Below are 107,887 nucleotides of genomic sequence, written 5' to 3'. Positions count from 1 at the left end.
CTGCTCGCCCTTGCGGCACATAGCGCGGGTCTGCCCATCACGTTGTCGATGGCCAGTCACCTGCTCAGCGCAGGCTGTATGGGCACCATGATCCTGGGCATGATTGCGCGAGTCTCCCTCGGCCATAGCGGTCGAGCCTTGCAGGTAGGACGCAGGATCACTGGCGCATTCGCCCTAGTTATCGCTGCCGCCACAATGCGGGTGGTAATTCCGCTGTTCTGGCCCACTTTTACCCTGCATGGCTGGAACCTCAGCGCGCTTGCCTGGATCGCTGCCTATGGTCTGTTTGTCTGGGTCTATACCCCGATACTGATCCGCCCCAGAGCAGATGGTCGTCCGGGTTGATGACTGCGTAACATGTTCAGGGTGTTGCCACCGGATAGTGGATCAAGTTGTGAAAAATAGCCGGGGCTATGCCGAGATTGCGATAACCGTGGGGACGGTCGGCAGCAAAACGCACCGCCTCCCCTTGCTCAAATGAGCGCCACTCCCCTTCCACCAGCACCTCCATCATGCCGCTGATGACGATGACATGCTCGGTCACTCCCGGCTCATGGGGCTCGGATTCACGCTGGTAACCCGGCAACAGGGTCAGCTCAAGCAACTCGAAACCAAACCGGTTTTCATAAGGGAAGAGCGGTGCCACTTGCATGCCCTCACCCGCAGGCTGCTGGCGAATGGCATCGGCGGTGCGATAGAGCACCTCTTCCGGCGTGGCGGGTGTGGGCTCGATGAAACTGGAAAATGAGACTCGAAAACCGGTGGCTATCTTCCACAGCGTCGCCACCGTCGGGCTGGACTCTCCCCGCTCAATCTGCCCCAGCATCGCCTTGCTGACGCCCGTTTCGCGCGCGGCGGCATCCAGGCTCCAGCCGCGCTCGCTGCGCAGCCCCTTCAGTCGAGCAGCCAGATGCTGACTCATCTCTTGCATAACTGCCTCTTTATTACTCTTGCACGATGCACCTTGTGCGCTATAGCGCACAGCGATATAGTCAAAGCTGTATTGTACGTAATAACGCACAGCGCGTCACAACGCCAAGAGGAAGAGTCATGCCCTTCGCACTCCCCCATCTGGTCGCAGGCTTTATCGCCGTGATGGTCGGCTACACCAGTTCCGTCATCCTAATCATCCAGGCCGCCACGGCAGCGGGTGCTGATACTGCTCAAATCGCCTCCTGGCTCTGGACGCTGGGGATCGGCATGGGGGTGAGCTGCATCGGCCTCTCTCTTTATTACCGCATACCCATACTAACCGCCTGGTCCACACCGGGCGCGGCACTGCTGATCACCACGCTGGGCAACTTCACTCTGGCGGAAGCGATCGGCGCCTTTGTGATCTCCTCCCTGCTGATCACTCTGTGTGGCATCAGCGGCTGGTTCGACCGTTTGATGAAACATATCCCGGCTCCACTGGCCGCCGCCATGCTCGCTGGCGTGCTGCTCAGATTCGGATTGGATCTGTTCAAGGTCGCCCCGCAAGATCCCTTGCTGCTTGGCACCCTGCTGCTGGCCTTCCTGCTGGGTCGTCATCTCTGGCCCCGCTATACCATGGTGCTGGTACTGGGAGTAGGGATGCTGGTCTGCAGCGTGCGGGGGGATTTGCAAATGGGCACCCTTCACTGGCAACTCGCCAGCCCAGTCTGGACATGGCCAGCCTTCTCCCTTGATGCCCTGTTTGGTATCGCGCTGCCGCTGTTCATTGTCACCATGACATCGCAAAACATGCCGGGGATCGCCATCTTGCGAGCCCATGGCTATCAGCCTGCCACCTCCTCGCTGATCAGCTGGACCGGCCTGACCGGCCTGCTGCTCGCCCCTTTTGGCGGCTATGCCTTCAATCTGGCCGCCATCACTGCCGCCATCTGTATGGGAAAAGAGGTCGACCCGGATACCAAGCGCCGCTGGCCTGCTGCTGTTTGGGCGGGTTGCTTTTATCTCGTGACCGGCTGCTTCGGTGCGACCGTCGCAGCCCTGTTTAGCGCCTTTCCGGCAGCCCTTGTCACCTGCATCGCTGGTTTGGCCCTGCTAGGCACCATCGGCAGCAGCCTGCACTCGGCCTTGCAAGAGGATGAAGCGCGAGAAGCTGCGCTGCTCACCTTTATTATTACCGCGTCCGGGATCAGCCTGCTCGGCATCGCGGCAGCCTGCTGGGGTCTGCTGATTGGTCTGGCTATCTATCAGTTCCAATCATATCGACAAAGGAATCAATTGAACCTCAAACCGTGAACCTCTGCACACTATCCAGATAAAATGATTCACAAGTGAAACTAATTTCCTTCTAGTGGTGCCAGGGCACCAATCTTCCCGGACGTGTTGCCCTGTCAGGTTCCATACAACGGAGTATAAAAATGAAAAATCAGGCTGTCTTGTTACTACTGGCCATACTGGGAGCTACGAGCGTCCAGGCTGCCGATACGGATCGAGAGCTGGCTCGCCAGCTCGCACTTCAGCAGAAAAACCTGCTGCCCCTGCTGAGCAATCAGCAATACCAGAGCCCGCTTCCCAACCTGCTGCAGAAGGCCAGCCCACGCCTTAAGCGGCAGGCGAGCGATGCCAACCAGGCGGCCATCAGCCGACAAGGACTGGATGGCGAGGTCAAGCAACTGATGCAGTTGCGGCTGGCCAACACCGATCAGGCCGCAGCACTGCAACAGGGCGTCGAACCGCTGGTCGCCTATGTTCCTAGTGGGGATGAGAAGAGCTGGAGCGCCATTGAAGCGTTCGACAGCGCTGGCAATCCCGTCTATCTGGATGTGGACAAGGCACCGGCCCGGCCGGTTCTGGTAGTCGAAGCCGATCCCGTCAAAGCCAAAAACGCAGGCTTGAAGGTAATGCGCAAAGCGCTGGCCGATGCGGATCTGCAAAGCGCTCCGCGAGTGGTGGCCAGCACGGCGCCACTCAAGACCAGTATCCTGAAAAAGATCAGACTGAAGGATGATCAGGAGCCCTGGCTGCTCGGCGCAGCCGAAGTGTATGCTGTGGTCGCAGGGGTTAATCCCAGCCGGGATGAACCAGTGGTCGATATTGTCGACATGCCCTACCTCGACTATGACAACACAGACTACACCCCCAACCAGATCCTGGTTTACTGGGATCGCTATCGCTGGGGTGCCGTCGATGTGGTGATGATGGAGCAGGATGACAACGTCAACTATAAGGAGCTGAGCGCCCTGCTGATTGAAGCTCTCAAACTCGGCTTTACTGCGGGTGGCGTGCCGGAAGCCCTGCCCTTCCTCGATCTCGGCGGGCGCATCGTCAAGGCACTGCCCGACTCCTGGATGACCAACAACGACGACTATCTGGATACCTTCTATACACTGGAGCAGGATCAGGTCTATCGCCAGTATCCGGGGGCTGCCGGTAATGCGGTTATCGATCTTGAGCCAAAAGAGATCGCCCCGACCAGACCTTGATAATCGGCCATAACGAAAAAGCCAATGAGCAACTCATTGGCTTTTTGCTTTTATCGCGGTGACCACAGGTCAACCCTTGGGACGAACCCCCAGAGTATGGCAGATGGCATAAGTCAGCTCGGAGCGGTTCAGGGTATAGAAGTGGAAATCCTTCACCCCTTCCTGACTCAGCACGCGCACCTGATCGATGGCGATGCTCGCCCCCACCAGATTGCGGGTCATCTGATCGTTATCCAGCCCCTCGAAACGCTGATGCATCCAACGCGGGATCTTCACGTTGGTAAAACCGGCAAACTTGGCCAGGGTCTGATAGTTGGAGACCGGCAGGATCCCCGGCACGATTTCAGCATCGATGCCGATAGCGGCGCAGCGATCCCGAAAGCGCAAATACGTTTCCACATCGAAGAAGAACTGAGTGATGGCGCGGTTGGCACCGGCATCGATCTTGCGCTTGAGGTTGAGCAGGTCGGATTGCGCACTCTTGGCCTCCGGGTGCCCTTCCGGATAGGCAGCAACCGAGATATCGAAGTCCGCCTCTGACTTGAGCAGAGCAACCAGATCGGTGGCATACATATCCACTTCTCCAACCCCTGTGGCAAATCACCACGCAGAGCCACGATATGACGAATACCGCTGTTCCAGTAGTCGCGGGCGATGGTGCGCAGCTCGTCGCGGCTGGCATCGATACAGGTCAGGTGCGGCGCCGCAATCAGGCCTGTCCGTTCCTTGATGTCCTTGATCACCTTGTGGGTGCGATCACGGGTGCCGGAGTTGGCGCCATAGGTGACAGAGACGAACTTGGGTTCCAGTACCTTCAGCCGTTCGATGGACTGCCAGAGGGTATTCTCCATCCCTTCACTGTTGGGCGGAAAAAACTCGAAACTGACCGATATATCGCCATTCAAATCTGCCAAGCTCTGGTTGAGCGCTTCAACCTGACGTGCACTGTGAAATCCCATCTGCTCTTCTCCCTGTCCTGCAATCCATCTGCCTACGTCAAAACGGATGTTTGGACGTCTAAACGTCTTTATATTTATGAGCAAAACGACACAAAGTCAACAGGGATTTACCTCACATCCGATCTGACGAACTTCATATTTACAAAATTAACGGTACGTAACCGAAAAGTGCCCATCCCAAAATTGCCCCAGTCGAGTTATGATGGGGGCAGATCGTCCTGGACGTTCTGAATCTGCGTGTGATTGTTTGGCCGGAGGTTTCTCCGGCCCCTTTTCATCTATTTCCCACTCCTGCCGATAACAGAATGAGTCTTTGCAGGAGCACCATCATGGATACCCACCCCGGCTTTGCCACCGACTTGCTGTTCGATCGCTACCAGGGCGAGGTCATCCAGCATGAGCAGTTCTGGGCGGTTCGCACGCCGGATGCTCCCGACTACTACTTCGGCAACTACCTGCTACTCCCCAACCCACCCAGCGACCGCGACAAAGGCTGGCTGGAAGCCGCATTCGATCAGTTGATCGGTCAAGATCCTCGAGTGCGCCACCGCACCTTCCAATGGCCGCTGGCGGCCGGGCAAAACAGCCGGATAGCCGGTTTTGTCGCAACGGGTTACCAATATATGGAGTGCGTGGTGCTGGCGCTGGATGAACAGAGTTGCCCGCCCCCTCACAGCGATATGAACAATGTTGAGGCACGCACCTTCACCACTGCTGATTGGCCTGAGTGGCTCGACTTCGAACTCCATGAGCGGGATGAGGGGCACTCGGAACAGAGCTATCTCCCCTATCTGCAATCCCGCCGGGCGCTCTATCAGGCCATGATTGCCGATGGGCTCGGGGACTGGTGGGGGATCTGGCAAGAGGGACAACTGGTCGCCAGCTGTGGTCTCTTCTTTTGCGGCACACTTGGGCGCTTCCAGTTGGTACGCACGCACCATGCGTGGCGCAACCAGGGGTTATGCCGTCAGCTGCTGAGTCAAGTGGCTCGCGCAGGATTGTCCCGCGCCAAACAACTCATCATAGTGGCCGACGAGCACTACCATGCCCAGCGCATTTACCGCTCTCTGGGGTTTGCCCCGGTAGCCCGCATCGGCAGCCTCTGCCGCTGGCCCCACGAAGCACAATAAAGCGATACATGCTGGCCACGAGCCAGAAAAAAACGGGAGGCTGATGCCTCCCGTTTTTATTGATGCCGATGACCTATTGCTGTGGCTGCTGTGGCGCTTCCTGCTCGTTGGAGAGCGCCTGCTCCACCTCATCCGACGGCGCCGGTAATGGGGCAGCGGCCGCTGATGCGGGTTCTGCGGGAGTCACAGCAGGTGACACCACGGCCGATGTTTCACTGGTCGCGGGAGCTGCGGACACCTCAGTCGTCGGCGCTGAAACAGGAGCAGGGGCAACCGCATCACACTGACAATCCGCGCTCTTGGCCTTATTGCCCTGATGAGGGGCATACCAACTCTTCAAGCCACCTTCCAGTCGTTCCGCTGCAGCTTTGGGCTCTATCTTGCCAAGCAGCACCGCCTGACTCACCTCTGCCAGTTCATCCCCCAACTTGGGCGTACCACGGGAGAGGATCTGGGTCGCCACCCGAATGGTCGAGTCACACTGATCGCGCCACTCCATCATCTCTTTGGCCGCCGGATTGGTGACATCGAAGAAGTGATTGGAGAGGGAGAAGAATCCCGGCAGCGAGTTGGTATAGAGCTCGGCAAATTGCGACGTCGTCAGCCACTGCAGGAAAGCCATTGCACCCTCTTTATTCTTGCTGGCCGGGTTCATCCCCATACCGATATCGGTATGGTCGGTAAAGAAACAGCCATCACCCTGTTTGGCCACCGGCGGACGCATGACGCCAAAATCGACCTTGCCGGTGAAGGGGGCAATCTCCCAGGAGCCCGCCACGTAGAAGGCAGCCTTGCCCGACGTGAACAGCTCGTTGCTGGTCGCATAATCGCGGCTCTCACCACCTTCACCGAGGTAGGAACGCCAGCGGGCCAGCTCGTCGAACACCTTCACATATTGCGGGTTGTCCAACCGCTCCTGCCCGCCGATCAGTGCCAGACGGCCGTCCTCTCCCTTCCAGTAATTGGGACCAATGTTCTGGAACCCCAGCTCGGAGGCAACCCAGCTCTCGGCACCACTCATGGCCAGCGGCACATAGCGCCCGTCGGCCTTGATCTTGTCCAGCACGGCAAAGAACTGATCGCGGGTTTGCGGCAAGGTGAGTCCCAACTCACTGAAGATCTTCTTGTTATAGAAGAAGCCATGGATCACCGAGGCCATCGGCACGCAGAAGGTCTGGGCACCGGAATCGGTCTGCCAGGGTGACTGGGCAAAACTCGGGAAGTTCTCCATCCCTGCCATTTCGGTCAGCTCGGCCAGATGGCCCGCCTTGAACAGGGCGAGCGAGTCATCAAACGGGCGACAGGTAATGAGATCCCCTGCCTTACCGCCTTTCAGGCTCTCCCACAGGGTGGGCATGTAGTTGACGTTTTGCACCGGATGAAAACTCACCTTGATGCCGGGATGCGCCGCTTCAAACGCCGGGATAATCTTCTGCTCCCACAACGCCTTGTCATCGGTTCGCCAGCTTTCAATCACCAGCTCGCTGGCCATCAGCTGGCCACACAACAGGAGACTCAGGGCTCCAATCCACTTTTTAGACATAAGCCCTCCTAGACCTTGAAATGTGCGATCAATTGCTGCTGTTTGGCGACCAGGTCGGCCAGCACTTCGCTGCTGCTGGCGGATTCGCGCGCCTCCCGCTCGGTCTCGTATGCCACATCGGCAATACCGGCGATATGACGAGCGACCCCCTGACTGACGGAGATCTGCTCCTGAGCGGCATGGGCCACCTGATCAGCCATCGATTTGATGGCCCCCATCCGATCGGCAATGGATTGCAGCGCCACATCCATCTCGCGAGTCTGCTCGACACAGCTCTGGGTCTGCTCCTGGCTACGCCCCATCACTTCAACCACATGCTTGCTGGAGCTTTGCAGGTTCTCAATCATCCCCTGGATCTCTTCGGTCGAAGTCTGGGTGCGATTGGCCAGCGCCCGTACCTCATCGGCCACCACCGCAAAACCGCGACCTGCATCGCCAGCACGGGCCGCTTCGATGGCGGCGTTCAACGCCAGCAGGTTGGTCTGCTCGGCAATGCTGCGGATCACATCGAGAATGCTGCCGATGTTGTTACTGAATTCCCCAAGTTTGTAGGTGATCCCGACCGCCTCTTCCATGGCGCCAGCCAGCTGCTCGGTGATCCGGCGAGTGGTGGCCACTTTCTGGCGGCCATTGCGCGCCTCTTCATCGGCCAGATCCACTTCCCGCTTGGTGCCATCGGTAGAGCGGGCCACCTCGGTGGCGCTCACTTCCAGCTCGGTAATGGCGGCGGCCACCTGATCGGTCTGGCTCTTCTGCTCTTGTACCCGGGACATGGCCCGTTCGCTGATCTCGGCGGCGCGGCTCGCTTCATCCACCAGATGGCGGGAGCCTGCATTGATTTGAGAGAGCAGCTCGCCGGTCTTGCCCGCCAGCGTATCGATAGAGCGGGAAAGGCTGCCAAATTCGCAACTGCTGCGGTAGTTGATGCGGCGGGTCATGTCGCCGGCCGCCATGTAATCGAGCTCCTTGTTGATCATCTGCAACGGGCGCTGAATGCTGCGCGCAGTGGTATAGCCGATCACCAGCGCGGCTGCGGCCGACATCGCGGCAACCACCAGGATCCAGAAGCTGGCACTGCTGACCGCCGCATCGGCGTTGATCCGGCTGTCGCTGGCAATGGCCCCGGCGGACTTGCCCATCTCATCGAGCAAATGGAGGCTGTTGACCAGACTGGCATCCAGCTGCTGATTTTGCGTGGCCAGCGACAGCGCCAGTTGCTGAGCCTGACGCATGGTTGCCAGCAAGCCCTGAGCGCCAAGTGCCAACTCCTGCATCCGATCCAGATTGGAGACAAACCGCGCTTTCACATCATCGGGCACCAGCACCCGCTCCAGACGCTTGCGGGCCATCTCGATGTCCTTGCTGAGTACCTTTTCCAGCTCGTTCAGGTCGGTTTTGGCATCGGCACGGCGGATATTCTTCAGATCGCGGGCGATACCCGAAGAAATAAGCTCCGCCTTGTTGCGCATGGAGCGCTTGCTGGCGGTCTGTTGCAGCAGCAGATCCGCCGCCCACTGGTAGGTATCCTCAAGGCGGATAAATTCCATCTCCAGCTTGTGGCGCTGCTCCAGCGCGCTGACCCACTGCCGATGCTGGGCCAACACCTGATCAGCCAAGCCATAAAATTGGGTGGTAGCACTCTCGACCTGCTGGAAGCGGGTACGAGCATCCGCTACGTCGGTAAATTTACCCATCTCCTGACTCAGCTGTGCGAAGCGGTTCTGCTGCTCCTTGAACTGATTGGCCAACTGCGGCAACTGGGCGGCATCTTCACTGGTGCGGTAGACCAGCACCCAGCGGTTACTATCCTGCAGTGCCCCCTTGAGACCTGCGACAGCCACTACCAGCGGGGTTGCCCGGTCAGATACGGCAGAGAGGCCGTCATTTATACCCTTGATTTTAAAGGTACTGATCACACCAAGCAGGATCAGCAACAGCAGCATCAACACGAATCCGGCGATGATCCGCTGCACGATAGATAAGCCCATGGAGACATCCTCACTCATTGGGGGAAGGTAAAGTGAACATAGTCACTATCGGCAGGGGTGGCGAATAACTGAAATAAAGCGGCAGGTATTTAATTGATTTGTATCGGGTTGGATCACAGTACAGACAAAATCAGACAACCAAAAAAAGCCCGGCACAAGCCGGGCTGAAAGAGACGTACTTTGCTATCTTCCGCGGTCCGTTCAGAACCGCAGTCAGAATCATTAGAAGCGGTAGCCAACACCCACCATAAAGGCCATCGGGTCGACCTTGGTATTAATGGTGCCAATCGCTGTATGCACATCGGTATCGATATCCATGATCCAGGCTGAACCGTTGACAAACCAGCGGTCAGTGATCGCCATATCGATACCAACTTGTCCGGCAACCCCCCAGGAGTCATCGACTTTGACATCGGTTCCTGACAGTGCACCACGACCCTCTTCATCAAAGAAGGTGGTGTAGTTCACGCCAATACCGACATACGGGCGAACCTTGCTTTGAGCATCGCCAAAATAGTACTGACCCATCAGAGTCGGCGGCAAATGCTTGATCTTGGCAACTTCAGCGCCACCCAGTTTGACTGAATGAGAGAAGGGGGTTGCAGCCAGCAATTCGACACCCCAGTTATCAGTAATCATGTAAGAGAGAGTCAATCCCAATTGCATGTTGTCATTAATTTCCAGCTCTACAGGCGTGCTGCTTTCCTGCGGCGATACAAATGCCAAACCACCACGAACCAGAATATCACCAGCCTGATGGGCCATGGCGAAAGGAGAGGTCACTGCAGCGGCAATCATCAGAGGAAGTAATTTTTTCATCACGTAATCCCTTTTTTTGTTTTCATTTGATGCTGTAAGCCCGCTGACTATATGCCCTTGTAAATGCAAAGTTATTGACTTGGAGCAAAGGTTGCACAGAAATAAATCGATTGGTGTGACATCTTTGCGCGCCATCCAAATCTCGTTGAGCCCCCAGACAACAAGCTGAAATACCTGTTTCGACAGGTTGTAACTACCCGCATCCAGCGCCAAAAGGAGCAAGCAAACCACATCTTATTGCACGGCAGCGCGGCTATTAATTGTTGTTAATATGGGCAAATCAGCGTATTTTTTGCGCCATGCAAGTTACTGGTAAGTAATGGTTTATTTATGAAAAATGAGTCGAAATGGCAAAAGGTGGGGGCCTTTCTCGCGGCCGTGTGGGGAATCGGATCCTTTCTCTTTATCCTGCTCGGTTTTATTGTCGCCCTGGCCTATCTGGTATTGGTACGGCAGGGCTAATCCGGATTGACAGAGTGCAGCAGGGTGATATTCCCCCCTTCGGCAAGCTGTTCCGGAGTCTGGCCCATTCCCTCCGCAGAGAGGGGACCAGCGTAGCCACACCACCGATTTCGCCCGCCGACTTTGGCCTGGTACAGCGCCATGTCCGCCAGTTTGAAGCTATGACTCCAGAATGAATCCGGGTACTCCGGGTGCAACGGATAGCGGCAGAACCCCAGCGACACCGTCAACCAGAGTGGCGCATCCTCTCTGCCAAAGCGGTGCTGAGCGACACGCTGGCGCAGATATTCGACCCGCAGCGCCAACTCTTGCTCGTCATCCACCTGCAACAGCAACAAGAACTCCTCCCCGCCCAGCCGGATGATAGGCTCGCGCTCTCCTGTCACCACCTTGCGCAGCAGATCCGCCAACTGTTTCAGCACCAGATCCCCGATGTCATGGCCAAGGCGGTCATTGATCCGCTTGAAATGATCCAGATCCAGCAGCAATAACAGACAAGGTTTGGCCCGGTTGGCCTGCAACCAGCCATCGAGATAGCGACGATTGAAACAACGGGTCAAGGGGTCGGTGAATGCAGCCATCTCCATCTGGCTGGATTTTTCCAACAAATCATCGTGTTGCTGACTGACCTTGCTGGCCATCTCCTTGAACTTGCCGCTCAGGGTCGCCATCTCGGCGCTGCTGTCGATATAGGGGATCAAGGTGGCATCTGGCCGATCGCCAAAGCGTTGCAGCGCCGACACCAGCTGCTGCAACGGGGTGAGCACAATGCTGTTGAGCCGGTACATGGCGATCATGACGCAGATAAAACTGATAAACAGCATACCAATAAAGGTCCAGAGCGCCCCCTCCATGACGCCACTCAAGATCTTTCTCTCCTCCTCAATCACCAGAGTCAGCACCGGCTGGTTATCGCTGTTGAGCAGTCGCACCTCTCCCCTAAGCCGGGTGAGCCCAAGGTCAATCAGGCGATACGTTATTTGCGGTTTCAGTGGTTTGAAGGTAGCGGTGACATCCAGATTGGCGTGGGAAATCGCCAGAGGCAGCGCGGTACGCTCCGATACCTGCTCGAGATAGGCTTTGTCGAGCCAACGTACAACCAGCAAGAAACCGTTGAACGGTGCCGACTCGTCACTGTTTCTGATCGGCTGCCACGAGTACATCAGCGGCCCCCACTGGGAAGCACGGATCCCGTGCAGATTGATGCCCCCTTGCGCCACCGAGCGCTCCCTTAACTGCTTTTTCAGTTCATCAAGGAAGTAGGGAAACTGATCCGGATTAACCCCCGGCGCATCTGGTAGCAGGGTGCGCGTCCAGATTTCGTAGCCGGTGAGATCCATGAAGCTCATCAGGTTGAGACTAAAATCCCGCATCGGCATATCACTGAACAGGTTGGATTCGATGTACCCCCTGCTTTTGTTGTCCATAAAACGGTGACTGTCATCCCAGATGCCCCAATCCCGACTGAATGCATCCAGAGCGGTCACATCCGCCTGCACCGCCTTGGTCACGCGCAGCAGATGCTCCTTCATTCGCTGCTCTTCAATCCGGCTGGCAGCCGGGATCTGGGCCCACGCCAGCAGGACCAGCAATAGCAGGATCGCCCCCAGCCAGATGGGGAACATGGAGTAAGCCAACTGATGATCAATCGTGCGCGGAACCTGAGCCATAACCCGATATATCCATTACCATGATGCTGAGATGCCAAGCCTGCCCACACTTGACGAGCTTCCCCCTATGCTCCCGATTTTTATAACAAAAAGGGGCCAAAGGCCCCTCGATTATAACGGCTTATCGCGCCAATAGCGGTCGTAAAAAACGAGCTGTATGAGACTCTTTATTGGTGCAAATCTCTTCCGGCGTCCCCGTCACCAGAATGCGGCCACCACCGGCGCCTCCCTCCGGTCCCAAATCGACGATCCAGTCGGCAGTTTTTACCACATCAAGATTGTGCTCGATGATGACGATGGTATTGCCGCGATCCCGCAGCTGGTGCAGCACCTTGAGCAGTTGCTGGATATCGTGGAAGTGCAGCCCGGTGGTCGGCTCATCCAAAATGTAGAGGGTCTGGCCGGTATCCCGCTTGGAGAGCTCCCGCGCCAGCTTGACCCGCTGCGCCTCGCCGCCCGACAGCGTGGTGGCCGACTGGCCGAGACGGATATAGGAGAGGCCCACATCCATCAGGGTCTGCAGCTTGCGCGCCACTGCCGGCACCGGATCGAAGAACTCGCGGGCATCTTCCACCGTCATCTCGAGGATTTCGTGGATGTTCTTGCCCTTGTACTTCACCTCCAGGGTCTCGCGGTTATAGCGCTTGCCCTTGCAGACATCGCACGGCACATAGACATCCGGCAGGAAGTGCATCTCCACCTTGATGACGCCATCCCCCTGACACGCCTCGCAACGGCCCCCTTTAACGTTGAAGGAGAAGCGGCCCGGCTGATAGCCGCGCGAACGCGCCTCCTGGGTGCCGGAGAGCAGCTCGCGGATCGGAGTAAACAAACCGGTATAGGTGGCCGGGTTGGAACGGGGGGTACGGCCGATGGGGCTCTGGTCGATATCCACCACCTTGTCCAGATGCTCCAGCCCTTCCACGCTGCGATAAGGCGCAGGCGTAGACTCGGTCGCCTTGTTCAGCTCACGGTGGGCGATGCGGAACAGGGTGTCGTTGATCAGGGTCGACTTGCCGGAGCCGGAGACGCCGGTGACGCAGGTCATCACGCCGATGGGCAGATCCAGGTTGACGTTGCGCAGGTTGTTGCCGCTCGCCCCCTTGAGTTTCAGCCACTTGCCGGTAAGCGGGGTGCGCTCGGCCGGAATGGCGATCTGCTTGCGGCCGGAGAGGTAGTCACCGGTCAGCGACTCCGGATTGTCGATGATCTGCTGGGGGGTGCCCTGCGCAACAATTTCGCCACCGTGCACACCCGCCCCCGGGCCGATATCGAGCACGTGGTCGGCGAGTCGAATGGCATCCTCGTCGTGCTCCACCACGATCACCGTGTTGCCGAGATCGCGCAGATGGGTGAGGGTCTTGAGCAGCCGCTCGTTGTCACGCTGGTGCAGGCCGATGGAGGGCTCGTCGAGTACATACATCACCCCCACCAGACCGGCACCAATCTGGCTGGCCAGTCGAATGCGCTGCGCTTCACCACCGGAGAGGGTCTCGGCGCTGCGCGACAGGCTCAGGTAGTTGAGACCGACGTTCACCAGGAAGCCGAGCCGCTCGACGATCTCTTTCAATATCTTCTCGGCAATCTGGGCTCGCTGGCCGGTCAGGTTCAACCCTTCGAAGAAGGCGAGCGCATCACCGATGGACTGCTCGGCGATGGCCGGCAGGTTGCGGTTGTCGACGAAGACGTGGCGTGCCTCCTCCCGCAGTCGGCTGCCACCGCAGCTGGTACAGGATTTGTTGGCGATGTATTTGGAGAGCTCTTCACGCACCGAGTTGGACTCGGTTTCCCGGTAGCGTCGCTCCATGTTGTGCAGGATCCCCTCGAACGGGTGCTTGCGCACCACCACGTCGCCGCGGTCGTTCATGTAGCGGAACTCGATCTCGGTGCGACCGGAGCCGCGCAGGATCACCTCCTGGGTCTTGACCGGCAGATCTTCCCACGGGGTTTCCAGATCGAACTTGTAGTGCTCGGAGAGGGATTTGAGCATCTGGAAGTAGTAGAAGCTGCGCTTGTCCCAGCCACGGATGGCGCCGTTGGCCAGACTGATGGCCGGATCGCCGATCACCTTGGCCGGATCGAAATATTGCTGCACCCCGAGGCCGTCGCAGGTCGGGCAGGCACCGGCCGGGTTGTTGAAGGAGAAGATACGCGGCTCCAACTCCGACATGGAGTAGCCACACTCCGGACAGGCGAAGTTGGCGGAGAAGGTCATGGGGGCAACCCCCTCCTCCCCGTCCATCGGCACTACCAGTACGATGCCGCCGGAGAGGGTCAGCGCCGTCTCGAACGACTCGGCCAAACGCAAGGCAAGGTCATCGCGCACCTTGAAGCGATCCACCACCACCTCGATGGTGTGCTTCTTGTGCAGCTCCAGAGTCGGAGGATCTGAGAGATCGCACACCTCGCCGTCGATGCGGGCACGGATGTAGCCCTGGGCCGCCAGATTCTCCAGCAGCTTGGTGTGCTCCCCCTTGCGATCCCGCACCACCGGAGCCAGCAGCATCAGCTTGCTCCCCTCCGGTTGGGCCAGCACCTGATCCACCATCTGGCTGATGGTCTGGGCGGCGAGCGGAATGGCGTGAGTCGGGCAGCGCGGCTCACCGACCCGGGCAAACAGCAAACGCAGGTAGTCGTAGATTTCGGTGATGGTACCGACGGTCGAGCGCGGGTTATGGGAGGTAGACTTCTGCTCGATGGAAATAGCGGGCGAGAGCCCCTCGATATGGTCGACGTCAGGCTTCTCCATCAGGGAGAGGAACTGGCGGGCATAGGCGGAGAGGGACTCCACATAGCGGCGCTGCCCCTCGGCATAGAGGGTATCGAACGCCAGAGAGGATTTGCCCGAACCGGAGAGGCCGGTGACCACGATCAGCTTGTCGCGGGGCAGGGTCAGATTGATGTTCTTGAGGTTGTGGGTGCGAGCACCCCGGACCACGATCTTTTCCATCTTGTTGCACGCTCGATACAGAAACCTGAGCGAGTCAGTATGGCATAGAGACTACTGGATGAATAGACAGTCATGAGATGAAATGCGCATCATCCGGCGCACGCCATCTGCTCTTTTTTCTCCACCAGCAGCCGCTCGTTTTGCCATATCCGGGCGGTGACCTCGACCCGATAGGGGCAACGCAAACCCAGCCCTATTTTGCCAACCGCCATGACCACTCCAGCCTGCAGCGACAGATTACGGCTCTGGCGCTGAGTCGTCCTCCCGGCGGCCCCTTCGCCATACACCAGCAACCTGAAGCTCACCTTCAAGTTGCGCTTGCTGAGCAGCGTCGGTGCAAGTAACAGCCCCTGTTCGCTCTGCACCATATTGAGGGACAAGCGGATCGACGGATCGGGTTCCACCTCGGTGTTTCTTGCGCTTGCTGGTGACGCGACGCGATAAACAAGCATCAACCCACAGAGCAGCACCAATAAAAGAGGGGCCCGCAGGCCCCTGAATACGGAAACAACCATCAGTTGCTACCAGAACCCTGATAGACATAGGCCATGTTATCGCTGCCATAGACAGTCACATTGGCAGTGTTGAGGCTGTCGGTTTGTGCTACGTCGACTTCATTATTGCCACCGCCCATGCCGCCATTGACGTAAACGTTGGCCACGTGTTTTTCACCTAACTGGCTCACGGTGAGCGTGTTTTCGCTCCCCAGATAGGATTCGACCTTGGCGCTGTTCAGTTTCCCATCCTGAGTCACTGTCACCACAGAGTCAGAGTGAGACGCATCGGCATAGGCCCAGTTGTCAGTGCCTTTCTGAGCAACGACCAGCTCGTTGTCCGAGCCCCAGGTCCAGGCTCCTTTGCCCTCAACGCCACGCGCGGCGGCAACCTGGTTGCCAGTGCCGTTCTGGTCAATATCGACCTTGTTGCGACTACCTTCCTCTTGCACTGCATTGGCATAGTTGTCGCTACCCAACTGATCGATAGTGACAGATCCACCCACGCTGCTGGCCAGCTGATCAACCACTGCCTGGTTATTGCTGCCATTCTGAGTGACCTGTGCAGTGTTGCCAGACCCCTGCTGGTTGGTATCGGCCTGGTTGCCATTACCCAGCTGAGTCACGACCGCTGTTTCACCAGTTCCGCTCTGTCTGGCGTTGGCGATGTTGTCGTTACCATTCTGGGTGATGGTCAACAGATCCTCAGAACCTCTCTGCTCAGAGTCGATCTGGTTACGACTCCCGGTCTGGGTCAGAAGGGCGGTTTCACCGGAACCAGCCTGTTTGGCCAGCAGGTTGTTCCCTTGTCCGGCGGTCGCACCAGACTGCTGGGCTGTCACGCTGCCAGCGGTCCCGCTTTGCTCCACCGTTGCCACGTTGGCCAGCCCCAGCTGAGTGACCTCGGCAGTATTGTCATTGCCACTTTGCTTGACGACCGCAGAGGTGCCCTCGTTTGCGCCGTAACCGAAGTTGCTTGTACGTTGTGCGACTAAGGCCGTGTTATTGCCACCCTCTTGAGCCACGCTGGCAACGGCACCATCGGATTCGCGTTGATCGACATCCGCAATATGTCCACCTTCTCCTGACTGGGTAATGGTAGCGCTGGCATAATCAGACCAGTAGTTATTGATCTGCGCGCTGTTACCATCCGCTTGCTGCTCAATCACTGAAATGGCGCCGTTACCATCATCCTGTTTAATGAGAGCATTGTTACTGTCACCGAGCTGGCTCACCCGGGCCGTGGCCTCACCGTTGTAGTACTGCTGGGTAATCGAGGCCTTGTTCAGCAGCCCGCTGGTATCAATGGTCGCGGTCGATTTATTGGTCACCCCCTGCTGCAATACCTCCCCTTCGTTCTGGCCACCGGCTTGCTTGATATCAGCAGTGGAAGCACCGGTATTGCGCTGCTCGGTCGAGGCGAGGTTGCCGTTACCCTGCTGATAGATGGCCGCCTTGTTAGCCGTGCTCTCCTCGACCTGCTGGATGTACGCCAAGTTGCCGGTGGAGAATTGAGCCTGAGTCACCTCAGCCTGATTGCCAGTAGATGCCGCCCAAGCGGTGTTGGTCGCCAGAAGAACTGCCGAGGCAATGATGGTACGTTTAAACATGATTTCCCTCTCGTGCTAATGGTTGAGCCTAGGCTCAGTTGGTTTGAACGACATTTACTTGCTGATTGGCTCCCGTCTGAATAACGGTTGCCGCCAATCCGTTACCGTTTTGCTCGATGCTGGCCTGATTGCCATCACCCAGCTGGATCGCCCGGGCCTGATTGTCTGCCCCTTGCTGACTGATCCAGGCTTCATTGCCGCTGCCTTGTTGCAGCAGCCAAATCCGGTTATTGATGCCCGCCTGATAGAGCTCGGCGCTATTGCCCTCGCCCAGTTGCGCTCCATTGACCCAGTTCTCATCTCCCACCTGGGAGAGCGCCAACTCATTGGCCCACCCCTGTTGCAGCAGGCGCGCCTGATTCAGCTCCCCTTGCTGGGTGAGGTGCAGTTGCTGCTCGCTACCGAGTTGCCACAACAGCGCCTGATTCCCATCGTTCTGCAGACCGGAATCCAACTCGCTTGCCATCGCCAGCTCGTCGAAGACGGCAGGCTCTGCGGCGAGTTGCGGGGCGCCCGATATCAGCAGGAAAAAGAGAGCACTCAACAGGTGTTTCATCGCGCCATCGCCTTGTTGGAAAACGCCCACAGTATCCCTGTCAGACCAGAGGCGGCCTATCAGGCACTCCGCTGATTCGAGGATGAAAAGCGCCGCCCTGTCGCTGAGCAGAAAGTCTTAATTCGTATTCGATGGAGGCCAAAAAAATGCCCTCCACCAGGGAGGGCATTGCACGAGCGGGAAAACTCAAAGTAGCGGGGCATTGTCTTGCAGGTACTCCTGCAGGATCGGATTGTCGATATCCCGCTGGTCAGCCAGTTGCCACAGATTGTCCCGCACGCCATTGGCTATCAGCCGGATCACCCCGGACTCGATAGCCGACATGACACACATCTGTACCGGTTCATTGGTGCTGAAACCGGCCTCGGCCTCCAGCAGGCGCTTGTACTCGACGAAACGGAATACCCCGGCCTGCACCTGTTGCGACAATACGGTCTTGGAGGTGGTGACACTGTTCAGGATCCGGCCTGAACGGATATCGACGGCGCGCAGATTGACCGTCACCTGATCGACCCGATACTCCCCGCTGGCACCGATGCCAAAATACTTGGCCCCCGCCCCGCCGGTTCGCACATTGCTGTCATAGGCGACGATCCCTCCCTCGATCAGGATGTTGGCGGCGACCAGCGAGGGCAGTTGATTGGCATTGTTGCCGGGAACGTTGGGCTTGTTCTGGGCCGCCCGCACAATCTTGCGTTCGGTCAGCAGGTTCTGCAGCCCTTCCCGCTCCAGCGGCACAAACCATTGGGAATCCCACAAAGCCGTACTCAGCATGGCGACCCCACCCTGGGTGACCGCCGTGGAGAAGTTGGACGCCGGTGCAGGCAGGTACTGACCGGTCTGGTCGCGAAAATCGTATACAGCCGCGACAATTTTCCCTTTTGGCTTGGGCAGACTGATCAGCTCCTTGTAAGAGACGGATCGCGGCATCAGGGTTGCCTTCTCATCGGCAACGGGCGAGCCGATATGGGTCGCACAGCCAGCCAGCGCAAGCAGGGGCACTATCAATAACAGTTGTCGTTTCATCGCGCCCTCAGTCGGCAATCAGGCCATTCACTTCGATCATGGTGGTCTGGTTGGTCACCCGGTCGGTGATCGAAACCACCAGAGTGCCATCTTCATCCACCACATTGATGGCAAAATCATCGGTCACCAGACTGCCGCTCTGGCTGCCATCCTTGCCGATATCGGCCAGCAGTTGGCTGATCAGGCGGGATTGCAGGTTGGAGGTCAGGCGATCCAGCGCCGAGGTGCCGCTGCTACCGCTGCCACTGGCGGGATCCTTGTAATCATTCTGCGCATTGGCGGTGCCAAGCAGATGACTGCTGTTGAGAGGGTTACCCCCAAAGCTGGGGTTGACGGGGCGATAGACAAGCTCCGACGCATGGAGCGTTGGCGCTATCAGGGCTGCAACTAGCCATAACCGGGCACGCATGAGAAATATCCTTATAGTTCATCATGTTCCAAATCGAAGGTATCCATGAACAGGGTCGCGATCTTCTGCTGTTCGAGGGTCTGCCTGACCTGTGACCAAGCCAGTTTGGCGCTCTGCTCCTGCTGATTGCGGCCGGGAGAGAGCGCGGTTTTAAAAATCACCTTCCGGTTGTGGGTGATCCAGATCAGGCTGCCCCAGCGAGCTGTCGGGCGCTCATGAATCGTCAGATTTTCTCTGGCATCCGGGTCTTCATCGCTGCGCAATCGGGTAAATTCGTTATAAAAGCCCTGACCGAAACGGGTAAAAGTGCGATCCAGCACCAGACCATCCACATCCAGCCGATCACTCTCCTGCTCCGGCTGTACCGACTCCAGCGGTGCATCGGCCTCGGCCGCCACAACGGTCGTGCAGCCCCAAAACAGCGCGAGGCAACACGCTACAGAGAGCGCTTTCATCAGTGGGAGTCCGGAGCATCGAGATACTCTTTGGCCCAGCTCACCGCCTGGATCCGGTTCTTCACATTCAGCTTTTTAAAGACGTTATAGAGGTGGGATTTGACGGTGTGCTCGCTGACAAACAGGCTGTCGGCGATCTCGACATTGGAGGCGCCCGTCATCAGATAACGGATGATCTCCTGCTCTCTGGCTGTCAGCAGGGTGTCGTTGCGCAGCAGATAACTGTTGCCCTGGCGATAGTATTCGACCAGCTCGCACAGCAGGTGGCGCGGCATCCAGTACTCGCCCAGCAGGATTTTCTGCAACCCGGCAACCAGTCTGTCGAGCGGATCCTGACGGAAAAACAGACCGCAGATCTGCGGCCACATCAGCAGCAGGTCGCGATCCGTCGCAGTGGGAGCATTGAGCAGCACAGTGGTCGCCATGCCAAAGCGTTCGGAGATCGCCCGGTTCCAGCCCAGTGACTGGCCGGAGCGGATATAGTCGAGATCGATGAGAAACAGCGTGCCGTCACACTGGTTATCTAGCTGATTAATCTCGTGGATGAGCTGGACGGGACGGCTCAAATGAGTGATGAGGTATGCAGCAAATGTGCTGGCCTGCACATTATTTTCAGTGACCAGTGCGATCGGGCATGCGGCTTTCATTGTGTGCTCTTCCTTGAACCTGTAAACCACCTAATCTGGCCGACTGAGTCTACCAAGGAGGTATGGGAGCACAATATTAAAAAAGTATGAGAATGGATCTCATAAATATCGTAACCATATGTTTTTAGTCGATTTAAAAGCCGATTCCAATTCGCCAATCGGCCAGGATAACAGGAATATATGGCAGAAATGTGATGCCGGACGCGCCGGAAACAGCTGCAACCCGACCATCACTGCAGCAGGAGCCAACAGTTACCTTTGGCACATCAAGCCGGTTAAGGATGCTGCCAATCCGCTTCGCAACTGTTACTATGACCGTCACATGCGTCTGCGGGACATTGCGCCCCGCACACAGCAACTAATCAGGTATCTAGTCGTGTTGGACCAGGTTTCGACCTGGCCGGTAAATAAGGTGGAAGAGAGATTATGGCCAGTCGAGGCATCAATAAAGTCATTCTGATCGGTAACCTCGGGCAAGACCCGGAAGTACGCTACATGCCGAGTGGCGGTGCTGTGACCAACATTACTCTGGCTACCTCCGAAACCTGGCGCGACAAGCAAACCGGTGAGCAGAAAGAGCGTACCGAATGGCACCGCGTCGTCTTCATGGGCAAGCTGGCCGAAGTGGCTGGCGAGTACCTGAAGAAGGGCTCCCAGGTCTATGTGGAAGGCAAACTGCAAACCCGCAAATGGCAAGATCAGAGCGGCCAGGAGCGCTACACCACTGAAGTGCTGGTCGACAGCTTCACTGGCGTGATGCAGATGCTGGGTGGCCGTCCGCAAGGCGGTCAGGGTATGGGCCAGAACATGGGTGGCCAATCCCAGGGTAACTGGGGTCAGCCACAGCAGAGCATGCCTGCCCAGCAGCCGATGAATCAGCAGCGCCCGGCACCAGCTCCGCAGCAGAGCATGCAGCCGCAAGGCGGTTATGGCCGTCCTGCCCAGCAGCCGCAATCTGCACCGCCGGTATATAACGAGCCGCCGATGGATTTCGACGACGATATCCCGTTCTAAGAACAGAATATTGAAAAGGCCCTGATAACTCAGGGTCTTTTTTTATGCACTCAGGCTGAACCTCTCAGCCCGAAAGGGATATAACGCTTTTTGGTTGCCTCCCCTACAGTGATGGATATTCTCCACAGGAGCGCTTTGTGAAAAGTGCAATGAAACTGCTCACCCCTTTATTGCTAATGCTGACCAGCATGCTCTCCGGCCAGTTGCAGGCAAAGCCACTCAAGGTCGGGGTCAGCTTTGCCATCCCCCCTTATGTCATCGAAGGCGAGAATCGCGGCATTGAGCTGGATCTGCTGAAAGAGGCGTTCGCTGGCAGCGGCTATGAGCCCAGCTTTGAATTTCTGCCGCTGGAGCGCACCTTCCGCCTGTTCGAGTCAGGAAAGCTGGATGCCATCATCAACGTCAGACCCGGTATGGTGGATCCTCACGTTCTGACCCAGCCCGTTATCACCTTCCATAACCGGATCTTCACCCTGCGCAGCACCCACATCAATACTCTGGACGACCTGCATTCAAAACGGGTTACCGCCTTTCAACGGGCAAGGATCATTCTGGGGGGCGCGTTCGCCACCATGGCCAACCAGAATCCCCACTATGAGGAGGTAGCCAAGCAGCAGGTGCAGGTACATCAGCTGATGCGCGGCAGGGTGGATGCAGTCGTACTGGAGGAGCGGGTGTTCTACTACTACCTCGACCAGCTGATCGCCACCGCCCAGGCAGGCGAGCACTACGAGCGCAATCAGGTCAGGCAAGCAGACCTCTTCCCGCCCACCGTCTATCACTTTGCCTTCCGAACGGCCGATGCACGCAATCTGTTTGATAAGCGCCTTGAGGCGATGCGTCAGGATGGTCGTTATCACCAGATTTTCGCGGCTTACGGTGCCACGCCGTGAGCCACAAACATAAAAGCCAGCCGGTAAGGGCTGGCTTTGTACTGGCTCCGAAGGAACAGCAGTAGGGGAGCGTTACTTCATTGCGCTGCCGTTTTTCAGTTCTGCTTTCTGACGTTTGGCTTCGCGTTTCTCTTTCAGTGACATCTGCGGTTTTTTCTTGGCATCTTTGCCGTTGTGATGTTCTTTGTTACTCATCATCAAACTCCAAAAATGTTACCCAGACAGTTGGTTCCTCATGGGAGCCAGCATGCCATCCGAATCATCAACTTCAGTACGCTTGGTGGGATGGTGCAAGACCATCACCAGACCCAGCATACCCTCCAGCGGCATCCGGATCCAGCCTCATTCTCGTCCAAAAGATGTCGCGCGCAGCCCCTTGAGAGGGGAGGCCAAACGACCTCAACAGGAAAGACCAAAAAAGAGTAATTCGCATTATTAAATGTTGTCACACTTATATTAAGCCATCGTTACCTGGATATTTTCACGGATAAATATAAATCCCTCTCATTATTTATTGCCGCTCAAGAGGCCACCATTTTAATCAGCATTCGCAATATCATCGGAAACATCAGGTTACAACACCGAATAGGTTATTTCCGGTCAGCCGGATATAATGCGCGCCGCACCGAAATATCCGTTTTTATTCAGGGAGCTGTACATGAACAGAAAAACCAGAGCCGCCATGGTGTCGGTCTGCTCCAATATCAGTCTGATCATCATGAAAATGGTGGCCGGGTTCGCCAGCGGCTCGGTCAGTATCATCTCGGAGGCGATCCACTCCGCCATGGATCTGGTGGCGGCCCTGATCGCCTTGTTCGCGGTGAAAAAGTCCGATCTCCCGCCTGATGAACGCCACCCCTATGGCCACGACAAGATTGAAAACGTCTCCGGCGTCATCGAAGCACTGCTTATCTTGCTGGCCGCAGGCTGGATCATTTTCGAAGCTGTCGACAAGCTGATCACCCCCAGCCCGATTGAAAGCATTGGCTGGGGCGTGCTGGTGATGGTGATCTCGGCGCTGGTCAACAGCGGCGTCTCTGCCTACCTCTACAAGGTGGCCCGAGAGGAGGAGTCGGTCGCGCTGGCTGCCGATGCGCTTCATCTCAAGGCGGATGTGCTCACCTCCGCCGGGGTCGCCGCCGGTCTTGGCGGGATCTGGCTGGCCGGTCTGTTCGGCCATTCACTCGCCATCCTCGACCCGCTGGTCGCCATTGCGGTCGCCATCTTTATTGTCAGAGAGGCCATCAGCATGCTCAACGAGGCCTTCCAGCCGCTGATAGACCAGAGCATGAGCCCGGAAGAGCTGGCGATGACCAGTCGCATCATCACCGAATGCTGCCCTGCCGCCAGCGGTTTTCACGATCTGCGCAGCCGTCGTGCCGGTCGTCGCCGCCATATCGACTTCCATCTCACCCTGCCCCCGGAGATGAGCATCGGTGAAGCCCACGATATCTGTGATCGCATCGAACACGCCATCATGGCGCAGTTGCCCCACGCCATCGTGCTGATCCACGTCGAGCCGGAGGAACAAGAGCTGCCCTCACCGCTCACCATAAATTGAAATGTGGCAAACAGGCGGGAAAGTGGCAGCGAAATAACGGAAAGTTGGCACAAACCCGCATTTTTACTACCGGAAAGCCGATTGCATAAGAAGTGATCGGCACAACTGTGTTAGGGTGTCTAACCACCCTGCCGCAGGAGCGCGCCGTGAAAAAGCTGGAAATGAAAGATCTGACCGAGGCCGAAAAAGCCGAGATAGCCTTGTTATTGCAAAAGGCACAAGCCAATGCAGACCACCAGCTGACCAACGGAGAGCGGAACAAGATCCGCGAAGAGGGTCGCCTGAAAATTGTGGCGGATCGCGCCGAAGCGGCCAAGGCTGCCTCCAAGCTGGCTCGCGAGAAAGCCAAAGAGCGCGCCAAGAATCAGGTACTGCCGGAAACCTTCAGCTGGATTGATTCGGTCAGCAACAAGTTTCGCAGCAAGCGCTGATCCCTTCTTGCAAAACGCCCGCAGGCACTTGTGCCTGCGGGCGTTTGCATGTCTGGGCGATGCTCGATGAGCCAGATTTGGCGCTGCCATTGATTTGCAACTCAGAAGCTAATCGCAGCAGCAAAGAAGTGATTTACATTGTGAGTTAGAGAAAACGCCAACTGACAATCCCCGTCTCTCGCCACCTTTTCATTTTTTCTCATATTTTTTGCCAGAACTGGCTACATAGTCAGGACAAAAATGCCGAATCTGGTTTGCTACAGGGTGATATGAGTCCTTGTTGATTTTTCTATGCCGTTGAAATGCATCATGTTTACTATAAAAAATGATATTTTTGGCTGTTACAAAACATTAATATCGAGATAAAGTTTGCTTTAAAAATGAGAGCGTGTTTTAATCTTTCTCGATGGTTCGGCAGTTCAGACCTGATTATGTTAGGCAGTCATTTTAGTAAAGCAGTGATTAGCATAAGCGTTATCCTCGGATAATTCTTATCAAATAATTCTCCTTCTTTAGTGCTCCCCATACGTATTGCTGACGAAAAATCAAAAATTGCCATTTAGGTGGCATTCAACACTATTTAAGGAAATTATTATGTCTAACAAAATGACTGGTACCGTTAAGTTCTTCAACGCTGAGAAAGGTTTTGGTTTCATCTCCCCGGCTGACGGCAGCAAAGACGTGTTCGTACACTTCTCAGCTATCCAGTCCACCAGCTTCAAAACCCTGGACGAAGGTCAGCGCGTTGAGTTCACCATCGAGCAAGGCCAGAAAGGCCCGGCTGCTGCCAACGTAGTTGGTCTGTAATTCAAGCCGGAGCATGCTGCTGATGGCTCATGCCAACTGCTGACAGCTCTGCAAGAATTTAAAAAAACCCGCTTCGGCGGGTTTTTTGTTTTTCCCCGCTTTTTCCTCACAGACCTACCCTTCCCAACCACTTGATCCCTGCCTTACACGCTCTCACCGCTTGAGTCTTACAATGAGCTCCGAATGGACTCAAAATGTAAAATAGTGACGAAAAAGTCAGGTTATCCGCTGTATTTGCCGCGAATTCTTGCTATTTTGCGCGCCACCAACGCAAACGATTTCCTTCACACTTTCAGGATTAGTTATGGCAAAGCAAGATATGGCCGCCCAAACAGGGACAGGCGGCTTTCTGGACTCTTATTTTTCCATTTCTGCGCGCGGCAGCAGCGTGCGTCAGGAGCTGGTCGCGGGGCTGACCACCTTCCTGGCGATGGTCTACAGCATCATAGTGGTGCCGAACATGCTGGGTGCTGCCGGCTTTGAGCAGGGCCCGGTGTTTGTGGCCACCTGTTTGATCGCCGCCTTCGGCTCCCTGCTGATGGGGCTGTGGGCCAAGCTGCCGATGGCTATCGGTTGCGCGATTTCCCTCACCGCCTTTACCGCCTTCAGTCTGGTACTGGGTCAGGGACTGAGCATTCCAGTCGCCCTGGGTGCCATCTTCCTGATGGGTGTGCTGTTTACCCTGATCAGCGTCACCGGCGTGCGCCAGTGGATCCTGGATAACCTCCCCTCCGGCATCGCTCACGGAACCGGCATCGGTATCGGTCTGTTCCTGCTGCTGATCGCCACCAACGGCGTTGGCATGGTGATCAAGAACGAAGGGGCCGGTCTGCCGGTTCAACTGGGTGAAGTGACCGCCTTCCCGGTCATCATGACGGTGCTGGGTCTGGCTGCCATCTTCGGTCTGGAGCGTCGCAAGGTGCCGGGCGGCATCCTGATGGTGATCATCGCCATCTCCATCCTCGGCCTTATCTTCGACCCGAAAGTGACCTGGCAGGGCTTCTTCGCCATGCCGAGCCTGACTGGTGAGAAGGGCTCGCTGGTAGGCAGCATGGATCTGCTGGGCGCCCTCAATCCGGTGGTCATTCCGACCGTACTGGCACTGGTGATGACCGCCGTGTTTGACGCCACCGGCACCATCCGTGCCGTGGCCGGTCAGGCTGGCCTCATCAACGAACGTGGCCACATCATCAGCGGCGGCAAGGCCCTGACTGCCGACTCCGTCAGCAGCATGGTGGCAGGTGCCGTAGGTGGTGCTCCGGCTGCCGTCTACATCGAATCCGCCGCAGGCACCGCGGCCGGTGGCAAGACCGGTCTGACCGCAGCGCTGGTCGGCGTGCTGTTCCTGCTGATGATCTTCCTCTCCCCGCTCAGCTATCTGGTACCGGCTTACGCCACCGCACCGGCGCTGATGTATGTCGGTCTGCTGATGCTGGGCAACGTCACCAAGCTGGACTTCAGCGACTCGGTCGATGCCCTCTCCGGCATGCTGTGCGCCGTCTTCATCGTACTGACCTGCAACATCGTGACCGGCATCATGCTGGGCTTCGTGGCGCTGGTCGTTGGCCGCATCTTCGCTGCCGAGTGGAAGAAGCTGAACGTCGGCACCGTCATCATCGCCTTGGCGCTGGTGGTCTTCTATGCCGGTGGCTGGGCCATCTAACCCGTCCACACATTCCGGTTATAGCGAAGGGCCCTGCGGGGCCCTTTTTCATGGCTGTGAGTCAGCTAACAGTTTCCCGCCCGCTTGCCCTGCCCTGTTTCAGATTGAAACGCCGAACCCCCTTATGCTGTTTCAAATCCGAACCAAACAGGCCGTCATTTTTATCCCTTTTTCTGTCGTTAGACTGGCTCCATCAACCATTTGCCCACCCGTGCGGTGGCAAGCCAAGGAGTGAGCCATGAAGAAACTGATCAATGCCGTCGATGCCGTGGTCCGTGAACAACTGATGGGGATGGCAGCCGCCCACCCCGAGCTCAAGGTACGTATCGAACCCCACTACATCACCCGCGCCAACTCCCCCGTGATGGGCAAGGTTGCGCTGGTCTCCGGCGGTGGCAGCGGCCACGAGCCGATGCACGGTGGTCTGGTGGGCAAAGGGATGCTGGATGGCGCCTGCCCCGGCGAGATTTTTACCTCTCCGACGCCGGATCAGATGTACGAGTGCGGTCAGGCCGTTGATGGCGGCGCGGGCGTACTATTTTTGGTGAAGAACTACACCGGCGACGTGCTCAACTTCGAGACTGCGGTCGAGCTGCTGCACGGCGATGGGGTCAAGGTGGGCTTCGCCCTGATCGATGACGACGTGGCGGTCAAAGACAGCCTCTACACCGCCGGTCGCCGTGGGGTTGCCACGACAGTGCTGTGCGAGAAGCTGGTCGGTGCCGCCGCCGAGGCGGGCTACGATCTGGCGCGCTGCGAGGCGCTGGCCCGTCGCATCAACAACCAGAGCCGCACCATAGGCGTGGCAATGCATGCCTGCACCGTGCCTGCCGCGGGCAAGCCCTCCTTCACCCTGGCGGACAACGAGATGGAGTTCGGCGTCGGTATCCACGGCGAGCCGGGCATCGAGCGCCGCCCCTTCACCGACCTCAATACCCTGGTGGACGACATGTTCAGCGAGCTTGCTGACAATACCCCCTATGGCCGCACCCTGCGCCACTGGGATCGCACCAGCGGCAGCTGGCAGGAAGAGCACACCTTTATCGAACCGCTCAACAAAGGCGATCGAGTCATCGCACTGGTCAACAGCCTGGGCGGTACCCCCATCTCCGAGCTCTATGGCGTCTATGGTCGCCTTGCCACTCTGTGCGAAGAGGCGGGCATCCATCTGGTGCGCAACCTCATTGGCCCCTACTGCACCTCCCTCGACATGACCGGCATCTCCATCACATTGCTCAAGGTGGATGATGAGCTGATGACCCTGTGGGATGCCCCCGTTCACACCCCCGCCCTGCGTCGTGGCTGCTAAGGAGAACCCATGTTAAACAAGCATCACATCGTCAACTGGCTGCTCGACTGCGAACACATTTTTACCGAGCAGCGTGACTACCTCACCGCCCTGGATACCGACATCGGCGACGGTGACCACGGCCTCAATATGCAGCGCGGCTTCGCCAAAGTGGCCGAGAAACTGCCCGCAGTGGCGGACAAGGATATCGGTCAGGTACTGAAAACCACCGGCATGACATTGCTCTCCTCGGTCGGCGGCGCCAGCGGCCCGCTCTACGGCACCTTCTTTATCCGGGCGGCAGCCAGCACCGACGCCTGCCAGAGCCTGAGCCTCAGCCAGCTGTGCAAAATGCTAAGCGACGGGGTGGAGGGGATCGTCTCCCGCGGCCGTGCCGAGCCGGGCGACAAGACCATGTGCGATGCCTGGTGGCCAGCACTGGCCGCCCTGCAACAGGCGCAGCAGCAAGAGTTGCCGCTCAATGAAGCGCTGGACAAGGCGGTGGCAGCCGCCGCGGCCGGTACCGAGGCCACCATCCAGATGCAGGCCCGCAAGGGGCGCGCCAGCTATCTTGGCGAGCGCAGCATCGGCCATCAGGATGCCGGGGCCACCTCGACCCTGCTGCTGCTGACCGCCCTGCGTGACAGAGCGAGGTTGTGACATGATCGGAATCGTAGTTGTCTCTCACAGCGCCATGTTGGCGGCCGGTTTGAAAGCGCTGGCCGACCAGCTCGGCAGCCCGGCCCGATTGCTGCTGGCGGCCGGGGTCGATGACCCCGACCACCCCATAGGCACCGATGCCATCGCGGTGATGAGTGCGATTGAAGAAGCGGATGACGGCAGCGGCGTGCTGGTGCTGATGGACTTGGGCAGCGCTCTGCTCAGCGCCGAGACCGCCCTCGAACTGCTGCCCCCCGAGTTAAGCGCGAGGGTGCGGCTCTGTCCGGCCCCGCTGGTCGAAGGTACTCTGGCCGCCGTGGTGGCGGCCGGTTCCGGCCTGACGCTGGACGAGGTGGCCGCCGAGGCGCTCGGCGCGCTGGGTCCGAAACAGGCGATGCTGCCTGCCAGCGCGGCGCAGGCCGCCACCGAGACAGCCCCCGTTGCCGACGACGGCTGGCTGCGCTGCGAAGTGGTGGTGGATAACCCCCACGGCCTGCATGTGCGCCCCGCCGCCCGACTGGTGGCCGCCCTCAAACCCTTTGCAGCTGAACTCAAGCTGCAAAAGGGGGACAAAGAGACCAACCCCCGCAGCCTGACCCGGCTCGCCATGCTCAACGTGCGTCAGGGCGACCAGCTCACCCTGCTGGCGCGCGGCGAGGATGCCAACGCCGCACTGACCTGCTTCCAGCAGCTGGCCGCCGAGCGCTTTGGCGACTGACGCCGCACACCACTGTTTCAAGGGGCTGCACTCGCTCGCTGAGCCTGTGCAGCTTCATTCAAGACGAAGGAGTCTCGGCACAGCCGCCCCTTCGCCCCGATTCTTAATTAGTAAAGAGAGAGGGATAGAATATGGACCGCATTATCATCAGCCCCAGCAAATACGTACAAGGCAACGGGGCCCTCGCCAATATCGGCAACTACGTCAAAGCGCTCGGTAGCAAGCCGCTGATCCTGGCTGACGCCTTCGTCACCAAGCTGGTGGGCGATACCGTGGCCACCAGCTTCCATGGCGCAGGCATCAAGCCGGAGTTCGACTGCTTCAATGGCGAGTGCTCCCGCCCCGAGATCGACCGCCTGCTGGCCCGCTGCCAGCAGACCCCGTTTGACGTCATCATCGGCATCGGCGGCGGCAAAACGCTGGATACCGCCAAGTCGGTCGCCTTCTACCAGAAGGTGCCGGTGGTCATAGTGCCGACCATAGCCTCCACTGATGCCCCCACCAGCGCGCTGGCGGTCATCTACACCCCGGAAGGGCAATTCAGCGAATACCTGATGATCCCGACCAACCCCAATATGGTCATCATGGATACCGGCGTGGTCTCCCGCGCTCCAGTGCGGCTGCTGGTCTCCGGCATGGGGGATGCGCTCTCCACCTACTTCGAGGCGCGCGCCAACAAGGTTTCCGGTTGCCAGACCATGGCCGGTGGCGCCTCCACGCTGGCGGCGCAAGCCATCGCCGAGCTCTGCTACAAGACTCTGCTGGCCGACGGCTACAAGGCCAAGCTGGCGGTGGAGCAGGGGCTCTGCACCAAGGCGGTGGAGAACATCATCGAGGCCAACACCTATCTGAGCGGTATCGGCTTCGAGAGCAGCGGTCTGGCCGCCGCCCATGCCATCCACAACGGCCTGACCCAGCTGGCCGAGTGCCACCACCTCTACCACGGTGAGAAAGTGGCGTTCGGTACCCTGGTGCAGCTGGTGCTGGAGAATGCCCCGATGGCGGAGATCGAAACCGTGCTGGCCTTCTGCCGCTCGGTGGGCCTGCCGACCAACCTGCATATGATGGGGGTCAAGGAGCTGGATATGGCGCGCCTTATGGAGGTGGCCAAAGCCTCCACCGCCGAGGGCGAGACCATCCACAATATGCCGTTCAAGGTCACCGCCGAGGATGTGCTGGCAGCCATCGTCACCGCCCATCAGCTGGGGCTGTAACTGCACCACCGCTGACCTTGCCATATAAAAACGGCCCCGCAACTGCGGGGCCGTTTCATTTTCTACGGGCCGGTTCACAACAGCCTGATTAACTATCAGCCGTGATAGTCGGGCGGGATCGATCTCGAGCAGTTTCAGCCGCCGCCACAGGGTGGTGCGGCTGATGCCAAGATGCTGGGCCATCTGGCTCACCTGCCCCTTGCAGGCGTGAGCGCAGCGCAAAATGGCCTGCCGCTCCAGCTCCGCCAGGGTGAGCAGCGGCTGCCCCACCACCTCGTCCGCCACCTGCTGATAACCGTGGCGAATGGCGGCGGGCAGCGCCTCGGGCGGGATCGGACCCAGACCGGCATGAAGCAGCGCATGCTCAACGGCGCTGCGCAGCTCCCCCAGATTGCCGGGCCAGGGATAGGCGAGCAGACAATCGAGGGCCGCCGGACTGAACTGGCGTACCGGCTCGCGCCCCTGCGCCGCCAACTGCTGGCTGATAAGGCCCGGCAGATCGGCCGCGCGCTTCCGCAGCCCCGGCAGCCACAGCTCGCACGCCTGCAAGGCATAGAGCAGCTGGCGGCCAAACAGCCCCTCCTGCACCAGCTGCTCCAGCGGGGAGCTGCTGGTGGCGATGATCCGCACCTTGAGTGGCAGAATGCGGGCCGAATCGAAGCGCTGAATGCGACCAGTCTTGAGCAGTTGCAGCAGCGCCGCCTGCATGGGGGCAGAGAGACACTCCACCTGCTCCAGCACTAGGGTGCCGCCGTGGGCCAGCTCGAACTTGCCCGCCCGCTCCTGCCCCGCCTCGTCGGAGCCCATCAGCTCCAGCGCCATCCGCTCGCTCGGCAGCGCCTTGCAGTTAAGGGTAATGAGCGGCCCGGCAGCCCGCTCGCTGCCAAAGTGGATCGCCTCCGCCAGCTGGGCCTTGCCCACCTCCTCCTCGCCGCGCAGCAGGATCGGCCCCTGACTCTGGGCCGCCTGCCGGGCATAGCGCAGCAGCTTGCGCATGGCGCTCGATTCGCCCACCAGCGCCGACAGCTCGGGCACCGTCTGACGCAGCTGGTGAATGGCCCGCAGCCGATCGACCGGGTGCAGCAGGGCGATAAAGCTGACCCCCTCCGGCCCCGGTAGCGGCTTGAGGCTCACCAGCGCATTGATGAACTCCCCCTCCTGCGCGCCGAGCCGCTCCAGCGTAACCTCCACATGGCTGAGCGGCGTCTGCCCCTTGATGGCCAGCTGCAACCGCTGGGGCAGCAACAGGTGCTGCTCCAGCGGCTGGCCGAGACAGAGCGCCGGATCGAGCCGCAGCCGTTGTGCCGCCAGCGCATTGAGGTAGCGCAGTCGCCCCTGCGGATCCCAGGCCAGCACGCCGTCATCCATGCCATCGAGCAAGGCATAAAGTTCGCTCAGGTGGTGCTGGGACTCCTGCATCAGGGTCTCCATCTGCAGCAGATGGGCCAGCTCGCGCCCGGCGCTGACGGTGAGCGCCAGATCGCCGGCGCTCGCCTCCTCCACCTTGCAGATCAAAGCGATGATGGCGACCTGACGGCCATTGCTGTTGTAGACCGGGCTGGCGCAGCTGTGCCACGGGTGGAGGGTATGGTTGAAGTGCTGGGGGCCGCTGACGCAGAGCGGCACTCCCTCCAGCGCCGCCAGATTGATGGCATTGGTGCCGATGCGCCCCTCGCTGAAAAAGGCACCGGGGCCAAACCCCAGCGCTGCCAGCTCGCGCTGGGTGTCGGGGTGGCCGGTCTGGGCCAGCAGGCAGCCGCTCTCGTCTGTGAGCAGCAGGGCGCAGGGGCGCCCCTCCATAAATTCGTAGAGATCTTCGAGGGCCATCTCGCCGGTGGTGAGCAGGTCGCGCTTGCGCTGGCGCAGGCTCTGCAAGGTCTGCCCCTTGGCGCTGTGGGGCGGATGCCAGAGGGTGGCACTGGTCTGGTGGGCGCAGCGCAGCCAGGATGCCTGCAGATAGTCGGGCCAAGCGAGCAGCGGCTGAAGGTCAGATGGCATGGTCACAGCAATATCCGGCAAGATGTGAGCCGACCATTTAACCATGCCAGCGCCCCCGATTCAGTGACCTGCCTCAGAGGGTGGCAACCCCGCCTTCCTCCCGGTCGGGTTCGCCGTCAGCAAATTGCTGGCCGAGCCAGTAGCAGAAGGCGCGGCACTCCTTCGATTTTTTGATATATAGCCTCCGATCACACTACTGACTTGTTTATGAAGAGGAGACCGGATAGCGCTTTCCGTTGCCGCCCCAAAAGTGTATTTTTGCTCAGTAGCAAAAAATAGAACCCAAAAAATACTTTGAGCGAATATGCTCTATCTTCGAGAAAGTTCAGCAACCTTCTTATTTAAAATATGTTTTCGTGGCAACCATTTGTGCGATTTGGAGTTATATAAAGGATCTGTTATCACTTTTGGCCAGCCTTCCATATAATCATTGCTAGAGGATTTAATGAGCTTGTTCAGTTTTCTCTTTCGAGGCAGAAAGACTAAAGAGGTGGCACGATCACCTTCTCAGTCTGAGTCACCAAAGGTAATTTCCTTTCACGACAAATTTGTTGAAATACCGTCATTAAACTTCTTTGGACCATTCAGCAAATCACAATCCGGCGAGTGGGTAATATGCTGGAGTGATAGCGATGCTCAAAATCATAGAGGTGGCCATCGAGAAAGCGGTCACGGACGATATATTCTCTATAACGTTACGCAAGACAAATTTGAGTTGCAGGGGAATTTGGAGCGTCCCAACTCGGGCAGTGTTGCAGATAATGGTAACTTCGCCATTGAAGACTGGCACTTCGGGAACGCACTATCTGGAACGTTCTACGTTATGTCTTCAGCCGGACGTGAACTAATTAAGAGGAAGTTCGAAGCCAACATATATAACAGCACCATATCCGATACTGGTTGCTTTGCAGTCTGCCAAACCGCCAATTCTCCAAAGGGCGAAGATGGAAATCGACTTACTGCATTTGATGTGGAAAAGGCCATCGAGTTGTTTTCCATACATCCTCCCACCGGCTGGGCTGACAGTTACAAGTTTATCGAGGACATTCCGAAAGTTGGTGTTGTAGTAAACAAGATTGGGACGTTTTACTACGACATTCTGGGGAGATTCATTGATTCAGAAAAATTCGATGCAGCTCGGCTACGGAGCGATAGGTATGACGTAGTTTTGTTGGCTGCTGAAGAGATTGTTAAGGCTCCCGAACTTAACGATCAACTTGCCAACGCAGCGCTTGAAGCAGCCATTAGAGCTCTTTCGCTCGGAGCTGAAAAAAATCAAAACTGGAAGGCCCTCGCACTCAAGATTCAAGGGTTAGCCCATGAGTTCTTGCAAAATAACGAAGCTGCAATTGCAGCCTTCGATGAGGCGCTGCTGATCAATCCAAAGATCGGTGTAAAGCGGAAAGCCGATTCACTACGAAAAAAGCTGAAATGAGCCCGCAGGTTCAATTAGCCGCAAGGCGTAATCGGACGTTCGCGTAAATCGAATTCCCCGCGATAACGGCGACTCTCATTTCCCCTCTGCCAGATGCCGCTGATTAATGAAGACAACCGGAACCACTGCATCTCGATCGTCCGATTACGCTTCGCTAATCGAACCTACATGGGACGGTAATAAAGCACAGAGCCGCCCTTATGGGCGGCTCTTGGTATCAGCAATGGATGGCTGAATCGTCTTGTTACCGAATCATCACTCGGCCTTGGGCGCTTCAACCGCAGCAGTCGCCGGTTGGTCATCTTCCTTGATCCAGGCATCCAGCAGGGTGTAGCCCACCGCCAACACGACCGGGCCGATAAAGAGGCCGATGATCCCCATGGTCAGCAAGCCACCGATTACCCCCACCAGAATGAGGATGAGCGGCAGGTCGGCGCCCCGCTTGATCAGGAAGGGGCGCAGGAAGTTGTCCATGGTGCCCGCAATCAGTGACCACACCAGCAGGAAGGTGCCCCAGGTGGTGTCACCGCTCCAGTAGAGGTAGCCGATACAGGCCAACAGCACCGGGAAGGGGCCGATCTGGGCGACGATCAGCAGGAACATCACCACCACCAGCACCATGGCGTAGGGGATACCGGCAATCAGCAGGCCGACACCGGCCACTGAGGATTGCACCAGCGCAGTCACCACCACCCCCATCGCCACGGCACGGATCGCCTGTGAAGCGAGCACGGTGGCATTGTCACCACGCTGACCCGCCAGCCGGTGGGCAAAGCGGCGAATGCCGGTCGCCACCACTTCACCCGAGTGATAGAGCACACCGCAGATACCGACCGTCAGCAGGAAGTGAACGAACAGCAAGCCAAGATTACCGGCCTGAGAGGCCAGCCAGCGGGCGGTCTGACCGAAATAGGGGGCCAGCTTGGCAAACAGCACCTGACCACCGCTCGCCAGAATTTGCTGCCAGAAGTCATAGAGCTTGTCGCCCACCAGCGGGATCTGTTGCAGCCAGAGCAGCTCCGGCGGCGGTGACTGGCTGATATGGGTACCCAGCTCGATCAGCATGGGCGCCTTCTCCGCCACATTGGCCAGCGTCATAAAGAGCGGGATGACAAACATCAACAGCAGCACCAGCGTCATAAATAGGGCCGCCAGGGTGCGCTTGCCCCACAACAGGCGCTGCACCATCAGCATCAGCGGCCAGGTGGCGATGGTGATCATGGTGGCCCACACCAGCGCAGGCAGGAAGGGCTGCAACACCAGGAAACAGGAAATAATCAGGATGCTGAGAAACAGCACCCCCAGGGTTATCTTGGCCAAATCCACTTTTTTCATGTTCATAAGGTTTCCCTGTCAGGGCATCCGCCCCTGGGTCTAGAGTCTTGTTTCAAGAGAGATAGTATCCACCAGAGGCCAGCGCTCAACCAGAGCCCCAGCCCGAAAAAGAGCACAAACTGACCAAGCAGGATAGCCAGCGAACTGCTGGTCAGCAGCGGCAGCGCCCAGAGCCCCGCCCCTATCACCGCGCCCCCCGCCAGCGTGACCGCGCCGGCCACAATGGGGGGATAACCGCCGCGGGTCAGGGTAAGCAAACCGCCAACCCAGAGTCCGAGAGCCGCCAGCCCGATCCTGGCCAGATGGGCCGATTGGGTCAGGCCCCCGAGCGCCAGCGCAGATGCAATCAGCAGCAGCCAAGCCGCCGACTGCCTGTCGGCACGCCAGCAGGGACGAACCGCCAGCAGCAAGGCGCCAATCAGCAGCCCCACCGCCACGTCGGAGATAAAGTGCACCCCGAGCCAGACCCGCGCCAGACCTGTGGTGAGCGCCAGCAACAGGGCCAGCGAGAACGCCCGCCAGCGGTGGGTCGGCCAGAGCCAGCCAAGCAGCGCCCCCCAGAACAGCAGGGCCGAGGCGGTATGGCCGCTCGGCATGCCAAAACCTTGCGCGCTCTGGGTTGCCAGCAGCGGTTGCAGATGGAAGGGGCGCGGCAAGCCGATCCCCTCCTTGCTCGCCTGCACCAGCAAGCCAAGCCAGAGCATGGCGAACAGCAACTGGCGCAGTCGCGGCCACCCCAGCAGCGGGAGCAGCAAAGGTATCAGGGCAAGCTGAAAGCCGCCTGAACCAAACAGATTGCTGACCGACAGCCACCAGACATCGGGCCCCAGCCACTGCTGCAGGCGCATCATCAGCGGGATCTCGACCTGATGCAGCGCATTGCCCTGCGCCACGAAATCAGCCTGCCAGAGCATCTCGCTCTCGGGCACCTGATCAAGCCGGGATTGCAACCAGTCGAGCTGATCCGGGAAACGGCGCTGCTCGCGGGGCAGCTGGTCGATGGCGATCAGCCGGGCGTTAAGGATCTCCCCGCCCAGATTGGGAGCTTTCAGCAGCGAGACAAAATCGGAATCTTGCTGCGCGACGATAGGCTCCAGCGTGCGACAAGCGAAGATAAGCGCCCGCTGCCAGCGGCCCAACTCCTGCACCACCTCCCCCCGCAAGCCGGTCTCTTCATAGAGTTCGCGCAGTGCCGCCTGCTGCGGACTCTCACCGCCATCGATATAGCCACCGCTCAGACTGTAGCGGGAGGAGATGCGATCCTGCACCAGCAGCAGTTGATCCTGATGGCGGATGGCGCAGGCCGCTGCCGTCGGTGCCGTCGGTGCCGCCGGTTCGGCGCTCAGGGCTGGCAGAGAGGCAAACAGCGCCAGCAAGAGTAAAAAGAGGGTTCTCGACATCAATTTGCTTTCCCTATGCACAATGGCGACAAGCCTCCCAGAAATCAGATAGTTGGGCAACGGTAGCGGCCGGATCGCCGCCGTTCCCGCCGCGCTGGCGGTGCACGGAAGATTGCGATGAAGCAGGGCACTCCCTACTATTGGCGGCTATCTTCAATTTCATGCAGCAAATGCTGGAGCCCTCCATGAGACAGTTCGGCTTTTTCCTCGGCATCGCCATCGGTGTCATTTTGATCCTGTTCGGCAGCATCGTCATCTTCCAGGCGCTCCCTGCCGCACTGGACGTGCTGGAGATGCCAAGCCGCATCCCGTTCGTGCGCGAGGTCTACACCTGGCTGATGACCAGCGCCAACGGCCTGACCGCCCAGCTGGAGCAGAACTTCCTGGAAGCGTTCCAGACCGTGCTCAAGCTGATCCTGCTCATCACCTTCATGTGGGTCTGCGTCAAGCTGGTCAACATGGGGGTGCTGATTATCCGCGCCGGGGTTGACCTGATCCGCACCGCCATCGCCCACAGCGAAGGCCCCCACGACCAGAAGAAGCCGGATCAGCACGATCACTTCTGACTGAGCCGTGGTCAACGGATGTGAACGCTGCCGCCCCCAACCGGGGCGGCAGCTTTATATGCGCGGTATGAAGGCCCTTCCCACCCCCCATGGATACCCGATAAAGCAGCGGCTTTCCCTTGTGAATCAGCAAACTGCCCATATGTTGCATCACCTTGACATGGTTTGCGCCCCGCGCGGCGGCGGCCCGGTTTCTATCCCGACCCCGTGCTCTGGTATAATCGACCACCTCTTTTCCCCGTTATGGAGCCTGTTCATGCCCAATCATGCAGAAAGTGCCCTCGAGGTTCGTCTCGACAAGTGGTTGTGGGCAGCCCGTTTCTACAAGACCCGCTCCATTGCGCGGGATCAGATAGACGGGGGCAAGGTGCACTACAATGGTCAGCGCAGCAAACCGGGCAAACAGGTGGAAGTGGGGGCACTAATCCGCTTCTGGCAGGGGCAGGACGAACGCGAAGTGCGGGTGCTGGCCATAAGCGAGCAGCGCAAATCGGCCCCGCTGGCCCAGCAGCTCTATGAAGAGACCGCCGAGAGCCTGAAAAAACGGGCCGAGAACAGCGAGGCGCGCCGCTTCAATAGCCAGTTTGCCCCCAGCCCCGAGCGCCGCCCCGACAAGCAGGAGCGACGCCAGTTGCTCAAGGTCAAACAGTACTGACCGACCCCGATTTGATACCGGGCTGGCATCAACCCCAGCCCGCCCGATTTACCTCACCGAAAAGCCAGGAATACATGATGAGCAACCAAGATCTGCTGTATCGCTATCTGTTTGAAGAGTACGAAGTGCGTGGCGAGCTGGTCCAGCTGGATCACACCTACCGCCACGTGGTGGAAGCCCAGAACTACCCGGTGCAGGTGCAAAAACTGCTGGGCGAGCTGCTGGTCGCCACCAGCCTGCTGACCGCCACCCTCAAGTTTGAAGGCTCCATCACGGTGCAACTGCAGGGCGATGGCCCGGTGCGTCTGGCCGTCATCAACGGCGACAACAACCAGCAGCTGCGTGGCGTGGCACGCTATGAAGGCGAGCTGCCGAGCGATGGCAAGCTGCAGGGCCTGATTGGCAACGGCCAGCTGATCATCACCATCACCCCGGAACAGGGCGAGCGCTATCAGGGCATCATCGCGCTGGACGCCGATACTCTGGCGGGCTGCCTAGAGCACTACTTCGCCCGCTCCGAACAGCTGGCCACCAAGCTGTGGATCCGCACCGGCTATCACGAAGGTGCGCCGCGTGCTGCCGGCATCATGCTGCAGGAGCTGCCCGCCCAGAGCGAGGATCACAGCAACGACTTCGATCACCTGACCCAGCTCACCAGCACCATCAAGGATGAAGAGCTGTTCGGCCTGCAGGCAGAAGAGATCCTCTACCGTCTCTACAATCAGGACAAGGTGCGGGTGTTCGATCCGCAGGCGGTCGAGTTCCGCTGCACCTGCTCCCGCGAGCGCTGCGAAGGGGCCCTGTTGCAGATAGAAAAGGAAGAGGTCATGGAGATGGTGCAGGAGCTCGGCAAGATCGACATGCACTGTGATTATTGCGGCGCCCAGTACCAATTTAATGGGATCGATGTCGAAACCCTGTTCAGCAGGGCTCCCGGCAATGATGCAAACCAGTTACACTAATTAAAGGCGGGCAAAACCCGCCTTTAACTTTAATAACAAAAAAATACCCTATTTTATAAAGTTTGATGGCGATCGCTAAACTCTACCACCTAAGTGATAGGATGACCGTCAGATAGAACCCTACCAACCTCTGAACCCAGGAGAATACAATGACAATCGTGGCAGAACCCACCCTGGCCCAACAATTAGGACTGGACCAGTACGGCATCAAAAACAGCCAAGAAATCGTTCGCAACCCCTCTTACGAGCAGCTTTTCGCCGAAGAGACACGCCCTGACCTGGAAGGGTTCGAGCGCGGTGTGGTGACCGAACTGGGCGCCGTCAACGTAAACACCGGTATCTTCACCGGTCGCTCCCCGAAAGATAAATATATCGTCAAAGATGCCACTACCCAGGATACTGTGTGGTGGTCTGACCAGGGTAAAAACGATAACAAAGCCATTACCCCTGAAGTGTGGTCACATCTGAAAGGGCTGGTCACCAAACAGCTCTCCGGCAAGCGCCTGTTTGTGGTCGACGGTTTCTGCGGTGCCAACCCGGATACCCGCCTGGCCGTGCGCATCATCACCGAGGTGGCCTGGCAGGCACACTTCGTGAAAAACATGTTCATCCGTCCGAGCGATGAAGAGCTGAAAACCTTCAAGCCTGACTTCGTGGTGATGAACGGTGCCAAGTGCACCAACCCGAACTGGAAGGAGCAGGGTCTCAACTCCGAGAACTTCGTTGCCTTCAACATGACCGAGAAGATGCAGCTCATCGGTGGCACCTGGTACGGTGGCGAGATGAAGAAGGGCATGTTCTCCATGATGAACTACTTCCTGCCCCTGCGCGGCATTGCCTCCATGCACTGCTCCGCCAACGTGGGTCAGGACGGCGACGTCGCCATCTTCTTCGGCCTCTCCGGCACCGGCAAGACCACCCTCTCCACCGATCCCAAGCGTCAGCTGATCGGCGATGACGAGCACGGCTGGGATGACCACGGCGTGTTCAACTTCGAAGGGGGCTGCTACGCCAAGACCATCAAGCTCTCCGAAGAGGCCGAGCCGGACATCTACCACGCCATCCGTCGCGATGCGCTGCTGGAGAACGTGACCGTTGCTGCCGATGGCACCATCGACTTCGATGATGGCACCAAGACCGAGAACACCCGCGTCTCCTACCCCATCTATCACATCGACAACATCGTCAAGCCGGTCTCCAAGGCAGGTCACGCCACCAAGGTGATCTTCCTGACTGCCGACGCCTTCGGCGTGCTGCCCCCGGTTTCCAAGCTGACCAAGGAGCAGACCAAGTACCACTTCCTGTCTGGCTTCACCGCCAAACTGGCCGGTACCGAGCGCGGCATCACAGAGCCGACTCCGACCTTCTCCTCCTGCTTCGGCGCAGCCTTCCTCTCCCTGCACCCGACCAAGTACGGTCAGGAGCTGGTGAAACGGATGGAAGCGGCAGGGGCAGAGGCCTATCTGGTCAACACCGGCTGGAACGGCACCGGCAAGCGCATCTCCATCAAGGATACCCGCGCCATCATCGACGCCATCCTGGATGGCTCCATCGAGAAGGCCGAGACCAAGGTGCTGCCGATCTTCAATCTGGAGATCCCGACCGCGCTGCACGATGTGAACCCGGCGATCCTCGACCCGCGCGACACTTACGCCGACAAGGCCGAGTGGGATGCCAAGGCCGTCGATCTGGCAGGCCGTTTCATCAAGAACTTCGAGCGCTTCACCGATAACGACGAAGGCAAACGTCTGGTTGCGGCAGGCCCGCAGCTGTAACAGGCTCGCTTCGTATCAGTGACACCATGCCGGTCAGCCACGCTGACCGGCATTTTTGTTTTTGTGGAGCCCCGAACGCCGCCATCGCCCCCGTTAAAGGGGCCAAAACCTTGCCTTTGCCTGTTGTGACAGGTTAGATTCAGCCAAACTTTATACAATATACAATTCTGTAACGCCCAATCGTGACCCGACCATGACCCCACCCTACAAGACCCGAACCCAGATGGTGATGGAAAACCTCCGTGGCCGGATCCTCCGTGGGGAGTTCCCCGCTGGCGCCCCCTTGCGTCAGGATGCCATTGCCAAAGAGCTGGCCGTGAGCCGCATCCCGGTGCGCGAAGCCCTGATGCAGCTGGAAGCGCAGGGGCTGGTGAAGTTCGAAGCCCATCGCGGCGCCGTAGTCACCATGCTGGACGCCTCGGCCATTGAAGAGCTCTTTTATTTGCGAGCGCTGCTGGAAGCCGATACCCTGTTTCACGCCGTCGACAAGATGACGGAAGCCACCTTCGCGCAAGCGGAGGCGATCCTCGCCCAGTTTGATCACGCCCTGGAGTCAGGCACCCAGATCGAACATTGGGCAGAGTTGAACCACAGCTTTCACGCCACCCTCTATCAGGCAGCCGGTCGCCCCCAGGCACTTGAACTGATCGCCCAGATCAATCTGAGCTGTGACCGCTATGTCCGCTTCGAGCTGCTCTTTGCCAGCGACGGCGTGGACAAGGCGGAGCGTGAACACGCCCAATTGCTGGAACTGTGCCGCGCCCGGCGCAAGCACGAGGCGGTGGTGCTGCTCAGGCAGCATATCGAAGCAGCGGGTCAGTCGATCAAGCGGATCCTGGCCAGCGGCCATAAAAACTGAACACTCATATAGCAACCATCTGGCACTAACGACATGAATAATTTCGAGATAATTGAAACCCGCGTCGCCCAAGTCAGGGCCGAGCTGGCCATGCAGGAGTTGGACGCCTTTATCGTCCCCCACGATGATGAGCACCTCGGCGAGTACATCCCCGCCTATGCCGAGCGGCTTGACTGGATCACCGGTTTCAACGGCTCTGCCGGAGTCGCCATCATCATGGCCCAGCGGGCAGCCCTCTTTGTCGATGGTCGCTATACGGTGCAGGCGCGGATGCAAACCCCCGCCGAACTGTTCGAATTCCTCCACCTCATTGAAAATCCCCATGTCCAGTGGCTGGCAGAGCAGCTGCCGTCAGGCTCCCGGGTCGGCTTCGATGCCCGCCTGCACAGCCTGACCTGGTACAAGAATGCCAAGGCCGTGCTGGCCGACCGCGGTATCGAGCTGATCCGCGTCGAGCAGAACCCCATCGACCTGAACTGGAGCGATCGCCCGGAGCCGACCAAGAGCCCGGTCATCCTCTACAGCGAGGAGCTGGCGGGCCAGTCCAGCCAGTCCAAACGTGAACAGCTGGCAGCCGACCTGCGCAAGCGCGGGCTGGATGCGGTGCTGCTGACCCAGGCCGAGCCCATCAACTGGCTGCTCAACCTGCGTGGCCGCGATATCGACCGGTTGCCGGTGGTGCTGGGCTTTGCGGTGCTCTACGCCAACACCAGCATGGATTTCTTCGTCGATACCGACAAAATTGACTGCTTCGCCTTCACCCAACACGTGGGGCAGGATGTCTCCGTCTACCCCATCGACAAGCTGGGCGACGTGCTGCAGCGCATCGGTGAAGATCAGCAGAAGGTGCTGGCCGATCCGGACAGCGCCAACGCCTGGACCCAGCTCGTCATGGAAGAGGCGGGCGCCATTCTGGTGGCAGGGCAAGACCCCACCATGCTGCCGAAAGCATGCAAGAACGAAATCGAACTGACCGGCATGCGTGCCGCTCATCTGCGCGATGGTGTGGCCATGACCCGCTTCCTCTCCTGGCTGGATCGGCTGGTCGCCTCCGGCGAGTTCGAGGGGGTGGATGAAGGCACCCTGGCCGATCAGGTGGAAGCGTTCCGCCGCGAGCAGGAGCACTACGTCGAGCCGAGCTTCGATACCATCTCCGCGCTCGGCCCCAACGCCGCCATGTGCCACTACCACCACACCAATGGCACCCCGCGCGCGTTTGGCCAGGACAGCCTCTATCTGCTGGACTCCGGCGCCCAGTATCTGGATGGCACCACCGACATCACCCGCACCATCAAGGTGGGTGAGGTGAGCGACGAGCAGAAGGCGATGTTTACCCGGGTCCTGCAGGGTCATATCGCGCTGGATCAGGCCCGCTTCCCGCGCGGCACCGCCGGAATCCAGCTCGACGTGCTGGCCCGCATGCCGCTGTGGCAGGCCGGTTACAACTACGACCACGGTACCGGCCACGGCGTCGGCCACTTCCTGAGCGTCCACGAAGGGCCCCAGCGCATCGCGCCGAAAGGGAGCATGGTTGCCCTGCAACCGGGCATGGTGCTCTCCAACGAGCCGGGCTACTACCGCGAAGATGGCTTCGGTATCCGCTGCGAGAACCTGGTAGTCGTGACCGAGCTGGAACAGGTTGGCGAGCTGCCGATGCTGGGCTTCGAGCGCCTGACCTACGTGCCGTTCGATACCCGCCTGATCGATCGCAGCCTGCTGAGCCCGGCCGAATTCCGCTGGATCAACGAATACCACGTTGAGGTGTTCCGCCGCCTGAGCCCGCTGCTTGAGGGCGAAGATCTCGCCTGGCTGGAGCAGGCAACCAGCCTCATCTGATGACACAGGGCCTGCGGGCCCTGTTTTTTATCCCCCCTTTTGACCTGTATCAACACCCAAAGCGAGCAGGTCAGGAGAATGGCGGCCATGAAAAGTCATCATGCCAGCCCAGCCCGGGGCTCACACGCCGCAGCCAGCAAAAAGGCGAGTGACCATCCCAGACTCATGCGCGAGCAGCAGACGGTCAGCGCCATGATCCGCCTCTACTGCCAGCACCATCATCAGGATCCCCATTGCCGCCACTGTCGCCAGTTGCGGGATTTCGCCCATCAGCGCCTTCGTCGCTGCCGTTATGGCCACGGACACAAACCCACCTGTGCCAACTGCAATATCCACTGTTACGCCCCGGCGATGCGCAAACAGATCCAGCAGGTGATGAAGTGGAGCGGCCCGCGCATGTTGCTGCGCCACCCCTGGCTCACCCTCCGCCACCTGCTCGACGGCTTGCGCAAAGCCCCCAAACTGCCCCAGAGCCGCCCCCTGCCGCCATAACCGCCAATCCCTTGCATCCGGCAGGGGATGACCACTACCCTATGACTCCTTTTTTGCCGTTGACCCCAAGGTCAGCGGCGTTGCCGATCCGTTTGCTGCCAATGGAGTCCTGATGCACCACAACCCGCCCCTGCTACGCACCGCTACCCACAATGACATGCACGCCATCTGGCAGATCGATGCCAAAGTGTTTGGCGAAGATGTCTATCCCGCCTTCTTCTTCCGTCAGGCGATGGATTTGTGGCCCGAGTTGTTGCTGGTGGCCGAATACGAGGGGCAGCTGGTGGGTTATGTGCTGGGGGGATTCGGTCAGGAGCGGTCGCAAGGCTGGGTGCTCTCGCTGGCGGTGCTGCCCGAGGCGCGCGGTTTTGGTCTGGCCGAGCGGATGATGCGCCAGATGGAGGCCAACCAGCGGGCGCTGCAGATCAGCGAACTGCGGCTCACGGTCGATCCGGCCAATCCGGCCCAGCGCCTCTACTACCGGCTCGGTTACACATTGCAGGCGGAAGTAGCCGACTATTTCGGCCCCGGAGAAGACCGTCTGCTGCTGGTTAAAACCCTCTCCGGTACAGCTGCGATTCAAGGACAAAACCGGTTACAGAACGCATAATTGGTTACATTTTGCCGATTTCATGTGTGACGGGGTTGGAGTAAAGTTCACTCATCAACCGGATTGTTCAAATTACGTGCAGCCCAGGAGGCCCACCATGTTGAAGCGTATGACCCTTATTGCCCTGCTGGCAGCGACCACCATCACCGGATGCGCCAACAGTGACGTTTACTCTGGCGATGTTTACACCAAAGACCGCGCCAAACAGGTGCAGACCGTCAGCTACGGAACCATCATCTCCACCCGCCCGGTGAAGATCCAGGCCGATGAGAACTCCCTGATTGGCACCATTGGCGGCGCCGTAGTCGGTGGCCTGCTGGGCAGCACAGTCGGTGGCGGCACCGGACGCGACATCGCAGCCGCAGGCGGCGCCATCGCCGGTGCAGCGGCAGGCAACGCCATCGGCAACAAGATGAATCAGGTCGACGGCGTCGAGCTGGAGATCAAGAAAGAGAACGGCGAAGCCATCGTGGTCGTGCAGAAAGCCAGCCCCACCTTCACCCCGGGTGCTCGCGTGCGCATGACCCAGGGCAATGGCAGCATCAACGTGGCCGTCGTGAACTAAGCGTGTGAACTCAGGCTTTGCAGCTTTAGAGTCATAAAAAAACCGCCGATCCCGGCGGTTTTTTGTTGTCTGGCATTCGGGATTACATGCTGTAAGCCTTCTCGCCGTGGGAGGTGACATCTAGCCCTTCCCGCTCGGCATCGCCGTTCACCCGCAGACCCACCAGCATGTCGACCGCCTTGAAGGCAATCGCCGCCACGGCACCGGACCAGAGCAGGGTGACACCGACCCCGATGGCCTGGATCTTCACCTGAGTCAGGATGGAGTAGCCCTCGGCAACCTGATTGGTGACATAGTCCCACACCCCGGTACCGCCCAGATCCGGGCTGGCAAAAACGCCGGTCAGCAGGGCGCCGAGAATGCCGCACACCCCGTGTACGCCAAACACGTCCAGACTGTCATCGGCACCCAGCAGGCGCTTGAGACCGTGGACACCCCACAGACCCGCCACGCCACTGATAAGGCCCATCACCAGACCACCGCCCACACCGACGAAACCGGCTGCCGGGGTGATCACCACCAGACCGGACACCGCACCGGATGCCGCACCCAGCAGGGAGGGACGTCCCTTCATCACCCACTCGGCCAGCGTCCATGAGAGAGCTGCCGCAGCCGGCGCGACCCAGGTGTTGATAAAGGCGAGTGCGGCGATACCGTTGGCTTCCAGCGCGGAGCCCGCGTTGAAACCGAACCAGCCGAACCAGAGCAGGGAGGCGCCGATCATGGTCATGGTCAGGCTGTGGGGGGTCATGGGATCACGACCGTAGCCCAGACGCTTGCCCACCAGATAGGCACCAACCAGACCCGCCACGGCGGCGTTGATGTGCACTACGGTGCCGCCTGCAAAGTCCAGCGCACCATGCTGGAACAGATAACCGGCAGTGGCGGTCGCGGTTGCTGCGGCTTCGGCGCTGGTATAGGCATCCGGACCCGCCCAGTACCACACCATATGAGCCAGCGGGATGTAGGCGAAGGTGAACCAGATCACCGAGAAGAGCAGCACGGCAGCGAACTTGATGCGCTCGGCAAACGCCCCCACGATAAGGCCGCAGGTGATGGCGGCAAAGGCCCCCTGGAACACCACATAGATCAGCTCGCTAATCCCGACCCCCTTGCTGAAGGTGGCGGCGATGGAGTCAGGGGTCACCCCCTTGAGCAGCACCTTGCTGAAGGAGCCGTAGAAATTGCCCCCTTCGGTAAAGGCCAGCGAATAGCCGTAGATCACCCAGAGCACGCAGATGAGGCAGAACAGGGTAAAGACTTGCATCAGCACACTCAGCATGTTTTTGGCCCGCACCAGACCACCGTAGAAGAGGGCAAGACCGGGGATCGACATCAGGATCACCAGCGCCGCCGAGAGCAGCATCCAGGTGTTGTCACCCTTGTTGATTGTCATGGCGGCAACCGGCGCCACCGCCGCCTGTACCTGAGCGACCTCTTCGGCCCAACTTGGGGTAACCAGCAAGGCAGGCAACATCGTCAGACCCGCCATCATCCATTTTTTGACCATAGAGCACTCTCCTTCCCTGTCGTACCGGTACAAGACCGGCTCCGTTTCCCTGATTGAATCTGTGGCGAACCGCAAGGTGTTGCTGCAACCCGCCAGAATCACACCCGCGCCCTGCACGGGGATGCCTCTTGCCACTTCCTCATCATTGCGTCTGCCGCCGATGACCGCAAGAGACCGTCTGACATGTAAAAAGCATAAAGCGGGCCATAAATTTAAATCCTTTTAAATCAATGAATTAGAAAGATAATACATCATCAACGCACCAATTTGGCGCATGAGCTGCGCTAACCTGCCCAGGGTCGCCCTGTCACAGGGCAGGCGATACTTCACGCACCAGAAATGCGCAAACCCTGAGCCAGCCCACAAGCTGACGTCATCGATATCGCGCGCTGCGGGCCCGCTCGTTTACACTGACAGACCAGCCGTTTCCTGTTATCCGACCACGGCATGCCATTACACAGCCCCTTGTTTGCAACCTGATGGCGGCCCAATCCGAGGAACACCATGCAGTTCGATCGTCTCGACATCAGCCTCTCCCACTACCGTCATCTCGACCGGGAGCATCGCGCCCACATCGCGCTGCTGGGGATAGTGATGCTGGCCATCATGGCCCTTCATCTGTTGCTGCTGCCCCACTTCCCTTACGAGCGCTTTTACGCCGTCAGCTTTGGCTTCGAGGTGATCAACTGGCTCACCATGCTGTTCCTGTTCTGGGTGGTGCAGTGCGCCCACCTGCCCACCCACACCTACCGCATGCTCTCCTGCGGTCTGATGTTGTGGATCATGGGGGCCACCGCCGACATCATGGATGAGCTGGTGGCGCAGCCACTCTGGCTCGCCATCTATGCCGAGGATCTGCTGCGCTCCAGCGGCATCCTGCTCAGCAGCATCGGCATCCTGAGCACCATGCACCACCTCTTCCACATCAATACCCAGCTCAGACAGCAGGCGCTGTTCGACGATCTGACCCGGCTGCCAAACCGGCGCTACTTTCATCAGCAGCTGTTTCTGGAACAAGGGATTTGCCACGCTCTCATCCTGCTGGATCTCGATCACTTCAAGGTGATCAATGACAACTACGGCCACGATATCGGGGATCGGGTGTTGCAGCAGTTTGGCGAGCTGTTGCAACAGCACTGCCCGCCCGGTGCGCTGGCGGCCCGTGTCGGGGGTGAAGAGTTTGCCCTGCTGCTGCCCGTCGCCCACGAAGCCGACTTGCAGCAACTGACCAACACTCTGCTCACTGCGACCCGCACCATAGCCCCCGACCCAACCCATACCATGACGGTCAGTCTGGGAATGGGGATCCGCGAGCCCAAGGAGCCGGCAGTCTCGCTGTTCAAACGGGTGGATCAGGCGCTTTATGGCGCCAAGGAGGCGGGCAGAAACTGCGCGGTATGGGCGATGCCGACTAACAAGGAGGCGTAAAGAGCTATCGGTGGATTGCCGATCACGGCGAAACATTGCTGCTGAAACAGGGGCCCAAGGGCCCCTGTTTCATGGGGAGAATCCCCCCGCCTAAAAGCGGAAGGTAAGACCGATATTGGCCTGCCATTGGGTTACCAGCTCCCCGCGCACCTTGAACACGCACTGCTCCGGGTTGCAGAGAAACTGGTTGTTGTCGTTAACCAGCGAACCATAACTGCGCACCTCGGCCCGCAGGGCCAGATGCTCGGCGAGGCGCGGTTGCACCCCAAGCGCCAGCGACATGGAAGGGGTCACCTCGCTGTCGTAGGCGGCAAAGCGGGTCACCCCGATCCCGGCGCCGATGTAGGGCGCCATCAGGTTGTCAGAGAGGGTCAGCGCACCGGCAAAGTGCAGGATGTCCACCGTCAGGCGGTCCGGCTGGTCGGGAGAGAGGGTGGTGGACTGGTGGCTGTAGAGCAGCTCGATCATGCCGGGATCATCCACCTCCTTGCTGATAAAGAGGCCCCAGCTGCCGGAGCCCTGTCCCTGCAGTGAATCAAACGATGCAGAAAGCGGCACCGGCTGCACCACATCGTCACTCTTCTCGAAGTCGATGGCTGAGCTGTAGCCGAAAAATGGCGTCACCTGCCAACCGGATGTGGTCGCGGCCTCGCTACTCCAGGCCTGCCCCTGTGGCAGCAACAGCCCCATCATCACTATCCCGGCTCTCTTCATCATCATCCCCTGCTCCCTGTGTGATTGTGCAGAAAGCATACCAGAGGCGTCCTAGGCCCATCCTAAACGGCGGCTGTACCGGATCACTTTCATCGCGGGATTTCCCTCTCGCCAGAACCTCCGCCGAGCCGCTCCACTGGCGCCGCTATGCCCCCCCTGCCACCATTCATCGACGGTTAACCTCTGCCACGTATGCTGGCGCCAAATCGGGTCATCGGGGCCCGTTATCACCACTCTGAAGGACATCAGGGAATGGTTGCCGCGCAACTCAACGACCCCAAAACTACCCTCGCGGATACCCTGCGGGCCACCGCGCATGCCATCGACGAGAGCCACATCAGCCTGCGCCAGATGCTCGCACTGGTGGGCGAGCAGGGGATGCTGCTGTTTTGCGTGCTGCTCACCGTCCCCTTCCTGCTGCCGGTCTCCATTCCCGGGGTCAGCACCCCGTTTGGCCTGCTGATCCTCTTTATCGGCATCGGCATCACCCTCAATCGGGTGCCCTGGCTGCCCGCCATGCTGATGGAGCGCCGCTTCGCTGCCGACCAGCTCAAGCCGACCCTGCACAAGGGGGCGGATCTGCTGGCCCGGGTCGATCGCGTTATCCGCCCGCGCCTACTGGTGCTGACCGGCAGCAACACGGTCAACCGCTGCAACGGCCTGCTGATCATGCTGGCTGCCCTGCTGCTGATGCTGCCCCTGGGCGCCATCCCGTTCACCAACGCCATGCCCGCCTGGGCCATCCTGCTGCTTGCCACCGGCATGTTGCAGCGGGATGGTCTGTTCGTCGCCAGCGGCTATCTGCTGGTAAGCGCAACCCTGGTCTGGTTCAGCGTGCTGGCCATCGGCTTGCTGATGGCGGGCCAGAGCGCCAGCGGCCTGCTCAGCTAACCCCGACGCACAGAAAAAGGGCGACCAGATGGTCGCCCTTTTTGATTTGTGCGGGATACCGCCCGGTCAAAGCAGATCGTAGATAAGGGCCGAGATGGCAAGCAGCCCCATCACCAACACAAAAAGGGTACTCGGCCCGCGATAACGCTTGAGTGCGGGCAAGCGATAGATGGAGCAGGCCGGCAGCAGAAACAGGATCACCGCGATCAGCGGGCCACTGACGCGCTCGATGATGTCGAGCACATTGGGGTTCAGATAGGTGATGACGGCGGTCACCATAAACAGGATCACCGATGACACCCGGGCGATGGTCGACTCCTTGAGGGAGAGCCCCAGCCCCTGACAGGCACCGCTCACCATGCTCACCGTCCCCTCGCTCACCCCCATGGAGGTGCCTAGGAAAGATTTGGACATGGCCAGAATAGCGATGAGTGGCCCCACATAGGCGATCAGCGGGTTGGAGAACTTGTTCGCCAGCGCCGACAGCACGGAGATATTGTCGGTGCGGGCCAGCGCCATCTCGGCCTGACTCAGACTCATCACGCAGCTCACCACGAAAAAGAGCACGCTGCCGCAAATCAGCATGCTGCTGTACTTGATGATCCGCTTGGCACGCAGGTCAGCACTCTCCTGACAGCGCTTCTTCTGCGCCGCGCTGAAGGAAGAAATAATGGGCGCATGGCTGAAGGAGAAGACCATCACCGGCACGATCAGCCAGAGGGATTTCCAGAACGCCGGATCACACCAGTCCACCGCCTGGCTCTCGCTGAAATAGGAGAGGCTCCACTGGGGCAGCAGATAGATGGAGAGGCCAATCAGAAAGGCGACCATGGGCAGCGCCAGCACGCTGATGGCCGACACCACGATCTGTTTGCCGGCCAGCAGCACCAGATGCAGGCCCAGCATCACCCCCAGCACCAGCAAGCCGCGCGGAAGCTCGGCATCCCCCAGCTGGTGAACCACGAAGCTCTGAATCGCGTTGGTGATGGAGATGCTGTAGACCAGAATGATGGGGTAGAAGGCCATCAGATAGACCAGCATCAGCAGTTTGCCCGCCTTGGCACCGAAGTGCTCCTCCACCACATGGGTGATATCCCCCTCCTTGTGGGAGCTGGAGAGCACAAAGCGGCTCAATGCCCGGTGGGAATAATAAGAGAGCGGAAAAGCCAGCAATAAAATAAACAGTAAAATAACCGGGGAATTACTGCCAACAGTAATAGGGAGAAATAACGTACCGGCACCGACAGCAGTGGCATATAGGCCCATGGTCCATACCGAATCGCTTTTCTCCCATTTCAATTTTGAAACAGGGTTACTCTTTTCAGCAATAGAAACACTCATTGCAATATATACCTTATTAATCTGTCATCATTATTTTTATTGGCCCGAATAACAGGCTGGAGATATGTCGTTGCATATCGCCATGCACATGAAAAAACAACGCCGCCAGCGGCCAACAGGGCCACCGGAGAGAAACGGAGCGGCCACGCTACCATCGTTGAAATCGCTATCCGGGTCAAGGTTAATAATTCATGACTGTTTGAATCGGAATGTTTCAAAAGACAACGGGATGTATCACATTCGTCACCCAAAACCAGATTCACGCCTGTTTGATAACATACCGATAAAACCTCATGCTGTTGCCCAACAACACAAATAAGACCAGCGATCAGGCCGATAATATTAACACCTTAAGCTGTGGAATATGAGTTAAATAATACGGCCAACTTTTCTACTAATTGATAGTGATATCAGCCAATTTATTCAGGGTAAAAGCGCAGGCTATTTCCAACAGCGACCGGAGCGGCACGTTCAACCTGCCGGGCAGTGCGCCACCCGGTTGCGGCCTGCCCGCTTGGCCCGATAGAGCCACTCGTCGGCCCGAGCCAGCGCCTGATTGATCTCCTCCTCCGGCTGCACCAGGGTTGTGCCCAGACTGACCGTGATGGCGACCGGATCGGCAGGCAATGCTTCGACGGCGGCACGGATCTGCTCCGCCATCTGCAGCAAACCGGCTTCATCGATCCGCGGTAGCAGGATCAGAAACTCCTCGCCACCGCTGCGTACAAAGAGGTCGTCCGCCCGCAACAGGGCATCGATACAACTACTGAAGCGCTGCAAGGCCCGATCTCCCTGCTGATGGCCGTAACGATCGTTGAGCTGCTTGAAGTGATCGATGTCGAGCATGATAAGACCGCAGGGCGCTTCCCCTGCCCGCAACGGCTGGCAGTGCTCGAAGAAGAAACGGCGGTTGTAGAGGCCGGTCAGCTGGTCGGTTTCACTCTGGCGCAGCAGTCGCTGCTGCAACTCGTACTGGCGGGTGATATTGCGGGTCACCCAGGCCACCGCCCGCTTGCCATCATAGAGGGAGGGCAGCGGCGCAATCTTGCCCTCGAAACGCTGTATCCCTTGCGGCCCGGCGGCAGCATTGATCCCCCCACCTCGGCTGCTGAGAGCTCATACTCCACCACTCGCACCTGACCGCTCGCCAGCGACTCGGCTACCTGCGCCTTGACCCACATGGCCATCTCGGGTGGCAGCACATCGGCCAGCTGCTTGCCCGCCAGCGGATTGCCGTCGTGATAGGATTGCTGCTCCATGCCGCCGATATATTCCACGTAATAGCCATCTTCACTGAGAATAAAGACGGGATCTGGCAGCTGGGCCATCACTTCATAAAGCTGGGTTACCGAAAGCGCCACGGAGACTCCTGTACTTCAACGTCAAACAGGGGGGAGATATTCTGCCTCAAGAGGAATCACACGCCCTCATCGTCAGCGCAGAAAAATCTGCGGCCACAGCCAACAATCCTTTACATCTAGCAGCCTGCCAGCCTCTCGGCCACCACGGGTGGCCAGCGCGTTGCTACTCCCGCCACTGCGCTCGCTCACAGTAGCGAAAGCCCCCTCCCCCGGTCGCGCATATCCCATTGTTTCAACTCACAAGTTCATTTACGCTGGCCGTCCTGAGTCCAGTTTTCACCTCATCAGCCATCAGGGAGCCAGCCACCCGCAACCGCAGGGGCTGTACCACGGAAAAGGAATCGCCAGATGAAAAACGCCATCGTTACCGCCCGCTTCGACGCTATCAGCACCGAAGGGGAACAGCTCACCCTCAAGATCGCCATCAAGGCCCCCGAGCCGGATCCCAAGTCCGCCAGCGGTGACTGGCGCTGCAAGGTGAAGCTGGCGGGGCTGAGCGACAAGACCTTTATCTACGGCATCGACAGCCTGTAGGCCCTGAGCCTCGCCATCAAGTTTGTCGAAACCGAGCTGCGCGCTTTCTCCGATGCGGGCTGGCAATTCTATCTACCCAATTGCCCAGATCACCCCATCGACATGAGCGCCTGCTACTTCCCGGCGCTCTAGCCCCGCCAATCCAAGGAGACCAGATGCACGGACCCGATCCCGCCAATCCCCACCCCATGAACGGCTTTCCCCAGGTGTGCTTTATCAAAAACACCATCAAGGGGCCCAATATCGAGGTGGGTGACTACACCTATTACGACGACCCGGAGGATTCGGCGGGCTTCGAGCGCAACGTCCTCTACCACTTCCCCTTCATCGGCGATAAGCTCATCATCGGCAAGTTCTGCGCCATCGCCCGCGGGGTGAAGTTCATCATGAATGGCGCCAACCACCAGACCTCCGGCTTCTCCACCTACCCCTTCTTTATCTTCGGCAACGGCTGGGAACATGCCGCACCCGCCCCGGGCAGCCTCCCCTACAAGGGGGATACCGTGATCGGCAACGATGTCTGGATCGGCTATGACGCCCTGATCATGCCGGGAGTAAAGGTCGGCAACGGCGCCATTATCGCCGCCCGCTCCGTGGTCACCGGTGACGTGCCCGCCTATGCCGTGGTCGGCGGCAATCCCGCCAAGGTTATCCGCTACCGCTTCGACGACGACACCATCGCCCGTCTCAACGCCATCGCCTGGTGGGACTGGCCGGTAGAGCTGATCAGCCGCAACCTGCCGCTTATAAGCGGCGGCGAGATAGCCGCGCTGGAAGCGGCAACCCGTTAGAGACAACCACCATCAAGCAGGAAGCACTATGCAACTCACCCCACCCCAACCGCCTCAGGACGATGATGTTGAAGCGCTGCGCATTGGCCTCTCTGGCTTCAACAAGGATCACGCCGGCACCCATCTGCGCGAGCGGATCGCCAGCTTTATCAAGGATAAAGAGGGCAAGGTACACGGCGGCATCATCGCCGACATCAAGTGGGGCTGGCTGCACGTCGACTGGCTCTGGATCGACGAAAGCATCCGCCGCGACGGCTGGGGCGGCCGCCTGCTCGGCGCCATGGAGCAGTACGCCCAAAGCAAGGGCATCACCAACTACCATCTGGAAACCACCAGTTTTCAAGCCCTCCCCTTCTATCAGAAGCAGGGTTACGAAGTCTTTGGCCAGCTGCCCGATATGCCGCCGGGGCATATCAGTTACTTTCTGAAAAAGCAGGACAAGTGACGACATTCCCGCGCCTTGCCAACGCCAATATAGTGATCCGCCCGTTCGAAGCGGGCGATGCCGACGAGTTTGTCTACGCGGCCCACGAATCCATCGAAACGGTCGGCAAATGGATGAGCTGGTGCACCCATTCATTTACCCGGGAAAGCGCACTGGAGTGGTTTGCCAGCTGCGATCAAGATTGTGCGGTGGGACGCGCCTTTGACATGGGCATCTTCTGCGCCACCACCGGCCAGCTCTTGGGTGGCGCAGGTATCAACCAGCTGTCGCCCCATCATCGCTACGGCAATATCGGTTACTGGGTACGTCAATCCCGCCAAGGCTGTGGCATCGCCCGACAGGCGGTCGCCCTGCTCCGTGACTTTGGTTTTCAGCAGTTGGGACTATTTCGGCTGGAGATCGTGATGGGGGTTGGCAACACCGCCAGCGAAGCTGTTGCCATCGCTGCCGGAGCCGCCTTTGAGTGCCGGGCAAAAAATCGCATCTTCCTACATGGCCAGCCTATGGATGGGCATATTTATTCGCTTGTTCCAACAAAACGGACCTAAAAAAGGGCTCATATGACACAAGCACGTAGTTGTCACGGAAACTTCTCGTTATGTAGAACCTAAACAAGTAACCCGCCACGCCACACCTCAATCAACATCACGGATTGCCCAGAACTCCCCCGCGTGTTCCAACCTCTCCAAGGCCTTATCGGATTCAAAACAGATGGTCATTACTCATACACCAAGTCCCTATTGTGACAAAGACCCGATGTTTTCACTTCCCACTTTCTTTCTAAGCCTTGTAGGATAAGGCCCTGCTAATGTAGGAACTTTTCGATCGTTGTCCGTGTTGTTTACAACACATTATAAATAGCGCAGTGTGACACACACAGGAGAGTGCCGTTTGGAAGATGACTTTTTGACCATTATCCTAAGAGCTCGTGGACCAATGCTAAGTAGCCAGTTGGCAAGAATCTTAGTGTCTGAAGCAGGGTTGTCTGAAGATGCAGCTCGTAAACGGGTACAAAGAGGTGGAAAAGGGATAACAAAACTAAACCATATTATTTTCCCCCATCGTTCTCGCTTTGTATATTTAAGTGAGCAATATGGTTCTAGAAAATTTTTCCTAGCTTTAAATAAAACTCTCCAAGACTCCGGCAGCATTTATTTTTATGCCTTGCAAGCGTTAGCAATGCGAGACAATTTGATGCCTAAAGAACATTTTAAAATAGCGTGTGGAGCACCTATTTCGCAGAAAAAGCACGTTTCTGCTGAATCAGTTATTGAACGCCTGATTAAATCAACCATTGTTAATGAGGTGCATATTGAAGGCTTCGGTGATTATATCGTTCGTTGCGATGAATTATCTTACTTCCCAGATGATAGAACATATGCGCTTATGAGAGGACGGCTTTTATCTGAGCGTATAGCCTTGTTAGCAATAAAATCATGGGCTAGAAATCTCGGCATAGTTAGTTATGATAAAGTTGAAACTCGCGAAGATGACAATAATAAAATTCCTAAAGTAGGGACTTTTAATTGGGATCTTGCTGCACCATCTTACTTATTCCCAATGCGTCAATATAAAGGCAATCGAGTAGCCCCAGGTTTCTTTGTCTGTGATATTTGCCTTAATAGTCAGGTTACAAAAGATCAACTTAGTGCCTTCGTTAAAAAGTGCACTACGCTTAGAAATTTGACAAAAGTCGGCTCTTGTCTCCAAGTTTTTGTAGCAACATCCTATGATAGTGAAGGATTTTCATTATTAAAATCTGAAGGAATTATTCCTGCAACCCCCGATAGTCTTTTTGGTGAGGAGGTTGCCGAGGTTTTAATAAGTGTATCCAAGCTTTTTATAAACACTGCAAACCTAATGACCTCCCATGAATCTATTGATAGGATATTTAATAGCCTATCTCGTGTTGAGGGTGCAGCCTCTACATTAAGGGGATGCCTCTTCGAGTTTATGGTGGCTCAGATAGCAAATAATTATTACCCCGGTTATGAACAGGAAATGAACAGAATAGTGAGTGATTCTCTTGGAAGGAAGGCCGAGATTGATGTTCTTGTTGTGAGCAAGAAACATGAAATAGTTTTCATTGAATGCAAAGGTATGTCTCCATTAACTAACGTTGATGACAGTGAAGTTGAAAAGTGGATTAATGAACGGATACCAGTAATAAACAGTTTCATCAAGACTCATTCTGAATGGAGTAGACTTCCTTATCGTTTTGAACTTTGGACTAGTGGAAAAATAACAGAACAAGCTAAAACTTTAATTGATAATAAAAACACTGAAACATCTAAATATACAATTAATTTTTTTGATGGGGATGACTTACTAGAATTAGTACATGAAAGCAATGACTCCGGACTGATAAAGTCATACAAACAACACTTTATTAACCACCCACTAAAAGAGGAAAGAAAAATTCAAAAAAGAACACTACAAAAGCAAATTCGAGATGAAGCTAGATGTTTAAACATTGAATCTGAATTATAAACCTCATGAGGCCAAGATAATTATATTCAGTTTTTCCAGACGACCTGAAATTGGAAGTCAAGCATCCGTTGGATGCAATGAACGATGTAAAATACACCTCTTATCATAACTATCCCATTTGTTGTCGTTGTAGTTTGCTCTATTGATTGAGACCTACGATTCCCCCCTGAGGTGATGGTGGGCACGGTTTTGGTTCCCCCTCCAATCCGCCGAGGGGAAGGAGCAAGGTCAGGAGCGCCATCAAGGATGATGGCGCAGACGCAGCCGGCACAGGGATGTGCCGTCTGCGGCGGTCCGTCCGACCTTGCTCCTGGCCCGAGGGCAACCGCGTAGCGGTCGGATTGGCGGGGGTGGCCTTTCTTTTGGTGACTTTTCTTTGGCCACGCAAAGAAAAGTTACTCGCCCAAGCCCGAAGGGCGGGCGAAACCCCTTCGAGGCCAGCGGCCTCGCGTCCTGCTCGGCGTAGCCGAGCCATCCATCCCCACACAACAAAGCGGACGATTACGCCTACCGGCTAATCGACCCTACGATTGCAAGGCGCAGCCGTGCCTGCTTGCCACAGGCACGGAGTCTGGATGGACGCCGGGATGCCACCGGCAAAGGGGGGGGCGTGGCCGCCCCTATCGACCCAAGAAGGGTTCCCAGTCTTTAAACACCGGCTGCAACCCGGCCTGCCGCACGGCGGCGGCCACTTCCCCCACCGGGCGATCGTCATGGATGGCGAACTGCTCCAGCTCCTCTTTATCCCCCTCGGCATAGCCGCCCGGCTGGGTGCGCGATTCGGCCGACATCTGGGTGATGCCAAGGCGCACCGCGCCGTTGCGAAACGTAGCCGACTCGCGGGTGGAGAGGGACAAGTCCAGCGTGGGCGAGAAGAGGCGCCAGGCGCAGATAAGCTGCGCCAGCTGGCGATCCGACATGACCACGGCAGGCTCCAGTCCGCCGGTGCAGGGGCGCAGGCGTGGAAAGGAGAGCGAGTAGCGGCTCTGCCAGTGGTGGCGCTCAAGCCAGCTCAGATGCTCGGCGACAAAGTAGCTGTCGGCGCGCCAATCCGAGGAGAGACCGATGAGCGCCCCCAGCCCGATTTTGTCGATACCGGCGCGGCCCAACCGATCCGGCGTGGCGAGGCGCCATGCGATGTCCCGCTTGTTGCCGCGCAGGTGATGGCGGGCGTAGGTGGGGGCGTGGTAGGTCTCCTGATAGACCATAACGGCGTCGAGGCCGAGGCTCTTCAGCTCGGCATAGTCGGCCTGCGAGAGGGGCTGCACCTCCATCCCTACCGTGCTGAAGTGGCGGCGGATGATGGGCATCACTTCGCGAAAATAGGCGAGCCCCACCTTGTGCTCGTGCTCGCCGGTCACCAGCAGCACGCTGTCAAAACCGCGCGCCTTGATGGCCAGACACTCGCGCTCAATCTCCTCTGCATTCAAGGTCTTGCGCTTGAGGCGGTTGCTCATGGAAAAGCCGCAGTAGGTGCAGTCGTTGGCGCAGAGGTTCGACAGATATAGCGGCACATAGAAGCCGATGGTGTTGCCAAAGCGCTGGCGGGTCAGCCGCTCGGCCTCGGCTGCCATCTGCGGCAGATAGGCTTCGGCGGCTGGCGAGATCAGCGCCATAAAGTCGCTCAGGGTACGGCGGGGGGCACTCAGGGCGCGGGCCACATCGGCGGCCGTTTTGGCGCGGATCTGCATGCCGATATCGTCCCACTCAAGCTCCTGCCAACGGTCGATAAAGGAAGGCTCCTTAGCCCTCACCCCCAACTCCTCTCCCTTATTTTGTGAAGAGCCGAGAGGGGGGCTATCACTCGGGCGCACCTGGGGTTGTGCAAAAGGCTCGAAGTCACTCATCGCACCAGCATCATGACTCATAACGCCCCCAGAAAATCGGTGAGCGGACTGGAGGCTTGCGCCTGCAGGGCGCGGGCGCCGAGACCTGCCTCATAAGCGCTGCGACCGGCGGTGCAGGCCAGTGCAAAGGCGCGGCCCATGGCGACCGGATCGCCGCTCACCGCGATGGCGGTGTTGACCAACACGGCATCGGCCCCCAGTTCAAAGGCGGCGGCCGCATGGCTCGGCGCACCGATCCCCGCATCCACCACCACGGGCACATTGGCCTGCTCGACGATGATGGAGAGAAACTCCCGGGTCACCAGCCCCTGATTGGAACCGATGGGCGCGCCGAGCGGCATCACGGCGGCGCAGCCCACCTCTTCCAGCCGCTTGCAGAGCACGGGGTCGGCCCCGCAGTAGGGCAGCACCACAAAGCCCTCTTTCACCAGCTGCTCGGCGGCTTTCAGCGTCTCGATGGGATCGGGCAGCAGATAGCGCGGATCGGGGTGGATCTCCAGCTTCAGCCAGTTCGTCCCCAGCGCCTCGCGGGCGAGATAGGCAGCAAATACCGCCTCGGCGGCGGTCTTGGCGCCGGAGGTGTTGGGCAGCAGCTTGACCCCGAGTTGCAGCAAGGGGCTCAGGATATCGTCGTGGGCCTTGCCCGGTTCGAGCCGCTTGATGGCCATGGTGACCAGTTGGGAGCCGCTCGCCTCGATGGCGGCGGCCATCAGATCCGGGCGGGCAAACTTGCCGGTGCCGGTAAAGAGGCGCGATGAGAAGGTGTGATCGGCAATCTTGAGCATGTCAGCCTCCCGCCACAGTGGTAAGAAGAGATGAAGTTCCACCGCAAGGCAGAACGCTCGAATATGGGACTGTGAGCATCATGGGTCAGCCTCCCGCAATGGCGGTGAAGAGGTGAAGTTCATCCCCGTCATTGAGACGAGTCTCGGCCCAGCGGCCACGGGGCAACACTGCGCCGTTAAGGGCCACCGCGACCCCCTGTGGATTAACGTCTTGCGCCGCCAGCAGGTCGGCCACGCTCTGCCCTGCCGCCAGCGGCTGGGCTTTATCGTTGAGTCGAATGGTCAAGGTCATGGGGTGATCTCCTTATCGTGTGACGGGCATCGGCGCTGCCCGCAAACCGGGCAATCGGGGTCGGGAGCCAGAGTGAGGGTCTGCCACTGATGGGTCAGGGCATCGAAGCGGCGCAATGTGCCAGCAACCGGACTCGGCATCCCGAGCAGCAGTTTCAGTGCCTCCAGCGCCTGCAAAGAGCCCATCACCCCGACCAGTGGGCCGGTGACGCCGCTGGTCTCGCAGCGCTCGGCGGTCTTGGTATCCAGCGGATAGAGGCAGGCATAGCAGGCGTGATCGCTGCTGGTGCGCGCCATCAGCTGCCCCTGCCAACCCACCGCGGCGGCGGAGATCCAAGGCTTGCCCTGAGCCACGCAGGCGGCGTTGATGGCCTGGCGGGTGGCGAGGTTATCGCAGCAGTCGATCACCAGATCTACCTCGGCCACAAACTCCGGCAGGCTGGCGGCATCGAGCCGCTGGTTGATGGCAATCAGCTCCACCAGCGGGTTGTGGGCGGCCAAGCGCTCGCGGGCCAGCTCCGCCTTGGAGTGGTTGACCGCCTCGCTATCGAACAGGATCTGGCGCGGCAAGTTGCTGGAATCCACCGTATCGCCATCGGCCAGCCACAAGGTGCCCACCCCGGCCCCTGCGAGATAGAGGGCGAGCGGTGAGCCCAGCCCACCGAGGCCGACGATCAGCACGGACTTATCCTTGAGCCGTGCCTGTCCGGCCTCACCCACTTCCGCCAGCATCAGCTGGCGGCCGTATCGCAGATACTCTTTGTCACTAAGAGAAGCGGCATCAGAGCGCATGTGCAGCCTCCCGTATAACAGTGGCCGAGCGCGGCTCATCCCCTGCCCCCACGGCCGCGAGCAGCCGCTCGGTCGCCCCCTGCCAGTCGTCGCTGGCCGTGATAGCCGAGACCAGCGCGATACTACCGACCCCGCTTGCCTTGACCGCCGCCACCCGCTCCTCGCTGATGCCACCGATGGCCACTGTCGGCCAGTCTGCCATCAGGGCACGGTAGCGATGCAGCCGCACCAGCCCCTGCGGGCGAGACGGCATTGCCTTGGTGTTGGTCGGGAAGATATGACCCAGCGCCATATAGGAGGGGGCCAGCTCGCGGGCCCGCATCAGCTCGAAGTAACCGTGGGTGGAGATGCCAAGGCGCAGCCCAGCCCCCTGAATGGCGGCGAGATCAGCCGTCTCCATATCCTCCTGCCCCAGATGCACGCCCCAGGCGCCCGCCTCGATGGCCTGCTGCCAGTAGTCGTTGATAAAGAGCCGCGCCCCATGGCGGCGACCAAGCTCTACCGCATCGCGAATAGCCGGTGCCACCTGAGCGGCGGGCAGATCCTTGATCCGCAACTGGATGGTCTTGACCCCCTGCCCCAGCAGGCGGCGCAGCCACTTGACCGAATCCACCACCGGATAGAGGCCGAGGTTGTGTTCGGTCGCGGCAAAGGGGCCATCCGGCAGACGGGCGCTGCTTGTCTCATACAATCCGAAGCGGCTATCGAGCATTGAGCCCGCCAACACGGCACGGGGGAAGTGGGCAAGATCGGCTGGCCAGCCAAGATGGGCGATGGGGCCCGGGCCTGCGCCCACCCCCTGCGCCGCCGCCAACCCCTGTTGCAAATAGGCGCGAGCGAGGGTGATGGCGTCCTCCACCGGATAATCCTGCGCCACCACGGCGGCGATGGCGCTGGCGTAGCAGCAGCCGGTGCCGTGGCCGTGGCGGGTATCGAGGCGCGGCGCCGCCAGCCAGAATTCGCGGGTCTCATCCTGGTAGTAATCGAGGCAGAGATCGCCGCTCCACTCCAGATGACCGCCCTTCACCAGCACGGCGCGGGCACCAAGTTCGCGCAGGCGGCGGGCGGCGAGGCGCACCAGTTCGGGGCTGCTGACCGGCAGTCCGGTCAGGGCTTCCAGCTCGGGGCCGTTGGGGGTGATCAAGGAGAGGCGCGGCAACAGCTGCTCGCGCACCGCCTCCAGCATATTGGGCTCCGCCATCGGGGTGCCGCTGCTGGCGATGGCCACCGGGTCGTAGACCACGAAGGGGGCCGGGGTGGCCGCCAGTCGGCGGGCCAATACCTCGACGTGGAGCCGGGTCGGCAGCAGACCGATCTTGATGGCGGCGGGCGGCAGATCGACGCTGAGGGCATCGATCTGGGCGGTGAAAGTCTGCATCAGCACAGGGTCAACCATCTTCACCGCCACCGAGTTCTGGGCGGTGATGGCGGAGATGACCGAGCAGCCGTGCACGCCGAGGTCGTGCAATGTGTGCAAGTCGGCCTGAATACCGGCGCCACCGCCGGAGTCTGAACCGGCGATGGTCCAGACAACTGGGCGAGAGTCGGTCACGGGCGACAGATCGGCGGGGCTGACAGCCCCGCTTGCGCTGCTCACGCCTCCTCCCCTGCGGCCTGTTTCAGCACCGCCGCCTGATGGTAGAGCTCGCCACCGGTCTCCTTGAAGGTCTCTGCCATGCGGGCCATGCCGCTCTCCACCTGAGCCACCACCTGCTCCTGCTGACCGTCCATACCGACCAGCTTGATCTCTACCGCTTCCAGCTTGGCCGCGTAATCGCGCACGTCCTGAGTGATCTTCATGGAGCAGAACTTGGGCCCGCACATGGAGCAGAAGTGGGCCACCTTGCCGGACTCCTGCGGCAGGGTCTCGTCGTGGTAGGCACGAGCGGTGTCGGGATCCAGCGCCAGATTGAACTGATCCTCCCAGCGGAATTCAAAGCGCGCCTTGGACATGGCGTTGTCGCGGATCTGGGCCCCCGGATGACCCTTGGCCAGATCGGCGGCGTGGGCGGCAATCTTGTAGGTGATCAGCCCCTGCTTCACATCCTCCTTGTTGGGCAGCCCCAGATGCTCCTTGGGGGTGACGTAGCAGAGCATGGCGCAGCCGTACCAGCCGATAAGCGCGGCGCCGATGCCGGAGGTGAAGTGATCGTAACCCGGCGCGATGTCGGTGGTGAGCGGGCCCAGCGTATAGAAAGGCGCCTCGTGGCACTGCTCCAGCTGCTCGGTCATGTTGCGCTCGATCATGTGCATCGGCACATGGCCCGGCCCCTCGATCATCACCTGCACGTCGTACTCCCACGCAATTTTGGTCAGCTCGCCCAGGGTGCGCAGCTCGGCAAACTGGGCCTCGTCGTTGGCGTCATAGACTGAGCCCGGACGCAGACCATCGCCCAGCGACAGGGCCACGTCATAGGCGGCGCAGATCTCGCAGATTTCGCGGAAGTGCTGGTAGAGGAAGTTCTCCTTGTGGTGGGAGAGGCACCACTTGGCCATGATGCTGCCGCCGCGCGAGACGATGCCGGTGAGGCGCTTGGCGGTCATCGGCACGAAGCGCAGCAGGACGCCAGCGTGGATGGTGAAGTAGTCCACCCCCTGCTCGGCCTGCTCCAGCAGGGTGTCGCGGAACAGCTCCCAGGTGAGGTCTTCGGCGATGCCGTTGGTCTTCTCCAACGCCTGATAGATGGGCACGGTACCGATGGGGACAGGGCTGTTGCGCAGGATCCACTCGCGGGTCTCGTGGATGTAGCGGCCGGTGGAGAGATCCATGACTGTGTCGGCGCCCCAGCGGGTCGACCAGACCAGCTTCTCCACCTCCTCTTCGATGCTGGAGGTGACCGCCGAGTTGCCGATGTTGGCGTTGATCTTCACCAGAAAATTGCGGCCGATGATCATCGGCTCCGCTTCCGGGTGGTTGATGTTGCTGGGGATGATGGCGCGACCGGCGGCCACCTCATCGCGCACAAATTCAGGGGTGATGTTCTGGGGCAAACGGGCACCGAAATCGCGGCCCGGATGCTGGGTGCGCAGCAGTTCGGAGCGCACCCGCTCGCGCCCCATGTTCTCGCGAATGGCGATAAATTCCATCTCGGGGGTGACGATACCGGCGCGGGCGTAGTGGAGCTGGGTGACCCGGCGACCCGGCTTGGCGCGGCGCGGCTTGGGCAAGTGCTCGAAGCGCAGGTGATCCAGCCCCTCGTCGGCCAGCCGCTCCTGAGTGAAGGTGGAGCTGAGCCCCGGCAGTTCGTCGGTGTCATCCCGCTCCAGCACCCAGTTCTCCCGCAGGCGCGGCAGGCCACGGCGCACGTCGATGGCGACCCCCTCCTCCCCGTAACGGCCAGAGGTGTCATAGACCGGCACCGGCTCGTTGGGCTCGAACTTGGGATCTTCTTTGGTGCCGCCGACGAAGGTGTCGGCCAGCTGGATCTCCCGCAGGGGAACACGAATATCGGGGCGGGAGCCTTCGATAAAAATGCGACGGGAGTTGGGATGAGCCATCCCTTTGAGGCTGTCGATAAAGGCCTGAGCGCTGGAGCGCTGCTCGCGGCGGCTGGATTTGGCGGTATCAGATACAGAAGTAGACATAGCAAAACTCACATTAACTGGTTGAAGTTATGGGTGTTTGCTTGTCTGGAGTTCGAGGAGAAGATGAACTTGCGGCGGGGTGTTTATCTCGGGAGGGAGTGCGCGCGGGATGGATCTCCGCGCTGCTGTACTGCCACTTCCCGCTCTCTGCACGCTGTGGGCAAGGCGCCCCACGTGCTGGACAACCGGACGGGACAGACTCCCTCCTGTGCGCCCTGACCCATCAGGGTTACCCCTTCGATGAGCGGAAGAGGCTTGTCCCTCCTCCGGCGCGGTAACCCGCAAGTTACCCTTGTTCCCTTCGCAGGTTTTAACCTGATCAGGTTCCACGGATCCCGAATTAACGGTCTCAGCTTCGCGTCGTTCGACGGTCAGCACTCCGACAAGATGGCGCCAGTATAAGGGGGAAAATTTAAAGCACAAGCCGTTAACAAAGTCGACCTCTTGCTCCCCTTGGGGTCTACGGCTAGTCGAGGATGATATGGGGCAGGAAACGGGAGCTGTCTTTGGTGATCAGGGTCGCATCCTCGCGAATGCCAATGCCAGCCGCCGCATCGCCGACCACCCAGCTGCCGATCAAGGTGTAACTGCCAGCAAAGCAGGGTAAGGGGTGAAAGGCCTGAAGCACATAACCCGAGTCGTTGTATGGGCCTGGCTCATGCAAGCGCATACCCTGATAATCCATCAGCTCGATATTGGCCCCCTCTCGTGAATAGAGAGGCTTACGTACCCAACCCGGCGCCATCTGACTAGCGGGATCGGGATCAAAAAAAGCGGGCAGCAGGTTGGGATGGTCAGGAAAGGCCAGCCACAACAGGGGCAACATCCCCTTGTTGGAGAGAATCATCTTCCAGGCTGGCTCGATAAAGCGGGTCTGGCTTGTGAGCAGCGTCTGGCCAAATGGCTCGCGCACCATGAACTCCCAAGGGTAAAGCTTGAATATCTCGTGGATCGGCTCGTTGCCCAGATCCACTAGCTGGCCCTGCAGCTCGCCGATATCCTCCAGATCCACAAAACGGGCATCACAACCAGCCTGCAGGGCGATATCGATGAGGTAGTCGAGGTTCCCCCTGTCTTCCAGGTTCTCGCCCACGCAGGTGAAGTGCAAAGGGCCACGATTGCCAAGGGCCGCGAAGGCGCCGTACAGCTTCTCCTGCAGGGAGTTGAACTGATCGACTCCGGCTGGTAGCACACCGCGATGCAGCTGATCCTCCAGCCAGATCCACTGAAAAAAACCCGACTCATAAAGGGAGGTGGGGGTGTCGTAGTTAAGCTCCAGCAGCTTGGCGGGCCCATGCCCGTTATAGGCGAGATCCAGCCGACCATAGAGATGGGGATCCCGACGTCGCCATGAGGCCTCCAGTGCGGGCCAGCAGTATTCGGGAATATCGAGCCGGGTCAGCAACTCTTCGCTGCCCACTATCTTTGAGACCAGCGAGAGGGCCATCTGATGCAGTTCCTCGGTGGGCGCCTCCAGATCATCCTCTATCTGCGAAAGGGTGAAGCGATAGCAAGCGCTCTCATCCCAATAGGGCTCCCCATCGAAGGTGTGAAACTCGAAACCAAGCTCGGCAGCCCGTTCGCGCCAATCCGGACGTTCGGGTAAGGAAATGCGCTCCATCTTTAACCTCCGCTGCTGTAGCTATTGCTATGGCAGAAGTTGGCTCGCCGCGCAGCTTCTCCACCGAAGCCACCACGCCGTACTTGTAAGGCGGGCTCCAGTGTCACCGCACTCTGGCAGACCCGAACCAGGCTACTGCCTGCGGGCAAGCGTGTTCCCTGAGCGGTGCGCAGCGCATAAGGCTCATCTGTACGTTGATAGAGCGGCTGGGTCGGGATCCCGGGGAGAGGGTCTGTTCCGATGGCAACGCCGCTGGTCAGAATCCCCCTCATCCGCGGCACCTTATCCTCACACCCTCCTGCGCCAAAATCCGCCTCACACTCCACCCGGTCAGGATAACGGGGCGCCCGCAGGAGGTGGCGACTGCGGGCCTCTTCAAAGGCCAGCTGGCACCGAGCCGGATCATTACTTGGGACAGCGACACATGTCTCGACCGAGGTGTAGACATAGGCCAGCTCGGGGCGTTCGTTGCACCCCTGCAGCCAGAGGGAGGCTGTCGGCACCATCATGACCAGTGCGACCTGGCTACTTCGCTTGTTGCTGCTCTTCATGGGATCCTCAGTAGGTCATGCAGGCAGCGTTGAGCAGCCCCACCGACAGGGACGCAGCAGCCAGCAAAATGGCGCCAGCCATCTCCCCACGGGAGATCCGTTCGCTCAGGTCGGTGAGCCAGCGTTGCATTACCCGAAACGCGGCAACCTGCACCAGCAGGGCAATCGCGCCCCAGATGGCGCAATCGAGCAGGGAGAGAGAGTGACTGATTGCACTGGCCAAGGGCAGCGCAAAGCCAATCAGCGCGCCGCCAAACGCGGTGGCAGCAGCCGGATTACCCGAACGGATCAGGGCAAATTCGTGGTGTGGCGTCAGCCAAGTATAGAGGCGAATGAAGGTCGCCAGCAGCGCCATGGCCAGCAGAAAGTAGGCGATAAAGGGGAGCAGCCCACTCAAGGAGCCGAGCAATTGGGAGAGCATCTCACAGTTCCTGTGACAAAAAGAGTCGACATCATAATGAAAGGAAAAAGGGACCACAATGGGCCCCTTGAGAACGGCGGATACGAAAACAGGGTCCCCCCGCCAAGGGGATTTACCCCTTGGGTCAATAGGCAGGAGTCACCGTCAGACTGACATTTCCAAACCCTTCGTTGGCAAGGGCCTCCTGATCCAGATCCACACCGGTCAGAGCCACACCTTCAGCAGAGGCGTTACGCAACTGGGCAGAGGCCGCGGAACGGGTCTGGGGCTGACCGATTTCGATATCGCCGGCAAACTGGCTCTCGGCATAGAAGTCACCGGTCACTGCCGAACGGATCGGGCGCAGCACGCGACCCAGGTTATTCTGCATGGTCGACAAACCATACTCGCTGATGGTCCAGTTCCAGTCCCACCACTTCACTTCACCCGGGATATAACGCTTGTCCCACTGGTAGCGGATGCTGCTCGCCTTGTCGCGGAACGGGCCGACGGCAAAGGTGTGCTCCCAGGTGGGGCGATTCTCCGGATGGGTATACCAGGCATTGCCGCCCCAACGCAGGAAGCCCTTCATGGTCAGGTCATAATTGACCTCGGCCTTGAACTCGTAGGGGTAGGAGATGTTGGACTTGTAGAGGGCAACCCGCACCGGCAGGCTGGAGTGAGGCGGCACCGTGGGGCGTGCTTCAACCGAGACGGTCTCGGTCGTCGAGCCTCCTTTCTGGGAGGCCCAGCTCTGGCTCGCAGCGATCTCGATGGCCAGTTCGGTTTCCCCCACCAACGGCCACTGAAACTTGTTCTTGGTGGTCACCTTCTCGCTCAGGCTGTAGGTGTCGGTCTTCGACCAGTTGGTGGCCTTGTCGTACTTCAGGGTCACCACCACCTGCTGGGGCAGGTCGGTGTAGTTGGTCGCATTGGCCGTGATGGTCTTCACCAACTGCTTGCCGCTCTCGGTGACCTGACCATGGCTGAAGGAGTCGGGTTCCAGGGTATATGAGAAGTTGCTTACCTTGATGGAACTCTTCTCCCCACAACGATATCCGGAGCAGCCGCCGTCATTATTTCCCTTTATCAGCCAGCCATCGCCAACCCGGGTAACATCCATATCTTCCCCGACATAGGGGCTATGATTTCCACCCACCCAAGCGTATCCCAAATAATGAGCGAGATAGCTGACTGGTTTGATAAAATAATCATTGTCGTGGACAAGCCGCCATTGCACATCGACCTCATCACCCGCCGGAATATTCCAGTCAGAGAGTGTTGGTATTTCTCCGGAAACCGGTGAGTTGGGATAACACCAGGTTTCTCCGGCAGTGCCCTGTTTGATTTCGCCATTATATCCCGACCCCATAATCACCCAGCGATCCGCCAGCCCGGTGATCTGCCACTGCCCCATGCGGCTGACCAGATTACCCTTGATACTCATGGCTTCATCGCGGGTCAGAGGACGGTAGCCACTGGCACAGACGCCCGTCCCAAGACCCGCCCACTTGACCTGATCAGGGTAGACAGGTTCAGCCGCCTGCACCTGAGCGAGCATCAATGAAGACGCCAAAAACGCCAGATTGGCGGTAATTATTCTATTCATCATTTATCCCTCTTTCAGACATACGATAATTGTTATTGTGTAGAAATATCCTTTTTCATTTGACAGGTATGGACTCCGACAAAACCTGACACAAATAAAATAAACCACCAAAAAACATCCATGACAAACAAAATAATGGTGATACAGGAAAATAATTAGAGCGATGACTTTATTGAGGAATAAATCATAAATATTGTGACAGTCATTATTTAATGGCTGCCACAATATGGTGAAACCATATTAAATAAGAAGATGCTGAATTACTCTTCCGGATTGATCACTTCAATTCCCTGCAATATTCCATCCGCCGAACGGATCAATACCAGCTCGCTCCCGGCGTGCAGATCGGCGACCGAGCCGTTGACCCAGCGCACCTGCGGATTGAGTGGCACTGTGCCCAGGGTGGCCAACGTGAGCTGCCGTTCATCGAAGGATTGCAGGCGATCTTGCGCCCGCTGCCAGGGCTGATTGGCCAGCGGGGCTCTGGCGGCCAGCAGCTCAATGCGGGTGGCAACGCCATCGGCCACCAGCAGGGCGAGCTGGTCGCCGGGTTTGAGTGGCTGCGGCCAAATATCCCCCTGCCGCCAGACGGCGGCACTGCCCTGCTCCACCTCGGCACCCTGAAATTGCAGGCGGATGCCGTCGCTGTGCTCAAGCTCCACCAGCCACAATTCGTCGGCTCCCGCCTGCGCCGCCCAGAGCGGCACACCCAGCATCCATGCACACCACTTTCTCGATTGTTCCATCTTCGTTCGTCCCTGAACAAAAAGCCCATGCTGGACAAGCATGGGCTTCATTCGGGAGCATTTCTAATCGGAACGCAGAGATCGGATCAGTCATCCTCACGGCAACGGCTCAGGCGCATGCCGTCAAATTTGCATTCCAGCTCGAGCCAGCGCCCTTCAAACGGCGCCAGACTGTTATCCGAAGTGGTGTAGCCCCAGATCCGCCCCCCTTCGACCGGCCCCTCCAGATCCATCTCGTCCTTGTCATCTTCGTCGAGGGCTTCGACCTTGCGTACATAGCGCACGCCGTTCTCCACCACCCCCTTCATCTCGACCCAGGTACCGCCGAGATCATCCTCGTTGAGCCAATCCTTGAAGCGGGTCTGGTCGTCGATCACGAACGGCATGCCGTTGACCATCAACTGGCCAAGCTGCCAGGTAGTGCGGCCGGTCAGTTTGAATTCGGTCGCCTGTGCGGTGCCAATTGGCAACAATATCAGCAGCAGAAGGGCGCAGAGAGACTTCTTCATCAGGGATCCTCGGGGTTACACTGGCAAACAGGATGCCGAATCCGGTGTGAAAAGAGCGTGAAACGCTCGCCAACCAGGAGAGCAAAGCATGAAGATTTTGGTAGTGGAAGACAATCCTCAGGTGGCGGAAACCATCATGGATTATCTGGAGCTGGCCGGTCACCGCCTCGATTGTGCCTATCACGGTCAGGCGGCGCTGCAACTGCTGGAGGATCAGCGTTTCGACGTCATCATCATGGATGTGATGATGCCGCGCCTCGATGGCCTCAGCACGGTGGCGCGCCTGCGCGAGCAGGGGATTGCCACTCCCGTGCTGTTTCTCACCGCCCGCGACAGCCTGGAGGACAAGCTGGCAGGCTTCAAGGCGGGAGGGGATGACTATCTGTCAAGCCATTCGCCATGGAGGAACTGGAGGTGCGACTGCAAGCCCTCAGCCTGCGTGGCCCGCGCGGCGATGTGGGGGCCATCAGCTTTGGCGATCTGACGGTCGATGTCGCCAGCGGCCGCGCCACCCGCGCCGGTGAGCCCCTCAAGCTCGGCAAGATCCCGTTCCGGATCCTCGCCCTGCTGGCCCGCCGCGCCCCCGCCATCGTCAGCCGTCAGGAGGTGCTCGACACCGTCTGGGGGGATGAGGAGCCCGACTCCGATGCCCTGCGCAGCCACATCTACGCCCTGCGCAACGCGCTCGACAAGCCCTTCCCCACTCCGATGCTGGAGACCCTCCACGGCCAGGGCTACCGACTGGTGAGCGCATGAGCCTGCCGAGCCTGCGTCGCCGCCTGATCATGGCGCTCGGCGGCGCCGGGGTGGTGCTGCTGATCCTGCTCTCCGGCTTGATGCTGGTGGCCGAGGACAAGATGGAAGAGCTGAGCCTGCGCCACTGGCTGGAAGCCGAAGTGACCCGCTACAGCGATGACTGGCTGCGACTCGGCCCGGCGGCCGCCGCCCCGAGCCCCAGACAGTTCTCCAGCTACTGGACCGAGGCGGGACGCCTGCCGAAGTGGCTGAAGCCCTACCAGACACCCGGCTTTTTCGAGCATCAGCTGGGCAAGGAGGACAAACACTTTCTGGTGGCCCGTCACCCCTCCGGCGAGGGACTGCTCTATCTGGTCTTCAATGACGACGCCGATGACTACCTGGATCCCTACGAAGACAAGCTGCATCTGGCGACCCGGCTGATCGGGGTGACCCTGCTGCTGGGCTGCCTCGGCTTCGGCATCTGGCTGGTGCGCCATATCACGGGGCCGCTGCAACGGCTGCAACAGAGGGTCGCCCACCTCACCCCGGATCAAGCGGATTTCGAACCCGATGCCCCCTGGCAGGAGCTGCGGGACATCGAGCTGGCGCTGCTGGCCGGCAAGCAGGAGGTGAGCGCCGTATTCGCTCGCGAGCAGGAGTTCAGTCGCTTCGCCAGCCACGAGCTGCGCACCCCCAACATGGTGATCCAGGGCTCGGCCGCGCTGCTTGGCAAGGTGACAGATCTGCCCGCACCGGCCGCCCGCGCCACCACCCGCATCCGCGCCGCCGCCGACGAGATGGCACTGCTCACCGAGACCTTCCTGCTGCTGGGCCGCAAGGAGGCAGTGGAGCGACCGCTGCAGCAGGTGACCCCGCTGATCCGTCAGGAGCTGGCCCGCCTCGCTCCGCTGTTGCAGCGGGAGGCCCTCGATATCCGGCTTAATCTGGACGAGAGCAGCGAAGTCAACGCCCCCCTCTCCCTGCTCGCCATTGCCCTCGGCAACCTGCTGAAAAATGCCCTGAGCTATGCCGAGGGACATATCGACATCGAGCTGTGTGGCCCGGTGCTCACCATCAGCAACCCGACGGCAGCGGCGCCGGATCAGATCCTCGGCTACGGCTGTGGCCTCACCATCATCCAGCGCATCTGCGAGAAACTCGGTTGGCAGATCGACACCCGGCTCGAGGATGGCGTATTTAGCGCCCGGCTGGCGATGATCACTGCCGAACAGTTCCCTCTCCCTTTGGGAGAGGGTTAGGGTGAGGGAACTTCGGCACCAGCCAGATAGCAACAAGGCGCCCGAGGGCGCCCTGTTTCTATCTGACAGATGCAAGCCTGAGGCTCACTCCGCCGGTTTGTTCTTGCGGCTCGCCTTGAGTTCGAGGAACTCGATGATCTTGCCGGCCACATCCTTGCCGGAGGCGGCTTCCACCCCTTGCAGGCCGGGGGAGGAGTTGACCTCCAGCACCAGCGGGCCACGGGCGCTGCGCAAGATATCCACCCCCGCCACATCCAGCCCCATGATCTTGGCGGCCTGCACCGCGGTGGCGCGCTCTTCCGGGGTGATCTTGATCGCCTCGGCGGTACCGCCACGGTGCAGGTTGGAGCGAAACTCTCCCGGCTGGGCCTGACGGCGCATGGCGGCCACCACCTTGCCGTTGACCACCAGACAGCGGATATCGGCGCCATTGGCCTCGCGGATATACTCCTGCACCAGAATGTTGTTGTTGGTCTGGATAAAGGCCTCGATCACGCTCTCGGCGGCCTTCTGAGTCTCGCAGAGCACCACGCCAATCCCCTGGGTACCCTCCAGCAGCTTCACCACCAGCGGCGCCCCGCCCACCATGGTGATGAGGTCGGGCACGTCGTGGGTGCTGTGGGCATAGCCGGTGATGGGCAGGCCGATGCCATGGCGGGAGAGCAGCTGCATCGCCCGCAGCTTGTCGCGGGAACGGCTGATGGCCACCGAGCTGTTGAGGGCCATGGTGTTCATCATCTCGAACTGGCGTAGCACGGCGGTGCCGTAGGCGGTAATGCTGGCCCCGATCCGCGGGATCACGGCGTCATAGCTTCCCAGCTCCCCACCCTCGTAGTGAATGGAGGGGTTGTGGGAAGCGATATTCATATAGCAGCGCAGGGTGTCGAGCACCTCTACCTGATGACCGCGCGCCTGCGCCACCTCGACCAGACGGCGGGTGGAGTAGTTTTTCGGCTCACGGGATAAAATGGCGATCTTCATGACAATTCCGCTAGAAGGCTGTGCCTGGGCAGGATGGGGCGGGAGAGTATAAGGTGCCACAGCGCCAAGACAACGCCAATTGTTTATCCTGACAACAAGACAAACCACACCAAACCGCACGCTACCACATCACTGTGACCAACAGGTTAAACGGCGGCTCTGCGCAGGTTGTTCAACCCATGCAAGGATGCCGCCGTTTCTCGTTAAAGATCAACCGATGTCACGCGGGAGTCAGTTCAGGTTTGGCCCCAACCAGCGCTCGGCCTCGGCCAGCGTCATCCCCTTGCGGGCGGCGTAATCTTCCACCTGATCGTGCTGGATCTGCGCCACCGCGAAGTATTTGCTCTCGGGGTGGGAGAAGTACCAGCCCGATACCGCCGCCCCCGGCCACATGGCGTAGGATTCGGTGAGCTGCATGCCGATGGCCTGCTCCACCTCCAGCAGTTCCCAGATGCTTCCCTTCTCGGTGTGCTCCGGGCAGGCCGGATAACCGGGGGCCGGGCGGATGCCCTGATAGTTTTCGCGGATCAGCTCCTCGTTGCTGAGGGCCTCGTCGGGAGCATAACCCCAATGTACCTTGCGCACCTGCTCGTGCAGGTACTCGGCAAACGCCTCGGCCAGACGGTCGCACACCGCCTGAATAAGGATGGCGTTGTAGTCATCGTGCTGCGCCTTGTAGGCCTTGGCGATAGCCTCCTCACCGATGCCGCCGGTCACCGCGAAGGCGCCGATCCAGTCCGGTTTGCCGCTCTCTTTCGGTGCCACATAGTCCGCCAGACAGTAGTTGGGGAAGCCCTGCTTCTCGCTCTGCTGGCGCAGGTGGTGCAACACCTTGATGACCTCGGTGCGGGACTCGTCGCTGTAGACCTCGATGCTGTCCCCTACCGAGTTGGCCGGGAACAGGCCGACCACCCCGGCGCAGCGCACGCTCTGATCCTTTTCCAGCTGGTCCAGCATGGCGTTGGCATCGGCAAACAACCTGGTTGCCTCCTCGCCGATAATCTCGTCCTCAAGGATGCGCGGATACTTGCCTGCCAGCTCCCAACTCAGGAAGAACGGCGTCCAGTCGATGTAGGGGCGCAGTACCGAAATGGGCACATCTTCGAACTTCTGCACCCCGAGCTCGCGGGGCTTGGGTGGCTGGTAGCCAACCCAATCCAGCTGATGCCGGTTGGCGCGGGCATGGGCCAGACTGACCGGGCGGGAGCGCGGCTGCTTGCGGGCATGCTGATCCCGGGCAATCTCGTACTCCTTGTCGATGCGGGCGACAAATGCCTCCTTGAGATCCGGGCTGAGCAGGCTCTGGGCCACCCCTACCGCGCGGGAGGCGTTGGAGACATAGACCACTGGCTCCGAGTAGTTCTGCTCGATCTTCACCGCAGTGTGCGCCTTGGAGGTAGTGGCACCGCCGATCAGCAGCGGCAGCTTGAAGCCCTGACGCTCCATCTCCTTGGCCACGTGCACCATCTCGTCCAGCGACGGGGTGATGAGACCCGACAACCCGATGATATCGGCGCCGACCTCCCGCGCAGTCTTGAGAATGGTCTCGCAGGAGACCATGACCCCGAGGTCGACAATCTCGAAGTTGTTGCACTGCAGCACTACCCCGACGATGTTCTTGCCGATGTCGTGCACGTCCCCTTTCACGGTCGCCAGCACGATTTTGCCATTGCTGGAGCCGCCCGATTTTTCCGCCTCGATATAGGGCTGCAGATAGGCCACAGCCCGCTTCATCACCCGCGCCGATTTCACCACCTGCGGCAGGAACATCTTGCCCGCCCCGAACAGGTCGCCGACCACGTTCATGCCATCCATCAGCGGCCCTTCGATGACATGCAGCGGCTTCTCGGCACCAGCGCGTGCCTCTTCGGTATCCTCTTCGATAAAGTCGGTGATCCCCTTGACCAGTGCGTGCTCCAGCCGCTTGCCCACCGGCCAGCTGCGCCACTCCTGATCCCGCGGGTCCTCCGCCTGGGCACCGGCACCGCGATACTTCTCTGCGATGGCCAGCAGCTCTTCGGTGGCGTTGTCATTTAGGTTGAGCACCACCGCCTCGACCTTCTCTTTCAGCTCCGCCGGAATGTCTTCATAGATGGCGAGCTGACCGGCGTTGACGATCCCCATGTCCATGCCGTTCTTGATGGCGTGGTAGAGGAAGACGGCGTGAATGGCTTCGCGCACCGGCTCGTTGCCGCGAAACGAAAACGAGACGTTGGAGACGCCGCCGGAGATCATGGCGTGGGGCAGGTGCGTTTTGATGTCCTTCACCGCCTCGATGAAGTCCACCGCGTAGTTGTTGTGCTCATCGATGCCGGTCGCTACCGCGAAGATATTGGGGTCGAAGATGATGTCTTCCGGCGGGAAACCGACCTGATCCACCAGGATCCGGTAGGCACGCTGGCAGATCTCGAACTTGCGGGCGCGGGTGTCGGCCTGCCCCGCTTCATCGAACGCCATCACGATGACGGCGGCGCCGTAGCGACGCAGCAATCTGGCCTGCTGGATGAACTTCTCCTCCCCCTCTTTCATGGAGATGGAGTTGACCACCGGCTTGCCCTGCACGCATTTGAGGCCCGCTTCCAGCACCTCCCACTTGGAGGAGTCGATCATCACCGGCACCCGGGCGATATCGGGCTCACCGGCGATAAGATTCAGGAAGCGCACCATGGCCGCTTCGGCGTCCAGCATCCCCTCATCCATGTTGATGTCGATGATCTGGGCACCGTTCTCCACCTGCTGCTTGGCAACATCGAGCGCCTCGTCGTAGAGCCCCTCCTTGATCAGCCGCTTGAACTTGGCTGAACCGGTAACGTTGGTGCGCTCACCCACGTTCACGAACATGGATTCAGGGGTGATGATCAGCGGCTCGAGACCCGACAGGCGGCAGGCCACCGGCAGCTCGGGCAGCACACGCGGCTTGATGCCCGCCACGGCGTCCGCCATGGCGCGGATATGGGTCGGGGTGGTACCGCAGCAACCGCCGACCATGTTGAGAAAGCCGCTTTGGGCCCACTCGCGGATATGCTCCGCCATCTCGACGGCATCGAGGTCGTACTCACCGAACGCATTGGGCAGACCGGCGTTGGGGTGGGCGCTGACGCAGGATTCGCTGATGCGCGACAGCTCTTCCACATACTGGCGCAGCTCGTCTGGCCCGAGCGCACAGTTGAGACCGAACGAGACCGGTTTGACGTGGCGCAGCGAATGGTAGAAGGCTTCGGTGGTCTGGCCGGAGAGGGTACGACCGGAGGCATCGGTAATGGTACCGGAGATCATCACCGGCAGGCTGTAGCCCAGCGCCTCGAACACCCCTTCCACCGCGAAGGCGGCAGCCTTGGCGTTGAGGGTATCGAAGATGGTCTCGATCAGGATGATGTCGGCGCCGCCCTCGATCAGGGCATGGGTCGATTCGGTGTAGGCGGCCACCAGCTGGTCATAGGTGACGTTACGCTTGCCGGGATCGTTCACATCCGGCGAGATGGAGGCGGTACGGTTGGTAGGGCCCAACACCCCTGCTACGAAGCGCGGCTTGGCGGGATCTTTTGCCGTCCACTCGTCTGCCACGGCGCGGGCCAGACGGGCGGCTTCCCGGTTGATCTCGGCGGAAAACTCTTCCATCTCGTAATCGGCCATGGCGATGCGAGTGGCGTTGAAGGTGTTGGTCTCGAGAATGTCGGCCCCGGCAGCGCAATACTGCTCGTGGATCTCGCGGATCACCGCCGGACGGGTCAGCACCAGCAGATCGTTGTTGCCCTTGATGTCGGTATGCCAGTCGGCAAACCGCTCACCCCGATAATCCGCCTCCCCGAGTTTGTAGCCCTGGATCATGGTGCCCATGGCCCCGTCGATGATCAGGATCCGCTCCCTGAGGCAGGCTTCCAGCTTCTTTGTTACGTCCGACTGCTTGCTCGGCTCTCTGCTCGACATTACGTTCGACACCGCGTGTTCCTCTTACATCCATGCAACTGCGTAAACAGCATCCTAACAGCAAACAAATAAAATGGAAATCTAGCCGTCTATCAGTCCAAATGCGCCACCATATACTCATTTATGGGTAATGAGTAACATAGGGCCCGAGAGTAACCTATGCCCGTCCTGCATAGGGATACGTGCTTGCTGTCTACCAACGAGAAAAAAATAACTATGAGCGTCTACTACACACTCTGTTTTCTGGCAGCGTTGGCGATTTTTATCGCCTTTGCCAACCAGTATGTTGTGAAGATCCAGACCACCATCGCCATTACTGCGGGCTCCATGCTGATCTCCGCACTGCTGGTGCTGTTTGGCAAACTGGGCTGGTTCAACCTGGAACCTCTTGCCGTCAAGACCATGGAGAGCATCGACTTCCAGAACTTCCTGCTGAAGGGGATTCTGGGCTTCCTGCTGTTCGCCGGTGGCCTTGGCATCAACCTCAAGGCGCTGCGTAGCCAGAAGTGGGAGATCACCATTCTGGCCATCATTGCCACCCTGCTCTCCACCTTCCTCATCGGCTACGGCTTCTGGTTTATCGCCAAGCTGCTGGGCTGGGAGTTGCCGCTGGTCTACTGCATGCTGTTCGGCGCGCTGATCTCCCCCACTGACCCGATTGCCGTACTGGCCATCGTCAAGAAGATGAAAGCGCCACCCCAGATCGCCATCCAGATCGAAGGGGAATCCCTGTTCAACGACGGTGTTGGCCTCGTCATCTTCGCTACCGTGTTTGCCGTCGCCTTTGGCGGTGTCGAGCCCACCTTCGGTAGCGTAGCCGGTCTGTTCCTGCACGAAGCCCTCGGCGGCATCCTGTTCGGCGCCGTGCTGGGCCTCATCGCCCACGTGATGATCAGCGCCACAGATGACGGTTCATTGGAGCTGCTGCTGACCCTCTGCATCCCGACCGCCGGTTTCGCTTTTGCCAACATGATCGGCGTCTCCGGCGCACTGGCCATGGTGGTCACCGGCATCATGATCGGCAACTGGACCCGTCACTCCGGCTTCTCAGAGCAGAGCAGCCATCACCTGGATCACTTCTGGGAGTTGATGGACCAGTTCCTCAACGCCCTGCTGTTCCTGCTGATCGGTCTGGCGTTGGTACTGCTGGATCTCGCCTGGCGTGACTGGATCCTGCTGGTCATTGCGGTGCCGCTCTGCCTGGGCGCCCGCTTTATCAGCGTGTCGCTGCCCTATGTGGCTTTCCGCCGATTCCGCAATTACAACACCTTCTCGGTGCGGATCCTCACCTGGGGTGGCCTGCGCGGTGGTCTGGCCATGGCGATGGCACTGGCACTCCCCTCCGGCGTCATGATGATCCCGGAACACGGCGTTGACCTGCGTCAGGTCATCCTGGTGATGACCTACTCGGTGGTTATGTTCTCCATCGTGGTGCAAGGCATGACCATCACCCCGATGATCACGGCTGCCAAGAAGGCCTGTGGCGACTACTGAGTCGGCCCACTGTGCTGATTGCAGAATGAGAGAGGGCTCCCGTCGGGAGCCCTCTTTTTATGGCGGATAGTTGCGAATATTTGCTGCTGATAGCGCCTTGATTACACAGAGGAAAAGCGTACTGACCTAAACATCGGCAAATTATTGTTTGCTTTTTATTCATTTCGAGGAGAGAATGCGCGCCGGCTAGTTAATCAGCCCTGTTTATGTTTGCCCTGCAATGCTTCACCTCACGATGAATCCTGCCAGTACCCGCATAACCTTCTTCTGATTTACTCGCCTTGAGAACCGTCAGGCTGTCTGCCTGCGTTGCCCGGCTCTCACGGTGCAGACCCGATCTGCCCACCCAATTTGATTTATGCATCAGCATATTCCTTGAAAGTGCAGACGCCCTTTAACCGGGCTGGGTATTCCTGCGCGCTTGTCGTTCACCCAATCGACCGCGCCCATTGACCTGACATTTGCCAATACAAGGAGCAAACACCTAATTTATATAGAGAAATACCATGATGAAAGCAGTACAAACACACAAGCCCCTGCGTCGCAGCAAACCCATCAACCTGCCTGTGCAAGAGCACGACAATGATGCGTTTCTGATCCAGTTCAGCACCCGCTTCAGCGGCGGTTTCGCCATCTCCTGTGATGGTATCGCTGGCGAGTTCTCCATCGAAGACCTCAACTGATCCTGCCTGCCCTCCGGCAGCGCCCGATGCAGACAGGCCGCAACTCACGGCGGCCTCTTTGCTTCTCTCTCACGCCTTTAGCCAGACCCGGGCTCTTGCTTGTCACTCAGCCTGACAGCCACCTCGCCATTCGCTTTCCCGCTCTCTGACCTTGATCACTGCTCCAGCAGCAGGCACTCATCAGCATCTTCGCTCAACTTGACCAGTCGACTGCGCACCAGCCCCAGCTTGGCCAACAGGCCGATGGATCGCTCGTTGCCCGGAGTGACGATGGCAACTACCTGCCCGATCCCCAACCGGCTTTTGCCATCGGCAAGGGCAGCCTGCGCCGCTTCAATGGCGTAGCCCTGACCGCGATATTGCGGCAGGAAGGCGTAACCGATATCGACCTGCTCCAGGGTATCGCGCTTGATCAAACCGCAGATACCGAGGCTGAAACCGTCCTCCTTGCGCTCCACCAGATAGAGTCCGTGACCATAGCGGGCATAGCTGACCGCCGGTCCCTGCTGGATATACTCCTGCGCCTGTTCGAGGGTGCGAATGCCCCGATCACCGATGTAACGATAAAAGTCGCCGTCATTGAGCAGCTCAAGGATGAAGGGGGCGTCGGTGGCGATCATTTCGCGCAGGATCAGACGGGAGGAGGCAATCATGGCAAGGGCTCTCAAACAAAAAGTGAAGGGCAAAGAGTGCCCCGTCACTCCCGGGCTGGCAAGCCTGTGGCACCATCGGCCATGAAAAAGGGGCCGCGTTGGCCCCTGATGAGATGGGATAAACGGGCTCAGGCAGCCAGCAACCCAGCGTAGCCATTACCCTGCTCGCGCAGCGCAGTGAACTGGGCGGCGCAATCGGCCCAGCTCAACCCCAGCGCATCTGCCACCTTGTGGGGCCACTCGGGTGGCGCCTCTTCCCCCACATCGGATTGCGCAGCCAGCACGATCGCCAGATGGATCAACCCGGCCTCGGCGGAGAACTCCTTGGCCAGCATGGGGTTGTAGTGATACTCCACCGCATTGCTGATGGTCTCGGGGAACTTCCAGTAGCGTGCCATGGCCGCCCCGACCTGGGCATAGTTGAAGCCGACCACCAGCTCTTCCGCCTTGGCCCGTCCCTTGTGCAACTCCAGATCGTGGATGTGATGGACGGTGTTTTCCGGCAGCCCCACATGCATCACCAGTCGGCCAAGATCGTAGAGCAGGGCGCAGGTAAAGACCTCATCCCCCTTCATCCCCTTCTTCACCGCCAGACGACGGGCCAGCTCCGCCACATTGAAGACGCAGCCCCAGAAATGTTTGAGGTCAATGCCGGGCACCGCAGTGACCGATTCGGTGAGCCCGCAGGCCAGCACCATGTTGCGCACCATCGCCAACCCCAGCCGCACCGCGGCTTCATTGACGGTGCCGATCTGACGACTGCTGCCGAACTTGGCCGAGTTGGCCAGACGCAGCAACTTGGCGGAGATGACAGGGTCCTTGTTGATCAACTTGCTGATCTTGAGCAGATCCGGATCCTTTTCATTGAAGGTCTGGATCAAATCGCGCATCACTTCCGGGATCTGGGGCAGTAGCTTGGGCTCGGCCAGCAGGGAATCTATCGTGGGCATAGGCGTGTCCATCCATGTTATCTGTGTTCCAACCTGTTTGCCTTGGCAAACTCTTCCTAATTATGGGTAACAAATGGCCTCCCCATCGGATTGTTTATTCGCTGGTCATTCAAGGTGTTAGTCACATTCAGGCTATACTGGCCGCCACATTCACTGTTGCGGATATCCCATGAACGACACTCAGGAATTTTTTGATGAAGACGCGCTGCTGGAGATGGTGGAGAACCAGCTCAACGACGGTCACCCGCCCCATGTGAAGGCGACCCTGATGCGGCTGGTAATGAAGGGCACCCCGCGAGAAGAGGCGCTGCAATATATCGCCTGCGCCCTCGGTGCCGAGCTGATGGCGATGGAGGCCGATCAGGGCCCCTTCAATCTGACCCGTTACGGCGAGTTCCTCGACAGCCTGCCCGAGATGCCGTGGGCAGACGACTGACCCGAGCTGGATGACGGATGCAAAAAGGGCGGGTGCCAATGGCCCCGCCCTTTTGCATGGATCCACTCCGGATCAGAACTGGGAGTTGATGATCACCTCTTCCCCCAGCGCCCCTGCCAACGGCAGTGGCCGATAGCTGGAGTTGGCGGCCCGCAGCAGACGAATGCCGCGAATGCCGACCTCCTGCGCCGCCTTGATATCCCCATCGGCGTCGCCGTAGAAGAGCTTCATCTGCTTATCCTTGAGCCACTGCACCTTGGTGTTCTGACCCGGCTGATCACCGGCGAAGATCACCGGATTGAGCTGGTCGGCCGGAATATTCATGGTCTGCTGCAAGGTCTGGCTCACTGTTTCGGTCTTGGTGGCCGAGCGGCCGGTGACGAAATAGATGTGGTCACCACGCTTGAGATGCATGGCGATGAGCGCCTTGCCCACCTCTTTCGGCATGCTGAACGCATCCCAGCCGTTATTCATCTTCTCCCAGAAGGCGGGGTTCTTCAGATAGCTCTCGTCGTTGGGCGAGAACTCCTGTTTGCCGCGATAAAAACCCGGGCTGGAGAAGAGCAGGGTATCGTCGATATCAAACCCGACCGCCATCGGGGGCAGGCCATCCAGACTCTTGGCAATCTGCTCCACTGATACCCAGTGGATCGGTGCCTGCTGGGCCAGAGTGACGGTGGTGACACCGGCAGGGATCGGCTGAACGGTAGCGGCTTGACCCGCCACGGCAGGCAGAGAGAGGGCCGCAGCCAGCAAGGAGGCAAGCAGCGCCGGACGAGAGATGTGTTTCATAAGGCAGGTTGTCATCTTCAATCAAAAGAGGGGGCCAATAGTGCCCCCATCCCGCCTCTCAAATCTGTGAATGCTCCTGCAAAAAGGGAGCATTTGACGCCCGATAATTAATCTTTGATTGGCAGCAGATCGGTAAAGACAACGCCGTCGCGCAGCACTGTTTCACCGACCCGAATGCCGAGCGGACGGGAGAACATGGGGCCATCATAGGCCAGGGTGTGAAACTCGCCGTTCTCGCCGCACGGATCGACCCCCTCCGGCAACACCGCCAGCAGTGCCTCGTCAAAGTCATGGCCACCCAGGCTGGCATCCAGCTTGTTCGGGTCGAGAGCACTGATCCGCGCCTTCAACCCAGCGGCCACCATCTGCGGCGCCAGTTCACGGGTATTGCTGCCCCAGAGCGGGAATAGTGGTTCGATGCCGGTGCCTGCCAGCTGCTTTTCACGGTAGGCGCGCACATCCTCAAGGAACAAGTCGCCAAAGGCCATATGGCGGATCCCTTGTGCCACCACATCGGCGATAAAGCCGGTCATGATGCGGGCGTAATCCTCGTTGCTGCAGGGCCAGGGCAGATCGATGGTGATGAGAGGCAGCCCGACGCAGGCGGCCTGCTCGGTCAACAGCTGCTTGCGCACCCCGTGCATCGCCACCCGCTCGAATGCCTGATTGAGGGTGGTAAACAGCCCCACCACCTCAATGACGGGATCTTGCCGCAACTGATGCAGTGCCCATGCGCAATCCTTGCCGCTGCTCCAGGAGAGCAGTACCCGTTTCTTTTCCATCATTCCTCCGCCAGCGGGGCACTCGGATTGCCCCAAAAAGATGCAAGACAGTGTTGCGAATTGCGCGATTTACACACAAGAGGCAGGCAGCATACTCTCGATCACCTGTATATGCCCCTTGCACGGGGTGACAATAACTAAAAAAACCGATGGGAAACATACGGATATGACCACGACCACACAACAACACGATCACGCCCGCCCCCTCAATCGACAGGATTACAAAACCCTGAGTCTGGCTGCCCTCGGCGGCGCGCTGGAGTTTTACGACTTCATCATCTTCGTCTTCTTCGCCGTGGTCATCGGCGAGCTGTTCTTCCCGGCAGATATTCCCGAGTGGCTGCGCCAGTTCCAGACCTTCGGCATCTTCGCCGCCGGTTATCTGGCCCGCCCACTCGGCGGCATCATCATGGCCCACTTTGGCGATCTCATCGGTCGCAAGCGGATGTTCACCCTCAGCATCATCATGATGGCGCTGCCCACCTTGCTAATCGGTCTGTTGCCGACTTATGCGGTGCTTGGCATCGGCGCCCCCATCGCCCTGCTGGGACTGCGGATCCTGCAAGGCGCCGCTATCGGCGGTGAAGTGCCGGGCGCCTGGGTGTTTGTCGCCGAGCACGTTCCTGCCCGTCGGGTAGGGGTCGCCTGCGGCACGCTCACGGCGGGATTGACGGCTGGCATCCTGCTTGGCTCCCTCATCGCCACTGCGGTCAACAAGAGCCTGACCCCGGCCGAAGTGAGTGACTGGGGCTGGCGAGTGCCCTTCCTGCTCGGCGGTATCTTCGGCATCGTCGCCATGTACCTGCGTCGCTGGTTGCACGAGACCCCGGTCTTCGCCGAGATGAAAGCCAACAAGACCCTGGCTGACGAGCTCCCCCTCAAGTCGGTGCTGCGCAACCACAAGAGCAGCGTGGTGGTCTCCATGCTGCTCACCTGGCTGCTCTCCGCCGGTATCGTGGTGGTGATCCTGATGACCCCCACCTATCTGCAGAAGGTCTACGGCATCAGCCCGGCGGACGCTCTGACCGCCAACTCGCTGGCCATCGTGGCCCTGACCCTCGGCTGCATCGTCTATGGTCGACTGATCGACCTGCTGGGCAGCGGTCTCACCTTCATGCTCGGCTCCCTGCTGCTGGCGGGCTCCAGCTACGCCTTCTATCACGGTCTGGCGGCCGGTACGAGCCAGCTGTGCCGCTCTACATGCTGGCAGGCTTTGCGGTCGGGATTGTCGGCGCCGTGCCTTACGTGATGGTCAACGCCTTCCCGCCGGTGGTGCGCTTCTCCGGTCTGTCGTTCTCCTACAACGTGGCCTACGCCATCTTCGGCGGCCTCACCCCGATGGCGGTGACCCTCTGGATGAAGAGCGACATGCTGGCCCCCTCCCACTATGTGGTGAGTCTGTCAGTGCTGGGTTTCGCCATCGGTCTCTGGCTCTGGTTCCAGCAACGGGCCATCCGGCAGCAGCAAGCGCCGCAAGCGGCCTGACCCGAACAACAAGCCCCGGTATCTGCCGGGGCTTTTTTGTACTGCTTATGTTCAGTTTCGCCAGCATAAGATAGCCTCCCTCTGGGGCCTGCCACCCGCATCGCCCCATGGCTCCCAACTCTTTATCCGAGGCTCAAGATGTTCTTTCAGGTCGTATTACTCACCTTGCTGGCGCTGCTGCCCATGGTCAACCCGCCCACCACGGCCACCCTGCTGCTGGGACTGAGCAAGGGGATGTCGCGCGAACACGTGCGCCGTCAGGTCAATCTGGCTGCCATCTATCTGTTCTGCACCCTCTGCATCACCTTCTTTATCGGATCCTCGATCCTGGATCTGTTCGGGATCTCCATTCCGGGCTTGCGCCTGGCCGGTGGCCTCATCATCGGCTTTATCGGCTTTCGCATGCTGTTCCCCGCCCCCAGCCAGCAGAGCGGGGTCGATATAAACCAGAGCATTGCCTTCGTACCGCTCACCATGCCCAGCATGTGCGGGCCGGGCACCATGGCGCTGGTAATAAGCGGGGCAGCCCAGATTGCCGAGCTGCCTGACGAGTACAACCGTCTCACCATCTACGCCGGTGTGGTAACGGCGTTTGCCCTGATGAGCCTGATCAGCTGGGGAGTATTGAAGCTGGCGGACCCGGTCTGCAAGATCCTGGGCGCCACCGGCATCGATGCCATGACCCGCATCATGGGCTTCCTGCTGGTCTGCATGGGTATGCAGTTTTGCATCAATGGCATCAAGGAAGTGGCACAGGATCCGGTATTCCACGGCGGCCAGACCGTGCAAACCGCACCGGCGCTACCAAAGGCTTCCGGCACGTTTGATCAGTTGCCGCAGAAGCCCACCGGCTCTGATTGAAAACGGTATCAAAAAGTCCCTGACGATCTGCACTGATCTTGTCCCTGATCATGTTATTGACACACAAATGAGTTAGTTTGTTTTTCATACAGACTTTATTCAGATGGACGCTGATAGGTTTGTTGATGAATACCCACTCAACTTCAGGAGAGTATGCAGATGGACAAGATGCTGACCGAAATAGGGAGCCATAGCCTGTTTCACGAGTACCTGAACGTGGTTGGGATTGCGAGCCCATCCCTCGCCAAGATCGAGCAACGCTGGGAATATAAAGATCAAGAGCAGCTGGTTGCCAAAATCCAGATCGACAAACAGGGTAACGCTCGCTATTTCATCGACGCCCGCGCCATATCCGTCAACTGATACCGAATAACCCGCCAGCCCCGGTCCAACGACCGGGGCTTTTTGTTGCCTGTGGTTCCCTGAATAGCAAAACCCCGGCAAGAGCCGGGGTTTGAATGCATCGGGTTACGCCGCTGCGCGGCTAACCCAACCTACGACGTGCCACCCACGGTGAGCTGGTCCAGTTTGAGGGTGGGCTGGCCGACACCGACCGGCACGCTCTGCCCCTCCTTGCCGCAGATGCCAACCCCGCGATCCAGCGCAAGATCGCTACCCACCATGGAGACCTGGCTCATCGCTTCGGGGCCGTTACCGATCAGGGTCGCGCCCTTGATGGGAGCGGTGATCTTGCCATCCTCGATGAGGTAAGCCTCGGAGGCGGAGAAGACAAACTTGCCGGAGGTGATGTCCACCTGGCCGCCGCCGAAGTTGGGGGCATAAATGCCCTTCTTCACCGAGGCGATGATCTCCGCCGGATCGTACTGACCCGCCAGCATGTATGTGTTGGTCATGCGCGGCATCGGCATGGCGGCGTAGGATTCGCGGCGACCGTTGCCGGTGAGCGGCACCCCCATCAGGCGAGCGTTCTGCTTGTCCTGCAAGTAACCCTTTAGGATGCCGTTCTCGATCAGCACGTTGTAGCCACCCGGTGTGCCCTCGTCATCGATGGAGACGGAGCCGCGCCGACCCGGCAGGGTGCCATCATCGACGATGGTACAGTGCTTGGAGGCCACCTGCTCGCCGATGCGGCCAGCAAATGCGGAAGATCCCTTGCGGTTGAAATCCCCCTCCAGACCGTGGCCCACCGCCTCGTGCAGCAGCACGCCAGGCCAGCCGGAGCCCAGCACCACCGGCATGGTACCGGCTGGCGCGTCGATGGCTTCCAGATTGACCAGCGCCTGACGCACAGCTTCACGCACATAGCCAAAGGCGCGGCTCTCCAGCCCGTCCAGTTCGAGGAACCAGTCGTAACCAAAGCGGCCACCGCCACCGGCACTGCCACGCTCGCGGCGATCGCCCTTCTCGGCGATCACGGTCACCGACAGACGCACCAGCGGACGCACATCGGCGGCCAGGGTGCCGTCGGTGGCGGCCACCAGCACCTCTTCGTAGACGCCGCTGATGGAGGCCATCACCTGATTGATTGCGGGATCCAGACTTCTGGCGAACTTGTCCATCTGCTCCAGCAGGGCGATCTTCTGATGCTTGTCGAGGGTCTGCAGCGGATCCATGGCCGGATAGAGCAGGTTCGCTTCGGTGCGCGCCCACGCCTTCACCTTGCCGTGAGCACCGGCTGCGGCGATGCCGCGAGCGGCAGTCACCGACTGTTGCAGCGCCAGCAGGCTCAGCTCGTCCGAGTAGGCGAAGCCAGTCTTCTCGCCGCTGACGGCGCGCACCCCGACCCCCTGATCGATGTTGTAGCTGCCATCCTTGACGATGCCATCTTCCAGCATCCAGGACTCGTGCCAGCTGCGCTGGAAATAGAGATCGCCGAACTCCACCTGATGGCTCATCAGGCTGCCGAGCAGCTGCTGCAGGCGCCCTTCGTCGAGATCGTTCGGGGCCAACAGGGAGGCACTAACCTGGCTCAATAGACTCAATCTTCTTCTCCACTCTCGTAACGAGCTGTTTTAAATCGTCTTGCCGACGGGTTGGCGACAAGCCACACCATCACAACAAACGGGCATGCTCCAGCACAGGCAAACGGCTGCGTTTCAATTTTTCACCACACCATCAGAGCAAACGGGCGTGTTGCAGCACTGGCATGGTGCGATGCAATTCGTCGATAAATCCGGGCTCCATCTTCGCCAGCACTGTGCCGCGCCCGCACTCTTTGCTCGCCAGCACCCGACCCCAGGGGTCGATCACCATGCTGTGGCCCCAGGTCTGGCGCCCCGTTTCGTGAGTGCCGCCCTGATTGGCCGCGACTACGTAGCACTGGTTTTCGATGGCGCGGGCCCGCAGCAGCGGCTCCCAGTGCGCCTCGCCGGTCACGGCGGTAAAGGCGGCAGGCACCAGCAGCACGCGGGCACCGGCTCGGGCCAACTGGCGGTAGAGCTCGGGAAAGCGCAGATCATAACAGATCGAGAGGCCGAGGGGACCAAAGGGAGAGTCCACCAACACAGGCTCCTCCCCCGGGCTGAAGGTCTCCGACTCACGGTAGCGACCGTGATTGTCCGCCACATCCACGTCGAACAGGTGGATCTTGTGGTAGTGGCCCCTGAGCTCACCGCTGGGGTCAAACACCAGCGAGCTGGTGTGGATATGGTCGGAACCTGCGATGGTGGTCGGCATTCTTGTCGGCATAGCCCCGGCCACCAGCCAGATGCCGTAATCTCGTGCCCATTCGGCCAGCTGCTGCTGGATCGGGCCCTCACCTATGGTCTCGGCCCCATCCAGATAACCCTGCCGTTCGCCAAACAGGGCAAAGTTCTCCGGCAACAGCACCAGCAGCGGCCGCTCTTTGGGCAAGGCCGCCAGTTCAGCGGCGATCTGCTCCCGGTTATCCTGCCAGTGACGGCCAGATACTAGCTGTATTGCGGCTAACCACATGACGTTCTCCTTGTCCGCATTAATCGCGATCCATAATATTCGGGTCTTTATCCATTTCTGCCAGCAACTTGCGAAGATGATGCCTGACCAATCCCCGCTGCCCCCGCTCCGCCCATTTGAGGCAATCGAACAACTCCCACACCAGCCCATCCCCTTCGGCCATATAGGCAGGAAAGTCCCAATGGCTTGGGGCAGGGCCAGAAACCTCAAGCGCACCAAGGGAGGAAGTTTTATCGAACAGTGGCAAATAAGGTTTGGCAAGGGGGAACTCAGCCCCCCGATCAAGGATGTGGATCTCGATGCTGGTCATGTCGAGGAATATGAAGCGCCAGTATGAACAGACCTCTTCATGTCTTCCTTGCCAGCAGTGAAAGATGGGCCGATCCCCCACAATGGTGCGCACCAGTTCGTCTCCCTGCTTATGGAAGCCCGGCTCGGCCAGCAGCAAGAGATCGACATCTGATACCCTGTCTGCCTTGCCCTTGGCGAGCGACCCAACTACTACCCCAGCATCAATCGCAGGATGGGCTGCGCCATGTTTCATAACTGATTCCAGCAGTGCGCGCTGCAGTGGCGGGATGGCAGACCAGCGCTCATCCTTCATCATGACGAAACCCCGACAGCAACCGCATCCCCCGCCTGCAGGGTGTAATCCAGCACTATGATGCGCGCCAGCACCGGACGGAAGATGGTCTTGAGGGCATCGTGATCAGGATGGGGCAGATAGCGCTGGCGGGCCGCTTCGTCGGCGAAGGTCATCAGCACACTATGAGTAAACCCCTCGGCCCGCCCCTCTGGGCTGTCATCCCGACCCCACTCCACGGCGGTCACGCCGCTGACCTGATGGGGAATGGCGAGAAAGGCGGTACGCACCGCATCTATCCGGGCAGGCTGGGTGCCCGGCTTGAAGGCGATCAGCAGGATATGTCGGATCATGGCTCACTCCTTGTGATGGTGCCGGGCCGCTCGTTCAACGCTGAGCTGGCCCCGCGTGTTTGGGGCTCAGCAGGAAAGGGGTCACCTCTTGGGTAGGCAGGCCGGGGGCAACGGCGTCAACCGCCTCTTTCTGCTGCTGGTTGAGCTTGATGCGCGCACGATCTCGCCCCGCCTCGATCAGCTTGGGTGCGTCTAGCGGGCCCGAGATGCGAAAATCGATGCGGGTCACCACATCCACTACCGGCTCCAGCAGTTTGGAGAGGGCCAGCACATAGAGACCCGTGACCGGCGTGATGGAGAAAGCGGCCACCACCGGCAGGGTGCCCCCCAGATTGGGGGAAAAACTCAGCTCATAGTCGAGCCGCCAGTGCACCAGATCGGCGATCCCCTCGCCGCGCAGGTTGCCTGCCGCCCCCTTCATATAGAAATCATCGTTGCTGACCTGCCCCTGCTTGATGGTGGCAGAGGCAGACATGGATTCGAAGTAGAAGCCCTTGTCGAACACATCGCGAAAATCGAGCCGCAGCTTGCGCAGCAGGGAGTCGAGGCTGAGCAGGGAGAGCAGCCGCGCTCCCTTGTCGTTGACCTCCCGCAGGGTGCCACCCTCCAGCTGATAGTTGGCACTTCCCCCCAGAGTCGGCAGGCTCGGGCGATAGGGCACATCCTGCCAGTTCAGATCAAAAGCGAGGGAGCCGGGGGCATCGCCGATGGGCGAGGTGTAGCCGAGCCGCTTGAGCAGCAGCTCGCTGTTGTTGCTGGTCAGCTTGCCACGGGTGCGGGTCTCCATCCGGTTGCCATCGGCCAGCCAGTCGACGCTGCCGGTGAGCTGACTCCCCGCCAGCCGCACATCCAGCCCCTTGAGGGTCACCTTGTTGGCGCCGGGCACCAGCTCCCCTTTCACTTCACCAAGAGGTAGCTCGCCAAAGCGGCAATCGACACAACTCACCTTCAACCAGGGGATGGATGCCATGATGGCGTTGTCCTGTTTGGCATCGGGGTCCGGGCTGAGATCCGAACTCTTGCCGGACCAGTAGATGCGGGCAAACTTGGCATCCACCGGGCGATTGGCCACTGCGGGCAGGCGGATCACCCCCATCACATCGGGGCTGTCGATCATCACTTCGGTCGCCTGATTGGTCGGCCCCACGGTGAAACGCGCCGCCTTGAGGGTGGCACTGCCGATATAGGCGCGAGCCAGCTGTCCATCCACCCACCACTCCTGCGGCAGGAAGGCGGGGCCGACCACCGCATTGCCGGTCTGGTTCTGCGCTGGCAACCACTGCTTGAGTCTGGCCAGCCAGCCGCCGACATCGGCCTCCTGCTGGTTGATGGCGAGCAGCATGGGGGCATCGCGCATTACCCGGGCGCCCGGCTGGCCCACATCAACTCGCACCCGGCTGAGATAAGGTACCCCTTCGCCGTAGACCAGTCGGGTCTGCATATCCACATCAGCCCCCAGTACGGCACGAATGTCGGCGCTGCCATCCCGGCCACGGGCGATCACCTTGAGCGGTAGCCGGCTGGCACTGCTCTTGGCCAGCGGCAGCGGCAGATCCAGCCCCATCCCCTGCAGGTTGGAGTCGAGCGCCAGCTGGAAACTAAATGGCTTGCTGTCGGGCAGGGTCAACCCGAGCTTGCCGCCCCAGTTACTGCGGCCGTTGAGAATGCCGAATGAAGAGATGGCGGCGGGCTGGCGGCGGCTATCCCACTGCCCCTTGAAATCGAGGTCGACCTGATAGTGATCCGGATGCTGGCGCCCCTGATAATCGAGGGTCAGCGGCTGGTTCCACAGGCTCGCCTTGAGGTTGCTGAAACGGGTCTGTTCGTTGTCATATTCGAGGCGCCCCTGCACCTTCTCCAGCGGCAGATCCAGACTGGCGACCCGCACCTTGTTGTTGCTGAAGGTGGCATCGCCGCTCGCCTTCACCTCGCGCTCGCCATCGAGAGGAATGTCGAGCTTGACCGATCCTGCCATCGGGCCGCGGATCTCGATCTCCCGCAGCGCCTGACCTACCGAACTGCCCAGCGGAGAGTCCTGCAGGTAGTCGCTGATGGCCTTGCCCTCTCCCTGCACCTTGGCATCCACATAGAGGTGGGCGCCGGGGGAGAGATCCGGGATCCAGGCATGCACCGAGTCGGAGCTCGCCTTGCCGAGTTTGGTGGATCGGCTGCGCATATCGAGACCGGCATTCTGGAACAAGAGATCGATCTGCAGGTCGGTAAGCGGTTGCCAACCGGGGAAAAATTCGTAGGTGGCCTGCTCCAGCGGCACCGCTACCTGGAAGATGCCCTTGCCGTTGTCGTAGGGGAAATCCCGAAACTCCCCATACCAGAGCAGGTCGGCCCCCTTGGCCTTGCCCCCCTTGATGGCGCCGCTCAGGTAATCCACCAGCCCCTTGTCCATCGCCTGCAGCGGGAAGTAGCGATCCGCATGGCCCGCATTCTTCACATCGATGCGACCGGTCAGGGCGAGGAAAGGGTGCTCGAACAGATCGAGGCGGAAACGGCTGGACAGGGTCAGATCCGGGTTATCCAGCGCAATATCCTGACCGTAGAGCACCCAGCCCTGTTCCTCGCGCCACCAGTCGAGGCGGGCCGAGAAGTTGTCGACCGAGATCGGCATCTTGAAGTGACGGGCGGGATCCACCTTGTCGTTCGCCAGCGCCAGTCTGGCGCTACCACCGCTCGGGGTAAGCCAGAACTCGCCGTTGAGATCCTGCATCCCGGGTATATCCTGCCACGCCTTGAGGTGCACCTTGCTGAAGCGGCCACTGAGGGAGAGATCCTGCCAATCGGCATTGGCCAGCAGCGTCAGCTCCTGCACCGAACCCTGCGGATTGGTCTGGCGCAGGGTCTCGCAGAGTGTGGGGTAGAGCGCCGAGACCAGCTGACTGATCTGGGTGATCTTGTCGAACTCTATGCTGGGCAGATAGCCCTGCACCCGATCCCCGATCCGCTCCAGCTGCAAGCGGCTCTGCAACCAGGGCTTGCCATCCAGCTTGAAGGTGACGTTATGGCTCGCCAGTTGCCAGTCGGTGCCCTCACGGCGCAGCTGGATCTTGCCGCCATCGAGGCCGAAGCGGTGCATATCCCCTTTCTTGGGATCCTTCCAGATCAGGTAATTGTTGCCAAACGCCAGCAGGGTATTGCCCAGCTTGCCGCTGTCAAACTCGCTCCAGAGCTGGAAGTCGAGCTGACCGGCAACCTTGGGTTCGCCCGCATGGATTTTGGCCTGGGTCGGGGTGATATCGAGCTGGCGGGCCCCCAGATAGAGTTGCCCCTTGAGGCGATCGAGCCGGGCAGTCGGGGCGTCCACATCCAGAATCAGATCGAGGGTGCTCTCGCCCACCCCGTTGATGAGGTAAGCCTTGCCGACCCCCTGATGGCGCTTGCCACGGTTCTGCCAGCGCAGTTGGGCGATGTCGAGGGCGCGCAGATCACCGAGGGAGGTGGTGACGCTGAGACGGGTGTTGTGCACATCGAAGGTAGAAAGCTGGGTCAGCAGAAAGCGCAGCAGGGCGCCCTGCTGGGGATCGCCGGAGGGGCTCTCGTCAGCCGGTTGGCGCAAGTCGATGGTGATATCGCCATCGCTCAGGATCAGCTCGCCAAACACCGGCTTTAGCTCGTTAATGGTGCGCCAGAAGTCGAGATGCACCCAGGCTTTGCCGAGCTGTACGGCAAAACGCCCCGAATCCGGGGCGATGGCGAGTTGTTGCAGTTCGAGGGCGGGCCCGGACTGTGTCCAGTCCAGCCCCACTTGCTCCACGCTGACCTTGAGTTGTGAATCACCCAGCAGAGTGTGGATCAGACTCTCCCGGTATTGATTCAGCAAAGGGCCCCCGACCCGTACCAGGGTGACCAGCATGGCCATCAGTACGAACAGGACCCCCAGGGCCAACCAGCCCCGACTCAGCCAGCGATAGACCAATTACATCATCACCACGTCGAACTGCTCCTGACCACAGAGGGGTTCGCTCACTACCCGCACCTGCTTGCCGATGAACACTTCCAGCTCCGCCAGACTGTGGGACTCCTCGCCATGGAGGTAGTCGGCCACGGCCGGGGCTGCGTAGACGGTGAACTGATCCGCATCATAGGCACGATTGACCCGAATGATCTCCCGCAGGATCTCGAAGCAGACCGACTCCACCGTCTTGACCCGGCCGCGTCCCTTGCACTCGGGGCACTCGGAGCAGAGCACATGCTCCAGACTCTCGCGGGTGCGCTTGCGGGTCATCTCCACCAGACCAAGCTGGGAGAAGCCATTGACGTTGGTCTTGGCGCGATCCTTTGAGAGCGCCTGCTCCAGGCTGTGCAGCACCCGACGGCGGTGATCTTCCGACTGCATGTCGATGAAGTCGATGATGATGATGCCGCCAAGGTTGCGCAGGCGCAGATGACGGGCGATGGCCGCCGTCGCCTCGACGTTGGTGTTGAAGATGGTCTCTTCCAGATTGCGATGACCGACAAAGGCGCCGGTGTTGATATCCACCGTGGTCATGGCTTCGGTCTGGTCGATGATGAGGTAGCCGCCGGATTTCAGCTCCACCTTGCGCTCCAGCGCCCGCTGGATCTCGTTCTCCACGTCGTAGAGATCGAAGATCGGCGACTCGCCGGGGTAGTACTCCAGCTTGCTGGCCAGCTCAGGCACGTACTCTTCGGTGAAGCGCTTGAGCTGATCGAAGCTCTGGCGCGAGTCGACGCGGATCTTGTCGAGCTCGGCACCGACGAAGTCGCGCACTACACGGAATGCCAGACTGGGATCTTCGTAGAGGATCTTGCAGGGGGGATACTTCTGCTTGCGCTCGAGGATCTTGCGCCACAGACGCTTCAGGAAGGCAGCATCCTGCTCCAGCTCCTGCTCCCCCACTCCTTCGGCAGCGGTGCGGATGATGTAGCCACCCAGCTCGTCCACATAACCGGCCACGGTGCGCTTGAGGCGCTCCCGCTCTGCTTCGGACTCGATACGTTGGGAGACACCGACGTGGGCGCTGCCCGGCATAAAGACCAGATAGCGGGATGGCAGGGTGATGTCGGTGGTGAGACGGGCCCCCTTGGTGCCCAGCGGATCTTTCACCACCTGCACCATGATGTCCTGCCCCTGACGCACCAGCTCGGCGATGTTGCCGACCTGGAACTGCTCCTTCTCCTTCACCGCCACACACTCGGTGTGAGGGACGATATCAGAGGCGTGCAAAAAGGCCGCCTTGTCCATACCGATATCGACGAAGGCTGCCTGCATGCCCGGGAGCACCCGGCTGATCTTGCCTTTGTAGATATTGCCGACAATGCCGCGTTTGGCCTGACGTTCTACATGCACTTCCTGCAGCAGACCGTTTTCGACCAGAGCGACCCGGGTTTCGGAGGGGGTAACGTTAACCAGCAGTTCTACCGACATAAGTAACCTTGCCTGTTCCAGTTTTGAATTCTATAGAGCCAATCCGGTACAACGCGCGCAAGGGAGAAACGCAGCAGAGCACAGCTGACGGGAAATTATTTGAGCTGTTCCAGATGATGCTTGATCAGCAAATCTGTCTCCAGCAGGGGCAGGCCGACCACGGCGCTATAGCTCCCTTCGATGCGGCTGACAAACTTGCCGGCAATACCCTGAATGCCATACGCCCCGGCCTTGTCACAGGGCTCACCGGTCTGCCAGTAGGCCTCGATCTCGGCCTCGTCCAGCTTGCGAAACGCCACGTTGGTGGTGACCAGACGCACGTCACAACGATCCTTGCTGGCCAGCGCTACCGCCGTCATCACCTGATGCACCTTGCCGGAGAGGGACTCCAGCATATCTTTGGCATCCAGCAGATCGGACGGTTTCTCCAGTACCCGGTCGCCCAGCACCACTATGGTGTCGGCACCCAGCACCGGCAACGCCGTCGGCGCACACGCCACGCCCGCCATCGCCTTGTCACGGGCGAGGCGGCAGACGTAATCCTGCGCCTTTTCCCCCTCTTCCCGCTGCTCGGGCACATCCAGTTTCAGCACCTCGAAGCGGTAGCCAATCTGGGTCAGCAGTTCACGGCGACGGGGAGAAGCCGAGGCGAGATAGAGTTGTGGTTCGTTGTTTTTGTTCATATTTACCTGATATTGAAGCGGCGCCGCACCTTGCGCAGCACCAGAAACACCCAGGGCCATATTAGCATCGTCGTCAACGTCGACCAAAAGTAGGAGAAGTTGAGACTGGCCTGGCTGAACAGATGCTCTGCCCAGAATACCGTCATTTTACCCACCAGCGAGAGGCCACCGATGATCAGTGCCTGCTGCCAGAGGGAGAAGTTGCGGATCTTCTGGAACTGGAAGGCCGCCAGATAGGTGGTGATAGCCATCGCCATCGCCCGCACGCCGAGGGTACTGCCAAGCAGCACATCCAGCAGCAGGCCCGCCACCCAGGCGGTGCCGACGTTGGTCCGGTGCGGCAAAGCCAGCGCCCAGTAGATGAGCACCATGGCCAGCCAGTCCGGACGGAAGGGGTCAAATTCAAAAGGAAGCGGCAGGATCGACAGGCTCAAGGCCAGCAGGATCGAGATCCAGATCCAGATCCTGCCGCTGGCGGGTTCTAGCATCAGCGGGTGGCTCCTGCGGCGGACGCAGCGGGAGCCGCCCGTTCGCCATCCTCATCATGTACTTCAGGCTTCTTGTCGGTCCACAGCAACAGCAGATAGCGCAGTCTGTCCAGCTCCACCAGCGGCTTGGCCTCGACCTGAGCGAAGGGCTTGCCCTCCACATACTCGGAGCGGGTCACAGTCGCCACCGGATAACCTTCCGGGAAGCGGCCACCCAGACCCGAGGTAACCAGCAGATCACCCACCTGAATATCGGTATTGCGCGGCAGGTTGCGCAGCTCAAGCTTGTCGAGCTCGCCACTGCCGGAGGCAATGGCGCGCAAGTCGTTGCGCAGCACCCGCACCGGAATGCCGTGGCTGGAGTCGGTGATCAGCAGCACGCGACTGGTAGTGGAGCCCACGTGGAGCACCTGACCAATCACCCCCTGATCGTTAATCACCGCCTGACCGTTGTAGACGCCATCCAGCGCCCCCTTGTTGATCAGCACCTGATGGCTGAAGGGGTCGGAATCCACCGACAGCAGCTCGGCCACCATCTTGCGGGACTCCTTGTGCACCGGCGAACCGAGCAGCTCACGCAGCCTTTGGTTTTCGTGTTCCAGCTGATCCATTTTGAGCAGACGGGCACGCAGGGTAAACAGCTGTTGCTCCTGCTGTTTGGTCTGCTCGATCAGATCGGCGCGGGTCTGCACCTGGGTCGACATGGTGTCGAGCAGGGTACCCGGCGCATTGGCCATGTATTGCAGGGGACTGACTAACGAACTGAGGTAGACGCGGACATGGGTAAACACACCGAAGCGGGAATCCGCGACGATGGCAGCGATGGAGATGATGACGGCGAGAAACAACCGTAACTGAAGCGAAGGGCCTCTACCAAAAATGGGTTTCATGGGTCGTCAAAAAAGAGCCGGCACGCTGGCCGGCTTTGGGTCTTATTCGTAGTGGAACAGATCGCCACCGTGCATATCGATCAGCTCCAGCGCCTTGCCGCCGCCACGGGCCACACAGGTGAGGGGATCTTCGGCCACGACGACAGGAATACCGGTCTCTTCCATCAGCAGACGGTCGATATCTTTCAGCAGTGCGCCACCACCGGTCAGCACCATGCCGCGCTCGGAGATGTCGGAAGCCAGCTCGGGCGGAGACTGCTCCAACGCTACCATGACGGCAGCCACGATACCGGACAGCGGCTCTTGCAGCGCTTCCAGGATCTCGTTGGAGTTGAGGGTGAAGCTGCGCGGTACACCTTCAGCCAGGTTACGGCCACGCACTTCAATCTCGCGCACCTCTTCGCCCGGATAGGCGGAGCCGATCTCGTGCTTGATGCGCTCGGCAGTCGCTTCACCGATCAGGCTGCCGTAGTTGCGACGGACGTAGCTGATGATCGCCTCGTCAAACTTGTCACCACCGATACGGACGGACTGGGAGTAGACCACACCGTTCAGAGAGATGATGGCCACTTCAGTGGTACCACCACCGATATCAACCACCATGGAACCGGTCGCTTCGGATACCGGCAGGCCGGCACCGATGGCAGCAGCCATAGGCTCGTCGATCAGGTAGACCTCACGGGCACCGGCGCCCAGTGCGGACTCCTTGATGGCGCGACGCTCAACCTGGGTGGAACCGCACGGTACACACACCAGCACGCGCGGGCTGGGGCGGAAATAGTTGTTGTCGTGAACCTGCTTGATGAAGTGCTGCAGCATCTTCTCGGTCACGTAGAAATCGGCGATCACGCCGTCTTTCATCGGGCGGATTGCGGAAATGTTGCCCGGGGTACGGCCCAGCATCTGCTTGGCGGCATGACCGACAGCAGCGACCGATTTGGCGTTCCCGCGCTCTTGGCGAATGGCGACAACTGAGGGTTCGTTAAGGACGATCCCTTGATCTTTTACATAGATCAGGGTGTTGGCAGTTCCCAAATCGATCGACAGATCGTTGGAAAAGACGCCTCTGAGCTTTTTGAACATGGCTACGGGAAATCCTAAGAATTTGGAGGTGCAGAAAACCGGCTAACTTTACCAATGCCCACCCCAATGGGCAAGCGCTCAAACTGTCGCCAATCAATCAGGCGCGACAAAAATGCGAGTCATCACTCACTCGCACACGCTTGCAAACACTAATAAACAAGGATTTAGGGGGATGCTGTTGAGCCAACCCCCCTTACACATCAATTACTGCAATACTTCGCGCCGATAAATAATTCTGTCATTACCCCGGCTGGAGCCGAAAATGGCCTCACCTTGCAGGTTGCCGTCATTGGCACTCGTTGGGTCAGACAACCAGAGGGGCTGCGACGGCTGTTTTGCCAATTCGACCTTGTAGGGGATGCGCACCGAGATGTCCGGCTTGGCAAAGTGGAACAAGATCTCCCCGTCTTTCGCCAGTGCAGCATCCCCACCTGGTGCAGAACTGCCCAACCCCAGCTTGATCTTGCGCCCGCCCCCAAATTCAGCTCGCGAGTCGCCGCATCAAAGGTGTGACTCGGATTGAGGAAAGTGAACCCCTGATTGGCCAAAGAGAGCTGGGTACATTGATCTTCCTTGTTTTGCAGCCAGTTGCCCGCTTCGTAATATTGCATCTGCAGTGGAATGGCCAGCGGCGCCGAGGCAAGACCCGCCGCCGTGCCAGCCTGCAGGCGGCCAAAATAGGCTTTCATAGGCACACTGTCTATCTGACGGGCATTACAGCCGCTGCCACTGCAGTTACCTACCACGGCATCATTGAAATTCGGGCTGGCAATCAGCGTTCTGTCGCCATCGTTATCCCTCATATACAGACCAAACAACAAAGACTTGTAGGGACCATCCGGTTGCGTGCCAGAGAGGCGCACAAACTCGCTGCTACCGGTAGTCAAGGCCGCACGGCCATCGAGCCATGGCAGCGGCTGCAGACTGCGCAAGCGGCTCGACAGGGATTTACCATCCTTATCATTGGCAACCGAGATATAGGCTTCGCCCTTGGCAAAGGGCCCAGTATAGTTGCGGGTCTGTACACCCGTCGTATTACGAGCCAGCACATCCAGCATGACACCAAAGGGTTGCCCCATATAGGAGAACGCATTGCAGGCCGGCACTATGTCGCCACTCACCAGATTGAAGTCGGCAGGAATAAAACGCCCCACCGGCTGGCTCTGGGCTGATGGGATGGTGTAATTGAAGTAGCCATTGGCTGGTGGTGTCGCCGTCATACGGAACACTCCCACCTCGCTCACGGTCTGGCTAACGCTATTGGCACTGTTGGCCGCAGCCACATGGTTATACGCGGTAGTACCCAGCGTTGCATTGATGCCCGGATTGGGTGCCACCAGCGTACTGCCCAGAGCAATATTGGGCAGGGCAAAATTGGGCGTAGTCTGATTCCCGACGCAGATATCCCCATCATTGGCGGATTCCCAGGCCATCGCCTTGATATCTACCTGGAACGCCTCCCCCGCTTTTTTGAAGACCGGACAACTGCTGTCACCAGCCGCGCAGCCCCCTTGCGGGGGCGTAATGCACAGGCCGACCGGACGTGCCACAAACTGATCCGCGCCTAGCATCACCAGACCGGCTTCACTGCCAGTACCATCATAGCGGGCATCCAGTTGCACCTTGCCCGCATCCGGGTACTTAACCGTTATGGTCGACTGCCCCTGCGCATCGAATACGAGGGAGAGTGGCGTTGCAGCTCCCTGATTGGCGCCAATCGTACTGCTGTTGACGCTCATCTGGCTGTTATAGGGATTACTGGCGGGAGTGATATAGCTGCTCCAGAACTTGACGTTCTTGGTCTGACTGGCAAACCCCGGCACACACTGCTTGGTCACATCGCTCTTTTTGACCGCCTTGATGGTCACCGTCTGCGGCTGATTGGAGTAGGAATCAGGCACATCAAAGAAGAAGCCGCTATCGGCAAAATTCAGGGTACAGGCTGCGGCACTGGGAGTCCCCGCCCCGGCCTTGCACAAGGTGGTACTGAATGGTTTGGTCGTCGGAGTCGAGCCGGAAACGCCTATGGTCACCGCGGTCGGCGTATTGTTGCGCAACTGCACCGTGGTCGAACCGCCGCTAAAGTTCACAGTATTGCCGCCAATCCAACCATTGCTGACTGAAGTAGGGGTAAGACTCAGGGTTGCAGTAACCGGGTCTGTGATAAGCGTGGTACAAGCGGCATCGGCGCACGCCTTGACCGTTACCGTCTCGGGGTTGCAGGTCAGTGGCTGACCGGAGTGATCAAGTTGGAAATGATCAATCTGCACCCCAATCGGGTTGGATCGCAGGGCGCAGATCTGCACATTGTCGAGTTCATGTATGTTGGTCGAACCGCCCGTCGAGCCGGTAAGGGAGAGTAAAAAGTCACTCGGCACCTGAGTCTGGCCGCTCTGACTCTGGGCATTGAACGAGTCGATCAGAGTGACGTAGCCACTACCGGTATCCCGCTCTATTTTCACCATCGACTGCCCGCTAACACGGGAATCAATGGTCAGTTGGTACTTGTGATTGGCGCTGCCATTACCATCCACCCTCGGATTAAGGCAAGCAGTGTTTGTATTGCTCGCACCATTGTTACAGGTACCGCGTAGATACCTATAACCAGCAGTGCCGGAACCAGACCCTCTAATCACAACTGACTGACGACGCTGCCCTACGTTGGTTGTCCCACCTTCACCGGAGTAATTGCCAAATTCGTCAAGACCAACGCCCAGCCACCCCCCTGCAAAACCGGGGATACCAGGCTTGAAGCCATAGCCAAGCGGGCCACCAAATGCTCCGGGCTGCGGTGTTACTGTCGCGTCGGATAGTACGACCGCCATACCATCAGCCCCGTTTCCTCCATAGGCATAATGATTAAAGGTAATCGTCACCAAGTTGTTGGCAGCAGGAAACAGACGCTGATAGGTAGTGGATGTAGACTGATTGCCAGCAGCTTGAGTCAAACGTAAACGACCGCTGACAATCGAGGGAGTAAACGAGCCGCTACTGGTTTTAACCACCCAGTCACTGCTCAGCGAACCTGATGAGAAGTTATCGTTAAAACAGGTGAGGGAAGGTGTAAACGCTTGGTCATTGATGGCGCTGTTACTCGCCATTGTCAGAGATCGACTGGTCGTACGACCGTTGATGACTGAGGTATTGTTCATCACTAAAGCCTGATCAGAATAAACAAACCCATTCAGCAAAGTATCGCTGTTCAGAGTGATATTCTGATATCCGAAAAGCAACAGAGAACCCATACTGGATCTGTTCAGAACAGCACCGTTGAACTGCGTAGCCTGATTGACGAAGATCCGCACATCTCCCTGAACTTCAATCTCCGCTCCTTGGTTGAGGGTTAACTGATCGATCCAGTAGTCTCCGCTCGGCAATACCAGCTTGGCACCACTGCCCGCCTCCAGTTTTTGGATCCGATACTCTGTACGGGCTGAAGAAAAGGTCACAGTACAGCTGTTATAAAGAGAGAGGCTGGAAAACTGGTACTGAGTGGCACTGCCCAAGTTAATCGAGTCACCGGCATTGCAATAAGAAATGCCGCCATTACTACCATTACTAGTCAGGAATGCGTTGCCACTTGTAATGGAGAGTCCCTGAATCGTCGAACCGGTGACAGTACATTGGCGACGCGAACCATTACTGTTATCACAGCCATCGAGTGGCAAGCCAGACCCCAGATTTGACGTGCAATATCTCAAGGCTGCGCCTGCCGTCCCTGAGATTTTGGCCTGACCATTTTGGGTAAGAGCAGGATTACCTAGCGTATTACACGAATAACCGGTATTACCCCGATGACCCTGAGCCACTGCCGGGAAATAGGTCGCAGTATCAATCACCTGAAACGCCCCTGCTGCGCCACTAAATAGCCACACGGCTGCGACGATCCATAAATTGCGCATCAGGGAGTTCCTCCATCATAAGCTTCGACCATCAGGGTTCGGCTCACGGCAAAATCAGGGTTGGCACTGTTAAGGTCCGAGCTGCCACAGGTTCCGACACTCTCGAGACGATAGCCATTGGTCACAGATCCGTTATAGGTCACCGGCACCGTGGCGCAACGAACCACAGCCTGACAGTTGGTCAGCCCTGGATTGCTGGCAAAGCTCAGTGGGCTGCTTGCCAGGCAGACCGCAGGTGGGTTCGGTTGGGCAAGAGTGCGCTTGGGGAACAACCGATAGAGTGCCACTTCCAGACCGCTCTGGGCGGCCAGCAGGGCCCGCACGCTGCGCACCTCCACGGTATTTTTCTCGCCGCTATCGACCAGAAAACGGCCCATTGCAGCCGCCAGCAGCGCCATCACCACAATCACAAACAGGGCGATCATCAAGGCACTGCCTCGCATCCGTCCGAAAGCCTGTGGATCAGGGCACATTGAACACCTCTATCTTGTGGTTGAAGGTGACCGACTCCCCCTTGCGCTCGAAGACAAAGCGCATGCCAAACTCCCCTTCGGCGTTAAACGCCGAGGTTTCCCGATAGAAGGTGCCAATACGAAGGGAATCCGCCATCAACACGCCCTGTGCAGGTAAGGATGCTCCAATGGGGGCTGTGGCACGGGTCAGCGTGTTTCCTTCCACACAGTAGCGAACCTGCTGGTTGGCAAAGTAGACCCGGCTGCCTGGAGAGAGGCCAGTCAGACTCTCGGCACTGGTATAGCGGATGGTTTGCGCTCCGGATACGGGCGTCAGCACATCGGTAACCCTGGCTACACAACGGCCATAATCGCAGCCTGCAGTAAGCGAACCGACATTTTTGTCCGGCACGGGGAATACAATCAGCTGATCGTCTTTTTTAACGGCGGTGGCATCCACATCCAGCGGATTGGCAGCAGAAGCCGGGGTCGCCATCACCAGCTCAAGGGTAGCCGAACTCCCCGACATGGCGCGGTTAAGCGCCAAATAGCGGCTCGAGGTGCTGATGGGCCAGAACCGCAAACAGGCGCCGGTGTCGTCCCATGTCCCGCCAGTCGTCTCGATCCGCTCCGAGCCCGGCACCGCATCGCGCAGTTCGCGGTTAAGCCGCTCCATGGCGAAGCGGGCATCGCTCATCAGCTGCTCACGGCTGCTGGCATCGCCATAAATCTGAGTACTGATACCGATAAACTGGCTGGTAAAGGTCGCCATTATCCCGAGCAGCAGGATAACCATCACCAGCTCGACCAGGGTAAAGCCACGATTACCCCGAGGTTTACGGTAGGTTCGATTGGCCGCCAGGCGTAATCGAATGCCGGAAGTGGTTACAGGCGCGGACATTCGGACAGGCAAGCAACACCCGATAGCGGAGAGATCCATCAGTAGTTCCCCCGGTAGAAGGAGAAGTCGAGCACGCTCTCATCCGGCAGCTTGATCTGCAGATCAATACGCTTGCCCACCGAGCAGGGCGCGGCACAACTCCTGAAGGTGCCATCGCTGAAATCGGCACCGCTCACCGCAATTTTCACCTGATAGTTGCGATACTCCTCGCTGCTGACTCCCGCCTCAGTTTGGGTCAATGTGTTGGCATCCACCCAGTTACCTGCGGTATCGAAATCATCCACATCGTTATAGGCATAGGATGCGGGCTCGCCATCCGGGCCATAACTGGTGGAGCAGGGAGAGATGGTCACCCCCGCAACCTGTTCGCCACAACGATAACGACCACCGTTATGATCCGAATGTTCATCAAACGACTTTTGCAGGATCTCGCCGGAGAGGCGCTGGGCCAGCTGGGCGGCGCGTACCTGCTGCACCGGGTCTACCGCCTGCGGCGCCTGATTGATAAGCAACCCCAAAATGCCGGTCAAAGCCACCGCCAGCAGCACTATGCCAACGATCAGCTCAATCAGGGTGAAACCACGCTTAAGGGATCTCATGGATAAACCCCTCTGACTCAATTATGATGCGGCTGGTTTCGCGACCATCACTCACCAGCAAGGTACAACCGGTGGCACAGCTGCCTAGCGGTCTGCCCATCTGATCGAAGCGCAGCACGAAGCGGTTGTTGTTATCAAGGGAGATGGAGATACCGACAGAGGGCGTAACCAGTCGACCACGGGTCTCCAACTGGGGAGTCCAGCCACTACTAGTATCCAGGTCATCGCTGGCGGGACACGCCGCATAAGTACGGTGGGCAAAACGGGGAGAGGCAACCACCAGCTGGGTACAGCGGTTGGCAGGCTCATGCATGTTGACGGTCTGTACCAGCCGCAGCCGGGTCAGCAGCTCGTCACGTACGGTTTGAGTTTCAAAGCCGCCTTTGCCCAGCCATTTGGGCACGGCAAAGGCGGCCAGAATCCCGAGTAACAGGATCACCAGTACCAGTTCAATCAGGGTAAAGCCTTTTTGCATCGACTCATTCTCGATAGAAAAAGCGGGGCTTTAGCCCCGCTTTCATAGAACCGGTTAGCAACCAGACTTGGCTGTAGATGCAGCACCACTGGCATTCGCTTCGGTGTAGACCACAGTGCAAGTAGAACCTGAAGTCTGATACACATAGGTAGAACCACTAACACTACCAACCCAAAGAGGGTCGATGGTCGCAGCTTTACCAATACCACCAGAAGTCGCTGTTGGATATCCGTATTTGATAGTAACGGTAGAGTTATCAGCAAGCTTCACCGTCTTAGTACCAGTGTCATCTTTTTCGCTACCATCCAATACTGCTCGGCTATAGACCAGTTGGGATGCACTTGCTACTGCACCTTTTACGCCATCAGCAGCTGCTTTCTTGGCATCATCCTGCAGATTCAGGAACTTGGGTGCAGCGGTGACCGCCAGAATACCCAGAATGATGATCACGATAACCAGTTCGATCAGGGTAAAACCCGCCTGTTTTTTCATTTCACTTTCCTCTGTCAGTTAATATTGGTGGTCACCTGACCGGACGCCGGACGGTAACTGAAACTCATAAATGCATCAGTCTTGCCTTGCGGATCCTGATACTTGCCATCACTGCCCTTACTCAAACTATTGACCAAATAGTAACGGCAGACCGAATCCAGTCCATTACTGCTCACTGTGGCATAGTATTTCAGGTCATTGCCGCTACCGCGCACTTCATTGAAGCTGGCCGTAGCCTTGGGCGGGTTTTGCAGTAACCCCTCCCAAATATTGAGACAACGTTCGGCGGTCAGATTAGCAGGATCCACATCGGGATTACCGCTTGCAACGGTATCCATGGGATAGCCGGGCGACAGCTCGCCGTTGCTGATCTGGGTATCGGTCGGAGTGGTCAGATAGAAGCGGCTGCCGTCATAGAGCACGGTATTGAGGCTGTCCTGTTTGGCGCGACCTTCCGCCTCCCATTGCGCCCGCACCAGCGAAACGCCGGTAGCAAAACCGCCGGAGACTCCCTCGACGCTGGCCTTTTTCGCTTCATCGGTCACATCGAGAAAGCGTGGCAGCGCAGTCACCGCCAGGATCCCCAGGATCACGATAACGATCACCAGCTCAATGAGGGAGAAGCCGGCAGACCGTCTCCTCATCCCGTTTTCCGGCATTGTTGGTGCCATTGGTTTCATTGTCATGCTCCCTCCGTAATGCCCCGCATTATTTCATGCAGGCCCAAAAAAATCATGTAGTTGGGTCATATGATTAGTTTCATTCAAGGCTTTTTCATCACCCGCCCGTCAGAAAACTGATAAACCAGCCAATAACCATCCCACCCCATCTCGCAGCCATTGCCATCGGGGCGGGCCAGAACCTGCAGAGGAGGCATGCCCCCCTTCGTCTCACCCATCAGTGCCAGCCACAACTGACGGCAATTTTCCGAAGGGGATTGCAGCGGCACCAGCCCCAGGGGCCACCCTCGGGCATCAAACTGCCACCTCTTGCCGGCGGCATGCAGAGTCTGCGGACGCCGCTCATCGAGCCAAATGCCGTGCAAACGCTGTGCCCGCTCGGCAAATTGCTCCCCCAGCAAGGTGAGAGTGAGCTGCTGCGCCTCTTCCCGGTGGCCCTGATAGCTGCGCACCAGGGTCGCCACGATCACCATCAGCAGGATGATCATGGCGATCCGCCGATATCCGGTCAGCCAGCGATCATCCTGCTGCGTCTGTCTGCTCATCCAGCCCTCGACTCCACCGATCACTTGCCTCTTACGGCTCGCATCATGTCCCACCACTCAGGTGTGAAGATATCCAGTTCCAGCAAGATTACTTGCCGCGAACTGCGCGCATCATGTCCCACATCGGTGTGAAGATACCCAGCGCCAGGATCAACACCATTACCGCCACGATCCCGATCAAGATCGGCTCGATCCGAGCGGTGAGACTCTTGAGGTCATAATCCACCTCGCGCTCGTAATACTCGGCCGCTTCGTGCAGCAGGTCATCGACCTGACCGGTCTCCTCACCCACGGCGATCATCTGCATCACCAGCGGGGTGAACAGGCCGCTGCTACTGGCGGTGCGAAGCAGGCTCTCGCCCCGCTCGATACCGGCGCGCATATCCCGTACCCGCCCCGCCATATAGGCGTTATCCACCGCATCGGCCACCAGGGTCAGCGCGGTGTTCAGCGGCACCCCTGCCTTGAGCATCATGGAAAAACTGCGGGCAAAACGGGCCAGCAGGGAGCGCTCTATGATGGTGCCGACGATCGGCAACTTGAGCTGCCAGCGGTGCCAGGTCAGCTTGCCCTTGGTGGTGGCGACCCAGCGGCGCCAACCGAACACCATCCCCGCCAGAATAGCGAGCAGCAGCCACCAGTAGTTGACAAAAAAGTGGGAGGTAGCGAGCAGAATGCGGGTCGCCAGCGGCAACTCCACCCCGAATTTGGCGAACATGCCGGCAAACACCGGGATCACCATGATATTGAGGATCACCATGGCAATACCGATGGCGATCATCACGAAGCTGGGGTAGCGCATGGCGGTCTTGATCCGCTTGCGAGTCTCCAGCTCCAGCTCGAAATAGTTGGCGAGCTGCAAGAAGGACTCTTCCAGCTGACCTGTGTTCTCACCCACATGGATGATGGCGACAAACAGGCTGCTGAACACCTTGGGGTGCGCCTGCATCGAGCTGGAGAGCGGGCGACCGTTGCCAAGATCTTCCCCCAGCGAGTGAAGCGCCCGCTTAAGCGGCTTGCTATGGGTGCCCTCCTCCAGCCCGGCGATGGCACGCAGGATCGGGATCCCGGCCCGAGTGAGGGCATACATCTGGCGGCTGAAGATCACCAGCTCATCCAGCTTGACGCCCCCTTCCAGCAACAGTGACCAGTCGATGGCAGCGGATTTGGCCTTGCCCGGTTTGAGCTCGGTGGGCATCACGCCACGGCGCATCAGCTGTTCAGCGGCCGCCATCTCGTTGGCCGCTTCTACCACGCCACTGGTGGCGTTGCCCTGGCTGTCACGCCCCTTGTAGGCAAAGTTAGCCATCGCTTACCCCAAATCCTCGGCCAGTCGCAGCACCTCATCCACCGAGGTGATCCCCTGACGGGCATAATCGAGGGCAGTGAGGGCCAGCGGCCGGTAGTGTTCATGTTGCCGGGCCGCCTTGGCGAACCCTTCCGCATCATTGCGGCGCAGGGCATCCATCATCGGCTGATCCAGCTCCAGCAGCTCGTAGACCCCGATCCGGCCGGAATAACCGGTAAAGTTGCAGCTCTGGCAACCCCGGCCCTTGTGATAGTTGTGTTGGCCGGGCGCCTCGCCGGAGAGTACGGTGAGCCAGGTGGCCTGCCCTTCATCCGGCGCCTTCTCCTCGACGCAGTGCTCACATACCCGCCGCACCAGCCGCTGGGCGACCACCGCCCGCAGGGCGCTCGCCACCAGATAGCCGGGCGCCCCCATGTCGATAAGGCGCAAGGCACTGGTCACCGCATCGTTGGTGTGCAAGGTGGTCAGCACCAGGTGACCAGTGATGGCGCCACGCAGACCGATCTCAACCGTTTCGTTGTCCCGCATCTCACCCACCAGCAGGATGTCCGGATCCTGACGCAGGGTAGAGCGCAGCACGTTGGAGAAGGTGAGGCCGATCTTGGGGTTGACCTGCACCTGATTGACGCGGGAGAGACGATACTCCACCGGGTCTTCTACCGTGATGATCTTGTTGCTGGACTGGTTGAGCTCGGAGAGCGCGCCATAGAGGGTGGTGGTCTTGCCGCTACCGGTCGGGCCGGTCACCAAGATCATGCCGTGCGGGCGTTTGAGCTGGCGACGGAAACGGGTCAGGATCTCAGGCGGCATGCCGGTCTCGGTCAGCGACAGAATGCCGGAGGATTGATCCAGCAGACGCATCACCACAGACTCGCCATACTGCACCGGCATGGTGGACATCCGCACATCCACATCGCGACCGCGCACCTTCATATTGAAACGGCCATCCTGCGGCAAGCGCTTTTCGGAGATATCGAGCCCCGCCACCAGCTTGAGGCGTAGCACCAGCGCCTGGGCGATGCGCACCTCGTTGAGAATGTTCTCGTGCAGGATACCGTCGATCCGCTGGCGAATGCGCAGCACCTTCTCGTCCGGTTCGATGTGGATATCCGACGCCCCCACCTGCACCGCATCCTCGAACAGGGAGCGCAGCAGCTTGGCCACCGTCGCCTCCCCCTCGTCATTGGCTCCCAGATTGCTGGAGCCCAGCTCGAAGCCGGAGTCCTGATACTCCTCCTGCAGCTGTTCGGCGAAACTCTCAATCTCGCGGGTACGGCGATAGAGGCGGTCGAAATACTCCAGCAGCTGCCCTTCCCGCGCCACCGCCAGCACCATGATGCGCGGGCTGAGCAGGGCGGCGACGGCATCCAGTGCGCTCAGATCCGCCGGGTCCGACATCGCCACCGTCACCTTGTCGTCGGTAAGGTTGACCGCCAGCGCCCGATAGCGACGCGCCTGCACTTCGGGCAGCAGCGGCACCGCGGCGGCGTCGATGGTGAGGTTGTTAAGATCGAAGAAGGGCACATCCAGCTGGCGGGCGAGGAACTGCAACAGCTGCACCTCGCTGATAAAGCCGAGGTCGATGAGAGTGGTGCCCAGCTTGCGGCCGGTCTGACGCTGCTGCTGCAGGGCAAGCTGCAGCTGATCATCAGAGATGATCTGCTCTTGTACCAGCAGGTCGCCGAGGCGCATTTTCAGTCTGGGTTGTGCCATGTTTGCTCCGATCTCTGTTACTTCACACCCGTTGCCGCATCCGATTCCGCTTCGCTAATCGAACCTGCTGTTTATCAAGGGGTTAGTTGGCCAATTCGTTGTTCCAGCCAGTTGGTCGATGCCTCGCCGAGGTTGCCGTGCAGCAGGGCATTGCGATAGGCATCGAGCGCCCGCTGGCTGTGACCCTGACCATCCTCGGCCACGCCGAGACCAAGCCACCAGCGGCCCTGATCCGGCTGCTGACGCAGCAGCTTCACATAGAGCGCTGCCGCATCGGCATTCTGGCCCAGCTCCTG

The 107,887-nt window shown here is 59.2% G+C and carries 93 protein-coding genes, 7 pseudogenes and 1 riboswitch (2 of these 101 only partly in view); of the genes and pseudogenes, 39 read left to right on the top strand and 61 right to left on the bottom strand.

Features of this window, described 5'->3' with window-relative positions:
- Positions 1–345 carry the 3' portion of an NnrS family protein gene (locus tag ACTG2B_RS02500; protein WP_429201800.1) on the top strand. It extends 852 nt beyond the left edge of the window, so only the last 345 of its 1,197 coding nucleotides appear in the window; its start codon lies off the left edge, out of view; its stop codon occupies positions 343–345.
- Between the two features lie 16 nt (positions 346–361).
- Here the strand turns inward: ACTG2B_RS02500 and ACTG2B_RS02495 are convergent, their stop codons facing one another.
- The gene (locus ACTG2B_RS02495) at positions 362–931 is read right to left on the bottom strand and encodes a helix-turn-helix domain-containing protein (RefSeq protein ID WP_043822550.1); all 570 of its coding nucleotides are present in this window, start codon (positions 929–931) and stop codon (positions 362–364) included.
- Positions 932–1,050: 119 nt separating this feature from the next.
- Here ACTG2B_RS02495 and ACTG2B_RS02490 point away from each other — a divergent pair, with 119 nt between their 5' ends.
- On the top strand, positions 1,051–2,226 hold the full coding sequence (locus ACTG2B_RS02490) for a benzoate/H(+) symporter BenE family transporter (RefSeq protein ID WP_439995147.1): 1,176 nt from the start codon (positions 1,051–1,053) through the stop codon (positions 2,224–2,226).
- A 122-nt stretch (positions 2,227–2,348) separates the two neighbouring features.
- Entirely contained in the window at positions 2,349–3,413 is a 1,065-nt protein-coding gene (locus ACTG2B_RS02485) for a DUF3103 family protein (RefSeq protein WP_429201802.1), read from the top strand.
- 69 nt (positions 3,414–3,482) lie between these two features.
- Here ACTG2B_RS02485 and metF read toward each other — a convergent pair.
- Positions 3,483–4,372: pseudogene (gene metF / locus ACTG2B_RS02480) on the bottom strand (methylenetetrahydrofolate reductase).
- A gap of 329 nt (positions 4,373–4,701) precedes the next feature.
- On the opposite strand from metF, the gene ACTG2B_RS02475 reads away from it, so the two are divergent.
- On the top strand, positions 4,702–5,502 hold the full coding sequence (locus ACTG2B_RS02475; protein WP_429201803.1) for a GNAT family N-acetyltransferase: 801 nt from the start codon (positions 4,702–4,704) through the stop codon (positions 5,500–5,502).
- A gap of 73 nt (positions 5,503–5,575) precedes the next feature.
- Here ACTG2B_RS02475 and ACTG2B_RS02470 read toward each other — a convergent pair whose 3' ends face one another.
- The 12 genes from ACTG2B_RS02470 to ACTG2B_RS02415 all read right to left on the bottom strand — a co-directional run bounded on the left by ACTG2B_RS02470 (position 5,576) and on the right by ACTG2B_RS02415 (position 20,131).
- Positions 5,576–7,045: an ABC transporter substrate-binding protein gene (locus tag ACTG2B_RS02470; RefSeq protein ID WP_439995145.1), complete on the bottom strand. Its 1,470-nt coding sequence runs from the start codon at positions 7,043–7,045 to the stop codon at positions 5,576–5,578.
- A gap of 8 nt (positions 7,046–7,053) precedes the next feature.
- Entirely contained in the window at positions 7,054–9,033 is a 1,980-nt protein-coding gene (locus tag ACTG2B_RS02465) for a HAMP domain-containing methyl-accepting chemotaxis protein (protein WP_439995144.1), read from the bottom strand.
- 222 nt (positions 9,034–9,255) lie between these two features.
- Positions 9,256–9,852, bottom strand: a complete 597-nt coding sequence (locus ACTG2B_RS02460; RefSeq protein ID WP_005340187.1) for an OmpW family outer membrane protein — start codon at positions 9,850–9,852, stop codon at positions 9,256–9,258.
- Between the two features lie 458 nt (positions 9,853–10,310).
- Entirely contained in the window at positions 10,311–11,984 is a 1,674-nt protein-coding gene (locus ACTG2B_RS02455) for a diguanylate cyclase (RefSeq protein WP_439995143.1), read from the bottom strand.
- Between the two features lie 121 nt (positions 11,985–12,105).
- Entirely contained in the window at positions 12,106–14,934 is a 2,829-nt protein-coding gene (gene uvrA / locus ACTG2B_RS02450) for an excinuclease ABC subunit UvrA (RefSeq protein WP_331377687.1), read from the bottom strand.
- A gap of 89 nt (positions 14,935–15,023) precedes the next feature.
- Positions 15,024–15,338 carry a curli-like amyloid fiber formation chaperone CsgH gene (csgH, locus tag ACTG2B_RS02445; RefSeq protein WP_439995142.1) on the bottom strand — a complete coding sequence of 105 codons (315 nt, stop codon included), beginning with the start codon at positions 15,336–15,338 and terminating at the stop codon, positions 15,024–15,026.
- A 110-nt stretch (positions 15,339–15,448) separates the two neighbouring features.
- The gene (locus ACTG2B_RS02440) at positions 15,449–17,038 is read right to left on the bottom strand and encodes a curlin (protein ID WP_439995141.1); all 1,590 of its coding nucleotides are present in this window, start codon (positions 17,036–17,038) and stop codon (positions 15,449–15,451) included.
- A 34-nt stretch (positions 17,039–17,072) separates the two neighbouring features.
- A complete protein-coding gene (locus ACTG2B_RS02435) occupies positions 17,073–17,594 on the bottom strand; it encodes a curlin (RefSeq protein ID WP_042080925.1) in 522 nt (173 codons plus the stop codon).
- 186 nt (positions 17,595–17,780) lie between these two features.
- Positions 17,781–18,620: a CsgG/HfaB family protein gene (locus tag ACTG2B_RS02430; protein WP_005355003.1), complete on the bottom strand. Its 840-nt coding sequence runs from the start codon at positions 18,618–18,620 to the stop codon at positions 17,781–17,783.
- A 7-nt stretch (positions 18,621–18,627) separates the two neighbouring features.
- Entirely contained in the window at positions 18,628–19,029 is a 402-nt protein-coding gene (locus tag ACTG2B_RS02425; RefSeq protein WP_019445195.1) for a curli assembly protein CsgF, read from the bottom strand.
- Positions 19,030–19,040: 11 nt separating this feature from the next.
- The gene (locus ACTG2B_RS02420; RefSeq protein ID WP_201958546.1) at positions 19,041–19,484 is read right to left on the bottom strand and encodes a curli production assembly/transport protein CsgE; all 444 of its coding nucleotides are present in this window, start codon (positions 19,482–19,484) and stop codon (positions 19,041–19,043) included.
- The gene (locus ACTG2B_RS02415; protein WP_064339305.1) at positions 19,484–20,131 is read right to left on the bottom strand and encodes a LuxR C-terminal-related transcriptional regulator; all 648 of its coding nucleotides are present in this window, start codon (positions 20,129–20,131) and stop codon (positions 19,484–19,486) included. Before ACTG2B_RS02415 ends, ACTG2B_RS02420 begins: the two co-directional genes overlap by 1 nt.
- A gap of 426 nt (positions 20,132–20,557) precedes the next feature.
- Here ACTG2B_RS02415 and ACTG2B_RS02410 point away from each other — a divergent pair, with 426 nt between their 5' ends.
- Both ACTG2B_RS02410 and ACTG2B_RS02405 read left to right on the top strand, forming a co-directional pair.
- Entirely contained in the window at positions 20,558–21,145 is a 588-nt protein-coding gene (locus tag ACTG2B_RS02410) for a single-stranded DNA-binding protein (protein WP_069529269.1), read from the top strand.
- A gap of 149 nt (positions 21,146–21,294) precedes the next feature.
- A complete protein-coding gene (locus tag ACTG2B_RS02405; protein WP_103251932.1) occupies positions 21,295–22,038 on the top strand; it encodes a substrate-binding periplasmic protein in 744 nt (247 codons plus the stop codon).
- 72 nt (positions 22,039–22,110) lie between these two features.
- Here the strand turns inward: ACTG2B_RS02405 and ACTG2B_RS02400 are convergent, their stop codons facing one another.
- Complete coding sequence (locus ACTG2B_RS02400) at positions 22,111–22,233, bottom strand: hypothetical protein (RefSeq protein ID WP_005306071.1); 123 nt, start codon at positions 22,231–22,233, stop codon at positions 22,111–22,113.
- Between the two features lie 463 nt (positions 22,234–22,696).
- Between ACTG2B_RS02400 and ACTG2B_RS02395 the strand changes: the two genes are divergently transcribed.
- The 8 genes from ACTG2B_RS02395 to ACTG2B_RS02360 all read left to right on the top strand — a co-directional run bounded on the left by ACTG2B_RS02395 (position 22,697) and on the right by ACTG2B_RS02360 (position 30,380).
- Positions 22,697–23,599, top strand: coding sequence for a cation diffusion facilitator family transporter (locus ACTG2B_RS02395; protein WP_439995140.1), 903 nt, complete (start codon positions 22,697–22,699; stop codon positions 23,597–23,599).
- A 146-nt stretch (positions 23,600–23,745) separates the two neighbouring features.
- Positions 23,746–24,030 (top strand): DUF3811 domain-containing protein, encoded by a 285-nt coding sequence (gene yjbD / locus ACTG2B_RS02390; protein WP_005340165.1) that lies wholly within the window; start codon positions 23,746–23,748, stop codon positions 24,028–24,030.
- A gap of 594 nt (positions 24,031–24,624) precedes the next feature.
- The gene (gene cspE, locus ACTG2B_RS02385) at positions 24,625–24,837 is read left to right on the top strand and encodes a transcription antiterminator/RNA stability regulator CspE (RefSeq protein WP_005316548.1); all 213 of its coding nucleotides are present in this window, start codon (positions 24,625–24,627) and stop codon (positions 24,835–24,837) included.
- Between the two features lie 304 nt (positions 24,838–25,141).
- Complete coding sequence (locus ACTG2B_RS02380) at positions 25,142–26,500, top strand: NCS2 family permease (RefSeq protein WP_005355011.1); 1,359 nt, start codon at positions 25,142–25,144, stop codon at positions 26,498–26,500.
- A 238-nt stretch (positions 26,501–26,738) separates the two neighbouring features.
- A complete protein-coding gene (gene dhaK / locus ACTG2B_RS02375; protein WP_439995139.1) occupies positions 26,739–27,809 on the top strand; it encodes a dihydroxyacetone kinase subunit DhaK in 1,071 nt (356 codons plus the stop codon).
- A gap of 9 nt (positions 27,810–27,818) precedes the next feature.
- Entirely contained in the window at positions 27,819–28,448 is a 630-nt protein-coding gene (gene dhaL / locus ACTG2B_RS02370; RefSeq protein ID WP_439995138.1) for a dihydroxyacetone kinase subunit DhaL, read from the top strand.
- Position 28,449: 1 nt separating this feature from the next.
- Positions 28,450–29,166, top strand: a complete 717-nt coding sequence (gene dhaM, locus ACTG2B_RS02365; protein WP_439995137.1) for a dihydroxyacetone kinase phosphoryl donor subunit DhaM — start codon at positions 28,450–28,452, stop codon at positions 29,164–29,166.
- Between the two features lie 131 nt (positions 29,167–29,297).
- Positions 29,298–30,380, top strand: coding sequence for a glycerol dehydrogenase (locus tag ACTG2B_RS02360; RefSeq protein WP_167557495.1), 1,083 nt, complete (start codon positions 29,298–29,300; stop codon positions 30,378–30,380).
- A gap of 95 nt (positions 30,381–30,475) precedes the next feature.
- Here the strand turns inward: ACTG2B_RS02360 and dhaR are convergent.
- Positions 30,476–32,378, bottom strand: a pseudogene (gene dhaR / locus ACTG2B_RS02355) (dihydroxyacetone kinase operon transcriptional regulator DhaR).
- Between the two features lie 445 nt (positions 32,379–32,823).
- On the opposite strand from dhaR, the gene ACTG2B_RS02350 reads away from it, so the two are divergent.
- On the top strand, positions 32,824–33,813 hold the full coding sequence (locus ACTG2B_RS02350) for a hypothetical protein (protein WP_279488772.1): 990 nt from the start codon (positions 32,824–32,826) through the stop codon (positions 33,811–33,813).
- A 255-nt stretch (positions 33,814–34,068) separates the two neighbouring features.
- Here ACTG2B_RS02350 and ydiK read toward each other — a convergent pair whose 3' ends face one another.
- A complete protein-coding gene (gene ydiK / locus ACTG2B_RS02345) occupies positions 34,069–35,154 on the bottom strand; it encodes an AI-2E family transporter YdiK (protein WP_270905362.1) in 1,086 nt (361 codons plus the stop codon).
- A complete protein-coding gene (locus ACTG2B_RS02340) occupies positions 35,151–36,548 on the bottom strand; it encodes a bifunctional NUDIX hydrolase/phosphatase PAP2 family protein (RefSeq protein WP_439995135.1) in 1,398 nt (465 codons plus the stop codon). The genes ydiK and ACTG2B_RS02340 overlap by 4 nt, the downstream gene beginning before the upstream one ends.
- Positions 36,549–36,733: 185 nt before the next feature.
- Here ACTG2B_RS02340 and ACTG2B_RS02335 point away from each other — a divergent pair, with 185 nt between their 5' ends.
- The 9 genes from ACTG2B_RS02335 to ACTG2B_RS02295 all read left to right on the top strand — a co-directional run bounded on the left by ACTG2B_RS02335 (position 36,734) and on the right by ACTG2B_RS02295 (position 44,868).
- Entirely contained in the window at positions 36,734–37,114 is a 381-nt protein-coding gene (locus ACTG2B_RS02335; protein WP_005340143.1) for a hypothetical protein, read from the top strand.
- Positions 37,115–37,370: 256 nt separating this feature from the next.
- A complete protein-coding gene (gene hslR / locus ACTG2B_RS02330; protein WP_162511743.1) occupies positions 37,371–37,769 on the top strand; it encodes a ribosome-associated heat shock protein Hsp15 in 399 nt (132 codons plus the stop codon).
- A gap of 77 nt (positions 37,770–37,846) precedes the next feature.
- A complete protein-coding gene (gene hslO, locus ACTG2B_RS02325; protein ID WP_439995133.1) occupies positions 37,847–38,731 on the top strand; it encodes an Hsp33 family molecular chaperone HslO in 885 nt (294 codons plus the stop codon).
- Positions 38,732–38,880: 149 nt separating this feature from the next.
- Entirely contained in the window at positions 38,881–40,506 is a 1,626-nt protein-coding gene (gene pckA / locus ACTG2B_RS02320) for a phosphoenolpyruvate carboxykinase (ATP) (protein WP_439995131.1), read from the top strand.
- Positions 40,507–40,699: 193 nt separating this feature from the next.
- A complete protein-coding gene (locus ACTG2B_RS02315; RefSeq protein ID WP_005340138.1) occupies positions 40,700–41,365 on the top strand; it encodes a GntR family transcriptional regulator in 666 nt (221 codons plus the stop codon).
- Between the two features lie 33 nt (positions 41,366–41,398).
- On the top strand, positions 41,399–43,201 hold the full coding sequence (locus tag ACTG2B_RS02310) for an aminopeptidase P family protein (RefSeq protein ID WP_439995129.1): 1,803 nt from the start codon (positions 41,399–41,401) through the stop codon (positions 43,199–43,201).
- 87 nt (positions 43,202–43,288) lie between these two features.
- The gene (locus tag ACTG2B_RS02305; protein WP_005356534.1) at positions 43,289–43,693 is read left to right on the top strand and encodes a nitrous oxide-stimulated promoter family protein; all 405 of its coding nucleotides are present in this window, start codon (positions 43,289–43,291) and stop codon (positions 43,691–43,693) included.
- A 112-nt stretch (positions 43,694–43,805) separates the two neighbouring features.
- Entirely contained in the window at positions 43,806–44,303 is a 498-nt protein-coding gene (locus tag ACTG2B_RS02300) for a GNAT family N-acetyltransferase (protein ID WP_167566663.1), read from the top strand.
- Positions 44,304–44,400: 97 nt separating this feature from the next.
- Positions 44,401–44,868, top strand: coding sequence for a glycine zipper 2TM domain-containing protein (locus ACTG2B_RS02295; protein ID WP_005340126.1), 468 nt, complete (start codon positions 44,401–44,403; stop codon positions 44,866–44,868).
- A gap of 82 nt (positions 44,869–44,950) precedes the next feature.
- Here ACTG2B_RS02295 and amt read toward each other — a convergent pair whose 3' ends face one another.
- The gene (gene amt, locus ACTG2B_RS02290; protein ID WP_005355035.1) at positions 44,951–46,378 is read right to left on the bottom strand and encodes an ammonium transporter; all 1,428 of its coding nucleotides are present in this window, start codon (positions 46,376–46,378) and stop codon (positions 44,951–44,953) included.
- A 504-nt stretch (positions 46,379–46,882) separates the two neighbouring features.
- On the opposite strand from amt, the gene ACTG2B_RS02285 reads away from it, so the two are divergent.
- Positions 46,883–47,806 carry a GGDEF domain-containing protein gene (locus tag ACTG2B_RS02285; RefSeq protein WP_439995128.1) on the top strand — a complete coding sequence of 308 codons (924 nt, stop codon included), beginning with the start codon at positions 46,883–46,885 and terminating at the stop codon, positions 47,804–47,806.
- 90 nt (positions 47,807–47,896) lie between these two features.
- Here the strand turns inward: ACTG2B_RS02285 and ACTG2B_RS02280 are convergent, their stop codons facing one another.
- The gene (locus tag ACTG2B_RS02280; RefSeq protein ID WP_439996902.1) at positions 47,897–48,520 is read right to left on the bottom strand and encodes an outer membrane beta-barrel protein; all 624 of its coding nucleotides are present in this window, start codon (positions 48,518–48,520) and stop codon (positions 47,897–47,899) included.
- Between the two features lie 252 nt (positions 48,521–48,772).
- Between ACTG2B_RS02280 and ACTG2B_RS02275 the strand changes: the two genes are divergently transcribed.
- Positions 48,773–49,411, top strand: a complete 639-nt coding sequence (locus ACTG2B_RS02275; protein WP_439995127.1) for an exopolysaccharide biosynthesis protein — start codon at positions 48,773–48,775, stop codon at positions 49,409–49,411.
- 66 nt (positions 49,412–49,477) lie between these two features.
- On the opposite strand, the gene ACTG2B_RS02270 is transcribed toward ACTG2B_RS02275, so the two are convergent.
- On the bottom strand, positions 49,478–50,752 hold the full coding sequence (locus ACTG2B_RS02270) for an amino acid permease (RefSeq protein ID WP_439995126.1): 1,275 nt from the start codon (positions 50,750–50,752) through the stop codon (positions 49,478–49,480).
- 471 nt (positions 50,753–51,223) lie between these two features.
- Positions 51,224–52,113: pseudogene (locus ACTG2B_RS02265) on the bottom strand (diguanylate cyclase).
- 348 nt (positions 52,114–52,461) lie between these two features.
- Here ACTG2B_RS02265 and ACTG2B_RS02260 point away from each other — a divergent pair.
- The 5 genes and pseudogenes from ACTG2B_RS02260 (at position 52,462) to ACTG2B_RS02240 (ending at position 56,373) form a co-directional block, all read left to right on the top strand.
- A pseudogene (locus tag ACTG2B_RS02260) lies at positions 52,462–52,779 on the top strand (DUF6968 family protein).
- A 23-nt stretch (positions 52,780–52,802) separates the two neighbouring features.
- Positions 52,803–53,438: a Vat family streptogramin A O-acetyltransferase gene (locus ACTG2B_RS02255; RefSeq protein WP_439995125.1), complete on the top strand. Its 636-nt coding sequence runs from the start codon at positions 52,803–52,805 to the stop codon at positions 53,436–53,438.
- 28 nt (positions 53,439–53,466) lie between these two features.
- On the top strand, positions 53,467–53,883 hold the full coding sequence (locus ACTG2B_RS02250) for a GNAT family N-acetyltransferase (protein WP_439995124.1): 417 nt from the start codon (positions 53,467–53,469) through the stop codon (positions 53,881–53,883).
- Positions 53,880–54,431: a GNAT family N-acetyltransferase gene (locus ACTG2B_RS02245; protein ID WP_439995123.1), complete on the top strand. Its 552-nt coding sequence runs from the start codon at positions 53,880–53,882 to the stop codon at positions 54,429–54,431. Before ACTG2B_RS02250 ends, ACTG2B_RS02245 begins: the two co-directional genes overlap by 4 nt.
- 343 nt (positions 54,432–54,774) lie before the next feature.
- On the top strand, positions 54,775–56,373 hold the full coding sequence (locus ACTG2B_RS02240) for a hypothetical protein (protein ID WP_439995122.1): 1,599 nt from the start codon (positions 54,775–54,777) through the stop codon (positions 56,371–56,373).
- Positions 56,374–56,993: 620 nt separating this feature from the next.
- Here ACTG2B_RS02240 and thiH read toward each other — a convergent pair.
- The 12 genes from thiH to ACTG2B_RS02180 form a co-directional block, all read right to left on the bottom strand.
- On the bottom strand, positions 56,994–58,220 hold the full coding sequence (gene thiH, locus ACTG2B_RS02235; RefSeq protein WP_439996901.1) for a 2-iminoacetate synthase ThiH: 1,227 nt from the start codon (positions 58,218–58,220) through the stop codon (positions 56,994–56,996).
- Positions 58,221–58,237: 17 nt separating this feature from the next.
- Positions 58,238–59,005: a thiazole synthase gene (locus ACTG2B_RS02230; protein ID WP_439995121.1), complete on the bottom strand. Its 768-nt coding sequence runs from the start codon at positions 59,003–59,005 to the stop codon at positions 58,238–58,240.
- A gap of 85 nt (positions 59,006–59,090) precedes the next feature.
- On the bottom strand, positions 59,091–59,297 hold the full coding sequence (gene thiS, locus ACTG2B_RS02225) for a sulfur carrier protein ThiS (RefSeq protein ID WP_005357774.1): 207 nt from the start codon (positions 59,295–59,297) through the stop codon (positions 59,091–59,093).
- Positions 59,294–60,088: a HesA/MoeB/ThiF family protein gene (locus ACTG2B_RS02220; protein ID WP_439995120.1), complete on the bottom strand. Its 795-nt coding sequence runs from the start codon at positions 60,086–60,088 to the stop codon at positions 59,294–59,296. Before ACTG2B_RS02220 ends, thiS begins: the two co-directional genes overlap by 4 nt.
- Positions 60,078–61,685 (bottom strand): thiamine phosphate synthase, encoded by a 1,608-nt coding sequence (gene thiE, locus ACTG2B_RS02215; RefSeq protein WP_439995119.1) that lies wholly within the window; start codon positions 61,683–61,685, stop codon positions 60,078–60,080. The genes ACTG2B_RS02220 and thiE overlap by 11 nt, the downstream gene beginning before the upstream one ends.
- Positions 61,682–63,673: a phosphomethylpyrimidine synthase ThiC gene (gene thiC, locus ACTG2B_RS02210; RefSeq protein ID WP_439995118.1), complete on the bottom strand. Its 1,992-nt coding sequence runs from the start codon at positions 63,671–63,673 to the stop codon at positions 61,682–61,684. Before thiC ends, thiE begins: the two co-directional genes overlap by 4 nt.
- 279 nt (positions 63,674–63,952) lie before the next feature.
- Positions 63,953–64,065, bottom strand: a riboswitch (TPP riboswitch).
- A 74-nt stretch (positions 64,066–64,139) separates the two neighbouring features.
- Entirely contained in the window at positions 64,140–65,294 is a 1,155-nt protein-coding gene (locus ACTG2B_RS02205; protein WP_019446517.1) for a glutathionylspermidine synthase family protein, read from the bottom strand.
- Between the two features lie 2 nt (positions 65,295–65,296).
- On the bottom strand, positions 65,297–65,845 hold the full coding sequence (locus ACTG2B_RS02200) for a DUF1190 domain-containing protein (protein WP_021231603.1): 549 nt from the start codon (positions 65,843–65,845) through the stop codon (positions 65,297–65,299).
- Between the two features lie 7 nt (positions 65,846–65,852).
- Positions 65,853–66,266, bottom strand: a complete 414-nt coding sequence (locus ACTG2B_RS02195) for a DUF350 domain-containing protein (protein WP_088870288.1) — start codon at positions 66,264–66,266, stop codon at positions 65,853–65,855.
- Positions 66,267–66,390: 124 nt separating this feature from the next.
- A complete protein-coding gene (aerA, locus tag ACTG2B_RS02190; RefSeq protein WP_421336187.1) occupies positions 66,391–67,854 on the bottom strand; it encodes an aerolysin AerA in 1,464 nt (487 codons plus the stop codon).
- A 260-nt stretch (positions 67,855–68,114) separates the two neighbouring features.
- Positions 68,115–68,600 carry a hypothetical protein gene (locus ACTG2B_RS02185; RefSeq protein WP_439995117.1) on the bottom strand — a complete coding sequence of 162 codons (486 nt, stop codon included), beginning with the start codon at positions 68,598–68,600 and terminating at the stop codon, positions 68,115–68,117.
- Between the two features lie 86 nt (positions 68,601–68,686).
- Positions 68,687–69,109, bottom strand: coding sequence for a hypothetical protein (locus tag ACTG2B_RS02180; protein ID WP_439995116.1), 423 nt, complete (start codon positions 69,107–69,109; stop codon positions 68,687–68,689).
- A gap of 88 nt (positions 69,110–69,197) precedes the next feature.
- Between ACTG2B_RS02180 and ACTG2B_RS02175 the strand changes: the two are divergent.
- Positions 69,198–69,865, top strand: a pseudogene (locus tag ACTG2B_RS02175) (response regulator transcription factor).
- Positions 69,862–71,106 carry a sensor histidine kinase gene (locus tag ACTG2B_RS02170; RefSeq protein WP_043822633.1) on the top strand — a complete coding sequence of 415 codons (1,245 nt, stop codon included), beginning with the start codon at positions 69,862–69,864 and terminating at the stop codon, positions 71,104–71,106. Before ACTG2B_RS02175 ends, ACTG2B_RS02170 begins: the two are co-directional and overlap by 4 nt.
- An 84-nt stretch (positions 71,107–71,190) precedes the next feature.
- Here ACTG2B_RS02170 and rimK read toward each other — a convergent pair whose 3' ends face one another.
- Complete coding sequence (rimK, locus tag ACTG2B_RS02165) at positions 71,191–72,087, bottom strand: 30S ribosomal protein S6--L-glutamate ligase (protein ID WP_005340088.1); 897 nt, start codon at positions 72,085–72,087, stop codon at positions 71,191–71,193.
- A gap of 231 nt (positions 72,088–72,318) precedes the next feature.
- Positions 72,319–76,014 (bottom strand): methionine synthase, encoded by a 3,696-nt coding sequence (gene metH, locus ACTG2B_RS02160; RefSeq protein ID WP_439996900.1) that lies wholly within the window; start codon positions 76,012–76,014, stop codon positions 72,319–72,321.
- Between the two features lie 216 nt (positions 76,015–76,230).
- Here metH and ACTG2B_RS02155 point away from each other — a divergent pair, with 216 nt between their 5' ends.
- Together ACTG2B_RS02155 and ACTG2B_RS02150 are read left to right on the top strand one after the other, a co-directional pair.
- Positions 76,231–77,508, top strand: a complete 1,278-nt coding sequence (locus ACTG2B_RS02155; RefSeq protein ID WP_021231596.1) for a cation:proton antiporter — start codon at positions 76,231–76,233, stop codon at positions 77,506–77,508.
- Between the two features lie 506 nt (positions 77,509–78,014).
- The gene (locus tag ACTG2B_RS02150; protein ID WP_005340085.1) at positions 78,015–78,191 is read left to right on the top strand and encodes a hypothetical protein; all 177 of its coding nucleotides are present in this window, start codon (positions 78,015–78,017) and stop codon (positions 78,189–78,191) included.
- Between the two features lie 155 nt (positions 78,192–78,346).
- Here ACTG2B_RS02150 and ACTG2B_RS02145 read toward each other — a convergent pair whose 3' ends face one another.
- Together ACTG2B_RS02145 and ACTG2B_RS02140 are read right to left on the bottom strand one after the other, a co-directional pair.
- Positions 78,347–78,844 carry a GNAT family N-acetyltransferase gene (locus ACTG2B_RS02145; protein ID WP_421268998.1) on the bottom strand — a complete coding sequence of 166 codons (498 nt, stop codon included), beginning with the start codon at positions 78,842–78,844 and terminating at the stop codon, positions 78,347–78,349.
- 128 nt (positions 78,845–78,972) lie between these two features.
- Positions 78,973–79,794 carry an HDOD domain-containing protein gene (locus tag ACTG2B_RS02140; protein ID WP_005357745.1) on the bottom strand — a complete coding sequence of 274 codons (822 nt, stop codon included), beginning with the start codon at positions 79,792–79,794 and terminating at the stop codon, positions 78,973–78,975.
- 169 nt (positions 79,795–79,963) lie between these two features.
- Here ACTG2B_RS02140 and ACTG2B_RS02135 point away from each other — a divergent pair, with 169 nt between their 5' ends.
- Positions 79,964–80,230 carry a hypothetical protein gene (locus ACTG2B_RS02135; protein ID WP_005348674.1) on the top strand — a complete coding sequence of 89 codons (267 nt, stop codon included), beginning with the start codon at positions 79,964–79,966 and terminating at the stop codon, positions 80,228–80,230.
- Between the two features lie 72 nt (positions 80,231–80,302).
- Here ACTG2B_RS02135 and aphA read toward each other — a convergent pair whose 3' ends face one another.
- Both aphA and ACTG2B_RS02125 read right to left on the bottom strand, forming a co-directional pair.
- Positions 80,303–81,022, bottom strand: coding sequence for an acid phosphatase AphA (gene aphA / locus ACTG2B_RS02130; RefSeq protein ID WP_005342927.1), 720 nt, complete (start codon positions 81,020–81,022; stop codon positions 80,303–80,305).
- A 107-nt stretch (positions 81,023–81,129) separates the two neighbouring features.
- On the bottom strand, positions 81,130–81,804 hold the full coding sequence (locus ACTG2B_RS02125; protein ID WP_439995115.1) for an ATP-binding protein: 675 nt from the start codon (positions 81,802–81,804) through the stop codon (positions 81,130–81,132).
- 166 nt (positions 81,805–81,970) lie between these two features.
- Here ACTG2B_RS02125 and ACTG2B_RS02120 point away from each other — a divergent pair.
- The 3 genes and pseudogenes from ACTG2B_RS02120 (at position 81,971) to ACTG2B_RS02110 (ending at position 84,513) form a co-directional block, all read left to right on the top strand.
- Positions 81,971–83,289 (top strand): annotated as a pseudogene (locus ACTG2B_RS02120) (MFS transporter).
- 138 nt (positions 83,290–83,427) lie between these two features.
- Complete coding sequence (locus tag ACTG2B_RS02115) at positions 83,428–84,150, top strand: MarC family NAAT transporter (protein ID WP_005348656.1); 723 nt, start codon at positions 83,428–83,430, stop codon at positions 84,148–84,150.
- 159 nt (positions 84,151–84,309) lie between these two features.
- On the top strand, positions 84,310–84,513 hold the full coding sequence (locus tag ACTG2B_RS02110) for a hypothetical protein (protein WP_005340062.1): 204 nt from the start codon (positions 84,310–84,312) through the stop codon (positions 84,511–84,513).
- 131 nt (positions 84,514–84,644) lie between these two features.
- On the opposite strand, the gene tldD is transcribed toward ACTG2B_RS02110, so the two are convergent.
- The 21 genes and pseudogenes from tldD to ACTG2B_RS02005 form a co-directional block, all read right to left on the bottom strand.
- On the bottom strand, positions 84,645–86,093 hold the full coding sequence (gene tldD, locus ACTG2B_RS02105) for a metalloprotease TldD (protein ID WP_026035085.1): 1,449 nt from the start codon (positions 86,091–86,093) through the stop codon (positions 84,645–84,647).
- Positions 86,094–86,226: 133 nt separating this feature from the next.
- Complete coding sequence (locus tag ACTG2B_RS02100; protein WP_439995114.1) at positions 86,227–87,045, bottom strand: carbon-nitrogen hydrolase family protein; 819 nt, start codon at positions 87,043–87,045, stop codon at positions 86,227–86,229.
- Between the two features lie 19 nt (positions 87,046–87,064).
- Positions 87,065–87,652 carry a nucleotidyltransferase domain-containing protein gene (locus ACTG2B_RS02095; protein ID WP_236317231.1) on the bottom strand — a complete coding sequence of 196 codons (588 nt, stop codon included), beginning with the start codon at positions 87,650–87,652 and terminating at the stop codon, positions 87,065–87,067.
- The gene (locus ACTG2B_RS02090; RefSeq protein WP_236317230.1) at positions 87,649–87,981 is read right to left on the bottom strand and encodes a Dabb family protein; all 333 of its coding nucleotides are present in this window, start codon (positions 87,979–87,981) and stop codon (positions 87,649–87,651) included. The genes ACTG2B_RS02095 and ACTG2B_RS02090 overlap by 4 nt, the downstream gene beginning before the upstream one ends.
- A 34-nt stretch (positions 87,982–88,015) precedes the next feature.
- Entirely contained in the window at positions 88,016–91,909 is a 3,894-nt protein-coding gene (locus ACTG2B_RS02085; RefSeq protein WP_439995113.1) for a YhdP family protein, read from the bottom strand.
- Positions 91,910–93,379, bottom strand: a complete 1,470-nt coding sequence (gene rng / locus ACTG2B_RS02080) for a ribonuclease G (protein ID WP_005340056.1) — start codon at positions 93,377–93,379, stop codon at positions 91,910–91,912.
- A 95-nt stretch (positions 93,380–93,474) separates the two neighbouring features.
- Complete coding sequence (locus ACTG2B_RS02075; RefSeq protein WP_005340055.1) at positions 93,475–94,062, bottom strand: Maf family protein; 588 nt, start codon at positions 94,060–94,062, stop codon at positions 93,475–93,477.
- 2 nt (positions 94,063–94,064) lie between these two features.
- Positions 94,065–94,550 (bottom strand): rod shape-determining protein MreD, encoded by a 486-nt coding sequence (mreD, locus tag ACTG2B_RS02070; protein WP_005340054.1) that lies wholly within the window; start codon positions 94,548–94,550, stop codon positions 94,065–94,067.
- Complete coding sequence (gene mreC / locus ACTG2B_RS02065; protein ID WP_005340053.1) at positions 94,550–95,440, bottom strand: rod shape-determining protein MreC; 891 nt, start codon at positions 95,438–95,440, stop codon at positions 94,550–94,552. Before mreC ends, mreD begins: the two co-directional genes overlap by 1 nt.
- A 42-nt stretch (positions 95,441–95,482) precedes the next feature.
- Entirely contained in the window at positions 95,483–96,523 is a 1,041-nt protein-coding gene (locus ACTG2B_RS02060) for a rod shape-determining protein (protein ID WP_005340051.1), read from the bottom strand.
- Positions 96,524–96,727: 204 nt separating this feature from the next.
- A pseudogene (locus tag ACTG2B_RS02055) lies at positions 96,728–100,425 on the bottom strand (DUF6701 domain-containing protein).
- Positions 100,425–100,850 carry an MSHA biogenesis protein MshP gene (locus tag ACTG2B_RS02050; RefSeq protein ID WP_103422546.1) on the bottom strand — a complete coding sequence of 142 codons (426 nt, stop codon included), beginning with the start codon at positions 100,848–100,850 and terminating at the stop codon, positions 100,425–100,427. The pseudogene ACTG2B_RS02055 and the gene ACTG2B_RS02050 overlap by 1 nt, the downstream one beginning before the upstream one ends.
- Before the next feature lie 37 nt (positions 100,851–100,887).
- Entirely contained in the window at positions 100,888–101,778 is an 891-nt protein-coding gene (locus ACTG2B_RS02045) for a PilW family protein (protein WP_439995112.1), read from the bottom strand.
- Positions 101,779–101,816: 38 nt separating this feature from the next.
- On the bottom strand, positions 101,817–102,377 hold the full coding sequence (locus ACTG2B_RS02040) for a type IV pilus modification PilV family protein (RefSeq protein WP_439995111.1): 561 nt from the start codon (positions 102,375–102,377) through the stop codon (positions 101,817–101,819).
- A complete protein-coding gene (locus ACTG2B_RS02035) occupies positions 102,364–102,852 on the bottom strand; it encodes a prepilin-type N-terminal cleavage/methylation domain-containing protein (RefSeq protein ID WP_439995110.1) in 489 nt (162 codons plus the stop codon). Before ACTG2B_RS02035 ends, ACTG2B_RS02040 begins: the two co-directional genes overlap by 14 nt.
- A gap of 54 nt (positions 102,853–102,906) precedes the next feature.
- A complete protein-coding gene (locus tag ACTG2B_RS02030) occupies positions 102,907–103,344 on the bottom strand; it encodes a prepilin-type N-terminal cleavage/methylation domain-containing protein (protein WP_139403112.1) in 438 nt (145 codons plus the stop codon).
- 14 nt (positions 103,345–103,358) lie between these two features.
- Positions 103,359–104,030, bottom strand: coding sequence for a prepilin-type N-terminal cleavage/methylation domain-containing protein (locus ACTG2B_RS02025; RefSeq protein WP_005348617.1), 672 nt, complete (start codon positions 104,028–104,030; stop codon positions 103,359–103,361).
- 77 nt (positions 104,031–104,107) lie between these two features.
- Positions 104,108–104,569, bottom strand: a complete 462-nt coding sequence (locus ACTG2B_RS02020) for a hypothetical protein (protein WP_439995109.1) — start codon at positions 104,567–104,569, stop codon at positions 104,108–104,110.
- Positions 104,570–104,657: 88 nt separating this feature from the next.
- Entirely contained in the window at positions 104,658–105,878 is a 1,221-nt protein-coding gene (locus ACTG2B_RS02015) for a type II secretion system F family protein (protein WP_136502220.1), read from the bottom strand.
- A gap of 3 nt (positions 105,879–105,881) precedes the next feature.
- A complete protein-coding gene (gene mshE, locus ACTG2B_RS02010) occupies positions 105,882–107,591 on the bottom strand; it encodes an MSHA fimbrial ATPase MshE (RefSeq protein WP_159164461.1) in 1,710 nt (569 codons plus the stop codon).
- Positions 107,592–107,665: 74 nt separating this feature from the next.
- A protein-coding gene (locus tag ACTG2B_RS02005) for a tetratricopeptide repeat protein (protein WP_416245523.1) crosses the window boundary here: on the bottom strand, positions 107,666–107,887 show its 3' portion. Its footprint extends 873 nt past the window's final position; only the last 222 of its 1,095 coding nucleotides appear in the window; its start codon lies off the right edge, out of view; the stop codon is at positions 107,666–107,668.

Origin of the sequence: Aeromonas sp. 30P (assembly GCF_051919805.1) — a bacterium.
Classification (GTDB): Bacteria; Pseudomonadota; Gammaproteobacteria; order Enterobacterales; family Aeromonadaceae; genus Aeromonas; species Aeromonas veronii.
The sequence above is the reverse complement of the archived record's forward strand: the minus strand, read 5'-3'. Positions and strand labels throughout refer to the sequence as shown.

Coding starts and splice junctions, on each gene's coding strand:
- ACTG2B_RS02495 (WP_043822550.1), bottom strand. CDS start 931: ATGCAAGAGATGAGTCAGCATCTGGCTGCTCGACTGAAGGGGCTGCGC.
- ACTG2B_RS02490 (WP_439995147.1), top strand. CDS start 1,051: ATGCCCTTCGCACTCCCCCATCTGGTCGCAGGCTTTATCGCCGTGATG.
- ACTG2B_RS02485 (WP_429201802.1), top strand. CDS start 2,349: ATGAAAAATCAGGCTGTCTTGTTACTACTGGCCATACTGGGAGCTACG.
- ACTG2B_RS02475 (WP_429201803.1), top strand. CDS start 4,702: ATGGATACCCACCCCGGCTTTGCCACCGACTTGCTGTTCGATCGCTAC.
- ACTG2B_RS02470 (WP_439995145.1), bottom strand. CDS start 7,045: ATGTCTAAAAAGTGGATTGGAGCCCTGAGTCTCCTGTTGTGTGGCCAG.
- ACTG2B_RS02465 (WP_439995144.1), bottom strand. CDS start 9,033: ATGGGCTTATCTATCGTGCAGCGGATCATCGCCGGATTCGTGTTGATG.
- ACTG2B_RS02460 (WP_005340187.1), bottom strand. CDS start 9,852: ATGAAAAAATTACTTCCTCTGATGATTGCCGCTGCAGTGACCTCTCCT.
- ACTG2B_RS02455 (WP_439995143.1), bottom strand. CDS start 11,984: ATGGCTCAGGTTCCGCGCACGATTGATCATCAGTTGGCTTACTCCATG.
- uvrA (WP_331377687.1), bottom strand. CDS start 14,934: ATGGAAAAGATCGTGGTCCGGGGTGCTCGCACCCACAACCTCAAGAAC.
- ACTG2B_RS02440 (WP_439995141.1), bottom strand. CDS start 17,038: ATGTTTAAACGTACCATCATTGCCTCGGCAGTTCTTCTGGCGACCAAC.
- ACTG2B_RS02435 (WP_042080925.1), bottom strand. CDS start 17,594: ATGAAACACCTGTTGAGTGCTCTCTTTTTCCTGCTGATATCGGGCGCC.
- ACTG2B_RS02430 (WP_005355003.1), bottom strand. CDS start 18,620: ATGAAACGACAACTGTTATTGATAGTGCCCCTGCTTGCGCTGGCTGGC.
- ACTG2B_RS02425 (WP_019445195.1), bottom strand. CDS start 19,029: ATGCGTGCCCGGTTATGGCTAGTTGCAGCCCTGATAGCGCCAACGCTC.
- ACTG2B_RS02420 (WP_201958546.1), bottom strand. CDS start 19,484: ATGAAAGCGCTCTCTGTAGCGTGTTGCCTCGCGCTGTTTTGGGGCTGC.
- ACTG2B_RS02415 (WP_064339305.1), bottom strand. CDS start 20,131: ATGAAAGCCGCATGCCCGATCGCACTGGTCACTGAAAATAATGTGCAG.
- ACTG2B_RS02410 (WP_069529269.1), top strand. CDS start 20,558: ATGGCCAGTCGAGGCATCAATAAAGTCATTCTGATCGGTAACCTCGGG.
- ACTG2B_RS02405 (WP_103251932.1), top strand. CDS start 21,295: ATGAAACTGCTCACCCCTTTATTGCTAATGCTGACCAGCATGCTCTCC.
- ACTG2B_RS02400 (WP_005306071.1), bottom strand. CDS start 22,233: ATGAGTAACAAAGAACATCACAACGGCAAAGATGCCAAGAAAAAACCG.
- ACTG2B_RS02395 (WP_439995140.1), top strand. CDS start 22,697: ATGAACAGAAAAACCAGAGCCGCCATGGTGTCGGTCTGCTCCAATATC.
- cspE (WP_005316548.1), top strand. CDS start 24,625: ATGTCTAACAAAATGACTGGTACCGTTAAGTTCTTCAACGCTGAGAAA.
- ACTG2B_RS02380 (WP_005355011.1), top strand. CDS start 25,142: ATGGCAAAGCAAGATATGGCCGCCCAAACAGGGACAGGCGGCTTTCTG.
- dhaK (WP_439995139.1), top strand. CDS start 26,739: ATGAAGAAACTGATCAATGCCGTCGATGCCGTGGTCCGTGAACAACTG.
- dhaL (WP_439995138.1), top strand. CDS start 27,819: ATGTTAAACAAGCATCACATCGTCAACTGGCTGCTCGACTGCGAACAC.
- dhaM (WP_439995137.1), top strand. CDS start 28,450: ATGATCGGAATCGTAGTTGTCTCTCACAGCGCCATGTTGGCGGCCGGT.
- ACTG2B_RS02360 (WP_167557495.1), top strand. CDS start 29,298: ATGGACCGCATTATCATCAGCCCCAGCAAATACGTACAAGGCAACGGG.
- ACTG2B_RS02350 (WP_279488772.1), top strand. CDS start 32,824: ATGAGCTTGTTCAGTTTTCTCTTTCGAGGCAGAAAGACTAAAGAGGTG.
- ydiK (WP_270905362.1), bottom strand. CDS start 35,154: ATGAACATGAAAAAAGTGGATTTGGCCAAGATAACCCTGGGGGTGCTG.
- ACTG2B_RS02340 (WP_439995135.1), bottom strand. CDS start 36,548: ATGTCGAGAACCCTCTTTTTACTCTTGCTGGCGCTGTTTGCCTCTCTG.
- ACTG2B_RS02335 (WP_005340143.1), top strand. CDS start 36,734: ATGAGACAGTTCGGCTTTTTCCTCGGCATCGCCATCGGTGTCATTTTG.
- hslR (WP_162511743.1), top strand. CDS start 37,371: ATGCCCAATCATGCAGAAAGTGCCCTCGAGGTTCGTCTCGACAAGTGG.
- hslO (WP_439995133.1), top strand. CDS start 37,847: ATGAGCAACCAAGATCTGCTGTATCGCTATCTGTTTGAAGAGTACGAA.
- pckA (WP_439995131.1), top strand. CDS start 38,881: ATGACAATCGTGGCAGAACCCACCCTGGCCCAACAATTAGGACTGGAC.
- ACTG2B_RS02315 (WP_005340138.1), top strand. CDS start 40,700: ATGACCCCACCCTACAAGACCCGAACCCAGATGGTGATGGAAAACCTC.
- ACTG2B_RS02310 (WP_439995129.1), top strand. CDS start 41,399: ATGAATAATTTCGAGATAATTGAAACCCGCGTCGCCCAAGTCAGGGCC.
- ACTG2B_RS02305 (WP_005356534.1), top strand. CDS start 43,289: ATGAAAAGTCATCATGCCAGCCCAGCCCGGGGCTCACACGCCGCAGCC.
- ACTG2B_RS02300 (WP_167566663.1), top strand. CDS start 43,806: ATGCACCACAACCCGCCCCTGCTACGCACCGCTACCCACAATGACATG.
- ACTG2B_RS02295 (WP_005340126.1), top strand. CDS start 44,401: ATGTTGAAGCGTATGACCCTTATTGCCCTGCTGGCAGCGACCACCATC.
- amt (WP_005355035.1), bottom strand. CDS start 46,378: ATGGTCAAAAAATGGATGATGGCGGGTCTGACGATGTTGCCTGCCTTG.
- ACTG2B_RS02285 (WP_439995128.1), top strand. CDS start 46,883: ATGCAGTTCGATCGTCTCGACATCAGCCTCTCCCACTACCGTCATCTC.
- ACTG2B_RS02280 (WP_439996902.1), bottom strand. CDS start 48,520: ATGAAGAGAGCCGGGATAGTGATGATGGGGCTGTTGCTGCCACAGGGG.
- ACTG2B_RS02275 (WP_439995127.1), top strand. CDS start 48,773: ATGGTTGCCGCGCAACTCAACGACCCCAAAACTACCCTCGCGGATACC.
- ACTG2B_RS02270 (WP_439995126.1), bottom strand. CDS start 50,752: ATGAGTGTTTCTATTGCTGAAAAGAGTAACCCTGTTTCAAAATTGAAA.
- ACTG2B_RS02255 (WP_439995125.1), top strand. CDS start 52,803: ATGCACGGACCCGATCCCGCCAATCCCCACCCCATGAACGGCTTTCCC.
- ACTG2B_RS02250 (WP_439995124.1), top strand. CDS start 53,467: ATGCAACTCACCCCACCCCAACCGCCTCAGGACGATGATGTTGAAGCG.
- thiH (WP_439996901.1), bottom strand. CDS start 58,220: ATGAGTGACTTCGAGCCTTTTGCACAACCCCAGGTGCGCCCGAGTGAT.
- ACTG2B_RS02230 (WP_439995121.1), bottom strand. CDS start 59,005: ATGCTCAAGATTGCCGATCACACCTTCTCATCGCGCCTCTTTACCGGC.
- thiS (WP_005357774.1), bottom strand. CDS start 59,297: ATGACCTTGACCATTCGACTCAACGATAAAGCCCAGCCGCTGGCGGCA.
- ACTG2B_RS02220 (WP_439995120.1), bottom strand. CDS start 60,088: ATGCGCTCTGATGCCGCTTCTCTTAGTGACAAAGAGTATCTGCGATAC.
- thiC (WP_439995118.1), bottom strand. CDS start 63,673: ATGTCTACTTCTGTATCTGATACCGCCAAATCCAGCCGCCGCGAGCAG.
- ACTG2B_RS02205 (WP_019446517.1), bottom strand. CDS start 65,294: ATGGAGCGCATTTCCTTACCCGAACGTCCGGATTGGCGCGAACGGGCT.
- ACTG2B_RS02200 (WP_021231603.1), bottom strand. CDS start 65,845: ATGAAGAGCAGCAACAAGCGAAGTAGCCAGGTCGCACTGGTCATGATG.
- ACTG2B_RS02195 (WP_088870288.1), bottom strand. CDS start 66,266: ATGCTCTCCCAATTGCTCGGCTCCTTGAGTGGGCTGCTCCCCTTTATC.
- aerA (WP_421336187.1), bottom strand. CDS start 67,854: ATGAATAGAATAATTACCGCCAATCTGGCGTTTTTGGCGTCTTCATTG.
- ACTG2B_RS02185 (WP_439995117.1), bottom strand. CDS start 68,600: ATGGAACAATCGAGAAAGTGGTGTGCATGGATGCTGGGTGTGCCGCTC.
- ACTG2B_RS02180 (WP_439995116.1), bottom strand. CDS start 69,109: ATGAAGAAGTCTCTCTGCGCCCTTCTGCTGCTGATATTGTTGCCAATT.
- ACTG2B_RS02170 (WP_043822633.1), top strand. CDS start 69,862: ATGAGCCTGCCGAGCCTGCGTCGCCGCCTGATCATGGCGCTCGGCGGC.
- rimK (WP_005340088.1), bottom strand. CDS start 72,087: ATGAAGATCGCCATTTTATCCCGTGAGCCGAAAAACTACTCCACCCGC.
- metH (WP_439996900.1), bottom strand. CDS start 76,014: ATGTCGAGCAGAGAGCCGAGCAAGCAGTCGGACGTAACAAAGAAGCTG.
- ACTG2B_RS02155 (WP_021231596.1), top strand. CDS start 76,231: ATGAGCGTCTACTACACACTCTGTTTTCTGGCAGCGTTGGCGATTTTT.
- ACTG2B_RS02150 (WP_005340085.1), top strand. CDS start 78,015: ATGATGAAAGCAGTACAAACACACAAGCCCCTGCGTCGCAGCAAACCC.
- ACTG2B_RS02145 (WP_421268998.1), bottom strand. CDS start 78,844: ATGATTGCCTCCTCCCGTCTGATCCTGCGCGAAATGATCGCCACCGAC.
- ACTG2B_RS02140 (WP_005357745.1), bottom strand. CDS start 79,794: ATGCCCACGATAGATTCCCTGCTGGCCGAGCCCAAGCTACTGCCCCAG.
- ACTG2B_RS02135 (WP_005348674.1), top strand. CDS start 79,964: ATGAACGACACTCAGGAATTTTTTGATGAAGACGCGCTGCTGGAGATG.
- aphA (WP_005342927.1), bottom strand. CDS start 81,022: ATGAAACACATCTCTCGTCCGGCGCTGCTTGCCTCCTTGCTGGCTGCG.
- ACTG2B_RS02125 (WP_439995115.1), bottom strand. CDS start 81,804: ATGGAAAAGAAACGGGTACTGCTCTCCTGGAGCAGCGGCAAGGATTGC.
- ACTG2B_RS02115 (WP_005348656.1), top strand. CDS start 83,428: ATGTTCTTTCAGGTCGTATTACTCACCTTGCTGGCGCTGCTGCCCATG.
- ACTG2B_RS02110 (WP_005340062.1), top strand. CDS start 84,310: ATGGACAAGATGCTGACCGAAATAGGGAGCCATAGCCTGTTTCACGAG.
- ACTG2B_RS02100 (WP_439995114.1), bottom strand. CDS start 87,045: ATGTGGTTAGCCGCAATACAGCTAGTATCTGGCCGTCACTGGCAGGAT.
- ACTG2B_RS02095 (WP_236317231.1), bottom strand. CDS start 87,652: ATGATGAAGGATGAGCGCTGGTCTGCCATCCCGCCACTGCAGCGCGCA.
- ACTG2B_RS02090 (WP_236317230.1), bottom strand. CDS start 87,981: ATGATCCGACATATCCTGCTGATCGCCTTCAAGCCGGGCACCCAGCCT.
- rng (WP_005340056.1), bottom strand. CDS start 93,379: ATGTCGGTAGAACTGCTGGTTAACGTTACCCCCTCCGAAACCCGGGTC.
- ACTG2B_RS02075 (WP_005340055.1), bottom strand. CDS start 94,062: ATGAACAAAAACAACGAACCACAACTCTATCTCGCCTCGGCTTCTCCC.
- mreD (WP_005340054.1), bottom strand. CDS start 94,550: ATGCTAGAACCCGCCAGCGGCAGGATCTGGATCTGGATCTCGATCCTG.
- mreC (WP_005340053.1), bottom strand. CDS start 95,440: ATGAAACCCATTTTTGGTAGAGGCCCTTCGCTTCAGTTACGGTTGTTT.
- ACTG2B_RS02060 (WP_005340051.1), bottom strand. CDS start 96,523: ATGTTCAAAAAGCTCAGAGGCGTCTTTTCCAACGATCTGTCGATCGAT.
- ACTG2B_RS02050 (WP_103422546.1), bottom strand. CDS start 100,850: ATGATCGCCCTGTTTGTGATTGTGGTGATGGCGCTGCTGGCGGCTGCA.
- ACTG2B_RS02045 (WP_439995112.1), bottom strand. CDS start 101,778: ATGTCCGCGCCTGTAACCACTTCCGGCATTCGATTACGCCTGGCGGCC.
- ACTG2B_RS02040 (WP_439995111.1), bottom strand. CDS start 102,377: ATGAGATCCCTTAAGCGTGGTTTCACCCTGATTGAGCTGATCGTTGGC.
- ACTG2B_RS02035 (WP_439995110.1), bottom strand. CDS start 102,852: ATGCAAAAAGGCTTTACCCTGATTGAACTGGTACTGGTGATCCTGTTA.
- ACTG2B_RS02030 (WP_139403112.1), bottom strand. CDS start 103,344: ATGAAAAAACAGGCGGGTTTTACCCTGATCGAACTGGTTATCGTGATC.
- ACTG2B_RS02025 (WP_005348617.1), bottom strand. CDS start 104,030: ATGACAATGAAACCAATGGCACCAACAATGCCGGAAAACGGGATGAGG.
- ACTG2B_RS02020 (WP_439995109.1), bottom strand. CDS start 104,569: ATGAGCAGACAGACGCAGCAGGATGATCGCTGGCTGACCGGATATCGG.
- ACTG2B_RS02015 (WP_136502220.1), bottom strand. CDS start 105,878: ATGGCTAACTTTGCCTACAAGGGGCGTGACAGCCAGGGCAACGCCACC.
- mshE (WP_159164461.1), bottom strand. CDS start 107,591: ATGGCACAACCCAGACTGAAAATGCGCCTCGGCGACCTGCTGGTACAA.